Annotated in this window: 97 protein-coding genes, 1 other RNA gene, 2 pseudogenes and 1 riboswitch (1 of these 101 only partly in view); of the genes and pseudogenes, 44 read left to right on the top strand and 56 right to left on the bottom strand. The window is 65.3% G+C overall.

Annotated features, from left to right (window positions below; translation table 11 throughout):
- The first annotated feature begins 3 nt into the window (after positions 1-3).
- Together ACE10X_RS32235 and ACE10X_RS32240 are read left to right on the top strand one after the other, a co-directional pair.
- On the top strand, positions 4-927 hold the full coding sequence (locus ACE10X_RS32235; RefSeq protein ID WP_038388210.1) for an ABC transporter ATP-binding protein: 924 nt from the start codon (positions 4-6) through the stop codon (positions 925-927).
- A 159-nt stretch (positions 928-1,086) separates the two neighbouring features.
- On the top strand, positions 1,087-1,848 hold the full coding sequence (locus ACE10X_RS32240; protein ID WP_028342160.1) for an ABC transporter permease: 762 nt from the start codon (positions 1,087-1,089) through the stop codon (positions 1,846-1,848).
- 109 nt (positions 1,849-1,957) lie between these two features.
- Here the strand turns inward: ACE10X_RS32240 and ACE10X_RS32245 are convergent, their stop codons facing one another.
- The gene (locus tag ACE10X_RS32245) at positions 1,958-2,287 is read right to left on the bottom strand and encodes a hypothetical protein (protein ID WP_018273009.1); all 330 of its coding nucleotides are present in this window, start codon (positions 2,285-2,287) and stop codon (positions 1,958-1,960) included.
- A 298-nt stretch (positions 2,288-2,585) separates the two neighbouring features.
- Between ACE10X_RS32245 and ACE10X_RS32250 the strand changes: the two genes are divergently transcribed.
- Together ACE10X_RS32250 and ACE10X_RS32255 are read left to right on the top strand one after the other, a co-directional pair.
- On the top strand, positions 2,586-3,377 hold the full coding sequence (locus tag ACE10X_RS32250) for a L,D-transpeptidase (protein ID WP_038388209.1): 792 nt from the start codon (positions 2,586-2,588) through the stop codon (positions 3,375-3,377).
- Between the two features lie 317 nt (positions 3,378-3,694).
- On the top strand, positions 3,695-4,543 hold the full coding sequence (locus tag ACE10X_RS32255; protein WP_038388208.1) for an alpha/beta fold hydrolase: 849 nt from the start codon (positions 3,695-3,697) through the stop codon (positions 4,541-4,543).
- A 110-nt stretch (positions 4,544-4,653) separates the two neighbouring features.
- Here the strand turns inward: ACE10X_RS32255 and ACE10X_RS32260 are convergent, their stop codons facing one another.
- A complete protein-coding gene (locus tag ACE10X_RS32260) occupies positions 4,654-5,211 on the bottom strand; it encodes a DUF308 domain-containing protein (RefSeq protein WP_375763381.1) in 558 nt (185 codons plus the stop codon).
- Positions 5,212-5,345: 134 nt separating this feature from the next.
- On the opposite strand from ACE10X_RS32260, the gene ACE10X_RS32265 reads away from it, so the two are divergent.
- Positions 5,346-5,933, top strand: coding sequence for a TetR/AcrR family transcriptional regulator (locus ACE10X_RS32265; protein WP_085970814.1), 588 nt, complete (start codon positions 5,346-5,348; stop codon positions 5,931-5,933).
- A gap of 46 nt (positions 5,934-5,979) precedes the next feature.
- Here the strand turns inward: ACE10X_RS32265 and ACE10X_RS32270 are convergent, their stop codons facing one another.
- Positions 5,980-8,244: a spermidine synthase gene (locus ACE10X_RS32270; protein WP_375763382.1), complete on the bottom strand. Its 2,265-nt coding sequence runs from the start codon at positions 8,242-8,244 to the stop codon at positions 5,980-5,982.
- A gap of 179 nt (positions 8,245-8,423) precedes the next feature.
- Here ACE10X_RS32270 and ACE10X_RS32275 point away from each other — a divergent pair, with 179 nt between their 5' ends.
- Positions 8,424-10,025 (top strand): phytoene desaturase family protein, encoded by a 1,602-nt coding sequence (locus tag ACE10X_RS32275; protein ID WP_375763383.1) that lies wholly within the window; start codon positions 8,424-8,426, stop codon positions 10,023-10,025.
- Between the two features lie 263 nt (positions 10,026-10,288).
- Here the strand turns inward: ACE10X_RS32275 and ACE10X_RS32280 are convergent, their stop codons facing one another.
- Positions 10,289-10,453: a Flp family type IVb pilin gene (locus ACE10X_RS32280; protein ID WP_016841571.1), complete on the bottom strand. Its 165-nt coding sequence runs from the start codon at positions 10,451-10,453 to the stop codon at positions 10,289-10,291.
- A gap of 170 nt (positions 10,454-10,623) precedes the next feature.
- Between ACE10X_RS32280 and ACE10X_RS32285 the strand changes: the two genes are divergently transcribed.
- On the top strand, positions 10,624-11,508 hold the full coding sequence (locus ACE10X_RS32285; RefSeq protein ID WP_038388202.1) for a 50S ribosomal protein L11 methyltransferase: 885 nt from the start codon (positions 10,624-10,626) through the stop codon (positions 11,506-11,508).
- On the top strand, positions 11,505-12,011 hold the full coding sequence (locus ACE10X_RS32290; protein ID WP_038388201.1) for a hypothetical protein: 507 nt from the start codon (positions 11,505-11,507) through the stop codon (positions 12,009-12,011). Before ACE10X_RS32285 ends, ACE10X_RS32290 begins: the two co-directional genes overlap by 4 nt.
- Positions 12,012-12,029: 18 nt before the next feature.
- Here ACE10X_RS32290 and ACE10X_RS32295 read toward each other — a convergent pair whose 3' ends face one another.
- Entirely contained in the window at positions 12,030-12,215 is a 186-nt protein-coding gene (locus ACE10X_RS32295) for a hypothetical protein (protein WP_038388200.1), read from the bottom strand.
- A 191-nt stretch (positions 12,216-12,406) separates the two neighbouring features.
- Here ACE10X_RS32295 and ACE10X_RS32300 point away from each other — a divergent pair, with 191 nt between their 5' ends.
- Both ACE10X_RS32300 and ACE10X_RS32305 read left to right on the top strand, forming a co-directional pair.
- Complete coding sequence (locus tag ACE10X_RS32300; protein WP_038388205.1) at positions 12,407-14,236, top strand: aminopeptidase P family protein; 1,830 nt, start codon at positions 12,407-12,409, stop codon at positions 14,234-14,236.
- A 293-nt stretch (positions 14,237-14,529) separates the two neighbouring features.
- On the top strand, positions 14,530-15,807 hold the full coding sequence (locus tag ACE10X_RS32305; RefSeq protein WP_038388199.1) for a multidrug effflux MFS transporter: 1,278 nt from the start codon (positions 14,530-14,532) through the stop codon (positions 15,805-15,807).
- A gap of 155 nt (positions 15,808-15,962) precedes the next feature.
- Here ACE10X_RS32305 and ligA read toward each other — a convergent pair whose 3' ends face one another.
- From ligA to ftsW, 13 genes and pseudogenes are all read right to left on the bottom strand, one after another.
- The gene (ligA, locus tag ACE10X_RS32310) at positions 15,963-18,110 is read right to left on the bottom strand and encodes an NAD-dependent DNA ligase LigA (RefSeq protein ID WP_038388198.1); all 2,148 of its coding nucleotides are present in this window, start codon (positions 18,108-18,110) and stop codon (positions 15,963-15,965) included.
- Positions 18,111-18,117: 7 nt separating this feature from the next.
- Complete coding sequence (recN, locus tag ACE10X_RS32315; RefSeq protein WP_304557613.1) at positions 18,118-19,788, bottom strand: DNA repair protein RecN; 1,671 nt, start codon at positions 19,786-19,788, stop codon at positions 18,118-18,120.
- 13 nt (positions 19,789-19,801) lie between these two features.
- Positions 19,802-20,710, bottom strand: coding sequence for an outer membrane protein assembly factor BamD (locus ACE10X_RS32320; RefSeq protein ID WP_038388195.1), 909 nt, complete (start codon positions 20,708-20,710; stop codon positions 19,802-19,804).
- 259 nt (positions 20,711-20,969) lie between these two features.
- Positions 20,970-21,932 (bottom strand): UDP-3-O-acyl-N-acetylglucosamine deacetylase, encoded by a 963-nt coding sequence (gene lpxC, locus ACE10X_RS32325; protein ID WP_038388194.1) that lies wholly within the window; start codon positions 21,930-21,932, stop codon positions 20,970-20,972.
- 350 nt (positions 21,933-22,282) lie between these two features.
- Positions 22,283-24,076, bottom strand: a complete 1,794-nt coding sequence (gene ftsZ, locus ACE10X_RS32330) for a cell division protein FtsZ (protein ID WP_304557612.1) — start codon at positions 24,074-24,076, stop codon at positions 22,283-22,285.
- Positions 24,077-24,165: 89 nt separating this feature from the next.
- Complete coding sequence (gene ftsA / locus ACE10X_RS32335) at positions 24,166-25,482, bottom strand: cell division protein FtsA (RefSeq protein WP_028332543.1); 1,317 nt, start codon at positions 25,480-25,482, stop codon at positions 24,166-24,168.
- Complete coding sequence (locus ACE10X_RS32340) at positions 25,479-26,489, bottom strand: cell division protein FtsQ/DivIB (RefSeq protein ID WP_057015001.1); 1,011 nt, start codon at positions 26,487-26,489, stop codon at positions 25,479-25,481. Before ACE10X_RS32340 ends, ftsA begins: the two co-directional genes overlap by 4 nt.
- Positions 26,429-26,723 (bottom strand): annotated as a pseudogene (locus ACE10X_RS32345) (D-alanine--D-alanine ligase); the annotation flags it as partial. The gene ACE10X_RS32340 and the pseudogene ACE10X_RS32345, both read right to left, overlap by 61 nt.
- A gap of 97 nt (positions 26,724-26,820) precedes the next feature.
- Entirely contained in the window at positions 26,821-27,807 is a 987-nt protein-coding gene (locus ACE10X_RS32350) for a hypothetical protein (protein WP_038388190.1), read from the bottom strand.
- The gene (gene murB / locus ACE10X_RS32355) at positions 27,807-28,724 is read right to left on the bottom strand and encodes a UDP-N-acetylmuramate dehydrogenase (protein WP_375763384.1); all 918 of its coding nucleotides are present in this window, start codon (positions 28,722-28,724) and stop codon (positions 27,807-27,809) included. The genes ACE10X_RS32350 and murB overlap by 1 nt, the downstream gene beginning before the upstream one ends.
- Positions 28,725-28,995: 271 nt before the next feature.
- Positions 28,996-30,399 carry a UDP-N-acetylmuramate--L-alanine ligase gene (gene murC / locus ACE10X_RS32360; protein WP_038388188.1) on the bottom strand — a complete coding sequence of 468 codons (1,404 nt, stop codon included), beginning with the start codon at positions 30,397-30,399 and terminating at the stop codon, positions 28,996-28,998.
- 120 nt (positions 30,400-30,519) lie between these two features.
- Positions 30,520-31,620 (bottom strand): undecaprenyldiphospho-muramoylpentapeptide beta-N-acetylglucosaminyltransferase, encoded by a 1,101-nt coding sequence (gene murG / locus ACE10X_RS32365; protein ID WP_038388187.1) that lies wholly within the window; start codon positions 31,618-31,620, stop codon positions 30,520-30,522.
- 35 nt (positions 31,621-31,655) lie between these two features.
- Positions 31,656-32,807: a putative lipid II flippase FtsW gene (gene ftsW / locus ACE10X_RS32370; RefSeq protein WP_028342184.1), complete on the bottom strand. Its 1,152-nt coding sequence runs from the start codon at positions 32,805-32,807 to the stop codon at positions 31,656-31,658.
- Positions 32,808-33,619: 812 nt separating this feature from the next.
- On the opposite strand from ftsW, the gene ACE10X_RS32375 reads away from it, so the two are divergent.
- Positions 33,620-34,561: an IS110 family transposase gene (locus ACE10X_RS32375; RefSeq protein WP_304557611.1), complete on the top strand. Its 942-nt coding sequence runs from the start codon at positions 33,620-33,622 to the stop codon at positions 34,559-34,561.
- A gap of 187 nt (positions 34,562-34,748) precedes the next feature.
- Here the strand turns inward: ACE10X_RS32375 and murD are convergent, their stop codons facing one another.
- From murD to rsmH, 7 genes are all read right to left on the bottom strand, one after another.
- Entirely contained in the window at positions 34,749-36,149 is a 1,401-nt protein-coding gene (gene murD / locus ACE10X_RS32380) for a UDP-N-acetylmuramoyl-L-alanine--D-glutamate ligase (protein WP_038383090.1), read from the bottom strand.
- A gap of 8 nt (positions 36,150-36,157) precedes the next feature.
- Positions 36,158-37,264, bottom strand: a complete 1,107-nt coding sequence (mraY, locus tag ACE10X_RS32385; RefSeq protein WP_016846578.1) for a phospho-N-acetylmuramoyl-pentapeptide-transferase — start codon at positions 37,262-37,264, stop codon at positions 36,158-36,160.
- 10 nt (positions 37,265-37,274) lie between these two features.
- Entirely contained in the window at positions 37,275-38,708 is a 1,434-nt protein-coding gene (locus tag ACE10X_RS32390; protein ID WP_038383089.1) for a UDP-N-acetylmuramoylalanyl-D-glutamyl-2,6-diaminopimelate--D-alanyl-D-alanine ligase, read from the bottom strand.
- On the bottom strand, positions 38,705-40,162 hold the full coding sequence (locus ACE10X_RS32395) for a UDP-N-acetylmuramoyl-L-alanyl-D-glutamate--2,6-diaminopimelate ligase (RefSeq protein WP_038383088.1): 1,458 nt from the start codon (positions 40,160-40,162) through the stop codon (positions 38,705-38,707). The genes ACE10X_RS32390 and ACE10X_RS32395 overlap by 4 nt, the downstream gene beginning before the upstream one ends.
- A 123-nt stretch (positions 40,163-40,285) precedes the next feature.
- Positions 40,286-42,043 (bottom strand): penicillin-binding protein 2, encoded by a 1,758-nt coding sequence (locus ACE10X_RS32400; RefSeq protein WP_038383087.1) that lies wholly within the window; start codon positions 42,041-42,043, stop codon positions 40,286-40,288.
- Between the two features lie 11 nt (positions 42,044-42,054).
- Positions 42,055-42,504 (bottom strand): hypothetical protein, encoded by a 450-nt coding sequence (locus ACE10X_RS32405; RefSeq protein ID WP_038383086.1) that lies wholly within the window; start codon positions 42,502-42,504, stop codon positions 42,055-42,057.
- 2 nt (positions 42,505-42,506) lie between these two features.
- Positions 42,507-43,502, bottom strand: coding sequence for a 16S rRNA (cytosine(1402)-N(4))-methyltransferase RsmH (rsmH, locus tag ACE10X_RS32410; protein ID WP_038383085.1), 996 nt, complete (start codon positions 43,500-43,502; stop codon positions 42,507-42,509).
- A gap of 573 nt (positions 43,503-44,075) precedes the next feature.
- Between rsmH and ACE10X_RS32415 the strand changes: the two genes are divergently transcribed.
- On the top strand, positions 44,076-44,942 hold the full coding sequence (locus tag ACE10X_RS32415) for an N-acetylmuramoyl-L-alanine amidase (RefSeq protein ID WP_162832406.1): 867 nt from the start codon (positions 44,076-44,078) through the stop codon (positions 44,940-44,942).
- Positions 44,943-45,062: 120 nt separating this feature from the next.
- Positions 45,063-45,293: a hypothetical protein gene (locus ACE10X_RS32420; protein ID WP_038383083.1), complete on the top strand. Its 231-nt coding sequence runs from the start codon at positions 45,063-45,065 to the stop codon at positions 45,291-45,293.
- Positions 45,294-45,373: 80 nt separating this feature from the next.
- Here ACE10X_RS32420 and ACE10X_RS32425 read toward each other — a convergent pair whose 3' ends face one another.
- Positions 45,374-46,609 carry an RNA polymerase sigma factor gene (locus ACE10X_RS32425; RefSeq protein WP_038383091.1) on the bottom strand — a complete coding sequence of 412 codons (1,236 nt, stop codon included), beginning with the start codon at positions 46,607-46,609 and terminating at the stop codon, positions 45,374-45,376.
- A gap of 69 nt (positions 46,610-46,678) precedes the next feature.
- Complete coding sequence (locus ACE10X_RS32430; RefSeq protein ID WP_028332558.1) at positions 46,679-47,038, bottom strand: YciI family protein; 360 nt, start codon at positions 47,036-47,038, stop codon at positions 46,679-46,681.
- A gap of 232 nt (positions 47,039-47,270) precedes the next feature.
- On the opposite strand from ACE10X_RS32430, the gene ACE10X_RS32435 reads away from it, so the two are divergent.
- Entirely contained in the window at positions 47,271-47,426 is a 156-nt protein-coding gene (locus ACE10X_RS32435) for a hypothetical protein (RefSeq protein ID WP_157787882.1), read from the top strand.
- Positions 47,427-47,433: 7 nt separating this feature from the next.
- Positions 47,434-47,634: a hypothetical protein gene (locus ACE10X_RS32440; protein WP_038383082.1), complete on the top strand. Its 201-nt coding sequence runs from the start codon at positions 47,434-47,436 to the stop codon at positions 47,632-47,634.
- Positions 47,635-47,654: 20 nt separating this feature from the next.
- Here the strand turns inward: ACE10X_RS32440 and ACE10X_RS32445 are convergent, their stop codons facing one another.
- Together ACE10X_RS32445 and ACE10X_RS32450 are read right to left on the bottom strand one after the other, a co-directional pair.
- Positions 47,655-48,089 carry a PAS sensor domain-containing protein gene (locus tag ACE10X_RS32445; RefSeq protein WP_038383081.1) on the bottom strand — a complete coding sequence of 145 codons (435 nt, stop codon included), beginning with the start codon at positions 48,087-48,089 and terminating at the stop codon, positions 47,655-47,657.
- Positions 48,090-48,194: 105 nt separating this feature from the next.
- Positions 48,195-49,094: a LysR family transcriptional regulator gene (locus tag ACE10X_RS32450; RefSeq protein ID WP_038383080.1), complete on the bottom strand. Its 900-nt coding sequence runs from the start codon at positions 49,092-49,094 to the stop codon at positions 48,195-48,197.
- 146 nt (positions 49,095-49,240) lie between these two features.
- On the opposite strand from ACE10X_RS32450, the gene rnpB reads away from it, so the two are divergent.
- An RNA gene (gene rnpB / locus ACE10X_RS32455) (RNase P RNA component class A) lies at positions 49,241-49,655 on the top strand.
- Between the two features lie 168 nt (positions 49,656-49,823).
- On the opposite strand, the gene ACE10X_RS32460 is transcribed toward rnpB, so the two are convergent.
- Both ACE10X_RS32460 and ACE10X_RS32465 read right to left on the bottom strand, forming a co-directional pair.
- Positions 49,824-51,275 carry a GntP family permease gene (locus tag ACE10X_RS32460; RefSeq protein WP_038383079.1) on the bottom strand — a complete coding sequence of 484 codons (1,452 nt, stop codon included), beginning with the start codon at positions 51,273-51,275 and terminating at the stop codon, positions 49,824-49,826.
- A gap of 4 nt (positions 51,276-51,279) precedes the next feature.
- Complete coding sequence (locus ACE10X_RS32465; RefSeq protein WP_375763385.1) at positions 51,280-52,299, bottom strand: patatin-like phospholipase family protein; 1,020 nt, start codon at positions 52,297-52,299, stop codon at positions 51,280-51,282.
- Between the two features lie 228 nt (positions 52,300-52,527).
- Between ACE10X_RS32465 and ACE10X_RS32470 the strand changes: the two genes are divergently transcribed.
- Both ACE10X_RS32470 and ACE10X_RS32475 read left to right on the top strand, forming a co-directional pair.
- Positions 52,528-52,707: a hypothetical protein gene (locus tag ACE10X_RS32470; RefSeq protein ID WP_038383077.1), complete on the top strand. Its 180-nt coding sequence runs from the start codon at positions 52,528-52,530 to the stop codon at positions 52,705-52,707.
- 185 nt (positions 52,708-52,892) lie between these two features.
- Complete coding sequence (locus tag ACE10X_RS32475; RefSeq protein WP_038383076.1) at positions 52,893-53,420, top strand: hypothetical protein; 528 nt, start codon at positions 52,893-52,895, stop codon at positions 53,418-53,420.
- A gap of 276 nt (positions 53,421-53,696) precedes the next feature.
- On the opposite strand, the gene ACE10X_RS32480 is transcribed toward ACE10X_RS32475, so the two are convergent.
- Positions 53,697-54,413, bottom strand: a complete 717-nt coding sequence (locus ACE10X_RS32480; RefSeq protein ID WP_038383075.1) for an alpha/beta fold hydrolase — start codon at positions 54,411-54,413, stop codon at positions 53,697-53,699.
- Between the two features lie 105 nt (positions 54,414-54,518).
- On the opposite strand from ACE10X_RS32480, the gene ACE10X_RS32485 reads away from it, so the two are divergent.
- Positions 54,519-55,262, top strand: a complete 744-nt coding sequence (locus ACE10X_RS32485) for a sulfite exporter TauE/SafE family protein (RefSeq protein ID WP_038383074.1) — start codon at positions 54,519-54,521, stop codon at positions 55,260-55,262.
- Between the two features lie 66 nt (positions 55,263-55,328).
- Here the strand turns inward: ACE10X_RS32485 and ACE10X_RS32490 are convergent, their stop codons facing one another.
- The 4 genes and pseudogenes from ACE10X_RS32490 to ACE10X_RS32505 form a co-directional block, all read right to left on the bottom strand.
- Entirely contained in the window at positions 55,329-57,128 is a 1,800-nt protein-coding gene (locus ACE10X_RS32490; RefSeq protein ID WP_304557606.1) for an ABC transporter ATP-binding protein, read from the bottom strand.
- A 510-nt stretch (positions 57,129-57,638) separates the two neighbouring features.
- Positions 57,639-58,173 (bottom strand): annotated as a pseudogene (locus ACE10X_RS32495) (transposase).
- Positions 58,174-58,576: 403 nt separating this feature from the next.
- Positions 58,577-60,166, bottom strand: coding sequence for a DHA2 family efflux MFS transporter permease subunit (locus ACE10X_RS32500; RefSeq protein ID WP_038383069.1), 1,590 nt, complete (start codon positions 60,164-60,166; stop codon positions 58,577-58,579).
- 211 nt (positions 60,167-60,377) lie between these two features.
- Positions 60,378-61,664 carry an HlyD family secretion protein gene (locus ACE10X_RS32505; protein ID WP_038383068.1) on the bottom strand — a complete coding sequence of 429 codons (1,287 nt, stop codon included), beginning with the start codon at positions 61,662-61,664 and terminating at the stop codon, positions 60,378-60,380.
- 187 nt (positions 61,665-61,851) lie between these two features.
- Between ACE10X_RS32505 and ACE10X_RS32510 the strand changes: the two genes are divergently transcribed.
- Positions 61,852-62,493 (top strand): TetR/AcrR family transcriptional regulator, encoded by a 642-nt coding sequence (locus tag ACE10X_RS32510; protein ID WP_038383067.1) that lies wholly within the window; start codon positions 61,852-61,854, stop codon positions 62,491-62,493.
- 263 nt (positions 62,494-62,756) lie between these two features.
- A complete protein-coding gene (locus ACE10X_RS32515; RefSeq protein ID WP_038383066.1) occupies positions 62,757-63,599 on the top strand; it encodes a GNAT family N-acetyltransferase in 843 nt (280 codons plus the stop codon).
- 289 nt (positions 63,600-63,888) lie between these two features.
- Here ACE10X_RS32515 and ACE10X_RS32520 read toward each other — a convergent pair whose 3' ends face one another.
- Complete coding sequence (locus tag ACE10X_RS32520; protein ID WP_038383065.1) at positions 63,889-66,561, bottom strand: alpha/beta hydrolase fold domain-containing protein; 2,673 nt, start codon at positions 66,559-66,561, stop codon at positions 63,889-63,891.
- Between the two features lie 397 nt (positions 66,562-66,958).
- On the opposite strand from ACE10X_RS32520, the gene ACE10X_RS32525 reads away from it, so the two are divergent.
- Positions 66,959-67,447, top strand: coding sequence for a twin-arginine translocation pathway signal (locus tag ACE10X_RS32525; protein WP_038383064.1), 489 nt, complete (start codon positions 66,959-66,961; stop codon positions 67,445-67,447).
- A 20-nt stretch (positions 67,448-67,467) separates the two neighbouring features.
- Positions 67,468-68,079: a ferric reductase-like transmembrane domain-containing protein gene (locus ACE10X_RS32530; protein ID WP_375763386.1), complete on the top strand. Its 612-nt coding sequence runs from the start codon at positions 67,468-67,470 to the stop codon at positions 68,077-68,079.
- 122 nt (positions 68,080-68,201) lie between these two features.
- Here ACE10X_RS32530 and ACE10X_RS32535 read toward each other — a convergent pair whose 3' ends face one another.
- Positions 68,202-68,906 carry an SDR family oxidoreductase gene (locus ACE10X_RS32535; RefSeq protein WP_038383072.1) on the bottom strand — a complete coding sequence of 235 codons (705 nt, stop codon included), beginning with the start codon at positions 68,904-68,906 and terminating at the stop codon, positions 68,202-68,204.
- A gap of 140 nt (positions 68,907-69,046) precedes the next feature.
- Here ACE10X_RS32535 and ACE10X_RS32540 point away from each other — a divergent pair, with 140 nt between their 5' ends.
- The gene (locus ACE10X_RS32540) at positions 69,047-69,865 is read left to right on the top strand and encodes a substrate-binding domain-containing protein (protein ID WP_038383062.1); all 819 of its coding nucleotides are present in this window, start codon (positions 69,047-69,049) and stop codon (positions 69,863-69,865) included.
- On the opposite strand, the gene ACE10X_RS32545 is transcribed toward ACE10X_RS32540, so the two are convergent.
- From ACE10X_RS32545 to ACE10X_RS32560, 4 genes are all read right to left on the bottom strand, one after another.
- A complete protein-coding gene (locus ACE10X_RS32545; protein WP_038383061.1) occupies positions 69,839-70,537 on the bottom strand; it encodes an ABC transporter permease in 699 nt (232 codons plus the stop codon). The two genes, ACE10X_RS32540 and ACE10X_RS32545, sit on opposite strands and share 27 nt — an antisense overlap.
- Positions 70,538-70,612: 75 nt before the next feature.
- Positions 70,613-70,990 carry a response regulator gene (locus ACE10X_RS32550; protein WP_038383060.1) on the bottom strand — a complete coding sequence of 126 codons (378 nt, stop codon included), beginning with the start codon at positions 70,988-70,990 and terminating at the stop codon, positions 70,613-70,615.
- A 113-nt stretch (positions 70,991-71,103) separates the two neighbouring features.
- On the bottom strand, positions 71,104-72,339 hold the full coding sequence (locus ACE10X_RS32555) for an extensin family protein (RefSeq protein WP_038383059.1): 1,236 nt from the start codon (positions 72,337-72,339) through the stop codon (positions 71,104-71,106).
- 125 nt (positions 72,340-72,464) lie between these two features.
- Positions 72,465-76,088, bottom strand: coding sequence for an autotransporter domain-containing protein (locus tag ACE10X_RS32560; protein WP_375763387.1), 3,624 nt, complete (start codon positions 76,086-76,088; stop codon positions 72,465-72,467).
- Positions 76,089-76,849: 761 nt separating this feature from the next.
- Between ACE10X_RS32560 and ACE10X_RS32565 the strand changes: the two genes are divergently transcribed.
- The 3 genes from ACE10X_RS32565 to ACE10X_RS32575 all read left to right on the top strand — a co-directional run bounded on the left by ACE10X_RS32565 (position 76,850) and on the right by ACE10X_RS32575 (position 79,662).
- A complete protein-coding gene (locus tag ACE10X_RS32565) occupies positions 76,850-77,464 on the top strand; it encodes an inner membrane-spanning protein YciB (RefSeq protein ID WP_038383058.1) in 615 nt (204 codons plus the stop codon).
- A 140-nt stretch (positions 77,465-77,604) separates the two neighbouring features.
- Positions 77,605-77,931, top strand: coding sequence for a hypothetical protein (locus tag ACE10X_RS32570; RefSeq protein WP_063709652.1), 327 nt, complete (start codon positions 77,605-77,607; stop codon positions 77,929-77,931).
- Between the two features lie 153 nt (positions 77,932-78,084).
- Complete coding sequence (locus ACE10X_RS32575; RefSeq protein ID WP_304557604.1) at positions 78,085-79,662, top strand: FecR domain-containing protein; 1,578 nt, start codon at positions 78,085-78,087, stop codon at positions 79,660-79,662.
- Positions 79,663-79,754: 92 nt separating this feature from the next.
- Here the strand turns inward: ACE10X_RS32575 and ACE10X_RS32580 are convergent, their stop codons facing one another.
- The 3 genes from ACE10X_RS32580 to ACE10X_RS32590 form a co-directional block, all read right to left on the bottom strand.
- Positions 79,755-80,582 carry a class I SAM-dependent methyltransferase gene (locus tag ACE10X_RS32580; protein WP_038383056.1) on the bottom strand — a complete coding sequence of 276 codons (828 nt, stop codon included), beginning with the start codon at positions 80,580-80,582 and terminating at the stop codon, positions 79,755-79,757.
- 117 nt (positions 80,583-80,699) lie between these two features.
- Positions 80,700-81,095 (bottom strand): hypothetical protein, encoded by a 396-nt coding sequence (locus ACE10X_RS32585; protein ID WP_304557602.1) that lies wholly within the window; start codon positions 81,093-81,095, stop codon positions 80,700-80,702.
- Between the two features lie 93 nt (positions 81,096-81,188).
- A complete protein-coding gene (locus ACE10X_RS32590; protein WP_038383053.1) occupies positions 81,189-81,494 on the bottom strand; it encodes a nickel-binding protein in 306 nt (101 codons plus the stop codon).
- A 163-nt stretch (positions 81,495-81,657) separates the two neighbouring features.
- Between ACE10X_RS32590 and ACE10X_RS32595 the strand changes: the two genes are divergently transcribed.
- The gene (locus tag ACE10X_RS32595) at positions 81,658-83,463 is read left to right on the top strand and encodes a winged helix-turn-helix domain-containing protein (RefSeq protein WP_038383052.1); all 1,806 of its coding nucleotides are present in this window, start codon (positions 81,658-81,660) and stop codon (positions 83,461-83,463) included.
- On the opposite strand, the gene ACE10X_RS32600 is transcribed toward ACE10X_RS32595, so the two are convergent.
- Entirely contained in the window at positions 83,464-84,264 is an 801-nt protein-coding gene (locus tag ACE10X_RS32600) for an NUDIX hydrolase (protein ID WP_080583243.1), read from the bottom strand.
- Between the two features lie 121 nt (positions 84,265-84,385).
- Positions 84,386-85,252: an archaetidylserine decarboxylase gene (gene asd / locus ACE10X_RS32605; RefSeq protein ID WP_038383051.1), complete on the bottom strand. Its 867-nt coding sequence runs from the start codon at positions 85,250-85,252 to the stop codon at positions 84,386-84,388.
- A gap of 34 nt (positions 85,253-85,286) precedes the next feature.
- Between asd and ACE10X_RS32610 the strand changes: the two genes are divergently transcribed.
- Positions 85,287-86,951: an aminotransferase class III-fold pyridoxal phosphate-dependent enzyme gene (locus tag ACE10X_RS32610; protein WP_375763388.1), complete on the top strand. Its 1,665-nt coding sequence runs from the start codon at positions 85,287-85,289 to the stop codon at positions 86,949-86,951.
- Between the two features lie 272 nt (positions 86,952-87,223).
- Here ACE10X_RS32610 and ACE10X_RS32615 read toward each other — a convergent pair whose 3' ends face one another.
- The 3 genes from ACE10X_RS32615 to ACE10X_RS32625 form a co-directional block, all read right to left on the bottom strand.
- A complete protein-coding gene (locus ACE10X_RS32615) occupies positions 87,224-87,841 on the bottom strand; it encodes a hypothetical protein (protein ID WP_016841638.1) in 618 nt (205 codons plus the stop codon).
- Between the two features lie 246 nt (positions 87,842-88,087).
- Entirely contained in the window at positions 88,088-88,777 is a 690-nt protein-coding gene (locus ACE10X_RS32620) for a methyltransferase domain-containing protein (protein ID WP_038383049.1), read from the bottom strand.
- Between the two features lie 33 nt (positions 88,778-88,810).
- Positions 88,811-89,866 carry a glycosyltransferase family 1 protein gene (locus tag ACE10X_RS32625; protein ID WP_038383048.1) on the bottom strand — a complete coding sequence of 352 codons (1,056 nt, stop codon included), beginning with the start codon at positions 89,864-89,866 and terminating at the stop codon, positions 88,811-88,813.
- A gap of 138 nt (positions 89,867-90,004) precedes the next feature.
- On the opposite strand from ACE10X_RS32625, the gene ACE10X_RS32630 reads away from it, so the two are divergent.
- A complete protein-coding gene (locus tag ACE10X_RS32630) occupies positions 90,005-91,387 on the top strand; it encodes a TAXI family TRAP transporter solute-binding subunit (protein ID WP_304557599.1) in 1,383 nt (460 codons plus the stop codon).
- A gap of 115 nt (positions 91,388-91,502) precedes the next feature.
- The gene (locus ACE10X_RS32635) at positions 91,503-92,285 is read left to right on the top strand and encodes a sulfite exporter TauE/SafE family protein (RefSeq protein WP_038383046.1); all 783 of its coding nucleotides are present in this window, start codon (positions 91,503-91,505) and stop codon (positions 92,283-92,285) included.
- A 23-nt stretch (positions 92,286-92,308) separates the two neighbouring features.
- Here the strand turns inward: ACE10X_RS32635 and ACE10X_RS32640 are convergent, their stop codons facing one another.
- Entirely contained in the window at positions 92,309-93,532 is a 1,224-nt protein-coding gene (locus ACE10X_RS32640; RefSeq protein ID WP_038383042.1) for an acyltransferase, read from the bottom strand.
- A gap of 250 nt (positions 93,533-93,782) precedes the next feature.
- Here ACE10X_RS32640 and ACE10X_RS32645 point away from each other — a divergent pair, with 250 nt between their 5' ends.
- The 3 genes from ACE10X_RS32645 (at position 93,783) to ACE10X_RS32655 (ending at position 97,744) form a co-directional block, all read left to right on the top strand.
- Positions 93,783-94,472 (top strand): L,D-transpeptidase, encoded by a 690-nt coding sequence (locus tag ACE10X_RS32645; RefSeq protein ID WP_038383041.1) that lies wholly within the window; start codon positions 93,783-93,785, stop codon positions 94,470-94,472.
- Between the two features lie 190 nt (positions 94,473-94,662).
- Entirely contained in the window at positions 94,663-96,231 is a 1,569-nt protein-coding gene (locus ACE10X_RS32650; protein WP_038383045.1) for a DUF4403 family protein, read from the top strand.
- A gap of 298 nt (positions 96,232-96,529) precedes the next feature.
- Positions 96,530-97,744, top strand: coding sequence for an ABC transporter substrate-binding protein (locus tag ACE10X_RS32655; RefSeq protein ID WP_038383044.1), 1,215 nt, complete (start codon positions 96,530-96,532; stop codon positions 97,742-97,744).
- An 84-nt stretch (positions 97,745-97,828) separates the two neighbouring features.
- Here the strand turns inward: ACE10X_RS32655 and ACE10X_RS32660 are convergent, their stop codons facing one another.
- The 3 genes from ACE10X_RS32660 to ACE10X_RS32670 form a co-directional block, all read right to left on the bottom strand.
- A complete protein-coding gene (locus ACE10X_RS32660) occupies positions 97,829-100,897 on the bottom strand; it encodes a glycoside hydrolase family 38 C-terminal domain-containing protein (RefSeq protein ID WP_038383040.1) in 3,069 nt (1,022 codons plus the stop codon).
- A 234-nt stretch (positions 100,898-101,131) separates the two neighbouring features.
- The gene (locus tag ACE10X_RS32665; protein WP_038383039.1) at positions 101,132-101,644 is read right to left on the bottom strand and encodes a PRC-barrel domain-containing protein; all 513 of its coding nucleotides are present in this window, start codon (positions 101,642-101,644) and stop codon (positions 101,132-101,134) included.
- Between the two features lie 360 nt (positions 101,645-102,004).
- Positions 102,005-102,382: a PRC-barrel domain-containing protein gene (locus ACE10X_RS32670; protein WP_028344225.1), complete on the bottom strand. Its 378-nt coding sequence runs from the start codon at positions 102,380-102,382 to the stop codon at positions 102,005-102,007.
- A gap of 287 nt (positions 102,383-102,669) precedes the next feature.
- On the opposite strand from ACE10X_RS32670, the gene ACE10X_RS32675 reads away from it, so the two are divergent.
- The gene (locus tag ACE10X_RS32675) at positions 102,670-103,407 is read left to right on the top strand and encodes a response regulator (RefSeq protein WP_018273044.1); all 738 of its coding nucleotides are present in this window, start codon (positions 102,670-102,672) and stop codon (positions 103,405-103,407) included.
- Between the two features lie 2 nt (positions 103,408-103,409).
- Positions 103,410-104,768 (top strand): ATP-binding protein, encoded by a 1,359-nt coding sequence (locus ACE10X_RS32680; protein WP_304557595.1) that lies wholly within the window; start codon positions 103,410-103,412, stop codon positions 104,766-104,768.
- Between the two features lie 29 nt (positions 104,769-104,797).
- Here ACE10X_RS32680 and ACE10X_RS32685 read toward each other — a convergent pair whose 3' ends face one another.
- Positions 104,798-104,995, bottom strand: coding sequence for a hypothetical protein (locus ACE10X_RS32685; protein ID WP_016840916.1), 198 nt, complete (start codon positions 104,993-104,995; stop codon positions 104,798-104,800).
- A 375-nt stretch (positions 104,996-105,370) separates the two neighbouring features.
- Between ACE10X_RS32685 and ACE10X_RS32690 the strand changes: the two genes are divergently transcribed.
- The 7 genes from ACE10X_RS32690 (at position 105,371) to ACE10X_RS32720 (ending at position 111,835) form a co-directional block, all read left to right on the top strand.
- Positions 105,371-105,895: a lytic transglycosylase domain-containing protein gene (locus ACE10X_RS32690; RefSeq protein ID WP_028344222.1), complete on the top strand. Its 525-nt coding sequence runs from the start codon at positions 105,371-105,373 to the stop codon at positions 105,893-105,895.
- 173 nt (positions 105,896-106,068) lie between these two features.
- Positions 106,069-106,210: riboswitch (TPP riboswitch) on the top strand.
- Positions 106,198-107,211 (top strand): FAD-dependent oxidoreductase, encoded by a 1,014-nt coding sequence (locus ACE10X_RS32695; protein WP_375763389.1) that lies wholly within the window; start codon positions 106,198-106,200, stop codon positions 107,209-107,211. (Overlaps the previous riboswitch by 13 nt.)
- Positions 107,202-107,399, top strand: a complete 198-nt coding sequence (thiS, locus tag ACE10X_RS32700; RefSeq protein ID WP_038383033.1) for a sulfur carrier protein ThiS — start codon at positions 107,202-107,204, stop codon at positions 107,397-107,399. The genes ACE10X_RS32695 and thiS overlap by 10 nt, the downstream gene beginning before the upstream one ends.
- Before the next feature lie 188 nt (positions 107,400-107,587).
- The gene (locus tag ACE10X_RS32705; protein WP_038383032.1) at positions 107,588-108,370 is read left to right on the top strand and encodes a thiazole synthase; all 783 of its coding nucleotides are present in this window, start codon (positions 107,588-107,590) and stop codon (positions 108,368-108,370) included.
- Positions 108,357-108,965, top strand: coding sequence for a thiamine phosphate synthase (thiE, locus tag ACE10X_RS32710; protein ID WP_038383031.1), 609 nt, complete (start codon positions 108,357-108,359; stop codon positions 108,963-108,965). Before ACE10X_RS32705 ends, thiE begins: the two co-directional genes overlap by 14 nt.
- A gap of 185 nt (positions 108,966-109,150) precedes the next feature.
- Positions 109,151-111,049, top strand: coding sequence for a phosphomethylpyrimidine synthase ThiC (gene thiC, locus ACE10X_RS32715; protein WP_038383030.1), 1,899 nt, complete (start codon positions 109,151-109,153; stop codon positions 111,047-111,049).
- A gap of 390 nt (positions 111,050-111,439) precedes the next feature.
- A complete protein-coding gene (locus ACE10X_RS32720) occupies positions 111,440-111,835 on the top strand; it encodes a hypothetical protein (RefSeq protein ID WP_038383029.1) in 396 nt (131 codons plus the stop codon).
- 90 nt (positions 111,836-111,925) lie between these two features.
- Here the strand turns inward: ACE10X_RS32720 and ACE10X_RS32725 are convergent, their stop codons facing one another.
- A complete protein-coding gene (locus tag ACE10X_RS32725) occupies positions 111,926-113,596 on the bottom strand; it encodes an NAD(P)/FAD-dependent oxidoreductase (protein WP_304557594.1) in 1,671 nt (556 codons plus the stop codon).
- Positions 113,597-113,751: 155 nt separating this feature from the next.
- Between ACE10X_RS32725 and ACE10X_RS32730 the strand changes: the two genes are divergently transcribed.
- Positions 113,752-114,069, top strand: the 5' portion of a protein-coding gene (locus tag ACE10X_RS32730; RefSeq protein ID WP_038383026.1) for a hypothetical protein. It continues 78 nt past the right edge of the window; 318 of the gene's 396 nt are visible here — the first part of the coding sequence; it begins with the start codon at positions 113,752-113,754; its stop codon lies off the right edge, out of view.

The following is a 114,069-nucleotide window of genomic DNA, read 5'->3' on the forward strand; positions in this document are numbered from 1 at the left end:
TTCATGTCGCCGATCATCTCCGTATCCAATCTTTCGAAGACCTATGGCTCCGGCTTCAAGGCGCTGAAGGGCATCAATCTCGATATCGTCAAGGGCGAGATCTTCGCGCTGCTCGGGCCGAACGGCGCCGGCAAGACCACGCTGATCAGCATCATTTGCGGCATCGCCAATCCGAGCGAGGGCCGCATCACGATCGGCGGGCACGACATCATCGCCGACTATCGCGCGGCGCGGTCGATGATCGGGCTGGTTCCGCAGGAACTGCACACCGACGCGTTCGAGTCGGTGTGGGCGACCGTCAGCTTCAGCCGCGGCCTGTTCGGCAAGCCGAAGAACCCCGCCCATATCGAGAAGGTGCTGCGCGACCTGTCGCTGTGGGACAAGAAGGACGACAAGATCATCACGCTGTCCGGCGGCATGAAGCGCCGCGTGATGATCGCCAAGGCGCTGTCGCACGAGCCGCAGATCCTGTTCCTCGACGAGCCGACCGCCGGCGTCGACGTCGAATTGCGCAAGGGCATGTGGGAGGTGGTCCGCACGCTGCAGGCTTCCGGCGTCACCATCATCCTGACCACGCACTACATCGAGGAAGCCGAGGAGATGGCCGACCGCATCGGCGTCATCAACAAGGGCGAGATCATCCTGATCGAGGACAAGGCGACCTTGATGCAGAAGCTCGGCAAGAAGGAGCTGACGCTGCAATTGCAGAACAAGCTCGAGGCCATTCCCGATATTCTGTCTGCCTACAATCTCGAATTGTCCGACGATGGCCGCACCGTGACCTACGATTACGATACCAAGGGCGACCGCACCGGCATCACCAGCCTGCTCAACGATCTCCGCAATGCCGGCATCCGCATCTCGGACCTCGATACGAAACAAAGCTCCCTCGAAGACATCTTCGTCAGCCTGGTGCGGCAAGTTTGAAGTTCCTATCAGTTTCGCCGCACCCTCTTCATAGGAACTTCAAACTCTAATGCCGCACCAGAATCATAAGTTTTCTAGCGCTCCTTCGATTTCGAAGTTCGCATCGGGGGCTCCGCAAATGCATGCGAACTTCGAAATCAGAGCGCTAGTGAGGGCGCCATGAACTACCGCGCAATCCGGGCCATCTATCTGTTCGAAATGGCGCGCACCTGGCGCACGCTGCTGCAGAGCATCGTCTCGCCCGTGGTGTCGACCTCGCTGTATTTCGTGGTGTTCGGCGCCGCGATCGGCTCGCGCATCACCGAGGTCGAGGGCGTCAGCTACGGCACCTTCATCGTGCCGGGACTCGTGATGCTGTCGGTGCTGACGCAAAGCATCTCCAACGCCTCGTTCGGCATCTACTTCCCGAAATTCGTCGGCACGATCTACGAGATCCTGTCGGCGCCGATCTCCTATTTCGAGATCGTCATCGGCTATGTCGGCGCCGCCGCCACCAAGTCGATCATCCTCGGCCTGATCATCCTGGCGACGGCCGGGCTTTTCGTACCCTTGCATATCCAGCATCCGGTGTGGATGCTGACGTTCCTGGTGCTGACGGCGGTCACCTTCAGCCTGTTCGGCTTCATCATCGGCATCTGGGCCGACGGCTTCGAGAAGCTGCAGATGATCCCGATGCTGGTGGTGACACCGCTGACCTTCCTCGGCGGCAGCTTCTATTCGGTGAACATGCTGCCGTCGGGCTGGCGCACCATCACGCTGCTCAATCCCGTGGTCTATCTGATCTCCGGCTTCCGCTGGAGCTTCTACGAGATCGCCGATGTCAGCGTGCCGCTGAGCCTCGGCATGACCGTGGGATTCCTCGTGGCCTGCATGGCCATCGTGGCGTGGATCTTCAGGACCGGCTACCGGCTGAAGAACTGAAAAAGCTTCAGTAGCCCGGATCGAGCGAAGCGCAATCCGGAACCCTATCGCCAAGCCTGCAGAACCCGGATTTCGCTTCGCTTCATCCGGGCTACAGGTTCTTCAACGATCAATAGCAATGGAAATGGCCGTGGCGGTAATAGCCGCGGCAGCGGTGGCCACGGCGGTAGCCGCGATCCGGGATGCCGAACACGCCCTTGACCGCGCCCATGGCGCCACCGACGCCGGCGCCGACGGCGCCGCCAACCACGCCGCCCACCGGGCCTGCGACCCGGTTGCCCTCATAAGCGCCCTCATGGGCGCCGCGGACGATGCCCTGGGCATGGCCGGCATGGGGGACTGCGACCAGCGTCAAAGCAAGGGCTGCGGCCGCAAGCAGGAGCCGCGCGGAGAGGCCGGCTGGGACGACGGCCGCGGTCTTCACCTTGGTGTTGTTCATCTGGATTCCTTGATGCGCGGCGCGAACGCGCCGCCGGGGATTTGTGAAACGCCCATGCGGCCAAATGGTTGCGTGTCGGAGACCGATTGGGCCGCCGTCGCGGCCTGCTCGCGAAAAAGTCAGCCCGCCGTGACAGGCAGGCCCGGCTTCGGCCTTGTTTGCGCCGCGCGCGGGATTAACCATGGCGATTGATCACGGCCTTGGCCCGCCACTGGAACCAAGTTCGGATTCCGTGCATATTGATTGCCGGGGACGGAGAGCCGCTGCTTCGCGAGCAGGCCTGGAGGCCAAAGGTAAAATGCGTTCGTTCCTCATTGCGTTCACTTCCGTGATGCTCTTCACCGCCGGCGCCGCACACGCCAAGGTCGATATCACCATCGACAAGGACAACCAGCAGATGACCGTCGCGGTCGACGGCGTCGCGCGCTATCACTGGCCGGTCTCGACCGGCATCCCGTCGCGCGAAACGCCGAACGGCAGCTTCCGCGCCTTCCGCATGGAAGAGGATCACTACTCCAAGGAATTCGACGACGCGCCGATGCCGCACTCGATCTTCTTCACCAAGATCGGGCACGCGATTCACGGCACCGACTCGGTGAACCGCCTCGGCTCGCCGGCCTCGCATGGCTGCGTGCGGCTGTCGCGCGACAACGCAACCACGCTCTACGCGCTGGTCCAGAAGGAAGGCGTGCTCAACACCACCGTGACGCTGACCGGCTCGTCCCAGGTCGCGCTTGCGCGCAATCCGCGTGGGCGCAACGGCACCGCGGTCGCCCGCCGCGCGCCGCAGCAATATGACGAGCAGTACGGCACCGCCGCCGCCGGCGACCCGGTCGTGCTGACGCCGCAGCCGCGCGACTATCCGGCGCAGGCCCGCACCGATGACGGCTACATCTATCCGGCCGACGGCAGCTCGACCGATCGCCGCTATCCGGCACCGCCGTCAAGCCGCCGCGTCAACGATGCGCAGGCCTATGGCCAGCAGCAGTACTACGGCAATCAGGGCTACGCGCCGGCGCCGCAGGGCTACTACCAGCCGCGCCCCGCCTATCAGCCGCGCGGCTTCTACGGCAACACCTATCAGGACTAGAGCGTTTTCGAACGAATCGGGCGCCGGTTCGCGCGAAGAAAACGCGTCAAAAAAATCTGCCGCACGTTCCTGGTCCACTGACGGCGCCGCAGGCAGCGCGCCGTCAGTTCACGCTCCCCTCACCCGCTTGTGACCGTCGCAAAACGCTCCCGTCATCGTGCGCCGGGGCCCGTCGTCGCGTCGTCATCTGATTGTAAAACTAGCCCGATATTCGGCGGCACAAGCGCCCGCCGGGCCGCTGGAGGCCGATTCACGCGGCATGCCCGATGAAACCAGGGCGAGAAGCGCGGGTCACGTAGGCGAGATCAGAGGTCGACATGAAACGGGGCATCATTGTCCTTTGCCTGTGCATCGTGGCGATGGCCGCTTATTTCACGACGGACAGATGGGCCATCCGTCACACGACGCTGACGTTCCACGACGTTCTGCGCGACGACCGCAACGTCACGGTCGAGGTCGCGGTGCGTCGCGACCGGCAAATGCAGGCGATGGCCGAGATGATCGAGCTGCCGGTCGCGATCCTGAGCCACGGCAACACCGTCAAGAACACCGAGTACTCGTTCCTCACCAATTTGTTCGCGTCGCGCGGCTACCTCGTGGTCAGCATTCAGCATGATCTCGACACCGACGCGCCGATGGTCACCAAGGTCGGCGAGGAATATGTCGGGCGACGCATGCAGTACAATCGCGGCGTCTTCAACATCATGTATGCGATCGACGAGCTCAAGAAGCTCTATCCGAACGCAAACTATCGCCAGCTGACATTGATCGGCCATTCCAACGGCGGCGACATCTCGATGTTCTTCGCCAAGCAGCATCCCGACCTGGTCAAGAAGGTCGTTACGCTGGACAATCTGCGCGTTCCCTTCATCACCGACGGCAGGATCAAGATCCTCTCGTTCCGCTCCAGGGATCCGGTGTTCAAGGCCGATCCGGGCGTCGTGCCCGACGACGAGACCTGCGCGAGACTCGGCATCAAGGTGGTCAGAACCGAATTCCAGCACAACGATCTCAGCGACCGCGGCCCGGACAGTGCGAAGTCGTCGATCCAGGCCGGCGTGGAGCAATTCCTCAACAAGGACGCCGGCGAGCGCACGCCGACGATGCCGCTGCTCGCCGCCTCGACGCCCGCTTCCGCAGGTGCGGCGCCGCCAGAGAACAAATAGTCGCGTCGCGGCTGAAGGCGAACTCGCGCTCTCCGGTGCTGCCGGACAGCGCTTGGAGCCCGCTCCGTTCCGATTGAATCGGAACGGAGCTCCAGATTGTTGCTTTGACTCTAAGCGCGCGCGTGGCGATAGCCGGTGGCAACGAGCCAGATTGCGGAAAGCAGGAAATAGAACGCGCCAAAGCCCGCATAGGGAGCGACATCGAGAATGGTCGGCACAACGGTGCCGATGGACTGGCTGATCATGTAGCCGCCGGCGAGTGCCGACTGTGCGCCGCTCAGGATCATCGCCCATTGCGCGCCATAATGACGCCAGCGCCTGACGCCCGTGTACAATTGCAGCACGCCCGCGAGGATCGCCCAAACCCCGAACACGGCCAGGACGGCATAGCTGCTGTGGCAGAGCGCCACGATCACGGCGAGCGTCGTAATCGTGCTGACCGCGACATTCAGGGCCTGGGACGGGTTGGCCTTCAGGCCGCCGTTGACCCGGGCGTCAGCCAGATTGGCGATGCCGTCCCACGCCGGGTAGATCACGAGCAGAACCGCGGCGGGGCCGGCTTGGCCGCTGAACAGAACGGCGGCGGCGACCCAGGCGACCGAGAAGATGGCGCGCCCGAGATAATAGGATCGCAGCCAGGCGGATTGGGTCGAAAGGTGGCTTAGCATTGACAGACTCCTTGTTTGTCTTCCTACTAGTAGGTAGATGACAAATCCGAGTCAATCTGGCCCTCCGACGTTCTATGAGGAGAGGAAAGCCTTGATTTGCCTCTGGAATTTACCTACTGGAAGGTAGGCATGACGTGAACGTGATGATTTCGACTTCTGAAAAAATTCTCGACGTCGCGCATCCCCTCGTCGTCGCCGGGGGCTATAACGGGTTCAGCTATGCCGACATCTCGGATGCCATCGGCATCCGGAAGGCGAGCATCCACCATCACTTCCCGACCAAGGCCGAGCTGGTCTCGGCGCTGGTGGATCGCTACCGGCAGCAGACCGAGCTGGGCCTGAAGTCGCTTCAGGAGCAGTTCGCAAGCCCGGCCGACCAGCTGCGGGCTTACGTGAACTTCTGGCGGGCGTGCATCGGCGATGCCTCGCTGCCGTTCTGCGTCTGCGCGATGCTTGCCGGCGAGATGCCGATATTGCCGGAGGAGGTCGCATCGCGCGTCCGCGCCTATTTCCATCATCTTGCGGGATGGCTCACCTCGGTGCTGCAGGCCGGCGCGGAACGGCATCTGTTCCGGCTGGACCAGCGGCCGCACGAGGAGGCCCAGATGCTGATGGCATCGGTTCATGGGGCAATGCTCTCGGCGAGGGCTTTCGACGATCCCGGAATGTTTGCCGCGATCGTCAAGCCCCAGCTCGCCAGACTGCTGGTGGCCGATCGCTAGAGAATGATCGCGCGGAAGCCGCCGCGATTGGCTCGGCCTGCAGGTCCTACTGCTCGCCGTCGCGCAGGCGGCGGTACACCGCGCCCAGCACGTTCGAATAGTCGTCGGTCCAGACCCGCTGCTTCTCGTCGGCTTCGGTCTCGGTCCAGACATCAGACGATGCGAGCTTGCCGACGTCCTCCTCCTCGCGCGCGGAGACCACGACCGAGGTCGAGAAGATGTACTCGTTGTCGCGGCCGGAATCCTCGCTGTAGACCCAGCTCTTCATGTCGTTGGCGTCTGCGATGCCGACCACGACGCTGGCAAGCTCGAGGTGGCGGTTGGAGACGTGCATCACGACCGCGCCCTGCGGGGCCAGCTTCTCCTTGTAGATCGCCATCGCCTCCTCGGTCGCGAGATGGATCGGGATCGCGTCCGACGAATAGGCGTCGACAATGATCAGATCGTAGACGCCGTCCGGCTCCTTGGCGAAGGTCAGCCGCGCGTCGCCGATGACGGGCTTGAGGTTCGGCTCGCAGTTCTGGATGTAGGTGAAGTATTTCGGATCGCGCGCGGTATCGACCATCGACTGGTCGATCTCGAAGAAGCGCCAGTCCTCGCCGGGGGCCGACGCGCAGGTCAGCGTCCCCGAACCTAGCCCGATCACCGCCACCTTCAGCGGCGCGCCCTTGCGCTCGCGGATCGCTGATATCGCCCGCCCGATGCCGCCGTCCTTGTGATAATAGCTGATCGGCTCGGGCGTTCCGGCGACCGGCGTGCCGTCATCGTTCTTGAACTTCTCGGCGCCATGGATCGTGGTGCCGTGCATCAGCACGTGATACTGCCCGTTCGGCGTCACCACGATCTTGTGCACGCCGAAGAAGCTGCGCACGGTTTCGACGCGGCCGTCGTCGGATGGATAGGCGCGCAGCACCACCAACGCGACCACGACGGTGGCGAAGATCTTCCAGCGATTGGCGTTCAGCGCGAGCGCCAGCAACGCCGAGAGCACGCCGACCGCACCGATCACCCAGACCCGGTGCACGTCGAACCAGTTGAAGATGTCGCCGGCCGAATAGCTTGGCGCGATCAGCGCCACCGCCAGCACCGCGAGGAACGGCCAGTACCAGGCGCTCCAGCGCGGCAGCCGCTCCGCGCCGCCGGGCGGGCGGCATAGCGCCGCGAGCGCCAGCAGGATCGGATATTCGGCGACCCACGAGAAAGTAAAAGGCGCAATAAGCCCGGCGAACAGGCCGCCGACCATGCCGCCGAACGACAGCGCGACGTAGAAGCCGGTGAGATATTTCGCCGCCGGGCGGGTGCGCGCAAGCTCGCCATGACAGGCCATCGCGATGATGAAGAAGCAGAGCTGATGGCCGCCGAGCGTGAGCAGCAGGTTCTGCTCGCCGCCGACCGCAAGCAGGATCACGACGCCGGCAATCGCCAGCGGCTGCGCCAGCAGCATCCATTTGTGCGGCAATAGCGGCCGCGACTGGAACACCAGCACCCAGGTCAAGAGATACAGCGACAGCGGCAGCACCCACAGCAAGGGCGCGGCGGCAACATCGGTCGAGATATGCGCCGTCACCGCGATCAAGAGGCCGGACGGCACCGCGGCGAGGAAGATCCAGCGCGCCCGCAGCGGCCAGGACGGCGCCGGCGCATTGGCGTCATCGCCCTGCATGTTGAGTGCGGCGGCATTGGCCGGCGACCGCAACAGCAGCACGCCGCACCCCGCGATCAGCACGATCAGGAGACCATAGCCGCCGGTCCAGATCAGGTTCTGGGTGCGCAGCGTGAACATCGGCTCGAGCAGCACCGGATAGGACAAGAGCGCCAGGAAGCTGCCGATGTTCGAGGATGCGTAGAGAAAATACGGGTCGGGGCCGTTGGGGTGGCCGGTGCGCACGAACCAGGCCTGCAGCAACGGATTGTTGGCGGCGAGCGCGAAGAACGGCAGGCCGATCGAAACCGCGAACAGGCCGAGCAGCCAGACCGCATAGCCGGACGTCGGCGGCTCGCCCCAGCCGCTCCTGATCGCCAGCGGCAAGGTCACGAGCGCGACGACGAGCAGCACCAGATGCACCACGACCGGCACGATGCGGCCGTTCAGCTTCATCAGGAGATGCGCATAGGCGTAGCCGCCGAGCAGCAGCGACTGGAAGAACACCATCGCCACCGACCACACCGCCGGCGAGCCGCCGAGCCGCGGCAGCACCATCTTGGTGAACAGCGGTTGCACCGAGAACAGCAACAGGGCGCTGACGAAGATCGCGGCGGTGTAGACAACCAGCACCAGCCGGCTGCGCGAGGCGGTCGGCTCAGACGTCATGAAAGCTCCGGCATGGACCCGGCGGGCGCCGGAGGCGGACGGTCCGGTGGCACCCCACCGGAGGATTTCAGTTGAGCATACGGCACTATCACGGACAAGAAACGGCGGTCACGCGGACTTGACGACGCGGCGCTGCGGCGCCACAGCACATGCTGTAATCACTGCTTCTTGAAGCGGACATGAACGAAACTGACGTCGTCATCATCGGTGCGGGGCACAACGGCCTCACCTGCGCGGCCTATCTTGCGATGGCCGGGCTGCGGGTGAAGGTCGTGGAACGCCGCAAGGTGGTCGGCGGCGCCGCGGTCACCGAAGAATTTTGCCCGGGCTTCCGCAACTCCGTCGCCGCCTACACGGTGAGCCTGCTCAATCCGCAGATCATGTCTGACCTGAAACTTGCCGATCACGGCCTCCGGATCGTCGAGCGGCGCGCGCAGAACTTCCTTCCCGCGCCCGACGGCAGCTATCTTTTGACCGGCGAAGGCCGGACCCGGGGGTCGGTCGCAAAACTCAACCGGCAGGACGCGGCCGCAATCGACGTGTTCTCAGGGGAACTCGAAGCCATCGCCGACGTGCTGCGGCAATTCGTGCTGCGCGCGCCGCCGAACGTCGTCGAGGGCTTTGGTATCGCCGCGGTCAGCGAAACCATCAACGCGCTCGGCACCGCCAACATCCTGCGCCGGCTGTCGCTGGAACAGCAGCGCAATCTGCTCGACCTGTTCACGCGATCGGCCGGCGAGATGCTCGACGAACGCTTCGAGAACGACCTCGTCAAGGCGCTGTTCGGCTTCGATGCCATCGTCGGCAACTATGCCAGCCCCTACGCGGCGGGCTCGGCCTATGTGATGCTGCATCATGCGTTCGGCGAGGTGAACGGCAAGAAGGGCGTCTGGGGCCACGCGATCGGCGGCATGGGTGCGATCACCCAGGCGATGGCGCGTGCCGCGCGCAGCCATGGCGTCGAGATCGAAACCGATGCGCCCGTCCGCGAGGTGATCGTCGAGAAGGAGCGCGCCGTCGGCGTCGTCCTCGACAATGACAAGACCGTGCGCGCCAAATACGTCATCTCGAACGTCAATCCGAAGCTGCTGTACACGCGCCTGGTGCCGGAAGGCGCATTGGCACCCGAGTTTCGCGCGCGCATCTCACGATGGCAGAACGGGTCCGGCACGTTCAGGATGAATGTGGCGCTCAGCGCCCTGCCCTCGTTCACCGCGTTGCCGGGCCTAGGGGATCACCTCACGGCGGGCATCATCATCGCCCCGAGCCTCGGCTACATGGATCGCGCCTGGCACGATGCGCGCGAATTCGGCTGGAGCCGCGCGCCGGTCGTCGAGGTACTGATCCCCTCGACACTCGACGACAGCCTGAGCCCGCCGGGCCAGCATGTCGCGAGCCTGTTCTGCCAGCACGTCGCGCCGCAACTGCCCGACGGCAGATCGTGGGACGATCATCGCGATGAGGTCGCCGACCTGATGATCGCAACCGTCGACCACTACGCCCCCGGCTTCGCAGGCAGCGTGATCGGCCGCCAGGTCCTGTCGCCGCTCGACCTCGAGCGGCAGTTCGGCCTGCTCGGCGGCGACATCTTTCACGGCGCGCTGACTTTGAACCAATTGTTCTCGGCGCGGCCGATGCTCGGCCATGCCGACTATCGCGGACCTCTGAAGGGCCTCTACCATTGCGGCTCCGGCGCCCATCCCGGCGGCGGCGTCACCGGCGCCCCCGGCCACAACGCCGCGCGGGCGATCTTGGCCGACCATCGCGCGCTGTTCTCGTAGGCGACGCACCACGCGCCGCGGGACAAGCTGTGGACGGATGTGTTGAGAAGCTGTGGGTCTGCGGTGGACAGAGACCTTGTCTCGACACGGGATAACCGGTGGACGCCGCTGTGGACCGGCTGTGCGATGGACGCTGACAATCCCGGAAGAACGCAGTTGATGTCTTGTCGACAAGCTGCGCGTGGCTCTGTGGACAACCGGTCAAAAAGAAAACACCGGGCGACATGTCGCCCGGTGCTTCCCTGAGAACGCCGTTCGAGAGATTACTTCAGCGAGCCGCTGATCGAGTTGAAGGTCCCGCTCAGTGCCGTGCCGACGCCATTCACCGCAGCGATGATGGCGATGGCGATACCGGTCGCGATCAGTCCGTATTCGATGGCGGTCGCGCCGGATTCATTCCGCAAAAACTTAACGATAAAAGCCTTCATTGCAGCCCTGCCCTTGGTTGTGATGCCTTGGAACGAAGGGTGTTCCCAGTTCCGCCACCGTACTAGTACGGCAACATCTAAGGTTGTCTGAACCGGGAACCTCTCAATTCTCGCGATATTCGATTGAATCCGGCTTGAAATTTTAACAAAAACCGCGCTACCGGCCTCCGATGACCCCGTCCACACACCGCGCTAGCGTCACCCTTCCAGATGAATCGACCGCAAAGCGCGTGGTAGACGCGCTTTCCGAGCTGTTTTTCGAGGATCAGGCGGCGTTTGCCGCCTTCGAGCGGCCGGATGGCCGCTGGGACGTCACCGTCCATTTTGCCGAGCCGCCGGACCAAAATTTACTCCGCGAGCTGGTTGGCCAGGTGGCGCGGCAAGATGTCGCATCGACTTTAGTTTTTGATACCGTGGAGGCCAAGGACTGGGTCAAGGCCAGCCTGGAGGACCTCGTCCCGGTCGCGGCCGGCCGCTTCATCGTCCACGGCCAGCATGACCGGCACCGGATACCGCCCAACAAGCTCGGGATCGAGATCGAGGCGGCGCTGGCCTTCGGCACCGGCCATCACGGTACCACGCGCGGCTGCCTGCTGCTGCTCGACCACGTGCTGAAGGCGTATCAGCCCCGCCGCGTGCTGGATCTCGGCACCGGGACCGGCGTGCTGGCGATCGCCGCCGCCAAGGCGCTGCACGGCAAGGTGCTGGCGAGCGATATCGACCCGCCGTCGGTCCGTGTCGCCGAGGAGAATGCCCGGCTGAACGGCACAGGCGATCTGGTGGACGTGATTCCCGCCACCGGCTTTGCCGCACCGCGCTTTGCCGAGGACGGTCCGTTCGACCTGGTGCTCGCCAACATCCTCGCCAATCCGCTGCGGCAACTGGCCGGTCCGATGGCGCGCCACCTTGCCTCGTCGGCGCAGGTCATTCTCTCGGGCCTGCTCACGCACCAGGCGCCGGCGGTCATCGCCGCCTACCGCGCCCGCGGGCTGGTGCCGCTGCGGCATCTGAAGATCGAGGGCTGGAGCAGCCTGCTGCTGCGTTTCGTGAAGTGACCACAACCGGCAGACAGTGCGGCGACTGCACGCTCTGCTGCAAGGTGATGGCGATCGAGGAACTGGCAAAGCCCGCCAATACGTGGTGCCCGCATTGCGAGCCGGGGCGCGGCTGCCGGACCTATCCGGGCCGGCCGGCGGAATGCCGCTCATTCAGCTGCGTCTGGCTGGCGAACGAGCTGCTGGAGGAGCACTGGAAGCCTTCCAGGTCGAAGCTCGTCCTGACCACGTCCGAAGATGGTCTTGAGGTCAGATGCGATCCGGGCTTCCCCGACGCCTGGCGCAGGGAGCCGTTTCGCAACGAGCTCGGGGAATGGGCGATCTCCGGCGAGACGCTCGACATGACCGTCGTCGTGATCGCCGGCCAGCGCATGACGCTGCTGACGGCCGATCGCGAATTCGATCTCGGCATCGTCGGCCCCGATGAGCGGATCGTGCGCGAACTCGAGGACGGCAAGGTCGTCAATGTGACTGTGGCGAAGGCGTCGGACCTGGAACGGTAGCCGCGATCCGTGGATTGGCTATTCGGGCGCTGGAGAATCGTTACGGATGGTCTCGACCTTGTCCTGACCGGCCGCACGCCTGGCCCGCGCCTCGACAAGACGGTCCAGCATCTGGACGATGACGCCGCGCCGCTTCTGCTCGACCGGCGCAATCGGGCCGCGGCGGACCGGCGGCGAGATCTTCTCAAACGTGAATGCAGGCATCATGCATCTCCTCACCGTTGAGTTGAGACACTCCTGGACACTCCCCATACGCTTGACCGTTGACGTGCAGTGGACATCGTCCGGTCAATTCCACTATGCCATATTCAAGCATAAGTTATGCCAAAAATATGGTCGTGCTTGACCGCGCTCGCGCGAAGGTCATCCTTCCATCCGAAGAGAGTACGACGGCGATGTTCGAAGCCCATTTCCAGACGTTCGAAGAGCCCGAAGGCGGCGTGGCGCTGACCGCACGCTTGAGCGCGCTGCGCGAGGAACTGGCGCGGCGCAAGCTGACCGGGTTCGTGATTCCGCGCGCCGACCAGCAGCAGAATGAATATGTCGCGGCCTCCGAGGAGCGGCTCGCCTGGCTGACCGGCTTCACCGGATCGGCCGGGCTCGCGATCGTGCTGAGCAAGGAAGCGGCCCTGTTCGTCGACGGCCGCTACACGCTGCAGGCCGGCAAGCAGGTCGACCGCAAGGCCTGGCAGGTCGAACCGCTGGTCGAGCCGCCGCCGGAGCATTGGCTGACCCGGCATCTGGCGGCCGGCGACCGCCTGGGATTTGACCCCTGGCTGCACACTTCTGCGGCAGCCGAACGGCTGGCAGCGGCCTGCACCAAGGCCGGCGCGGAACTGATCGCCGTCGACAGCAATCCGGTCGATGCGATCTGGCACGAGCGGCCGGCACCGCCGCTCGGCCCGGTCACGATCCACGGCGCGCAGTTTTCCGGGGAGATCGAAGCCGAGAAGCTCAAGCGCATCCGGCTCGAGATCAACAGGCTCGGCGTCGACGCGCTGGTGCTGTCCGACAGCCACGCGGTGGCCTGGACCTTCAACATCCGCGGCGCCGACGTCTCGCATACGCCGCTGCCGCTGTCCTACGCGCTGGTGCCGAAGGAAGGCCGGCCGCTGGTGTTCATCGATCAGCGCAAGCTGTCCAACTCGACGCGCGACCATCTCGAGCAATCGGCCGATGTCGAGCAGCCGGCGGCGCTGGCGGCAAAACTCACCGAGCTCGCCAGGCGCGGCGCCTCGATCGCGCTCGACAGCGCGACCGCGGCCGACGCCTTGAGCCGCCTGATCGCGGGTGCCGGCGGCAAGCCGGTGCGCGGCAGCGATCCCGTGAGCCTGTTGAAGGCGGTCAAGAACATCACCGAGATCGAGGGCACGCGCACGGCGCATCAGCGCGACGCGGTGGCGCTGGTGCGTTTCCTCGCCTGGATCGACCGCGAGGCGCCCTCCGGCAGCCTCACCGAGATCGACACGGTCGAGGCGCTGGAGACGTTCCGCCGCCAGACCGGCGCGCTGAAGGACGTCTCCTTCCCGACCATCGCCGGCACCGGGCCGAACGGCGCCATCGTGCACTACCGCGTGACGCGCAAGAGCAACCGCCGCATCGAACCCGGCGACCTTCTGCTGATCGATTCCGGCGCGCAATATGAGGACGGCACCACCGACGTCACCCGCACCGTCGCTGTCGGCAAGCCGACCGACGAGATGCGCGACCGCTTCACCCGCGTGCTGCGCGGCCATATCGCGATCGCCCGCGCGATCTTCCCCGACGGCACCACCGGCGCGCAGCTCGACACGCTGGCGCGGCAATATCTCTGGCAGGCCGGGATCGATTTCGAGCACGGCACCGGCCACGGTGTCGGCAGCTATCTCAGCGTCCATGAAGGGCCGGCGCGGATTTCCAAGCTCGGCACCACGCCGCTGAAGCGTGGCATGATCCTGTCCAACGAGCCCGGCTACTACAAGACCGACGCCTACGGCATCCGGATCGAGAACCTCGAGCTCGTGATCGGCACCGACATTGCCGGCGCCGAGAAGCCGGTCAACGCATTCGAGACGCTGACGCTGGCGCCGATCGATCGCCGCCTGATCGAGGTCAGCATGCTGAGCCCGGACGAACTGGCCTGGCTCAACGACTATCACGCCCGCGTCGCGCAGGTGGTGCGCCCGCATCTCGACGACAACGCAACGAAGCTGTGGCTGGACGAGGCGACGGCGGCGTTGAGGTAGCGTCGCCGAGTTTACCGTCATCCTCTCCTCGTACTCGCTGTCATCCCCCGCGAAAGCGGGGGATCCAGTACGCCGCGGCCTATCAATTCAAATACGCCTGCCTCTGGAATACTGGGTCCCCCGCTTTCGCGGAGGACGACAGCGGAATTCGCGGCTGACGACAGTGTGGTTATTGCGCGAGACGAAACATCGTAGCTAGCGTCTCCTGAAATCGCATGGGCGTATGCCGAAACGCCCGTATTCCGCGCGGACGGGCACGCTACAGTCTTTCCACAATGCTGGATCGGACCTGAATGCACGGCGTGATGGGCAAGCCGCCCGGCGCGGCCAAAGACAACATCGCGACATCGAAGGTCATGCTGCTGATGCTCGTCGTGATGACGGGCGTGGCGCCGATCTCGCTCTACATGCTGGTGCCGGCGCTACCGGTGCTGGCGACCACCTTCGGCCGCGACATCGGGGTCGCGCAGATGACCGTGTCGCTCTACATGGTCGGCATCGCGCTTTCACAGCTGATCATGGGGCCGCTCTCCGACAGGTTCGGCCGCCGGCCGGTGCTGCTCGCGGGCCTCGGCCTGATGGTCGTTGCCGGTGTCGGCTCGGTGTTCGCCGAGACCCTTCCGCAACTGATCGCGGCGCGCTTCTTCCAGGCGCTCGGCGGCGCCAGCGGCATGGTGATCAGCCGTGCCATCATCCGCGACCTCTATCCGCGCGAGCGGGTCGGCGCCATGATCAGCCTCGTCGTCGCCGCGCTGATGATCGCGCAGATGGTGAGCCCGCTGACCGGCGGTCTGCTGGAGACCACATTCGGCTGGCGCGCGATCCTCTATCTCATCACCGCCGCGTCGCTGAGCACCACGATCTTCATCGCGCTGGCGCTGCCGGAAACCCGCCGCGACCGCGCCGACAGCTCCAGCTTTCGTGGCGACCTCGGCAAGCTGATGACGAGCCGCGCCTTCGTCGGCTATCTGCTGTGTCAGGTGCTGGCGTCGCAGATCATCTTCGCCTTCGCTGGCGGCGGCCCCTACATCGTGGTGACCCAGATGGGCCGGACCAGTGCCGAGTATGGCGCGTGGTTCGCGATGACGGGGTTCGGCTACTTCGTCGGCAATCTCCTGTGCGTGCGCTTCGCGCCGCGGCACTCGCTGGAGAAACTGATCTGGTTCGGCCTCGCCCTGCAGGTCGGCGGCAGCCTGTTGAACCTGGTCTGGAGTTTTACTGGAGTAAACCAGGCGCCGCTCTGGTTGTTCGGCACCCAGATGATCGTGATGATCGCCAACGCCTTCGTGATGGCCAATTCCGCCGCCGGCGCCATCAGCATCCGGCCCGAGGCCGCCGGCACCGCCTCGGGCGCCATGGGCTTCCTGCAGCAGGGCATCGGCGCGCTGATCTCGCAATTCGGCGCCTATCTCGGCGGCCACTCCACCACGACGCTGCCGCTGACCGCGGCGATCTTCGCGATCTCGATCGCCTGCGCCTGCACCATGATCTTCGTCGTGCCGCGGCGGCAGGTGCTGGTGAGCGAAGAGCTGATCGCGCAGGCCGAGGAGGATGAGCAGGGGATGATGTGAGGCGCGGCGCTGGCGCCACACCTCAACTCGTCATCCCCGCGCATGCGGGGATCCAGCACGCCGCGGCCCATCCGCTCAACAATGACTGTCTCTGGAATACTGGGTCCCCCGCTGTCGCGGAGGACGACAGTGGAGCACGCGGCGCCGCTGCGCCCCTACTCCCCGATCAGCTTGAGCCACTCGTCCTCGGTGAGTACCTGGACGCCGTGCTTCTGCGCTTCGGCAAGCTTCGAGCCGGCGCCCGGCCCCGCGACGACATAGTCGGTCTTCTTCGACACCGAGCCGGCCGCCTTGGCGCCCAACCGTTCGGCCGTCGCCTTGGCCTCGTCGCGCGTCATCTTTTCGAGCGATCCGGTGAACACCACGGTCTTGCCAGCCACCGCCGAATTGCTCTTCGGCTTCTCGGCGTCGATGATCTCGTCGAGCTCCCCGGTCAGCCTCTCGACGATGCCGCGATTGTGGCTCTCGCCGAAATAGTCCGCGATGCTCTTGATCACGGTGTCGCCGATCTGGTCGAGCGCATCCATCTCCGCCATCGCGTCCTCGTCGCCCTTGGCGACCTTGAGGCAGGCATCGTGGAACGCGTCCCACGAGCCATAGCCGCGCGCCAGCGCCAGCGCGGTGGTCTCGCCGACATGGCGCATGCCGAGCGCGTAGATGAAGCGCTCCAGGCCGATCCTGCGGCGGCTGTCGATCGCCGCGAACAGATTGCGCACCGAGGTCTCGCCGTAGCCTTCGATGTCCTCCAGCTTCAGCTTCGCGTTGCGCTTCTGCAGCGTGAAGATATCAGCCGGCTCCTTGACCCATCCCTCGTCGAAGAAATATTGCAACTGCTTCACGCCGAGACCGTCGATGTCGAAGGCGCGGCGCGACACGAACAGAATGAGGTGCTCGACCTTCTGGAACGGACAGGCGAACTCGCCGGTGCAGCGGGCGCGCGAGCCCTCCTCGCCGGCCGCGGTCTCCTCGCGCACCACATCGGTGTGCAGCGGGCACGGGCATTTCTTCGGGAAGTGGAATTCCTTCGCGTTCTTCGGCCGCTTGTCGATCACGACGTCGACGACCTGCGGGATCACGTCGCCGGCGCGCTGGATCACCACGGTGTCGCCGATCCTGATGTCGCGTCCCTCGCGCAGCACCTCGCCCTTGTTGCCGATGCCCTTGATGTAGTCCTCATTGTGTAGCGTGACGTTCTGCACGATCACGCCGCCGACGCCGACCGGCTCGAGCTTGCCGACCGGCGTGAATGAGCCGGTGCGCCCGACCTGGATCTCGATGTCGCGCAAAACCGTCATGGCGCGCTCGGCCGGGAATTTGTGCGCGATCGCCCAGCGCGGCGTGCGCGACACGAAGCCGAGCCGCTCCTGCCAGTCGATGCGATCGACCTTGTAGACGACGCCGTCGATGTCGTAGTCGAGCTCGGCGCGCTGCTCCTCGATCTTGCGGTGGAACGCGATCAGCTCCTCGACCGAGTGACACAATTTGGTCAGCGGATTGGTCTTGAAGCCGCACCGCTCGAACCAGTGGATCATGTCGGTCTGGGTGTCCGCGGGCATGGCGCTCATCTCGCCCCAGGCATAGGCGAAGAAGCCGAGCGGCCGCGAGGCGGTGATGGTCGGATCCTTCTGCCGCAGCGAGCCGGCCGCCGAATTGCGCGGATTGGCGAAGATGGTGTCGCCGGCCGCCTTCTGCCGCTCGTTGAGCGCAAGGAACGCCTTCTTGGTCATGTAGACCTCGCCGCGCACCTCGCAGATGTCGGGCACGTTTCGGCCCTTCAGTTTCTGCGGCACATCCTCGAGCGTGCGGATGTTGGCGGTGACGTCCTCACCCTCCGCGCCGTCGCCGCGGGTTGCCGCGGTGACGAGCTCGCCGCCCTCATAGCGCAGCGACATCGAGAGCCCGTCGATCTTCGGCTCGGCCGAGAAATCGATCTTGTCATCCGGCAACTTGAGGAAGCGCGTGATGCGTCCGACGAAATCGACCACGTCGGCTTCCGCAAACGCGTTGTCGAGCGACAGCATCGGCAGCGAATGGCGAACCTTCCTGAAGCGCCCCGACGGCGCGGCGCCGATCTTCTGCGACGGCGATTCCGCGGTGACGAATTCAGGGAAGCGCTTCTCGATCGCATTGTAGCGCTGCCGCAGCGCGTCGTATTCGGCATCGGTGACGCTCGGCGCGTCGTCCTGATAGTAGCGCTTGTCGTGACCTTCGAGCTCGAGCGCAAGGCGCATCAACTCGACCTTGGCCTGGGCCTTGGTGAGCTTGTCGACGTCGACCAGCGCTTTCCTGGCTTTGGTGGCCATCGGCGAACTAACTCGCCGCCCTGAGCAGCCGTTCCGCGGCCGCCCTCGCCTCCGCGGTGATCTCGGCGCCGGCCAGCATGCGCGCGATCTCTTCGCGGCGATGATCGGCGGCGAGCGCGTTGACGCGGGTGGCGACCCGCTTGCCCTTGTCGAGCGCGTCCTTGGAGATCAGGAGATGCTGGCTGGCGCGGGCCGCGACCTGCGGCGCGTGCGTCACCGCCATCACCTGCACCTTGCCGGCAAGGCGCGCCAGCCGCGAGCCGATCGCATCGGCCACCGCGCCGCCGACGCCGGTGTCGATTTCGTCGAACACCAAAGTCGGCGCCGAGCCGCGATCGGCCAGCACGACCTTGAGCGCCAGCAGGAAGCGCGACAGCTCGCCGCCGGAGGCGACCTTCATCATCGGCCCCGGCTTGGTGCCCGGATTGGTCTGCACCCAGAACTCGACGCGATCGATGCCCTGCGGCCCCGGCGCGGCCGCGTTGCTCTCGACCTGGGTCATGAACTTCGCGCGCTCGAGCTTGAGCGGCGCGAGCTCGGCGTTGACGGCCTTGTTGAGCTTCTCGGCCGCCTTGGTGCGCGCCGCCGACAGTTTGGCGGCAGCCGCCGCATAGCGCTTGTCGGCTTCACCGGCGGCCGCTTCCAGCTTCTTCAGCTGGTCGGCGCCGGCATCGATCAGCGCGACGTCGCCGGCATATTGCGCCGCCAGCGCGGCCAGCAGATCGACCGGCGTTGAATATTTACGCGAGGCGGCGCGCAGCGCGAACAGCCGCTCCTCGATGCGCTCGAGCTCGGCCGGATCGAAATCGGTCGCCGCCAGCGCAGCGTTGAGGTGCTGGTCGGCCTCTTCCAGCGCGTTGATCGCAATGTCGATCGCCTTGACCGCGGGCTCGATCAGCGCGGGCGCATTGGCGGCGCGCCGCTCCAGCCGCCGGACCGCGGCCGACAGCGACGCCACCGGCGAATGCGAGCCGCCGATCGCCTCCTGCGCCTCGCGCAGATCGGTTGCGATCTTCTCGCCCTGCATCATGGTGGTGCGGCGACCCGCGAGTTCGGTCTCCTCGCCTTCCTTCGGCGCCAGCGTCTTCAATTCCTGCGAGGCGTGGCGCAGATAGTCCGCCTCGCGCGCGGCGCGCTCCATGCCGGCGCGATGCTCGTCGAGATCAGCATTGGCGGTCCGCCTGATGTCCCACAGCGCTTCCAGCGCCGCGACGTCCTTCTCGTGTCCGGCGAAGGCATCGAGCAGCTGGCGATGGGTGGAGGCATCGACCAGCGCGCGCTCGTCATGCTGGCCGTGGATTTCGACCAGCGCGGCGCCGACCACCTTCAGGGTCTGCACGCTGATCGCCTGATCGTTGATGAAGGCCCGGGTGCGGCCGTCGGCGAGTTGCACGCGGCGCAGGATCATCTCACCGGTGTCGTCGAGGCCGTTTTCGGCCAGGATCCCGGCCGCCGGATGCCCCTTCGGGACATCGAACATGGCGGTGACCTGCCCCTGTTCGGCGCCGTGGCGCACCAGTCCGGCATCGCCGCGGCCGCCGAGCGCCAGCGCAAAGGCATCGAGCAGGATGGATTTGCCTGCGCCGGTCTCGCCGGTCAGCACCGCGAGGCCACGGGAAAATTCGATATCGAGCCGTTCGATCAGGACGATGTCACGGATCGACAGACGCGCCAGCATGCGAGGACAATTCCTAGCCGAGACCTATCTTCTTGAAGGTCCTGCTGATCCAGGAACCCTGATTCTCGCTCGGCTCGAGACCGCCGGACTTTACTAGATTATATGCGTCCTTGTACCAGCGGCTGTCTGGAAAATTGTGGCCGAGCACCGCGGCCGCGGTCTGCGCCTCGCCGGCGATGCCGATCGCCATGTAGGCCTCGGTGAGGCGGTAGAGCGCCTCCTCGACGTGGCGCGTAGTCTGGTATTGCGTGACCACGGTCTTGAAGCGGTTGATCGCGGCGGTGAAGTCGCGCTTGCCCATGTAATAGCGCCCGACCGCCATTTCCTTGCCGGCGAGCTGGTCGCGCGCAGCCTGGATCTTGGACTTGGCCTGGGTGGCGTATTCCGAGGTCGGATATTTGCGGACCACCTCTTCGAGCGCCGCGATCGCCTTCTCGGTACGGCTCTGGTCGCGCGAGATGTCCGGGATCTGATCGAAATGCGATGCCGCGATCAGGTACTGGGCGTAGGACGCATCCGGGCTGCCGGGATGCAGCGTGACGTAGCGGGTGGCCGAGCCGATGCAGCTGTCGTAGTCGCCCGCCTGGTAGAACGAATAGGCCGACATCAAGAGCGACTTGCGCGCCCAGTCGGAATAGGGATGCTGACGGTCGACTTCCTCGAACTTCTTCGAGGCGGCCTTCAGGTCCTTCTTCTCGTTCATCATGTACAAGCCCTCATTGTAGAGCTTGTCCGCGGGCTCATCGACGAACGTGTCGTCCTTGGCCATGAACTTGTCCCACAGCGCGCCGGTGCCGCAGCCGCTGAGCGGCACGGCCAGCACAATCAGGCCCGCGGCAAAACGCAGCGTGCGCGCGGCCTTGGTCAGGCCGGAGATGTCAGAAGAATTGCGTGATTCGAGCGCCATACGCATTGCCGACATGAATTGTAAAACCTGACGCCTTTGATGCGGTTAACGGCGACCCCACTCCACCCATGAACCGCGGTCATGGATGCAATATTTCCAGTGCCATTGGCCGCCGTCACTCGCAACCGCAGGCCTGCTTAGCCGAAAAATGACCGTGGACCAACCGAATACGGAGCCATTCCGCCGGGAATAAGGCGACCCGGCGAAGCTCACAGCCTACTGTGGTTATTACGGAAATTGGACCCGACCGGCTAGGCAATCAGGACTTGGGCGATCAGGACACGTCCGGGCCGTAGGCCGGGGCGACGAGGCCGCCCACGGTGCCTGCACCGGCTTCGACATGGCCACGGGCCGGCCGCCGAGCCGTCTCCGATTCGACCACTCGCCAAGCGCTGCGGTCGGCGAGCAGCGCCTTCAGCACCGCGTTGTTGAGCTTGTGGCCGCCCCGTACCGAACGGTAGCTGCCGAGCAGCGGCAGGCCGGCCAGCGCCAGATCGCCGATCACGTCGAGCACCTTGTGGCGGGCGCATTCGTCCGCGTAGCGCAGGCCCTCGGCGTTGAGGAGACGCGCCTCGTCGAACACCACGGTGTTGTCAAAGGACGCGCCGAGCGCGAAGCCTGCACCCCACAGCCTCGCCACGTCGCTCATGCAGCCGAACGTGCGGGCCCGTGCGACCTCGCGGCGGAAAGCTTCCGGCGACAGATCGAAGGTGAAGGTCTGGCGGCCAATCACCTGGTTGGTGAAATCGATCTCGACTTCGGTGCGGAACCCGCCGGCGAACGGACGCAGCTCGCCAACCGATTCGCCGATCTTGACCTGCACCGGCTTCAAAACCTGGATAAAGCGGCGGACGCCGGGCTGGGTCACAATGCCGGCCTGATCGATGGCCGCGACGAACGCCGCAGCGCTGCCGTCCATGATCGGAACTTCGGCGCCGTCGACTTCGATGGTAGCGTTGTCGACGCCCATGCCGCGCAGCGCCGCGAGCACGTGCTCGGCGGTGGAAACCAGCGGCCCTTCGCGGTCACCCAGCACCGTCGCGAACTCGGTCGCGATCACCGCATCGGCGGTGGCCACGACTTCGCGGTCGGAACCGTCGAGACCGGTGCGGACAAAAATAAAACCCGCATCAACAGGTGCAGGTCCCATGGTGAGACTGACAGGAAGACCGGAATGAACGCCTACGCCAGTCACGGTGGCTTGCGACCGAAGCGTTGTTTGACGGCTGAACTTCATTCGATAATGCCCACTACCCGACTTCACTCAATTCAAGTGGCCAAATTTCCCCAAGGCCGACTCGCTTGAGCTCCCCAAGTCACGGCAGACCATAGTCACAGCCCTAAACCGCGCCAACTCACGCTTCTTTACCGATTGTTACCCCATCTCCGCCGCATTCACGCCCAAGGTTAACCAAATTGCGGCAGCGAAAACGGTCCTCGGCGACGCGTTATCTGACCACCGAAAGAATAATTAATCATTTAAAATCAGTTGCTTGTTTATCCGGCGCAATCGCCCGCCCGCGCCAAGGGAAAGGCCCCGGCGGTTCCCCGCCGAGGCCTTCTTCGTCGCCAAGCTTGTAACAAACTTCAGTTTGCCTGCCGGCGCAGGAAGGCCGGGATATCAAGATGGTCGTCGCCCTGTGGCGCCGGGGCAACAGGTGCCTGGCGACCATGAGCGTCCAGACCCTGCGGCGCGGGGCGCTTTGCATATTCGGATACCGGCGATTCGTTCGCCGAGATCTGCTGGGCGACGCTGCGGGCCGGCTTGCGCTCGGGCAGCGGCGGCATCGTCGGCATGGCCGGACCGGAGGCACGGGCCGCGATCGGCGGCTCGGTCTCTTCGTCGCGGCGGCCGAGGCCGACATTGGCCAGCCGCTGCAGCAGCGACAGGCGGGTCTTCTGCGGGTGCTCCACCTCGCCGTCACCGCTGGCCTGGCGGATTTCGGCCTGCGCCGGCATCGGCAGATCCTCGAATTTCGGCATCCGCGGAGCACGGACCGGCGACCGTTCCGCCGCCTGCGGGATGAAGGTCTCGGGCGGCATCGGCTCATGCTGCTCGGCCCGGGCGGCCTCGTGGTCCGGGAACAGCGAGGGCTTCTGGGCAATCGGCCGCACGGTGACGTCACCGTAGGAGGCCGGCTGCATCGGCGCCTGGGCGGCCGGCGCGCTGTCGGGAGCAACCGCGGCGGCGATCGCCGCGAGCGCAGCACGCTCGACGGCGGGACGTCCCTGGGGCGCGGCGGGCGGAGCCGCGATCGGCGCGACCGTCACGCCCGTCGGCGGTTCCAGCTTCTGGGCACGCTCGGCCATGCGCTGATTGTCGGCACGCAGGCGGGCGGTCAGATCGGCCAGCCGGCTCTCCGGCGAACCGCCCGACTGCTGCGCGGCGGGAGCCTGGGCGCGGGAGGCGATCGCGGCCTGCTCGATACCGGTTGCGACCACCGAGACGCGAATGACGCCGTCGAGCGATTCGTCGAAGGTGGCGCCGACGATGATGTTGGCGTCGGCGTCGACCTCTTCGCGGATGCGGGTGGCGGCTTCGTCGACCTCGAACAGGGTCAGGTCCTTGCCGCCCGTGATCGAGATCAGGAGGCCGCGGGCACCCTTCATCGAGCTGTCGTCGATCAGCGGGTTGGCGATCGCGGCTTCCGCGGCGGTCAGCGCGCGCTTCTCGCCGGTGGCTTCGCCGGTGCCCATCATCGCCTTGCCCATTTCACGCATCACGGCGCGGACGTCGGCGAAGTCGAGGTTGATCAGGCCTTCCTTGACCATCAGGTCGGTGATGCAGGCGACGCCCGAATACAGCACCTGGTCGGCCATCGCGAAGGCGTCGGCGAAGGTGGTCTTCTCGTTGGCGACCCGGAACAGGTTCTGATTCGGGATGATCAGCAGCGTGTCGACCACCTTGTGCAGCTCGGCGATGCCGTGCTCGGCGGTGCGCATGCGGCGCTGACCTTCGAAGTGGAACGGCTTGGTCACCACGCCGACGGTGAGGATTCCCATCTCGCGAGCGGCCTTGGCGATCACGGGTGCAGCCCCGGTGCCGGTGCCGCCGCCCATGCCGGCGGTGACGAACACCATGTTGGCGCCGGTGAGGTGATCGCGCAGCTCGTCCATCACCTCCTGCGCGGCCGCAGCGCCGACGTCGGGCTGCGAACCGGCGCCGAGGCCCTGGGTGACCTGGGTGCCCATCTGCACGATGCGCTGCGCCTTCGACATGGTCAGCGCCTGCGCGTCGGTGTTGGCGACGACGAAGTCGACGCCCTGCAACCCGGCGGTGATCATGTTGTTGACGGCATTACCACCCGCGCCGCCGACGCCGAAGACGGTGATCCGCGGTTTCAGCTCGCTGATGTCAGGGGGTGTCAGATTGAGTGCCATGGTTGCCTCTCTCGATTATGCGCGCGTTGGTTCGTCCCGGCCGCTGGCCGCCGGAGCTGGTGAAAATGCTGTGAGCCGGGGTGCGGTCATCAGAAGCCCTCGCGAAGCCATCGTCCGACCTTTCCGAAGTAACCGTCTGTCCCTGTCCTGAGCTGCCGCGTGCGCCGCGGTTCGACATGTTCAAGATGTGCGTATTGCGGATAGACCAGGAGGCCCGTGGGCACCGAGAACGAGGCGCCCTTCGCCTCGTTCGGCAGCCGGCCGAAGCCGAGCGGACGGCCGATGCGGACCTGACGGTTCAGGATGCGGGTCGCAAGCTCGACGGTGCCGGTGAGCTGCGAGGCGCCGCCGCTCAACACGACGCGCGCCCTCGGCTCTGCCGCAAAGGGGGAATCCGCGAGCCGGTCACGGACCATTTCGAAAATCTCCTCGGCGCGATGCCGGACAATGTTCGCAATCGTGGCGCGGGACACGATTTGCGGTGTCTCCCGATCATCGCCTGCGGTGGGAACGGACATCAGCTCGCGCGAGTCCGAACCGCCGGTCAGCACCGTGCCGTATAAGGTCTTGATTCGCTCGGCATCCGCAATGCACGCGCCGATGCCGCGCGCAAGATCCATCGTGATGTGTTGCCCGCCGAGCGCAAATCCGGATGCGTGCACGAGACGTCCGCCGGAGTATGTCGCGATCGTGGTCGATCCCGCGCCCATCTCGACGACGGCAGCGCCGAGATCAGCTTCGTCGTCGGTCAGCACCGAGAGGCCCGCGACATAGGGGCTCGACGCCATGGCTTCGACGTTGAGATGGCAGCGCTCGACCACCAGCATCAGGTTCTTGGCGACCGTCGCGTCCGACGTCACCACATTCATGTCGACGCCGAACTGTCGCGCCACCATGCCTCTGGGATCGCGGATGCCCTTGACGCCGTCGAGTGCGTAGCCGACCGGCAGCGCGTGCAGCACGGTGCGGCCCGCGCCGGCGGCGTGGCGCATGCCGGCCGACGTGACGCGGCTGATATCGTCCGAGGTCACCGAGCCGCCGCGGATATCGGCCGCGGCTTCGACCAGCTGGCCATGCTGCCGGCCGCCGGAGACCGACAGCAGGACGGATTCGACACGGACCTTGGCCATGCGTTCGGCCAGCGCCACCGCGTGGCGCACCGCCTTCTCGCATTCGGCGAGATCGACGACGGAGCCGGCCTTGACGCCGCGCGACTGGATCTGGCTGTAGCCGATCAATTCGACCGCGTGGGTGCGTCCGCGCAGCGCCTCGTTCGGCGGCGACGGCCTCAGCCGCGCAATCATGCAGGCGATCTTGCTGGAGCCGACATCGAGCGAAGCCACCATCGCGGTGCGCTTCTGCATCGGGCGGGTCTTCGGGGTCAAATTGCGATCGAGGCCGGTCATGCGGAGTCACCGGCCTTCTTCTTGGACTTCTTGTCCTTGAACAATTCGTCGCGCGCCTTGCCGGCGTCCTCGGACAATTGCACGATCAGCCGATCGGGCAGGCGCATGTCGACGGCGACAATGTCGCGCGAGAACAGCTTCTCGTCCTTGTCGAGCCTGGAGAGCGCAGCGAGCGCGTTGCCGACGTCGTTCTCCGGCAGGCGGACGTCGAGACCGTCCTTGAGGCGCAGGTTCCAGCGCCGCTCGCCGACGAAGATCGCGGCCTTGGTCACCGAACGGACCTGCGGGTAACGGTCGAGCAGCGCCAGGAAGTCGTGGGCTCTGACGTCGGCGCCCTTGCCGACCACGAGCGGCAGATTGAGGAAGCGGCGCGAGACGTAGGGCTCGAGCACGGCGCCGTCGGAGGCGATCACCGACAGGCGGCCGTTCTGCTGCCACAGCGCGAAGGCAGTGCGCTCGACGATGTCGATCTGGAGCCGGCCCGGATAGAGCTTCAGGATCGTGGCATCCGCGATCCAGGGATTGGCCTTCAGCTTGGCGCGCACGGTGTCGGCGTCGAGGAACAGCAGCGAGGAGCGGCCATTGACGCCGCCGATCGCGAGCACCTCGTCCTGGCTCAGCTGCTTGCGGCCGTTGATGCCGACGGTGGTGATGCGGAAGCCGGCGGTGTTGGCGAGCGCGTTGCGGGCGTCGCTGAGCGCGGTGGTGAATTCCTCGACATGGCCGCCTTTGACGATGCCGAGGCCCAGGCTGCCGAACAGGATCGCGAGCGTCGCGACCAGCCCGATGCGGCGCGGCAGATAGCGCTCGACCATCAGGATGTAGCGGTTCGGCGGCTCGCGATCGATGATGACTTGCGGCCGCTTGGCGGGGCGCCGGCGACGACGTGCGAGATGGGCGCCGACATACTCGCGCAGCAGCACCGCCGCTCCAATAGCGGCTGCTCTCAGGTCAGCTTGAGGCCCCAGCGATCGCAGCGATCGAGTGAGGCGTCCTGCACCATCCATTGCACGAGCTCGTCACATGTTGTGCCCGCAAACCCCGCGGGTCCCGGCACAAGTCACGTCTCGGCTAGACCGGTGGGATTAGAGTGGCCCCCTGTTCCCTGGTTGCGATCCTCGAAGCGGTAATCCGCGACAGCTCACGCCCCGGCAGCCAAGCGCTACATGCGCCGCCAGCGTTAACCTTCGGGCTTCCTGGTAAACAAACGGTAAACGACTTCGGCCTGGAGCGTGTTTTGATCAACGCTCTGAGTACTTTGCCGCGAACTCGTTAGCATTTTAGCAACAGCCGCCGGGTTCCGTCCGGCCGACCTGGCGGATTCCCGCCGGCCGGGCATTAACCTCGGACGCGGCGGCGGGCGAGCTCGATCTGGTCGTTGAGGAAGTCGGCAAAGGCGATGCCCTGTGCTTTCAAGGCCTTAGGGTACAGTGATGCCGCGGTGAGCCCCGGCAGGGTGTTGGTCTCGAGGTAGACCGGGCCATTGGCCGAGACGATGAAATCGCTGCGCGAGTAGCCGGTGCAGGACAGCGCGCGGTGCGCCCGCAGCGCATGGTCCATGATCGCGGCGCTGACCTCGGGCGCGAAACGGCCGGGACAGATCTCCTGGGTCGACTTCAGCAGGTATTTGGCTGTGTAGTCGAAGGTTCCCTCCCCCGGCACGATCTCGATCGGCGGCAGCGCGAACACGGAGCCGTCGGACTGCTCGAGCACGCCGCAGGTCGCCTCCACGCCCGACACGAACGGCTCGATCAGATATTCTTCATGCTTCGCGGCATTGCGGACCGCGACGAGGTCCTGCTTCGCGTTGACGAAGATCAGCCCGTAGCTCGATCCGTCCTTGGCGGGCTTTGCAATCAGCTTGCCGTGTTTCGCGAAGGCGTCATCGATCTGCTCGACGGTGATGCCCTGCGGCGCGTTGAGACCTGCGATCGCGGCGAAACGCTTCGCCGACGGCTTGTCGAACGCCAGATGCGACGACGCCGAGCCGGAGCCGGTGAACGCGACACCGCGCATCTCGCACATCGCCTGCAATTCGCCATTCTCGGCGCGGCCGCCATGCAAACCGAACACCAGCACACGCTGCTCGACGCTCGCCTTGTCGAGCGCCTGGTCGAGCGCGATGCCGCGACCGTCGGGTTTGAAGTCGACCTCGAACGGACGCGTGTGGCCAAGCAGTTTTTCCGATGTCACCGCATGCACGGTGTCGTCGACATCCCAGAACCAGAGGTCCGCGTCGGGCAGCGCACGATGCAGCGCCTGCGTGCTCGCCACCGAGACCAGCCGCTCCTTGTTGGTGCCGCCGAACAGAATGGTCACCTGCATCAGCTTTTCCCGATCCGCTTGATTTCCCAGTGTAGCTCAATTCCGCTGCTTTGCTTGACCCGTTCGCGCACCGTCTCGCCGAGCGTCTCGATGTCGTGCCCGGTGGCATTGCCGGTGTTGATGAGGAAATTGCAGTGCATCTCCGACACCTGTGCGCCGCCGATTTGGAGGCCGCGGCAGCCGGCCGCATCGATCAGCTTCCAGGCGCTGTTGCCAGGCGGATTCTTGAAGGTCGAGCCGCCGGTCTTCTCGCGGATCGGCTGTGCGGTCTCGCGATGGCTCTGCACCTCGTTCATGCGGGCGCGGATCACCTCAGTATCGCTGATCGCGCCGCGAAAGCGCGCCGAGGTGAACACGATGGACGGATCGACGCCGCTGTTGCGATAGACGAACTTCATGTCGGCATTGCCGAATGTATGCTTCGTTCCGTCGCGGCCGATGCCGGTGGCCTCGATCAGCACGTCCTTGGTCTCGCCGCCATTGGCGCCGGCATTCATGCGCAGCGCGCCGCCGACCGTGCCGGGAATGCCGAAGAAGAATTCCATGCCGCCGATATTGGCGGCCGCAGCCGTCTCGGCGACGCGCTTGTCGAGCGCCGCAGCACCAGCGGTGACGACATCGCCGGCCGCGGTGGTCTCTCCGAAGGCGCGCGGCGCGAGCCGGATCACGACGCCGGGCATGCCGCCATCGCGCACGATCAGATTGGAGCCGACGCCAACGACATAGACCGGCAGCTCCGGCGGCAGGCGCGTCAGGAAATAGGCGAGGTCATCTTCATCTGCCGGCGTAAACAACACCTGCGCCGGCCCGCCGACGCGAAACCACGTCAGCTCCGCCAGCGACTGGTTCGCCAGCAGCCGCCCGCGCAGCTCCGGCATCGCGGCTTTCAGGTCGGGCGTGATGTCGGGAAAGGTCATGATGCGTTGATCAATGCACGAGCTGGATTGAGATGGCGGCGTGCTAGTATCTGCGCCGGCGCCCGGGGCTTACCCCTCCCCCCGACCCTCCCCCGCAAGGGGGGAGGGAGCCTGATCAGCGTGCTCACCTCACGTAACGTCACAACCGCGCTCTGACTTTTTGCTTGAGTCAGGGAGGCACTGGCGAATGGGTTCCCTCCCCCCTCGCGGGGGAGGGTTAGGGAGAGGGGTGCGCCGCACGGCCGGTGCTCATTGAGCGAGATGAACATCATCACCCCAGCGCCTTCAATTCGCCGGGCAGCGCGTAGGCCCATTGCGTGATGTTGCCGGCGCCGAGGCAGACGACGAGGTCACCGGGCTTGGCAAGACCGTGCACGATCTTCGCGAGCTCGCCCGCGTTCGGCAGTGGGACAACGTTGCGATGGCCGTGGGCGCGCAGGCCGGCGGCGAAATGGTCGCGGTCGATGCCGGCGATCGGCGCCTCGCCCGCCGGATAGACCTCGGCGACGACGACCGCATCGGCATCGTTGAAGCAGGTGCAGAATTCCTCGAACAGCGATTGCAGGCGGGTGTAGCGATGCGGCTGCACCACGGCGACGATCTTGCCGTTGACGGATTCCCGCGCCGCCTTCAGCACCGCCGCGATCTCGACCGGATGATGACCGTAATCGTCGATCACGGTGATGCCGTTGGTCTCGCCGGTTTTGGTGAAGCGCCGCTTGACGCCGCCGAAGCCGGACATGGCCTGGCGGATGACGTCGTCGGAAACGCCGAGCTCGTGCGCGACCGCGATCGCCGCCGTCGCATTCGATGCGTTGTGGCGCCCCGGCATCGGCAGCATGATATCGGCGATCTCGTGGACCGCGCCGGACTTGCGATCGCGGATCGCGACCGAGAATTTCGAGCCGCCGCCCATCGGCGTCAGATCCTTGAGCTGCGCATCGGCCTGCGGATTCTGGCCGTAGGTGATGATGCGACGGTCCTCTATCTTGCCGACGAGAGTCTGCACCACCGGGTGATCGGTGCACATCACGGCAAAGCCGTAGAACGGGACGTTCTCGACGAAATTGCGGAACGCGTCCTGGATCGCCTCGAAGGTCTTGAAGTGATCGAGATGCTCGGGGTCGATATTGGTGACGATGACGACATCGGACGGCAGCTTCAGGAAGGTGCCGTCGCTCTCGTCGGCCTCGACCACCATCCAGTCGCCGGCACCGAGCCGCGCGTTGGAGCCATAGGCATTGATGATACCGCCATTGATCACGGTCGGATCGAGCCCACCGGCGTCGAGCAACGTCGCCACCATCGTCGTCGTGGTGGTCTTGCCATGGGTGCCGGCGATCGCGACACAGCTCTTCAGCCGCATCAGTTCCGCCAGCATCTCGGCGCGCCGCACCACCGGAATGCGCCGCGCGCGCGCCGCCATCAGTTCGGGATTGTCGCGCTTGATCGCAGTCGAGACCACGACGACATCGGCGCCGTCGACATTCTCGGCGGTGTGGCCGACCGAGACCTTGGCGCCCTTCTTGCGCAAGCGGTCGAGGTTGTAGTTGTCCGAAGCATCGGAACCCTGCACGGTGTAGCCGAGATTGATCAGCACCTCGGCGATGCCGCTCATGCCGATGCCGCCGATCCCGACGAAGTGAATGGGCCCGATCTCGCGCGGCAGTCTCATGATGCTAACACCTTCATCGTCTCCGGACTCACCCCGGCAATTCTCCGACTTATGAAAGACTGATATGGCCGGGACAAGCCCGGCCATGGCGTCCCACGGCCGAAATTCCTCGAAAGCGGCCTAAATTCCGGCCACTTTCGCAACCAGATCGGCCAGCCGCTCGGCGGCATCGAGCCGGCCGACGCCGCGCGCCGACGCCGCCATCGCGGTCAGTTTCGCGGGTTCGGCGGCGTAGGCCGAAATGTCGGCGGCGAGCCGCTCGGGCGTGAAGTCGCTCTGCGCGATGCGCAGCGCGCCGTTCGCCTGCGACAGCACGCCGGCATTGGCGAACTGGTCCTGATCGATGGCGCCCGGCAACGGCACCAGGATCGAGGGCCGGCCGATTGCGGCGAGCTCGGCGACCGTGCCGGCGCCGGAGCGCGAGATCACCAGCTGGCTCGAGGCGAGGCGCGCCGGCAGGTCGGCGAAGAACGGCGCGAGCTCGGCGTTGATCTCGAGCCGGTCGTAGACCGCGCGCACCCGATTCATGTCCTCTTCGCGCACCTGCTGGGTGACGATCAGGCGGCTCCACAGCGCGGGCGCGAGCTGCTCGATCGCCGGCGGCACGATATCGCTCATCACCCGCGCGCCCTGGCTGCCGCCGACGACGAGCAGGCGCAGCGGCCCGTTCGCCTCGGGCGGAGTGTACTTCACTGCCGCAGCCGCAAGGATCGCCGGGCGCATCGGCGTGCCGACCGTGGTGGCCTTGCCGGCCAGCGCTGGATCGCGATCGAGCACGCCGGGCAGCGAGGTCGCGATCGCGTTGACGCGGCCGGAGAGGAAACGATTGGCGCGGCCGAGCACCGCATTGGCGTCATGGATGATGCCGGGAACGCCGAGCAGCCGCGCCGCCATCAGCGGCGGCAAGGTCGGGTAGCCGCCGAAGCCGACCACGGCCGCGGGCTTCAGCCGCCGCACCAGATTGGCAGCGACCAGCGTGCCGTAGCCGAGCATCAGCGCGGTCCGCGCCAGCGAGATCGGGTTGCGGCTGCGCACGGTCGCGCTCGGCACGAGGTCGATGCTCTCCCGGCCGAACAGGCCGGAATAGCGCAGCGCGCGGCCGTCGGTGGCGAGCCGGACCCGCAGGCCACGCCTGATCAGTTCCACGGCGAGCGCTTCGGCCGGGAACAGATGGCCGCCGGTGCCACCGGCCGCCAGCAGAATCAGGGGCACGTTGTCCATGGTTTCCAGATAACCGACACGACCGTCACAGTCACCTACGCGTAGGCGCGCTGAGCGCTGGCGCCTTCCATCGATTCGATCTCGGTGCGCGGCCGCTGCCGCGTCAGCGCCAGCATCATGCCGACGCCATAGGCAAGCGACACGAACGAGGAGCCGCCATAGGAGATGAACGGCAGCGTCATGCCCTTGGCCGGGATCAATTGCAGATTGACCGCCATGTTGATCGTCGCCTGCACGCCGAACAGAATCGCAAGCCCCGAGGCTGCGAAGCGCGAGAACATGTCCTCGGTGGCGTAGGCGCGGGTCAGCGTGCGGATCACGATGAAACCGAACAGCGCGACCAGCATCAAGCAGAGGATGATGCCGAACTCTTCTGCCGCGACCGCGAACACGAAGTCGGTGTGGCTGTCCGGCAAGCTGCGCTTGGCGATGCCCTCGCCCGGCCCCAAGCCGAACCAGCCGCCATTCCAGAACGCCTCCATCGCGGTGTCGACCTGGAAGGTGTCGCCGGAGGCGGGATTCATGAAGCGCTTGATGCGGCCGGCGACGTGCGGCACCAGGAGATAGGCGCCGAACAGGCCCGCGCCCGCCGCGCCGGCGAGCCCGAACACCCAGATCATCCGCATGCCCGCGATGAAGAACAGCGCGCCCCACACGGTGAGGATCAGCATGGTCTGACCGAAGTCGGGCTCCATCACCAGCAGCGTGACCAGCGTCAGCAACAGCACCAGCGCCATCGAGGTCGCCGGCATCTCCGGCCGCTTGGTCGATTCCGCGAACAGCCAGGCCGCGACGATGACGAAGGAGGGTTTTGCGGCTTCGGAGGCTTGGATGTTGACGCCGAGCAGCGTGATCCAGCGCCGCGAGCCCTTGACCTCGGGTCCGATCAGCAGCGTCAGCACGATCAGCGCGATCGACACCGCGAACACGATCAGCGCGGTGCGCCGGATCTGCCGCGGCGTCATGAACGAGACGCCGATCAGCACCATCAGCGACGGCACCAGGAACATGACGTGGCGGTTGAAGAAGTGGAACGGATCGAGCCCGATCCGGGTCGCCACCGGCGGACTCGCCGCCAGCGACAGGATGACGCCGGCCAGCATCAACGCGGCGATCGCGACAAGCAGCAGCTTGTCGACGGTCCACCACCAGTCCGAGAACGGGGTGCGTTGGTCACGGGCGAGCATGGGCGTCCCCAGATGGCAGAGATAACGTCCATTCGTGGCGCAGGATGGTTTCCAAGGGGTTAACGGGATGGGTAACTTTTGAGGGAGGTGGAGTGGCGCCTCCGCTGCGGACCCACGCACCGCTGTCGTCCCTGCGAAAGCAGGGACCCATACTCCGCGGCGGGTTTTGTGAGAGGGACTCGTCATTCCGGCATCGCTCACCGACGACTATTCGTGGTTATGGGTCCCTGCTCCCGTGCGCAATTGCGCACTAGAGCTTTTCCCGTTCCGATGGAATCGGAACGGGGCTCTAGATTCTTGTTTTGACGCGTTTTCTTCACGCGAACCGGTATCCACTTCGCTCGAAAACGCTCCAGGCAGGGACGACGGTGAGGATGGTTCGCGATTCAAGACGTCAAACACCGCGGTGTCATCATCCGCGCATGCGGGCGATCCAGTATTCCAGAGACGCTGGTGCTCGAACCGAGCGGCCGCGGCGAAGCAGAAGGCGTGATTTGCTACCCTTCCAGGAGGAAGAAAGAACGCGGACTCGCGCCAAATCCACCGCCGTCGTCCCGGCGAAGGCCGGGACCCATAACCACAGGGTTGGGTTGTTGAGAGGAGGCTGTGGCCCAGCGTCGGGCAACAATTCGCATTCGTGGTAATGGGTCCCTGTGTCTTGGAAGTCTGTCAGGATGTGGGTGGGCGGGAAGCCGTTGGGTCCTTGGCGCTTGACGCCGCGAGCCGGCTCGGTCTCCCGCCCGTTCCATCTATCAACCTGAACAGTTGCACGAGGCTGCGCCAACAGACCTCGCATCACAGAGACAGGCACCGTGATCATAGCTCTTCGTTACGTCGGAATCGACGTCTCCAAAAAACACCTCGATACCTTTGATGAGGCTGACGGCGTGCCGAGGCGCATTGCCAACGCGACACAGGCCATCACACAGCAGGTGGCGCGTTGGCAATGCGATGCGCTGGTGGTCTTCGAGGCGACGGGTATCTATGACCTCGCGCTTCGCGAGGCGCTGCGTCAGGCCGGGATCCAGTTCGCACGGATCAACCCGGCCCGTGCCCGCGACTTTGCACGGGCCAGCGGCCTGCTCGCCAAGACCGATCCGATCGATGCGCGGATGCTGGCGGCCTTTGCGCGGGCCATGCAGCCCGCCCCCGAGCAGGTCGCCGATCCTGCACGGGGCGCCTTGGCGAGGCTTGCAAAACGGCGGGATCAGCTGGTCCTCATGCGCGCCCAGGAGAAGAACCGGCGCAGCGAGGCCGACGATCGCGCCATGGCCGAACGCATTGGCCGCCTCATCGAGGTCCTCGACAGCGAGATCGCCGGGATCGAGGCCGACATCAGCGCATTGATTAAAGCCGAAGCGCAGATCGCGGACGATGCGAAGTTAATGCGTTCGCTGCCCGGCGTGGGTCCCGTGGCCTGCATACAGCTCATCGCGCAGATGCCGGAACTCGGGCGGGTCGGACCGAAACAACTCGCAGCGCTCGCTGGCCTTGCTCCCTTCAACGTCGACAGCGGCACCTTCCGCGGCAAGCGCAAGATTGCGGGCGGCCGAAAGCGCGTTCGTGACGCCCTTTATATGGCGGCCCTCAACGCAGTTCGCAGAGCTGATCCGTTCAAGGCCTTCTATGCACGACTGCGACAGGCCGGAAAACCAGCCAAACTCGCCCTCATCGCCGTCGCCAGGAAGCTGCTCACGGTCCTCAATGCCATGATGCGAGACCGAAAGCCGTACCTGCAGACCAAACCAACATAACAGTTGCCTGCTTTCGCCGGGACGACGGCGGGTGTAAGGCGCGGTCTGTAAGTCAAACAACCGCATTCTCGCGACATGAATCGTCCGAGCCTTGCTTTTCGTTTCGTCGCTCTGAGACCAGAGGGCGCAGGACAGGTACGATGGGTTTCGCCGCGCTCTACCCATCCTGCGATTCTACGGCGTGACGTCACACCACCGGCTTGACGCCGGGCAGCGCCTGGACGATGTCGCGGAAGGCGGTGCCGCGGATTTCGAAATTGCGGTACTGGTCGAACGAGGCGCAGGCCGGCGACAGCAGCACGACGGCCTCCGCGAGCCCCGACGCCTCGGCATCGCGCGCGGCGCTGGCGATCGCGATGTCGAGCGTGCCGGACATGTCGTGCGGGACGCGGTCGCCGAGCGTGCCGGAGAATTCGGCCGCCGCCTCGCCGATCAGATAGGCCTTGCGGATGCGCGGGAAATATTCGGTCAGGCTGGTGATGCCGCCGGCCTTCGGCTTGCCGCCGGCGATCCAGTAGATGTCGGCGAACGACGATAGCGCATGCGCGGCCGCATCCGCGTTGGTGCCCTTGGAGTCGTTGACGAACAGCACGTTGCCGCGGCGACCGACCTGCTCCATGCGATGCGCGAGACCCGGGAAGCTGCGCAAGCCGTTCTGCAAGACGTCGGTCGCGATCCCCATCGCCAGCGCGCAGGCCGAGGCGCAGGCGGCGTTCTGCGCATTGTGCAGGCCGCGCAGCGAGCCGATGCCGCCTAGCCGCGCGATCTCGCTGCGCGCCGCGCCGGATGCGCGCACGATGGTCTCGTGCTCGACATAGAGGCCGTCGGGCAGCGGGTTCTTCACCGAGATGCGCACCACGCGCTTGCCGGCGCGATCGAGCCGGTCGGCGATGTTGCGGCACCAGATGTCGTCGACGCCTGTTATCGCGGTGCCGCCGGCCTGCACGCCGGCGACCAGCCGCTCCTTGACCGCGGCGTAATGCTCGAGCGTGCCGTGGCGGTCGATGTGATCCTCGCTGATGTTGATCAGGATGCCGACCGACGGATCGAGCGACGGTGCGAGGTCGATCTGGTAGGACGACATCTCGATCACATGGACGCGGCCCATGCGCGGCGGCTCCAGCGACAGGATCGCGGTGCCGATATTGCCGCCCATCTGGGTATCGTAGCCGGCGACCTTCATCAGATGCGCGATCAGCGCCGTCGTGGTCGATTTGCCGTTGGTGCCGGTGATGGCGACGAACGGCGCGTTCGGCGCGTGACGGCGGCGCTCGCGGCAGAACAGTTCGACGTCGCCGATCACCTCGCAGCCCGCCTCGCGCGCCTTCAGCACGCTCCAGTGCGGCACCGGATGGGTCAGCGGCGCGCCCGGGGTCAGGATCAGCGCGGCGAAATTCGCCCACGACACGGTGCGCAGATCGGCGGTGGTGAAGCCGGCCTGCGCCGCCTTGACGACGTTGTCGGCATTGTCGTCGGCGGCGATCACCTCCGCGCCACCGGCCTTCAGCGCGTGGCAGCTCGCGAGCCCGGAGCCGCCGAGCCCGAACACCGCGACCGTCTTGCCGGAGAAGGAGGTGACCGGAATCATGGCGGCGCTCAGCGCAGCTTGAGGGTGGAGAGGCCGGCGAGCGCCAGCATCACCGAGATGATCCAGAACCGGATCACGATCTGCGGTTCGGTCCAACCCTTCTGCTCGAAATGATGGTGCAGCGGCGCCATCCGGAACACGCGCTTGCCGGTGAGCTTGAACGAGGTGACCTGGACGATGACCGAGACCGCCTCCAGTACGAACAGGCCGCCGATCACGGCGAGCACGATCTCGTGCTTCACCGCAACCGCCGTCGCGCCAAGCATGCCGCCGAGCGCCAGCGAGCCGGTGTCGCCCATGAAGATCGAGGCCGGCGGCGCGTTGAACCAGAGGAAGCCGAGGCCCGCGCCCAGCACCGCGCCGCACAACACCGCCAGTTCGCCGGTGCCGGCGACGTAATTGATCTGCAAATAATCCGAGAACACCGCGTTGCCGGTCAGGTACGAGATCATGCCGAAGCTGGCGGCGGCGATCATCACCGGCACGATGGCAAGACCGTCGAGGCCGTCGGTCAGGTTCACCGCATTGCCGGCGCCGACCATCACGAAGGCGCCGAAGATCACGAAGAACCAGCCGAAATTGATCACGAGGTCCTTGAAGAAGGGAATCACGAGCGACGTCGAGGACACGTCGCGGCCGAGCCGGACCAGCGCGTAGGTGGCGGCGAGCCCGATCGCGGCCTCGATCAGCAGCCGCAGCTTGCCGGCGAAGCCGCTGTGCGACTGCTTTGTGACCTTCAAATAATCGTCATAGAAGCCGACGAAGCCGAAGCCGAGCGTCACCGCCAGCACGATCCAGACATAGGGATTGAGCGGGTTGGCCCAGAGCAGCGTCGACACCACGAGCCCGGACAGGATCATCAGCCCGCCCATGGTGGGCGTGCCCTTCTTGGAGATCAGATGCGACTGCGGACCATCGGTCCGGATCGGCTGGCCCTTGCCCTGCCGCAACCGCAGATGATCGATGATCCAGGGCCCGAACAGGAATACGAACAGTGCGCCGGTCACCATCGCACCGCCGGTGCGGAACGTGATGTAGCGGAACACGTTCAGCGCGCTGCGGAACGCCCCAAACCCCGGAACGGTGTTGGACAGTTCGATCAACCAGTAGAACATTCGAGGAGTCCTATACCGCTTCTTCGTGCGCGGCCTTGTCGGGGAAGCGTTTTTCCAGCGCGCTGACAATGAGCTTCATCTTCGATCCCAGCGAGCCCTTCACCATGATCACGTCACCGGCACGGACCGCGGCGACCGCCTGCGCTTCGAGCGCCGCCGAGCTCTCGGCATAGCCTCCCCGCTTGCCGGTGGAAAGGGCATCCCACAGATTCCGCATCAGCGGACCACAACAATATACGAGGTCGATGCGGTTGGCGGTCACGGCCTCGTTGAGGCCGCGGTGCAAATCGGGCCCGGTCGGCCCGAGTTCGAGCATGTCGCCGAGCACGGCGATGCGCCGGCCATGCGGCCCGGTCTGGGCCTGGCCGAGCACGTTGAGCGCAGCCCCCATCGAGGCCGGATTGGCGTTGTAGCTCTCGTCGATCAGCATCGCCTCGCCATGGCCGACCTCGAGGGTGCGGCGGAAGCCGCGACCGGTCGGCGCCTCGAGCTGCGACAGCGACAGCGCCGCGCGCGCGATATCGGCGCCGAGCAGCGAAGCGCCGGCGAGCACCGCGAGCGAGTTCATCGCCATGTGCTGGCCGGGCATGCCGATCTTGTAGGTGATGTCGTGATCCAGAATATCCGCATGCACCGCCGAGCAGGTCGCGTGCAGCGACAGGTCGAGCAGCCGCGCCTCGGCGCGCTTGTCGGTGCCGAAGGAGACGATGCGCGAGATGCCGGCCTGCTTCGCCTGCTTTTGCAGCCGCGCGAATTGTCCATTGTCGCGGTTGAGCACGACGGCGCCATCGGGCTCGAGCCCTGTGAAGATCTCCGCTTTGGCGTCGGCGATCGCCTCGATGCCGGCGAAGAATTCCAGATGCACCGGCTCGATCGTGGTGATGATTGCGACGTGCGGGCGCACCATCTTCACCAGCGGCGTGATCTCGCCGGCATGGTTCATGCCGATCTCGAACACCGCAAAGCGTGTGCTGGCCGGGCAGCGCGCCAGCGACAGCGGCACGCCCCAATGATTGTTGAACGACGCCACCGAGGCATGGGTCTCGCCCTGCGCCGACAGCACGCGGCGCAGCGCCTCTTTCGTCGAGGTCTTGCCGACCGAGCCGGTCACCGCGATGATCTGCGCGTTGAGCCGCGCGCGCGAGGCATGGGCGAGCTCGACGAGAGCGGCGAGCACGTCGTCGACCACCAGCAGCGGCGCATCAGTGGGAAACTTTGCCCGTTGCGCTGTCTCGACCACCGCGAGCCCGGCGCCGGCCTTCAGCGCCGCCTCGACGAAGGCATGGCCGTCATGGACGTCGCCCTTGATCGCGAAATACGCCTCGCCCTTTGCAATGGTGCGGCTGTCGATCGAGAGACCGGTGACGCCGTCCGGCAGCGCGCCTTGCGTGGCGGCGCGCATCGCGGTCGCCATCGCATCCGAGGTCCACAACATCGTGCTCATGCGCCCTCCGCAGCCAGTGCACTGGCGACCGCTTCATGATCGCTGAACGGCAGCGTCGTATTGCCGACGATCTGCCCGACCTCGTGGCCCTTGCCGGCGACGACCAGCGCATCGCCCGGCGCGAGGCCGGCAATGCCGGCACGGATCGCCGCGGCGCGGTCGCCGATCTCGCGCGCGCCCTTCGCCGTCGCCATGATCGCGGCGCGGATCGCCTCCGGCTTCTCGCTGCGCGGATTGTCGTCGGTGACGATGACCTGATCGGCATTCTCGGCCGCGATCGCGCCCATAATCGGACGCTTGCCGGCGTCACGGTCGCCGCCGGCGCCGAAGATCACGACGAGCTTGCGCTTGGCATAGGGCCGCAGCGCCTGCAGTGCCTTGGCGAGCGCATCGGGCTTGTGGGCATAGTCGACGAAGATCGGCGCGCCGTTGTGCTCGCCGACGAATTCCAGCCGGCCCTTGGCGCCTTCGAGATGTTCGAGACCGCCGAACACGTCGGCGGCGGCGCTGCCGGTGCCGATCGCAAGCCCGGCCGCGACCAGCGCATTCTCGATCTGGAATTCGCCGACCAGCGGCAGCCGGATCGCGTGCTTGCGCCCGCGGTGCTCGATCAGGAGCCGCTGGGCAAAGCCTTCGATGGCGGCATCGAGGAGCTTGATGCCATCGCCTGCATCGGCGTTGCGCCCGACCGCGATGATGCGCAGGCCGCGCGAGCGCGCCGCATCGATCACCTCGCCCGAACAGTCATGATCGGCCGAGATCACCGCGGCGCCGCCTGGCGCGACCAGATCGCGGAACAGCCGGAGTTTTGCGTTGAGGTAATGCGCGACATCGGGATGATAATCCATGTGGTCGCGCGACAGATTGGTGAAGCCGCCGGCGGCGATGCGCACGCCGTCGAGACGATACTGGTCGAGGCCGTGCGAGGACGCCTCGAACGCCAGATGCGTGACGCCGTCGCTCGCGATCTCGTCGAGCTGGCGATGCAGCGCGATCGGATCCGGCGTGGTCAGCGAGCCGTAGACCGTGCGCTTGTCCGAGACGAGGCCAATGGTGCCGATGCTGGCGGAGGAATGTCCGAGCCGCTGCCAGATCTGGCGCGTGAACGCTGCGACCGAGGTCTTGCCGCTGGTGCCGGTCACCGCCGCGATCGTCGCGGGCTGGCGGGAAAAGAATTTAGCCGCAGCGAGCGCCAGCGCGCGGCGCGGATTCGGCGTAATGACGAAGGGGGCGCGAGCGTGACCTTGCGGCAGATGGTCGCTGACGACCGCGACCGCGCCGGCAGCGATTGCCGCATCGACGAAGCGCGCGCCGTCGGTCCTGCTGCCGGCCAGCGCGAAGAACAGGTCGCCCGGCTTCACCGCCCGGCTGTCGACCGCAAGCCCTCCGACGACGATGGTGTCGGCACTTGGATCGATCGTGGCATCGGCGTCGAAGAGGTCGCGAAGTCTCATGATCTTCCAGTCTGGCCGGCGCCGTTCTGGCGCCGTCGCTTTAGCATGATCTATCCGGAAAACCGCATCGCACTTTTCGCTAACGCGGCCGTTCCGGTCCGGATCATGCCGTGAATATACGCCTTACTGGGTTGTTCTGGATGCCGCAAGAATAAGGCGGTCGGACGGCGGCAGGTCGAATCGCGGTTCAACGCCCAAAAGCGGCGCAATTCGGGCGATCACATTGCCGCCGGTCGGCACCGCATTCCAGCCCGAGGTGATGAACCCGTAGGTCTCCTTCAGGGGCTGCGGCTCGTCGAGCATGATCAGGAGCTGGTATTTCGGATTGTCGGCGGGCAGGATCGCGGTGAAGGCGTTGAGCACGCGCTTCTTGGCGTAGCGGCCGTTGATCACCTTCTCCGCGGTGCCGGTCTTGCCGCCGATATAGTAGCCCTTGACGTCGGCCTTCTTCGCGGTGCCGATCTCGGCATTGAGCCGCATCAGATAGCGCATCTTGTCCGAGGTCTCGGGCTTGATGACGCGCTTGGCGAGCGCCATCGCCTCCTGCTCGGTGCGCTTCAGGAACGTCGGCGGGATCAGGTAGCCGCCATTGACCAGCGCATCGATGCCCATCACCGCCTGCAGCGGCGCCACCGCGATGCCGTGACCGAACGAGATGGTGACGGTGTTCAACTCTCCCCACTTCTTCGGCACGATCGGGGACGCGCTCTCCGGCAATTCGGTGCGCAGCCGCTCGAGCTGCCCCATCTTGCGCAGGAAAGCCTTGTGCGCGTCGACGCCCATCGCCAGCGCAATGCGCCCGGCGCCGATGTTGGAGGAATAGTAGAACACCTCCTTCATGTTGATCATGCGGCCCATGTTGTGATCGTCATGGATCGCGAACTTTCCGTAGTGCAGCGGGCCGCGCGCATCCCACATCGAGTTGAGGTCGAACCGGCCGCTGTCAAGCGCCATCGCCAGCGTGAACGCCTTGAAGGTCGAGCCCATCTCGTAGACGCCGGTGGTCAGGCGGTTGATGCGATCGGGATCGTGCGCCTCCTTCGGATTGTTCGGGTCGAAATCCGGCAGCGACACCATCGCCACGATCTCGCCGGTGCGCACGTTGGAGACGAGGCCGGAGGCGGCCTTGGCCTTGAACTTCTCTTTCGCCTTGAGCAGTTCGTCGCGCAGCGCGTGCTCGACGCGCAGGTCGACCGACAGCTCAACCGGCTTCTGCAGCCGGTCGGTGGCGAAGCCCGCGCGATGCAGATCGGCCAGACCGTTGCTGTCCAGCCACTTCTCCATGCCGGCGATGCCCTGGTTGTCGATGTTGACCAGGCCGATCAGGTGGGCGACCTCGTTGCCGGTCGGATAGACGCGCTTGTTCTCGCGCAGGAAGCCGACGCCGGGAAGGCCGAGGCGATGGATGTCGCTCTGCTGCATCGGCGTGATCTCGCGCTTCAGCCAGACGAAGCCCTTGCGCGACGACAGGCGGTCGCGCACTTCGCTGGTGTCGAGATCGGGCAAGGCTCCGGTCAAGAGCTCGATCGCCTCGTCCTTATCGATCAGGCGGCGCGGCTCGGCGAACAGGCTCGGCGCCTTGACGTCGGTGGCGAGGATTTCGCCGTTGCGGTCGGTGATGTCGGGCCTGGCGGTCGCGATGGCGTCCTGCGAGGCGGTGCGGCGCGCGCCGTGGCTGTCGGCGCCGACGGCGAACAGCACCAGCCTCCCCGCCAGCACGCAATAAACCGCGGCGAAAGCGAGGATGGCGAGGCCAACGCGCGCGCGCGCCTTGGCGGCGCGGTCGACATTGCTGCCATACAGCAGCGTGCGGATCAGCCGTTGGTTCCAGGGCTCGGCGGGCTTCACGGCCGGCGTGTTGGCGGGTGCCGGATCGGTCATGGCTGGTCCCGTCATTGCTGGTCTCCCCCGCCCTGCCCGAAGTCTTCGGGCGCAGGCTGGTCGGCGGCCGGCTGGTCGGTCGCCGCCTTGTCGATCGATCCGGTCGTGCTGTCGGGCGCCGCGGCGGCCTCGATGGTGTCGATCATCGCGCCGATCGGATCGCGCGAACCGGGCCGCGTGAAGCTCGGCGGCCGCTCCGGCAGGTTCTTCAGGGAATCGTACTGGTTGGCGTTGACCGGCTTCAGCGGCAGGTGGCGCTCGGCGAGGCCCTGCAGCCGGAGCGGCGCATCGAGCTTGGCCCATTCGGCGCGCAACGCGGCGATCGCGTTGCGCTGCTCGCGGATCTCGGCATTGAGCTGCAGCACGCGTTCGACGCGCGCGGTCGATTCCATCTTGATGCGGTAGACATAGGACGCCGCGAAGATCAGCATGCCGATGACGAGGAGATGGAGAAGGCGCATCGTCACCCTCCCCGCTTCAGGTCGGACAGACGCGGCCATGACGGCAGGTCGTCGTCGGCGCGCACCGGCGCCGCGGTGCGTTCGGCGGCACGCAGCTTGGCCGATCGCGCGCGCGGATTGGCAGCAAGCTCGGCCTCGTCAGGCGTCACCGGACGCTTGGTCAGGATCTGAAAGCTCGGCGCCAACTGCGCCACCTCGGGCAAATGCCGCGAGCCGGCGGAGACCTTGCCGCGTTCCGTGAGGAAATTCTTGACGATGCGGTCTTCCAGCGAATGGAAGGAAACCACGACGAGCCGGCCGCCCGGCTTCAGCGCGCGCTCGGCGGCTGCGAGCGCCAGATAGAGCTCATCGAGCTCTTCATTGACGAAGATGCGCAGCGCCTGGAAGGTCCGCGTCGCCGGATGGATCTCGTTCGGCTTGGCGCGCACGACTTTCGCGACGATATCGGCAAGCGCGTCGGTCGTCGTGATCGGCGCGTCCTTGCGCGCGGCGACGATGGCGCGGGCAACGCCACGCGAATGGCGCTCCTCGCCGAAGATATAGATGATGTCGGCGAGCTGTTTCTCGGAAGCCGACGCGACCACATCGGCCGCGGTCGGGCCGCTCTGGGCCATCCGCATGTCGAGCGGACCGCCGAGGCGGAACGAGAAGCCGCGCTCGGCCTGGTCGAGCTGCATCGAGGAGACGCCGACATCCATCACGACGCCGTCGACCGCATCCATCCCCTGCGACGCGCAGACCTCGGCGAGGTTGGAGAAGCGATCCTCGACCAGCGTCAGCCGACCGCCCGCGCCGTCGACCAGATCGAAGCCGCCGGTTATCGCAGTGCGGTCGCGGTCGATCCCGATCACGCGGGTCTCGGCGACATCGAGGATCGCCCGGCTGTAGCCGCCGGCACCGAAGGTCGCGTCGACATAGATGCCGCCGGCGCGCGGATCGAGATACGCGACCGCCTCACGGCCCAGCACCGAAATGTGACGCGGCGCACGCTCGCTCATGCGCTGCTCCCGGGCGGGGCCGCGTAACTGGCATACAAGCTGGGTGCGCGCCGACTCATTGCGCCTCGAATCCTCGCGCCCAGAGCCTTCTTCGTTCCGATTCGATCGGAACGGAGCTCTGGATTCCTGTCTTGACGCGTCTTCTTCACGCGAACCGGTATCCACTTCGCTCGAAAACGCGTGAAAGAGCCGCTGCGTGACGCCAGCGCCAACTCCCGTCCTCGGCCGCAAATCCTGATATCCGACCGGAATTGGGAGGGTTTCCATGGGATTTCGCGCAAACAGCGGGGCTCAGCGTCCATTGGCCGTCCCCCGAAACCGGTTCGGCACTTCACCTCTCAGTAACGGCACTTAACGTTAAGAAAACGTTGATGATCGGTTAGCGGAATCGCGCGCCTTTGATCCGCATTCGAGTGATACCCTCGCGCCCCACTCCGGGCGCGGCGCATCGTGCGGATCGTGGAACCCGGCAGGGGTCGATTGCGCGGCCCGCACGGTAAAGGAATAGTAAACGCCTATTTGTTTATCCATATGTCAAAATGCTTTCTCCTGGTTCGGGTTTGAGTGATTCGTATGGCTTCAAGTTCGTCTTCGTCCGGCAACGCTGATCCGAAGCGTCAGCGCGCCCTCCCTGTTCCAAAGGGGGTGGCGGACGCGAAGACGTTCACGCCGGATTCCTCGATCGCCTCCGACGTGATCCCGTCGGCGAACTTCGGCGATCGCGCCAATGGCCGGCAACCCGACATGATCGTGCTGCACTACACCGGCATGCCCGACGTCGAAGGTGCGATCACCCAGCTCTGCACGGCCGGCACCGAGGTCTCGGCGCACTACATCGTGCTCGAGGACGGCCGCATCGTGCAGTGCGTGCCGGAGAGCAAGCGCGCCTGGCACGCCGGCGTGTCGGCGTGGGCCGGCGATGACGACATCAACTCCTGCTCGATCGGCGTCGAGATCGTCAATCGCGGTCACGATTGGGGCTATCCGGACTTTCCGCTGCGCCAGATCGCGGCCGTCATCGCGCTGTGCCGCGGCATCATGCTTCGCCGCAAGATCGTCTCGCATCGCGTGCTCGGCCACTCCGACGTGGCGCCGGCGCGCAAGAAGGATCCCGGCGAGAAATTCCCGTGGCACTCGCTGGCCAATTCCGGCGTCGGGCATTGGGTGCAGCCGGCGCCGATGGTGCGCGGCGACGCGCTGCAGCTCGGTGCGATCAGCGACAGCGTCTCCAACATGCAGGCCGCGTTCCGGCGCTACGGCTACAACATCCCGACCAACGGCAAGTTCGACGGCCCGACCATGGAGGTCGTCACCGCCTTCCAGCGCCACTTCCGCCCGGAGCGCATCGACGGGATCGCCGACCGCTCCACCATGGCGACGCTGCACGCGCTGCTCGAGAGCCTGCCGCCGGATGCGGCGACGGTGGTCGCGTCGAGCTAGGCTCGCCTCCGTCCGTCATTGCGAGGAGCGGTGCATTTTCCGGCCAAGTGTTCGTGCACATTGGAACTTTTCGGCAAATGCCGTCTTTCTAGCTGGGGCGGTCCGAGTGGAGATTCGTCCATGTTCAAAGCACTCATCGCCGGAGCTGTCGCCGTCGGCCTCATCGTCGCTCCGACAGCCGCAAGCGCTATGTCGACCCAGGACAAGACCATGTCGACCAAGCACAAGACCCAAAAAGTCCATCATGCGCAGAAAAAGACAAAGATGGCACCCGGCACCACGACCGGCATGTCGAGTGGGGCGACGACCGGGCAGTCGAGCACCGGCGCCAAGGCAAAGACAGGGTACTGAGCAAGCTCAACGCCGCACGGCGCGCTGACGATCGTGGATGAATCGCGCGCCGTCACAGGCCACACACGAGATGGGGTGCGTCACCCCATCTCGGCGATCCGCCGCGCATAAAGCCGCCGCAGCGGTTCGAGTTGCGTGGCTGCCGTTGCGGCGAGATAGGCCCGCCGCGCTTCGTCCTTGCGGCCGAGGCGGCGCAGCAAATCGGCGCGCACCGCGGGCAGCTGGTCATATCCCTTCAACGTGCCACGCGCGTCCAGCGCGTCGATCAGGTCGAGCGCGCGCGCCGGGCCGTCGACCATCGACACCGCGGCAGCGTGATTGAGCTCGATCACCGGCGACGGGCTGATGCGCAGCAGCACCTCATAGAGACCGGCGATCTGCGGCCAGTCCGTGTCCTTGTAACTCGGCGCCCGCGCGTGCAGCGCGGCGATCGCGGCCTGCACGGCGTAGGACTGCGGCCGGCCCGGCATCCGCAGCGCCTCCTCGACCAGTTCGAGGCCTTCGGCGATCTGCTGGAAATCCCACAGCGAACGGTCCTGCTCCTCGAGCAGCACGATATCGCCGCCGGCGGTCTGGCGGCCGGCGCGGCGCGCATCATGCAGCAGCATCAGCGCCAAGAGCCCCTTGATCTCGCCGCGCGCCGGTATCAGCGCATCGATCAGCCGCGCCAGCCGGATCGCCTCGCGCGCAAGATCAGGCCGCATCAGATCCTCGCCGGCGGTCGCCGCGTAACCTTCGGTGAAGACGAGGTAGATCACCGCGAGCACGCCGGTGAGGCGCGGCTCCAGCGCCTCGCGCTCGGGCACCTCATAGGGAATGCCGGCGAGTTTTATCTTTTGCTTGGCGCGCAAGAGGCGTTGCGCCATGGCGTCCTCGCTCACCAGGAAGGCGCGCGCGACCTCGACCGTCGTCAGCCCGCACACCGTGCGCAAGGTCAGCGCGACCTGGACCTCGGCGGCAAAGGACGGATGGCAGCAGGTGAAGATCAGCCGCAGCATGTCGTCGTCGAGCGTTGCATCGGCCGGCTCGGGCGAGGACTCCGCATCGAGCAGGATCTGATGCGTCAGCTCCTGCTGCTTGCCGCGAAACGTCGCCGCGCGGCGGACGCGGTCGATCGCCTTGTTGCGGCCGACATTGACCAGCCAGGCACGCGGATTGGAGGGGAATTCGCCGATCGGCCAGCGCTGCAGCGCCACCGCAAAAGCATCCTGAAGCGAATCCTCGGCCAGATCGAAATCGCCGACGAGCCGGATCAGCGTTGCGAGCGCCCGGCCCGCCTCGTCGCGAAACACTTTTTCGATCTGGCTGGGGGTCATGGCGATCAATCGTTGCTCGGCGACCGCGCCGGGCGACGCGGCCGCTACATCCATCTGGCGATGATGCCGCTATCGCGGGTTGTCGTAGATCATCACCGGCCTGACTTCGATCGAGCCGGTCTTGGCGCCGGGAATCCGCGCCGCAAGGCCGAGCGCCGTGTCGAGATCCTTGGCATCGACGAGATAGTAGCCGCCGAGCTGTTCGCGGGTTTCCGCAAACGGCCCGTCGGTCGTCAGCGTCTTGCCGTCGCGCACCCGCACGGTGGTCGCGGTCGATACCGGCTGCAGCCCGTCTCCCGCCTTGAAGTGTCCGCTCTGGATGATGGACTGGGTGTAGACGGCATATTCCGCCGACAGGGCCTTGCGGTCGTCGGCATTCATACCGCCATATTCCGCGTCGCTCCGGTAGATCAGCAACAGGTATTGCATCTTGAGAACTCCTCTTGATCGGCTGGATCGCCGACACCCAGTCGAACGGGCGACACGCAGGACGACATCGTCAGGATAAGTTATTTGGCCGCCCGGCGTGAATGCCACGCCTGCCCGGCGGGCAGCGGAGCGGGCTTATATCGGATAATCCGATAATAATCGCCAGTATTATTCGTTTGTTAAATTCATGGCAGCGCGTAGCCTTGGGGTCGAGATGCCCGGAGGACTCGCCATGACACCACTGCCGCAGACAGCAACGCGCCTTTCCCGGCTGTTGCTGTCGATGCTGTACCGAATCCTGCGCAGCCGGATCGTGGCGAAACCGCGCCATCACGCCAGTCAGGTCGCCTCGACCATCGCCGCGGGCGGCCATCCGCTCGGCGTGTGAGCAGGCAATGCAACGGGGGACCACGCGCCTGAAGGCGCTGCGTCAGCTGATCGCCGACGAGGGTCTGACCATCGCGATCCTTGCGGCGGTCGCCGCAGCGACGGTGATCGCATTTGGTTTCGGAGCGGAAGCTGACATCGTCGCCTCGATGCTGGTCATCGGCCTCGTGACCGCGCTGGCGGAGACCCGCCTGCGATCGGGAAAATAGCGGTCACCCCACGGCGGGCGTCATGACAACGATCCTGCCTGCTGCGCGGCGCGGCGCCGCAACTCCTTGAGCTCCTCGAAACGCCTGGTCACGTCGCGCATCACGGCGACGGTGCCGGCGACCTTGTGCGCCGCATCGTGCAGCATCTCGATGGTGAATTCGACGGAGATGCGCGTGCCGTGCCTGGTCAGCGCCGGCACCGACAGCAGATCGCCCCGACCGTAGCGGCTCGTCCCGGTCGCCATCGTGTGCCGGAAGCCGGCCCAGTGACGCGCGCGCAGATTCTCCGGAATGATCAAATCGAGCGATTGTCCGATCGCCTCCTCGGCGCTGAAGCCGAACATCCTGACCGCGCCGGGATTCCACAAGGTGATGCGGCCTTCGGCATCGGTCGCAACGATCGCGTCGGAGGCGCCCTTGAGCAACGCGTCTCCCACTTCTGCCGCAATATCCATCGTCTGATCTCCTGCTGATGCCGATCCTGCTGTGAACGCGGACGTTTGCGCTGACAAGCGAAGAAAGCCGATGGAACTGATCGGTGATGCCGATAGCAATCGCGGTCAGCGCCGCCGCCGCGTGGCGGGCCTCGCCCGCGGGAGGTCCGCGCTCGTATTGACATGCGACGCGGCGAGCCGATGCATCGTCTCGACCGCGCGCGCCAGATGATCGTCCTGGCTGTCAGCCGGATAGGCGACATAGGCCGGCATCGCAAAGCCAGGTGCGCCGGCGACGGCGTGCAGCCGCCGCGCCTTCAGGAGCGGCTCCACGATACGGCGCGCAAAGAATCCGGAGCCGCCATTCTCCAAGAGATGCTGCAAGCCGAGCCAGCCGATGTTCACCGTCAGCGCGGGGCCGGCGAAATTCGGAAACAGCGTGGCGTGACGCGCGTAGAATTCGGGTCCCCAATCGACATAGACATAGCCCGGCCCCGGCTCCGGCGCGCTCTTCGGATCGGTCGACACCAGGATGAGCTGCTCCTCGAACAGCTGCTCGACCTTGAGGCCGGGGCGGCTCTGTGGCGTGTACATCACGCCGATGTCGATGCGTCCCTCGACCAGCCCCTGCATCAGCTCGGGCTCGAGCGCGCTCTCGGCGCGGATCGAGATGTCGGGATGCGCCCGCGTCATCAGCGGCAGCCAGCGCAGCAGATACTCTTCCCAAAGGCCGATGCGGCCGCCGACCACCAGCGTCGCGGAAAATCCCTTGGGGATTCCGACATCATGGCGCGCCTGCTCGACGGTGCGGACCAGCACCGAGGCGTGGCGCTGAAACTGCCGGCCCGCCGGCGTCAGCGTGGTGCCGGCCTTGTTGCGCACGAACAGCACGCAGCCGAGCTGCTGCTCGAGCGTGTGGATGCGGGTGCTGACGGTCGACTGGCTGACATGCAGCCGCTCTGCCGCGGTGATGAAGTTGCCGGCGCTCACCACCGTCAGGAACGTCCGGGCCAGTTCGGTATCCATGGCGCCTCGACCTTTGAATCGATCAAATCGATATCAAAGGCCCCTGCTCTGCGAATGTCAAAATCAAGAACCGGCCGGGCGCCGGGCCAAGGGTTAACCATCGCAATCGCTTGACGCGGGCGGCCAAAGCCCGCATGCGTACGCCGTCAGTCGGCCGGACGGCCGCTCCCGCAAGCGCCGAAAGGCCGCGGGGGAGGAAAGTCCGGGCTCCATCGACATGCGGTGCCGGATAACATCCGGCGGGGGCGACCCCAGGGAAAGTGCCACAGAGAACGAACCGCTCCCTCCTCGGAGGAAGTAAGGGTGAAAAGGTGCGGTAAGAGCGCACCGCGTTTCCGGCAACGGAGACGGCATGGCAAACCACACCGGGAGCAAAACCGAATAGGGACGGCAACGCGGTTAGTTCGCGCATGCGCGATAACACCGCAGGGCGATGTCAGGCCCGCTGTCCGGGTAGGTTGCCCGAGGCAAGGTGCAAACCTTGTCCCAGAGGAATGGCCGTCGCGCATCATTCGCAAGAATGGTGCCCTACAGAACCCGGCTTACAGGCCGGCTGATATTTCTAAAGCGTTTTCGAGCGAAGTGGAGTTCCGGTTCGCATCAAGAAAACGCGTCTTGCTTAGATGGACCATGAGGGGCTCGGCGCAACACGCCGGGCCCCTCGCCATTTTCAGATGACCGTCATTGCGGCCCGCCTTGCGGCCGGCAGAGCCGACCATCACCCTTGCGTCAGAACGACCCGAAAGCGGTGCCGATCGCAATCACCGCTACGAGCGCGATAACGGAACTCGCAATGCCGACCATGACAATGTCGAGATAGCTTTCGCGATGCTTGAGCCCACAGATCGCAAGCAGGCTAACGACCGCGCCGTTGTGAGGCAAAATGTCCAGCGTTCCCGAGCCGATCACCGCGACGCGATGCAAAAGGCCGGGGTCGATACCCGCCTCCGCGGCAAGGTGCATATAAGTCTGGCCCAACGCATCGAGCGCGATCGTCAAGCCGCCGGAAGCCGACCCCGTCAGCGCGGCGAGGATGTTCGTCGCGACCGCGAGCGACACCAATGGGCCGCCCTCAATTCGCAACACCCAGTCCCGCACCACGCCGAAGGCGGGAAGCGAGGCGATAACGGCGCCGAATCCGACAAGGCTTGCGACGCTCAGGGCCGGCAAGACCGACGCGTTGGCACCCGCATCCATGGTTCGTCGGAGTGCGGGCAACCGTGTCCAGTTGCAGAGGATGACCGTCACGATCGCTCCCGCCAACGCCACGACAACCGACCAGACACCGGCCACGGCAGCCAGCGATGTATTTCCCCACCGCTGTTCGGCCAGGAACGAGAAATCAAGCCGAGGCAGCACAACGAGCGACATCACCAGATTGACGGCGACGACGACGATCAGCGGAAGGATCGCGTTGAAAATCGGGACGGCGGCGTTGCTGTGATATCCGTGGCGGAGCTCCGCCGGGTCGAATTCTCGCGCCGTCGTAGCCCGCTCGCGCAACAGCTCATCGTCGGCTGCATCCGCCGGAACCGGCGGCTCGTCGCCATAGCCCTCTTTTGCGCGACGCGCCGCTTTCTCCGCGCGAAGAAGCCACCACAGCCCGACGCCCAGCATGATGATCGATGCGACAACGCCGAGGCCCGGTGCGGCAAAGGGGGTCGTGCCGAAGAAAGGCATCGGTATCGCATTCTGTATCGACGGCGTGCCCGGCAGCGCCGACATGGTGAAGGTCGAAGTCCCGAGAATGACCGCCGCCGGTACCAGACGACGTGGAATCCCCGCCGTGCGAAACAGCGACTGCGCCATCGGAACGATGACAAAGAAGGCGACGAACAGGCTGACGCCGCCGTAGGTGACCAGTGCGCCTGCGAGCACGACCGCGAGGATGATCCGGCGTTCACCCAGACACCGGGAGATGAAGCCCGCGACCGCAGCGACCGCGCCGCTGTCGTCCATGAGCTTTCCGAACACGGCGCCAAGCAGAAAAATAGGAAAGAACTGCGCGAGAAACTCCGACGCACTACCCATGAAGGTCTGCGTCCAGTTGGCAAGCAGCGGTTCGCCACCGAAGGCTGCGGCCACCAGCGCACAAAGTGGCGCGAGCAGCAGCACGCTCCAACCGCGGAAAGCAAGACAGACCAGCAGTCCAAGCCCGACGAGAATGCCGAGAAGACCCATCGTCTCAGCACTCCGCCAGCAGAATATCGAGATCCGCCGTCGAACGCTCACCGAGATCGGCGCCATGCGCGTCGAGGAATTCGCCGGCGGCGCGCCGCCCTTCCTCGTGCAGCTTGGCCACGAACTCCCATTCGGCATTAAGCTTGGATGACGAACCGAACGTCGCAAGCATGTCGCTCTTGATCCGGTGCGTCTTCATCTGCGCCCAGCGGGCGCCTTCCCCGGTACCGGGGTCGGCGACCTGGCGAAGCAACGCGATCATCCGCAGCTCCTTTGCCAGCGGCGAGTTGAATGAGATCTCGTTAAGCCGGTTGAGAATGTCGGCGGCCGTGCGCGGCTGCTCCGGACGCTCGGTCGGGTTGATCTGGACGACGACGGTGTCGCGCGCGTCGGTCTCGCGAACGAGCGGCGTAATCGTGGGATTACCCGCATAGCCGCCGTCCCAATAGGGCTCGCCATCGATCTCGATCGCGCGAAACATCGTTGGCAGGCAAGCCGACGCAAGCAGGACATCCGCGGTAATCTCCGCATTGCGAAAAATCCGTCCGCGGCCCGTGCGCACGCGTGTGGCGGTTATGAAGAGCTTGATCGGCGCACGTGCAAGACGCTCGAAATCGATACTGTCGTTCAATATGTCGCGGAGCGGATTGAAGCCAAGAGGATTGAGGTCGTAGGGTGAAAGCATCCGCGACATCAAATCGGTGAAGAGATAGGCCGGGGAGCTGTCAAGCGACCAGCGTCCCATCAGGCGGTCGAGCGGCGACCGTTGCAACGGACTGAATGCGGCGGCGCGCGAGACGCTTCGCCAATATTTTTCAAGCGCTTCGCTTGCACCGGCAGCGCCGCCCGCGGTCCAACCGTCCGCCAGCACGGCTGCGTTCATCGCTCCGGCCGATGTCCCGGATATGCCCGCAATCTGAAACCATGGCTCTTCGAGAAGACGATCCAGGACACCCCACGTGAACGCACCGTGCGATCCCCCACCTTGAAGCGCCAGGTCTACGAGCACGGGGCTGCGGTTCATGAATCCATGCTCACCAGCACGCGAGACGCTGATTATGTCGCAGTTTAACCGAACATGCGAGACAAAGTTGCGGTCGCTGCCCAATTCCGATGGCGAACTTCGAACGAAATTGTCTCAACTCGAAGCGAAGCGAACCGATCGCTTCAGTGCAGCCATAGGCTCACGTTTCTTAGAAGGCGACATGCATGGGTGGCGGGCGTAGAGTATGTCCCTCGCGGAGGAACACAGATGGACCTTCAGAAGATCATGGCGAAGGCAAGAGACATCGCCAGGAGAAGCGGCACGATCACAACCGAGCAACTGAACGGGATGTGCCCCAACAATATGGAGCCTGAAGATATCGCGGCTCTCTTTGCGGCTCTGCGGACCGAGGGGATTCGTCTCAAGGACGACGAAGCAGAAAAGTAGGAGCCCAAAGTAGGAGCCACTTTGCCTTGACGCTTTAGCAAGGCAATCGATCGCTGCGAATCGAAGCGCCAGCCGGGTTTGCATAGTGGCAGATTAGCCATCCGGCGGCGTTGCAGCTATGATCCGCCAGAGCTGGACGTGTCCTTCTGCCCCGAGATTCAAGAAGATCAAAAGGAGGAATAGGAATGTCGGTCGCCTGCAAGTTCGAACGCAGCATCCTCAGCCATGAAGAATATGAGGCGATCCGCCTGACGCATCATCCCGCCATCTACAGCGTCGAGGTGGCTGAGCTCGAGGCCATGCGACCCCGCTTGCGCAAGATGCGCGACAAGGAGCGAACGGTCGGCCGACAAAAGCAGCGCGAGAGCCGCGGAAAGGCCGAGGCTCGCGGCACGAGCTTTCCGGGAACCGCCAAGCATGCGTCAGAGCGTAAGCAGGTCTTCGCGGCGGCGCTGAAACGGGTCAACACGGAGCTCCGGCGTCAGCACAATTTGGCGGCCCGGACCGCACATGTCGAAGCAGCGCGAAAGGCCCTCGCACTGCACCGGGCCGCGAACTTCACAACGCATCCCCCGGCTGGAGCCACCGCGGGCGACGGCATGGCGCCGAAGCCAAGCGAACGCCGACGAAAGATCATTGCAGGCGCGAAGATCGGACGCGTATCGCAGGCGACAAAGGTCGCTCAGGCCGTCCGCGACGCGCGCGGTGCATGACCCGGGCAACAAGCGCGTCTGATTGATTCCCATTGACGGCCAAGCTCAACAAACTCACGATCAAGGTCGACCGGCCACAACTCACGCCCGCGGACATCAAAAGACTGCAGGCGGCGATGCGGGAAAAGGCCAGCGCCGACTGATCACACAGCATGCGTGCGGGACGCGCCACCTGGCGGAGAGCCCGCACCTGCTGTCCATGGCGCCGCGACATTTTCGAGAGCAATGCGCCGCGAAGTTCGGGATGCCGGGTGCGATGTTTCGCATCGCCCCGGACTAGGCGGCAATCTCCATGAGCAGCGCCATCAGCGCCTCCGGCGCGGTGACGTTCGGCGAATGGCTGGCGTCGATCTCGAAATAACGCCAGCCGGCTTCGTTCTTGATGCGGTTGGCGAACTGGCGGAACGTGTCGGCCTGCGTGGCGCGGGTGGCGTAGATGTAGCTGCGCGGCAGGTTCGTCTCGCCGTGCTTCAATCTCAATTTCTGCTCGAAGCATTTGATCGGCATGTCGACGCGCCGCGCGCTCAACCATTCGACGTCGGCGGCGGACGTGTCCGGCGGCGTCGGCATCGGCGGTATACGCCAGCCGTCGCCGTCGCTCGCGAGCTCACGCATGGTTTCGATGGCCCCTTCGTTGAGATCGAACAGCGACTGGCCGTCGCGCGGCACGAAGGCGTCGATGTAGATCATCTGCGCGATGCGCTCGCGCACCCGGTCGGCGACGCCGGTCGCGACCATGCCGCCATAGGAGTGCCCGATCAGCACGATGTCGTGCAGGTCTTCGTAACTGATGACGCTGAGCGCATCCTGGATATGCGCTTCGAGGTCGAGTCCCTGATGCGCAAGGTGCGCGCGCTCACCGAGCCCGGTGTAGCTCGGCGTGACCAGCCGATGCCCGGCGGCCTGCATCAGGGGATGCATCTTCTTCCATGCCCAGCCTGCCGACCAGGCGCCGTGACAGACCAGAAAGGTTTTTTGCGAGTTCGCAGTCATGGGATGCTTCCGTTCCGATTATCGTTGATGAGCCGCGATTTTGAAGTGTACCGACAGCTTGCGTCGTGTAAACGTCCCGGCAACGATCATAAGAACGAGATGAGGATGACCCCGGCAAGCTATGCGATCCTGTTCTTCGGCGCGCTTGCCGGCGGTTTCGTCTCCGGCCTTGCCGGCTTCGGCACGGCGCTGATGGCGCTCGGCATCTGGCTCTATGTGCTGCCGCCGACACTCGCGGTGCCGCTGGTGCTGGTCTGCTCGGTCATCGCGCAGCTCTCGACACTGCCGTCGATCTGGAAGAGCATCGATTTCCGCCTGGTCTGGCCGTTCGTCATCGCAGGCCTCGCGGGCGTGCCGATCGGCATCCTGCTGATCGCGCAGGCAGACCCCGAGGTCTTCAAGCTGACGATCGGCGTCTTCCTGCTGGTGTTTCCGACCGCGTTGTTCCTGCAACGCAAGCCGATGTCGATCGCCTTCGGCGGCAAATGGGCCGACGGCGCGATCGGATTTGCCGGCGGAATCCTCGGCGGCCTCGCCGGACTGTCCGGCCCGCTGCCGATCCTGTGGGCCAGCGTGCGCGGCTGGGGCAAGCAGCAGCGCCGCGGCGTGTTCCAGATCTTCAACTTCACGATCCTGGCCGCCGCGCTTTGCGTGCAGATCGCAAGCGGCCTGGTGAAGCCCGAGCTGATCTGGCTGGTGGCGTGCGCGTTTCCGGGGACGCTGCTCGGCGCCTGGCTCGGCGCGCGGCTCTATCACGCGCTCAGCGACCGCAATTTCTCCGACGTCGTGCTGCTGCTGCTGTTCCTGTCCGGCGTCGCGCTGGTGTGGAACGGGCTGGCGCCGAAATAGCGCGGGCGATGCGAGAGCGTCGGTTCTGATCCAATCAGAACCGACGCTCGAGCCACGCGTCATCGCTCACTCAGCCGCGGCCTGGCCGAACTCGGTCGCCTGGCGCTCGAACAGGCCGCGATAGATGCCGCCGGGACGCGCCGCCAGCACCTCATGCGTGCCCTGCTCGACGATCTCGCCGCGGTCGAACACCAGGATGCGATCCATGCTGCGCACCGTGGAGAGCCGGTGCGCGATCACGATCGAGGTCCGCCCCTTCATCAGCCGTTCCATCGCCTGCTGGATCAGCGCCTCGGATTCCGAATCGAGGCTCGAGGTCGCCTCGTCCAGGATCAGGATCGGCGCATCCGCCAGGAAGGCGCGCGCCAGCGCCACGCGCTGCCGCTCGCCGCCCGACAGCTTGACACCGCGCTCGCCCACCAGCGTGCCGTAGCCCTTCGGCAGCCGCATGATGAAGTCGTGCGCATTGGCAAGCCGCGCCGCCTGCTCGATCGCCTCCATGCCGGCGCCCGGCCGGCCATAGGCGATGTTCTCCGCCAGCGTGCGGTGGAACAGGATCGGCTCCTGCTGCACGATCGCGATCTGGCTGCGCAGCGATTGCTGCGTCGCCCTGGCGATGTCCTGACCGTCGATCAGGATCCGGCCAGCGGAGACGTCGTAGAGCCGCTGCACCAGCTTGACGAAGGTCGTCTTGCCGGAGCCGGAGCGCCCGACCAGGCCGACCCGCTCGCCGGCATCGATGTCGACCGACAGCCCGTCATAGAGCGGCCGGCGATGGCCGCCATAGTGGAACGTGACGTCGTCGAACACGATGCGGCCGCCCTGGATGTCGATCGTCCCAGCGTCATCCGCATCGACAATGCCGAGCGGCTCGCCATGGATCTGCACCAGCTCCTCCATGTCGTTCACCGAACGCTGCAGGTTGTTGATGTGCATGCCGACATCCCGCAGATAGGCGTGGATGATGTAGTAGCTGGTTAGTACATAGGTGACGTCGCCCGGCGTGGCGCGGCGCTGTGCCCACAGCAGGATCGCACCGCCGATCACCGAGGCGCGGAAGCACAGCAGCACCACCAGCTGCGCCGTCGAGGTGTGGTTGTAGCGGAACCAGGTCCGCCGCACCCTCCGGCGCCAGCGGCTGATGACGCCATCGAGCCTGATGTCCTCGCGCGTCTCCGCGCCGAACGACTTCACCACCGCGTTGCAAGTCAAGGCGTCGGCCAGCGTGCCGCCGACCTTGGTGTCCCACGCATTGGAAACGCGCGCGGCAGGCGCCACGTAGCGCACCTGGAACACCATGGTCATCGCGACATAGATCACCGAGCCGACCGCGATCACCGCGCCGAGCTGCGGCCAATGCACGCCGAGCAGGATCATCGAGCCGACCAGCACCACGGCCGACGGCAGCAGCGCCATCAGGATGGTGTCGTTCAGCAAATCGAGCGCCCACATGCCGCGCGTGATCTTGCGCACGGTGGACCCGGCGAACGAATTGGCGTGCCAGTCGGTCGAGAAGCGCTGCACCCGCATGAAGGCCTGCTGCCCGACATCGGACATCGTCTTCAGCGTGAACGGCACAATGGTCTGGATGCCGACCAACCGCAGCGCCAACGACAGCGCGCCGAGCCCGACGATGGCGCCGAACGCCAGCATCGCCGCATGGCGCGCGGCCGCATCGGTGGCGCCCGCGGTCAGCGCGTCGACCAGATGGCCGGAAAACACCGGCATGAACAGGTCGGCCGCGGTTGCGCCGAGGAATCCCGCCGTCACCGCGGAGGCACGGAGCGGCTGTTCCAGCCAATGGCGGAAGACAAAGGGAAGCACGATCCGGATCGCGGCCGGCCGCTTGGTCGTCAGAGAGGTCATGGCACATTCCGGCCACGCTTTTGCAGCGCGAGCCGGCTCCATCTGAGGCGACGTGCGGGCGGAATCCGGCCGCGAGCGCCGCTGGAAATTGTCGATAAATCGTTGGGAAGTTTTGATGATCGGGGATCAGGCCCGATCAGCGCCGGGAGCTAACGCGTAAAGGCGTCCAGCACCGTCGAACGCGGGCGCGCGATCTGCGAAATAAGCGACTTCATGCGCATCTCCCCGGTTCGAGTAAGGAAGCGCTGCTTATAAATGCATCACGCGCGATTGGCAAGGTAACTTCGGCGTGAGTGCGTCAATGTGTCGACGACATCAGCTATTCCCGCGACCGGGCGCAGCCCGCGCGCGAATCCGATGCGCTCAGCCCGCGACATCGGCACACTTTCGTAGCCTGGATGAGCGAAGCGATATCCGGGGGCCGTGGTTGCGATCATCGGATCTGGTCAGCGCGCTCCCCGCATATCGCTTCGCTCATGCGGGCTACGAATGAAGATCCGCCAACTCTCCTCACTCGGGACGTTCTCCAAAACTTCCGCCTTCTCCCGCATCGGCCCGCCCAGTCGAATGGCAACACGCCCTCCCTCACATAACGATGAAACGAGGAATGCGGCCAGTCGCACACGCGCCGGACCAAGCCATGTTTGACGGGGTTGAAATGGATGTAATCGACGTGCCGCGCGAAGTCATCTTCATCGCGGATTGTGTGCTCCCAAAACCGCCGCTGCCAAAGCGCCAGATCGCCATTCGATCGACGCTTCAGCTCTATCGAGGCAGCAAGCAATTGGCTGCTGAAGTGTCCTTTGATCCGACGCCAGCGACCTGCAAAATCGGAATCGCCTTGCGGCAGTGTAAGGATCGCGTGGAGGTGATCGGGGAGCACCACCACTGCGTCGACTGAGAACGGATGTTCGCTACGGGCGGTACCGAACGCATCCCGCAGCGCCGTGATATGATCCACGAGTAGGCTGGATCGCCGGTCATCGAGTGTGACCGTAAAGAAGAACGTACCGCCCGGGATGAAGTTGCGTCGGTATCTGACCATGCCCCAACTCTCGCAGCATTCCCGCATATCGCTTCGCTCATGCGGGCTACGATGCTGGAATATTGCAGACTAGCAGACGCTTGCGTCAATACAGATTAGCGCCTGGGATCTCGAAGCTTCGTAGCCCGGATGAGCGAAGCGATATCCGGGGGCGCGTCACGTTCGGTGATGAACTGCTAAGATCGGTCCCGCATATCGCTTCGCTCATGCGGGCTACGATGTCAAAATATTGCAGACTAGCAGACGCTTGCGTCAATACAGATCAGCGCCTGGGATCTCGAAGCTTCGTAGCCCGGATGAGCGAAGCGATATCCGGGGCCGCGTCACGTTCGGTGATGAACTGTTGAGATCGGTCCCGCATGTCGCTTCGCTCATGCGGGCTACGAAGAACAAATGACACCACCTAATGCGCTTCGCCGCTGCTCGCGGTCATCGACGGCGGCTTGTTGACGAACAGCACCAGAAGGCTGAGCGCGACATAGAACAGCGACAGCATGAAGAAGGCGTCGCCATAGCCCATCACCGCGGCCTGGCGGTGCACGATCTGCGAAAGCTGCTTCATCGCCATGATGGCAGAATCGCCCATGCCCTGCATGCGCTGGGTGAACATGTTGAGGGTCTCGACCGCGGTGGTGTTGCCCCAGGTCACGCGGTCATGCAGCCGCGAGATGTGCAGATCGGTGCGGTCGTTGAGCACCTGGTTGATGACGGCGAGCCCGACCGCGCCGCCGAGATTGCGCATCAGGTTGAACAGGCCGGAGGCGTTCTTGACGCGATCCTGCGGCAACGTCGCGAGCGCGATGTTGTTGGTCGGCACCATCGCGCACATCATGCCGATGCCGCGCAGGATCTGCGGCACCAGCAGCTCGTAGAAATCATAGTCGCGGGTGATCCAGGTCATCTGCCAGGAGCCGAGCGCGAAGGTCACGAGGCCGAAGGCGATGATGTAGCGCAAGTCGACCTTCTGCATCAGCCGCCCGACCACCGGCGCCATCAAGAACATGGTGACGCCGGAGACGAACATGGTCTCGCCGATCATCAGCGCGCTGTAGCCGCGGATCTCGGCGAGATAGCGCGGATAGACGTAAGTCAGGCCGTAGAGCCCGATGCCGATGCAAAACTGCAGCACGCAGCCGACCGCGAAGTTGCGGTTGGAGAAGGCGTAGAGATCGACGATCGGCTCCTCCGCGGTCAAGACGCGCCAGAAGAATGCGACCGCCGAGACGAAGCCGATCGCGGCGCAGACCGCGACCGAGGTGTCCTGCAGCCACTCATATTGCGGACCTTCCTCCAGCACATATTCGAGCGAGCCGAGGAAGCCGCCCATGAAGATCAGGCCCCACCAGTCGAAGCGCTCGAGCAGCGCGAAGTTCGGCTGGTCGAAATCGACCAGCGCCAGCACGCCTGCCGTGATGATGACCCCGGGCACGATGTTGATGAAGAACAGCCAGTGCCACGACATCAGGTCGGTGATGTAGCCGCCGACGGTCGGGCCAACCGTCGGCGCCAGCGTCGCGACGAGGCCGATGATCGGCGCCACGATGTGGAACTTGCTGCGCGGGAAGATCGTGTAGGCCGAGGCGAACACCGTCGGGATCATGCCGGCGCCGAGAAAACCCTGCAGCGCGCGCCACAGGATCATCTGCTCGATCGAGGAGGCGAAGCCGCACAGCAGGCTCGAGGCGGTGAAGCCGAACGCCGAGATCGCGAACAACAGCCTTGTGCCGAGCGCGCGCGACAGGAATCCGGACAAGGGAATCGCGATCACTTCGGCGATCAGATAGGCGGTCTGCACCCATGACACTTCGGTCGAAGAGGCCGAGAGGCCGGCCTGGATCTCGGACAGCGAGGCCGAGACGATCTGGATGTCCAGGATCGACATGAACATGCCGAACACCATGATGATGAAGGCAACCAGCCGCTTCGGCTGGATGCGCTCGGACTCCGAGGCGCCGGTCATCATCGAGGGCGAAGCAGTGGTCGTATCAGCCATGGGCTGGCTCGCTGCTTCCTAACACCTCTCCCCGTTGGGGAGAGGTCGCGCCGAAGGCGCGGGTGAGGGGCCGCAGATCCCACGAGAGGCCAGAACCCCTCACCCGGATTGCATCTGGCGATGCAATCCGACCTCTCCCACAAGGGGAGAGGTGGACCGTTGATGCGGCAATTCTCCAATCAGACGTCATACGCCGCCTGCTCTCAAGACATCACTGCGGATGGATCATCATCGGCGCGTCGAGATCGGTTTCGGCGTCGGCGTCCGCCGCGCCCTCGCGGGTATCGACGGTGGTGTAGACCGACATGCCGGCGCGCAAGAGGCCCTGCCTGGCGACGCTGGCAGGCACGCGGATGCGGACCGGCAGGCGCTGCACGATCTTGGTGAAGTTGCCGGTGGCGTTGTCGGGTGGCAGCAGCGTGAACACCGAGCCCGCCGCCGGCGAAATGCTGTCGACGAGGCCGGTGAACTTGCGGAAGCCGTAGGCGTCGACCTTGATCGTCACCCGCTGTCCGGTGCGGATGCGCTTGAGCTGGGTCTCTTTGTAGTTGGCGTCGATGAAGACGCCTTCGAGCGGCACCACGTTGCCGAGCCGCTGACCGACATTGATATAGTCGCCGGTGTTGACCAGGCGGTTGGAGAAGGTGCCATCGACCGGCGCACGGACATTGGTGAATTCGAGATCGCGCTCGGCCTTGGCGAGCTGGGTCTGCAGTTCGGCGAGCTGGGCGCGGGCCTCGGCCTGCTGCGCCTTGGTCACCTCGACATTGTCCTTGGCAGCATCATAGGCCGCCTGCGCGGATCGCACGCTCGCCGCGCCCTGGTCGCGGCCGGCCTCCGAGACTTCAAACGTAGCACGCGAAGCAAAACCCTTGGTGCTGAGCGCCTGCTGGCGGTCGAAATCGAGATCGGCGCGCTTCAGGCCGGCCTGCGCCGACACGAGTTGCGCCTGCGCCTGCTCGACCGAACTCACCGCCGCCGCTACCTGGCGGCCGATGCGCTCGATCGTCGCCTGCTGGGTCGCGATCCGGGTGCGCGCGGCGTCGACCGCGATACGGTAGTCGCCGTCATCGATCCGGAAGATCACGTCGCCCGCGCGCACCAGCGCGTTGTCGCCGGGCAGGATCGCCGCAATATGGCCCGCGACGCGCGCGCCGAGCATGGTGTTGTTGGCGCGGACATAGGCATCGTCGGTCGAGACGTAGAAGCGCCCGACCATCAGGTAATAGGCGGCATAGCTTGCTGCGGCGAGCGCGAGCAGGCCGACCACGCCCATCATCACGAATTTGCGCTTGCCGGATTTCGGCGCCGGCGCCGCAGCGGGCGAAGCCGCCGGCTGCTCGGGCGCAGAAGCGGGCGGCGCCTCCGCGGGACGCTTGGCTTCATCAGCACGGCCCTGCTCGCCGAGATCGGCGGATGCATCGCGCGCGATCGCGTCCTCGGCCATCTCAGGCTCGGAACGAACAATGCGTGCAGCCTGATCCCGTGCTGCGGCCATAGCCGAGGCTCCCACAAAAATTCTTGACGCGCGCGATGGCGGAATAAGGGCCGTGCGGCGCATCGTCACTCCCAAGATACCATTGACCGAACGGTTCGGTCAAACTATATTCCGTCCGTTAGATTATAAAGCTTCGATTCTTCCCTTTCCTACTCTGGGTTGAGTTCTTTCCTGAGAAGCTAAATCAATGGTTGCAGCGCCCCGAACCTCCCTCCAGTCCGTCGGCGAGGAGGAATCGTCGAAACGCCGCCAGATCCTGGACGGCGCCCGCAAGGTCTTCCTGGAGCTCGGCTTTGACGGCGCGAGCATGGGCGAGATTGCGCGCGCTGCCGGCGTCTCCAAGGGCACGCTCTATGTCTATTTCCCCGACAAGGCCGGATTGTTCGCGGCGATCGTCGAGGAGGAAAAGCTCGAGCAGGGCAAGGTCGCCTTCAATTTCGATCCAGCGCGCGACGTCGACACCACCCTTCCCGAATTCGGCCGCGCCTATGTCGCGGTGTTGTGCCGGCCCGGCGGCGGCTCAGCGATCCGCACCGTGATGGCGATCGCCGAGCGGATGCCGGAACTCGGCAGCCGGTTCTACACCCACGTCATCGCCCACACCGTCGACCGCTTCGCCGCCTATCTCGAGGCGCGCGCCGCGCTCGGCGAGCTCGTGATCGACGACTACCAGCTCGCGGCTTGGCAATTCATGCAGATGTGCCAGGCGACGCTGTTCCAGGCGTTCATCTTCCAGGCCAGGCCGTCGCCCTCGCCGGAGCGGATCGCAACCGTCGTCGACAGCGCGACGCGCGTGTTCTTCGCGGCGTACCGGCCGAAGGCCGGGTGAGATCGACGTCTTATCGCGGACCAGCGCGCTCTTCGTCCCGTCATGCCGAGGTGCTCGCGTAGCGAGCCTCGAAGCATGCGCGGCCCAATTGGCCGTCGTGCTTGAGACGACCGCGGAGTTTATCAACGGGCCGCGCTTTGCGCGGACCGTTGGCAGCCTCATCAACATGGCGGACGTAGGTTCTTTAGGTCGTCACGGGGGGTATTGTTCTCCAGCCGTCGATGTGCACGATCAATAACTCCAGCACGACGAGGCGATCGACCATGAACGACCTCACCATCCGACACATGCGGCCGGACGAGATCGCGCTCGCGGTGGACTGGGCCGCGGCGGAGGGATGGAATCCCGGTCTCGCCGATGCGCCCTGCTTTGCCGCCGAGGACCCGCTGGGCTTCTTCATCGGCGAGCTCGATGGCGAGCCAGCCGCGGTGATCTCCTGCGTCAATTACGGCGCGCAATTTTCCTTCCTGGGCTTCTACATCGTGCGCCCGGACCTGCGCGGCCGCGGCCACGGCCTGAAGATCTGGAATGCGGCCATCGCGCATGCGCGCCCGCGCGTGATCGGGCTCGATGGCGTGGTGGCGCAGCAGGGGAACTACCAGAAGTCCGGCTTCGCGCTCGCTTACGCCAATGTGCGCTATGGCGGCACTGTCGCCGTACCATCCGCGCTGAGCGACGGCACCGTCGCGCTGACCGATCTGCCGATGGCGCTGATCGAGGCCGATGATGCCACGGTGTTTCCGGCCCCGCGCCCCGCCTTCCTGCGCGCCTGGATCTATAAATCAGGACATGTCGGGCGCGCGCTGATGCGCGACGGCAGGCTGGCCGGCTGGGGCGTGATCCGCCCCTGCCGGACCGGCCGCAAGATCGGCCCGCTCGTTGCCGATGACCGTGCCGGCGCCGAGGCCGTCCTGTCGGCATTGCTCGCGAGCGCAGGCGGCGGCGAGATCTTCCTCGACGTCCCCGCGATCAACCGCGACGCCGTCGCCTTGGCGCAAGACCTCGGGCTGTCACCGGTGTTCGAGACCGCGCGGATGTATACCGGCGCGATCCCGCCATTGCGGATCGATCGCGTGTTCGGCGTCACGACGTTCGAGCTCGGTTAGCGTGAGATGTCGCCAGGTTGAAACGGTCTCGCGGCAGACCGCTGCACCTCCCCCGCAAGCGCAGGGCAGCTATTGGCCATAACGACGTGGAAACGTCGGAATGTGCGTCCGCACGATTTCGGGATATTAGAAATATATCCGTGAGTTGCCCGACATGTCAAGTGGCTTGGTAGAACGCCTGCCACCGCCAGCTCCTTTGCATGGGGTTGTTTTCGATATTTTCGCAACGCGCCTCCCCCGCAAGTGTCCGCAAGCGGGAGAGGGAGCGCGGCTGCAATTCAAACCTAATCTAGTTCGCCGCCGCGTTGACCTCCGGCGCGGCGACGTTGTCCTGCTCGACCTCCTCGGGCAGGCCGGCGAAGCGCCGCAGCGCCTTTGCCATCTTCACGCGGCCGCTGACGCCGGTGATGATGACGTCGACCATCACGAACGACGAGTGGAAGTGGCCCTGCGCCTTGAGCTGCTCGACCTTGACGCCGGCCTTGGCGAGCGCGTCGCCATAGGCGATGCCCTCGTCGCGCAGCGGGTCGAACTCGCTGGTCGCGATGAACGCCGGCGGCAGGCCTTCGAGCTCGCCGCGCAGCGGCGCGACGCGCGGGTCGGTGCGATCGGCCGGCGAGCAGTACAGGTCCCAGAACCAGTACATCAGCCCGCGGGTCAGGAAGTAGCCGGCCGCGTTGTCGGTATAGGACGGCCGGTCGAATGTGGAGTCGGTGACCGGACAGATCAGGAGCTGGCCCGCGATCTCAGGCCCGCCGCGATCGCGCGCGAGCTGGCAGGTGACCGCCGCGATGTTGCCGCCGGCGCTCCAGCCGGCGACCAGCAGCGGCCCTGCCCTGCCGCCGAGCTCGGCGGTGTGGGCTGCGATCCAGCGCGTCGCGGCATAGCCGTCCTCGGCCGCGGCCGGGAAGCGATGCTCGGGCGCATGGCGATAGCCGACGCTGACGATGATCATGCCGGTGCGCCGGCACAGGTCGCGGCAGAACGGATCGTCCGACATCTCGTCGCCGAGCACCCAGCCGCCGCCGTGGAAATACACCACGATCGGATGCGGCCCCGGCGTCGCCGGCCGGTAGAGCTTGTACGGCAGCGGACCGTCCGCGCCCTGCAGCATGCCGCTGCCGACCTCGCCGACCGGGCGGCCGGCAGGACGGCCCTTGTTGAACTCGGTGAGGAAGTCGCGCGCGCCCTGCGCCCCCATCGTCTCGAGCGGCGGCAGGTTCATCTCGCCGAGCAGATTCAGCACCAGCCGCACATCCGGCTGCAGGCGCACGATCTCGCCGTCATTGCATTGCTCGGCAACGCCGGGACCCGAGAGCTTGAAGCCGAGCATGCCGCGGCCGACCACCTCGTTGCAGATGCTGCGATACGGACCGACGCCGCCCGTATAAGGCATCACACCCTGCGGCTTGCCGGGCACGTTGGCGCCCGTATACCAGGTGTTGGCGAGCCGATGCAGCGTCAGCGTCGCGCAATCGGCCATGTGGCGTTCCCAGCCGGCCTGCGCAGTGTCGGTTGCTTCCATCGTGGTGAAGCCGGCGTCGCGCAGCGCGGCGATCCGCTCCACCACCCAATCGACATGCTGCTCGATCGAGACCGCCATGTTCGACAGCACCGACGGGCTGCCGGGACCGGTGATCATGAACAGATTGGGGAAGCCCGCGACGGTGACGCCGAGATAGGTCTGCGGTCCGTGCGCCCAGACATCCGACAACGACTTGCCGCCGCGGCCGGAGATCGGATGCACCGCCATGATCGCGCCGGTCATCGCGTCGAAGCCGGTGGCGAACACGATGACGTCGACGTCGAACTTGCGTCCGTTGGTGAAGATGCCGCTGGTGGTGATCCCCTCGATCGGCTCCTGCCGCAGATTCACCAGCGTCACGTTGGGACGGTTGTAGGTCGCGTAGTAATTGGTATCGAGGCAAGGACGCTTGGCGCCGAACGGATGATCATGCGGGGCGAGCGCCGCCGCCGTCTCCGGATCCTTGACCACAGCGCCGATCTTCTCGCGGATCAGATCGGCCACCAGTCTGTTGCCGTCGACATCGACCGCCTGGTCGGCCCAGAGCTGGGTCAGGATGTGGACGAGGTCGCCCGCCGCCCACGCCTTCTCGAACCGCTCGCGGCGTTCGGCGTCGCTCAATTGCCAGCTCACCACGGTCTGCTGCGGATAGGGCACGCCGGCCATCGACCAGCGCGCCTGCTCGCGATAGGCGGCGCGGTCGCTCTCGAAATACGTCTTGCGATCCTCCGGCGCCGGGCCGTTGCCCGCAGGCAATGCGAAGTTCGGCGTGCGCTGGAACACGGTGAGCTGCGCGGCCTGCTCGGCGATCAAAGGAATCGACTGAATGCCCGACGATCCGGTGCCGATCACGGCAACGCGCTTGCCCTTGAGATCGACGCCCTGATGCGGCCAGCGGCCGGTGAAATAAATCTCGCCCTTGAAATCCTTGACGCCGTCGATCTCCGGCGGCTTCGGCGACGACAGGCAGCCGGTCGCCATGATGTAGTAGCGGCACGAGACGTTGGCGCCGTTGTTTGTCGAGATCAGCCAGCGTGAAGTCGCATCATCCCAGGTCGCCTTCGTGACCTTGGTACCGAACCTGATGTCGCGACGCAGATCGTAGCGGTCGGCGACGAAGCCGAGATAGCGCAGGATTTCCGGCTGGGTGGCGTATTTCTCCGACCAGGTCCAGGCCTGATCGAGCTCGGGATCGAAGGTGTAGCTGTAGTCGATGGTCTGGATGTCGCAGCGCGCGCCGGGATAACGATTCCAGTACCAGGTGCCGCCGACATCGGCGCCCTCTTCGAGCGCGACCGCCGAGAAGCCCGCCTTGCGCAACCGATGCAGCAGGTAAAGTCCGGCGAAGCCGGCGCCGACCACCGCAACGTCGACCTGCTGCGTGGTTCCGCTCTGCGTGGAGTCTGAAGCGCGTGCTGCAACTGCTGCGTCTGGCATGCCATTCCTCCCGTATGTTTTGATTTGACGGAAGGCTAGCCCTGCGTTTTCAGTTTGTCATCACGACAAACGCAATCAGAGGTCGCCGCAATTATGACGCGCGCGGCCTGGAGCGCGCCGCGCAGCGCGTAGACGCAAGTGGTGTTGCTGCGGGCCCGGGCACATGGCGGAAGGTCGACGCCGCATTCCATCACTGCGCGCGAACCGACGCAATCCCACCGCACCGCATATACGGAGGCATCAATTTGCCTCGCCAATGACGCGGGTCGAGCGGCCGGCACGCCCATTCACAACTCTGCGACCTACCGCGCCCTTCGCGTCCCTCAGCTGGGCACCTCGCGACTGTTGTTGTAGCTTGGACGGAGCAATTGCACGGTCGCCAGGAGGAAGAATCCACATGACCACCGTCGTGTTCAACCGTCGCATCCTGCTCGCCGCTGGCGGCTCCGTCCTGGCAACCGGGGTTGCCGGGCTGCTGCTACCCGCCCGCGCTGAAGGCCTCGCACCGACTGACTCGATGGCGGGCGGGTCGAACAACTACCGCAAGGGTGCGCCGATCGTGGATCGGATCGGCAAAGGCGGCTTCTGGATGAGCGGCACCGTACGCCGCGCCGGCGACGGGGCTCCGCTTGCCGGGCAGCGCATCCAGATTTGGGCGCACACGACCGAAGGGCAGGAGCACGAGCCGCAGAGCCATGGCGCCACGCTTACCGACAAGAACGGGGCGTTTCGTCTCGAGATCCCGCAGATCATTCCGATCTTCGGCCAACCGCATGGTCACCTCGCCTATGACAGCGGTGAATTCAAAACCGTCTTTCTGCGTCCCGTGATGCGGAGCGCAAAAGATACCAGCCTTGAGGCGCATTTCGTGCTTCAGCCGGCCTGACCGGGTTGGGATCTAACAGGATGAGATTAGCCCGGGCGACCCTGATCTGGGCCGCCCTTGTGGCCGCCGTTTGCATGCCGATCGCCGCGGCAGCGGCGAGCCCACTGCTCGCATGGCGCGGTCCGGTCTACATCCTGGCGGGATTCGCAGGGATTATCGCGCTGGGTCTTGCGCTCGTTCAGCCCTTGCTGATTGGCGGATACTTGCCGGGACTGGCCGCTTATCGCGGACGGCGAGCACACCACTGGATTGGAGGCGCGCTGGTCGCGGCGGTGGTGATCCATGTCGCCGGCCTTTGGATCACCAGTCCGCCGGACATGATTGACGCCCTGCTCTTCTCATCGCCGACGCCGTTCTCCCCGTGGGGTGTGATCGCCATGTGGGCGATCTTCGCCGTCGCGCTGTTGGCGGCACTGCGCCGGCGATTGCGACTGCGACCGCGAACATGGCGCCTTGCCCATATGTCGCTTGCGGTGATCATCGTCGCAGGCAGCGTGATCCATGGCATGCTGGTCGAGGGGACGATGGAGACGATGTCGAAGGCTGCGCTGTGCGCACTGGTGCTGGGCGCGAGCATAAAGGTCATGGCTGACTTGCGGGTATGGCGAAAGCGCGCGACGTCGCGCACTTAGCGATCTTGCGCCGTTCCTTGGATTGCGTCGCAACATCCTTCCGGGCCATCATCTTCTACAGCCTGGGCGGCGATTTCAGCGCGATGCCGGCTAGCCTCACTTTCCGGTCGTTCGGCAAGTCCTCAAATCGACCGCATCAATCCGCCATCGACGCGGATGTTCTGGCCGGTGATGTAGCCCGCGCCGTCGGAGACGAGGAAGGCGATGGTTGCGGCGATCTCCTCAGCTTTGCCGTAGCGCCTCATCGGCACACTGTCGCGGCGCTCGTCGGTTGCCGGCAGGCTGTCGATCCAGCCCGGCAGCACATTGTTCATGCGCACATTGCTGGCGGCGTAGCTGTCGGTGAACAGTTTTGTGAACGCGGCGAGCCCGGCGCGGAACACCGCCGAGGTCGGAAACATCGCGCTCGGCTCGAACGCCCAGGCGGTGGAGATGTTGACGATCGCGCCTGACTTCTGCGCCTGCATGTGAGGTGCGACGAGACGCGTCGGGCGGATCACGTTCATCAGATAGACGTCGAGACCGGTGTGCCACTGCTCGTCGGTCAGCTCGAGCACACCCGCACGCGGGCCGTGGCCGGCGCTGTTAACCAGCGCATCGATGCGGCCCCAGCGCGCCACCACGCCGTCGACGGCGCGCTTCAGATCATCGTTGGAACGGTTCGACCCAGTGAAGCCGAGGCCGCCGAGCTCCTTCGCCAGCGCCTCGCCCTTGCCCGACGACGACAGGATCGCAACGCGGAAACCATCGGCCGCGAGGCGCCGCGCCGCCGCTGCTCCCATGCCGCTGCCGCCTGCGGTAACGAGCGCGACCTTCTCTGCTGCCATGATCCGATATCCCTTCTTCATGCTTCGTTCGGGGCGACCCTAGCACCGCCGATCGCAGCGCGCGACATCGCGCCTGCTTTGCGTCACCGGACGAAATGCGGCAAGGTGACCGACATCATTCTCCGGTACGCAGTATTCACATGACATCGTTCGTTCGAAACCTCCTCATCGCTGCCGCGCTGTTGTTCGCCGGCCCGACGCTCGCGCAGCCCCGGTCCATCATCGTGGCCTCGACGACATCGACCGAGCAGTCCGGCCTGTTCGGCTATCTGCTGCCGCGCTTCTCAGAGGCCTCGGGCATCGCCGTGAAGGTGGTCGCGGTCGGCACCGGACAGGCGCTCGACATCGGACGGCGCGGCGATGCCAATGTCGTATTCGTGCATGATCGGGTGGCCGAAGAGAAGTTCCTGGCCGAAGGCTTTGCGACCAGGCGATATGACGTGATGTACAACGATTTCGTCATCATCGGCCCGAAGGCCGATCCGGCGCATATCGCCGGCGACAAGGATGTCGCGGACGCCCTGCGCAAGATCGCCGAGACCAAATCGGCCTTCATCTCGCGCGGCGACCACTCCGGCACACACGAGGCCGAGCTGCGGCTCTGGAAAGCGGCCGGCGTCGATCTCGGCTCGGCGAAAGGCCAATGGTATCGCGAGATCGGCCAGGGCATGGGTCCGGCGCTCAACATGGCGTCGGCGTCGAATGCCTATGTGCTGTCCGACCGCGGCACCTGGCTGTCGTTCAAGAATCGCGGCGAGCTCTCCGTGCTGACCGAAGGCGACCGGCGGCTGTTCAATCAGTACGGCGTGATGCTGGTCAATCCGGCGAAGCATCCGACGGTGAAGGCCGCGGATGGCCAGGCCTTCATCGACTGGCTGGTCTCGCAGGCCGGGCAGTCGGCCATCGCCGGCTACAAGGTCGGCGGCGAACAGCTATTTTTCCCCAACGCCGCGCACTAGCAGAAACGCGATCGTGCTGACGCTGACGCTCAGCGCAAGCAGGATGACACCGAGCCCGAGGCCGAGCGCCAGCTCGCCCTTGCTGGTCTCGAGCGCGATCGCGGTCGTCATCGTTCGCGTATAGCCGCTGATATTGCCGCCCACGATGATGATGGCGCCGACCTCCGCGATGGCGCGGCCGAACGCGGCGAGGAATGCGGTGAGCAGCGAGGCGCGGCCGAGCGAGAACACCAGCACAAGGCTGCGCAGGCGGGACAGGCCGTCGGTGCGGATCAGATCGGCATATTCCGCCCACAGCAGCGCGACCGGACGATGCACCAGCGCAACCACGATCGGCGTCGCCAGGATGACCTGCGCCACCACCATCGCCGTCGGCGTGAACAACAACCCGGCGAAGCCCAGCGGTCCGGATCGCGACAGCAGGAGATAAAGCCCGAGGCCGACCACGACCGGCGGCAGGCCGAGACAGGCATTGGCGAGCACGATCACCACCTGCCGTCCGCGAAATCTCGATATCGCAAGCCAGCCGCCGATCGGCGCGCCGATCAGAAGCGCGAGCAGGCTCGCCAGCAGGCTGACACGCAACGACAATGCGACGATCCCAAGCAGGACCGGATCGCGACCGGCTATCAGGGAAGCTGCCGCCGTGATCGACTGTGCGAAGTCATTCATGCCGGCCCGGAAGACACGTTTGCCCCGTACAACCTCCGCATCGCCGATTTCGCGGGGGCGATCAATCGCTGAGGCCTACGCGGCATTCTCGAGCAGCTTCGCCACGGCCGTAACCAGTTCATCGGGCGAGAACGGCTTGTTCAGCAGCACGCTGTCCGGTACGCCCCTGGTCGGCCACTCATCGCCGCCGCCGCCGGTGATGTAGAGCACCGGGAATGACGGATCGATCTCGCGGGCGCCGCGCGCCACGCGCCAGCCGTCGAGCCGGCCGAGCAGGCGAATGTCGGTGACCAGTGCTGAGTATTTGGTGCGGAACGCCTTCAGCAGCGTCAGGGCTTCCTCGCCCGAACCTGCGATCGCCGGCTCATAGCCGCCGTCCCTCAGGGCGTCCTCCACCATCATCTGAAGATCACGATCGTCTTCGATGACGAGAATGATCGGCGCGTCTTGCAAAGCTATCCCCCAAACAATCAGCCGGGTGCGCCCGACTCAGCGAGCATATGCAACAAAAGTGGCTACCGTTTGCACGGTGTCACCCAGTAAAAATACGGGTATCAGACGCGCCCCTATTCGTCGGCGAATTCGTCTTCTTCGTTGACCCCCGCCTTACCCCGCGGGGCCGGCTTTCTGCCGCCGAGCGATCCTGTGACATAAGGTTCGCGCGTTGCATAGGGGTTACGGCCGCCGGCACGCGCCGCGACCTCCTCGCCCGAGACGGCGGCGGGCTGGCAGATCAGGCGCCGGCTGGCCCGGCGCATCAGATCCACATGGATGTGGTCGTAGTGATAGACGTTGGACCCCGGCGCCAGCACCGTGGTGAATTGCTGGCAGGCGGCGGCCTGGACATCGCGCAGAAAGCCCTGCTCTTCCGGCAGGCCCTTCCAGCCATCCTTCACGGTGATGCGGCGACCGTCCGCCAGCGTGAACGCTGCGATGTCGAGCGCATTGCCGAAGGCGTGCTCGGAAATATGCGCGTGCGAATTGCCGTTCATGCCGCGGCAGGAATAGGCCGAGATCTGCTTGATCTCGACGACGCGCGCGCCGAACCAGCGCTGCGCCGCCGGCTGTACGGAATCGGCGAGCCAGCGCTCGAGCACCGAGACGATCGGACACGCCAGCGTTGCCGCCGGCTTCACCGCGACCGGGCCGACCGTCACCACCGGATTGCCGCTCGAGGGACCGAGCCGCGGCGGCGGTGGCGCGCCGGGCGGCTGCTGGGAATACGGTGCCGGTGAATAGGGCGCGGCCGCGCTGTCGCGCTGCGGATTGGAAGGCAGGCCCGGATAATAAGGTCGCTCGCCCCTGGCGTCGGGCGGGCCATCCGGCGGTAAATCGATCTCGTCCTGCTGCGACGGAACGCCGGGCGCCGACAGCGAGACCGGCCCATTCTGACGGCTGCCATAGCTCGGCTCATTGCCATAGCTCGGCTGGCCGACGGCCTGATTGGAATACGGCGCTTGCGCGGGCGGCGGAGCCGGCTGGCGGTTGATCGGCCAGCGCGGCTGGTTGCCGACTGGTGCCGGCGGCCGCAGGCTGTCGTCGGCAAATCCGTAAGCTGAACTGGCTTCACCGAGCGCGGCGACCTTGAGCGGGAACTCGGCGCCGCAGACGCCGGGACCGGAGATCGGATCAATGCGGACGAGGTCGGCGCTCTCCTTGACCGCGCCCGACTTCAGGCATGCGGCCTCGGCCTCGGCCCGCCACGGTTCGCGCTCGGCAGTCTGAAACAGACCGCGACCGCAACCAGCAAGCGACACAAGGACAAGGGAGCCGACGAGATACAAACGAACTCCACGCGTCATGGCGCGGAGGTTCTGCGAATTTGATTAAAGACTCTTCAACGCATTTCGATGCGTTGTTTTCAGCTGTCCTTAACCATGCGACGGAACCCGGCAGGGCAACACGCGCCCTGCCGAGATGATCGCCATCACCACGTGTAGCGAACGACACCCTTGCCGCCATAGGACGACGTGACGTCGGAGAATTCGCCTTCGAAGGTGAGCGCCGCCGACCAGCCGCTGGTCCAGTTCATCGCCGCGCTCGCGGTGGTGAGCACCGCATCGCTCGCAGGCGTCGCGCCGTTGACCACGAAGGACGCGCCCGGCAGCGTCTGGAATGTCGCGGCAACGCCGCGATCGGTGTTGTAGTCGTGCGCCCAGGCAAGTCGGCCGCGCAGGCTGAGAATGCCATCCTGCAACGCGATCGAGCGATCGCTGCGGACGCCGAGTTCGCTGCGCGTGGCGGTGACGGTCTTGGCGCCATAGGCCACCGCGAACGCGCTCGATCCCGACAGCACCTGCTCGGCATAGGACGGCAGATCGTAGGTGGTGAACTGTCCGGCGGCATAGGGCGTCAGCGCCAGCGACCACGGCGTGATGACGCGATAGCCGCCCTCGATCCGGCCCGACAGCGCATTGGCGTTGAACTGCGCGCGCAGCCGGTCGATGCCGGTGATCGTCACGGTGCGATCGGTGGTGACGTCCTGCCAGCCATAGGCGAGCGCACCCAGCAGATAGGCCGGACCGAATCCATGACGGATGAAGGCGCCGGCCTGAAACAGGTCGGAGCGTCCACCGCCGAGTGCATTGGCCACGGTGAAATTGGTGCCGCCGCCGGCGAGCGCAAAGCCGGCAATCGTGTCGGGCGAGATCCGGTAATCGGCACCGACAGCCACACCGAAAATGCGGCTCGTCGTCGAATTCGATCCGACGGCGGTGCCGCCATCGGTGCTCTGCCCGCCGCCGAAGGCCGCCGCCCAGACGCTCCAGCGCTGCTCGAACGTCTGCGGTGGCGGCGGCGCCTTGCGATAGATCGCGGCATAGGCGTCGCGCGCGGCGTTCGCACGCGACATGCCGGTCGCTGCGTAGCTCATGGTGTCATCAGCGAATTGCGACGCGCCGCCATTTGCAGGCATGCCGCCGCGCCCATCGGTGAAGGGATCCGTCATGAGACCGAGGAACATGTTCATGGCATCGAACGTGGTCTGCTGCGAGCCGGTGCCGAGTTCGCCCGACGCCTGCGTCAGCCCGGCCGGAGTCAGCGCGCCGAATGCGGCGGGAACGCTGCCGGTGCTGTTGAAGGCGTTGCTGATCGCATTGCCGACCGCGGCCTGATTGCCGTTGAGCTTCGAGGCTGCGGCAAAATTCAGCGCCAGGTTGAGATAGACGTTGTTGGCGTCATAGCTCAGACTGGAGGTGAAGTTCGATGGCAAACTGCTGTTGACCGGCCCGGCAAAACGGCCGCTGACACCGCCGGCTGCGTTGAGGATGGTGTACTGCTTCTGGAACGTGGTGCCGGCGAAGGACGCGTTGACCGTGGCGCCGCCGAGCGTTGCCACGCCTGTCACGTTGGTGCGGTCGGACGCCGCGGCCGACACTTCGACGAGATAGGTCGATGCGGCGGTGAAGGTGAGACTGCCCTGCACCGTCAGGGTGCCGATCGAATTGCCCGGCGACAGCGTGCCGCCATTGACCAGGACATTGCCGACGCTGCCATTGCCGCCGAGCGTGCCGCCGGCATTGACGGTCACGGCATTGCCAAGCGAGCCGTTGACCAACAGCGTCGCGCCGGAGCCGATGGTGGCGCCGTTCTGGTAGCTCTGCGTGTCGGTCACGGTCCAGACGCCGCCCTGCACGTTGAGCACCTCGAAATTGATCACGTTCGAGAGCGTACCCGTGCCCGGACCGAACAGATTGAGCGTATCGGTGCCGACGCCGCCATCGATCCGTCCGGTGATGGTCGAGCCGCCATAGAGATTGAGCGTGTCGTCGCCGCCTTCCATGCTGATCGCGCGGCCGGTATTGCCGATGATGGTGCCGTAGTTCGACAGCACGTCGGCGCCCTCGCCGGTCTGGATCGCCGCGCCGTCGCCGCGGATGAAGCTGGTCGAGCCGGTGCCGGTATAGGTCACGCCGTTCAGCGTGCCGACCGAGCCGGTATCGGGGGTGCCGTTCTGCAGCAGCGTCACGCCGTTGGGATCGGGAATCGTGCCGTTGCCGATGATGGTGCCGTAGTTGACGATCCTGTCGTTGTCGACGGCGGCATTGCCGGTCTTGTTCTCGGAGCGGATCGCGTAGCTGTTGTTGCCGACGATGGTGGCTCCGGCATAGTTGATCAGGTCGAGCGCCGCCGATCCACTGCGCGAATTATCCGGATTTGAATCGTTGTTGACGACGATGCCCGCCGCGGCACCGCTGATGGTGCCGTAGTTGCGGATGGTGCCGCCGCCGATCGCAAGGCCTTCGCTGTTGTTGAAGCGGCCGCCGTCGTCGGCGCCGGTTGCGCCGGTGCCCTGGACGATGCCGTAATTGGTCAGCGTCAGGACATTGTCGATATCGATGCCGTCGCCATCGCTGCGCGTCGACACTCCGTCGATCGCCCCGGTGATGGTGCCATAGTTGATGACGATGGCGTTGCCGCCGCCGACGCCCGCACCGTTGCGGCCGATGATGGTTGCGCCGGCAAAATTGTTGACCGTGATGGTGCCGGCGTCGCCCGCGGTACCGTTCTTGGCACCCGAGATCAGGCCGCCGGCATAGTTGTTGACGGTGCCGTTGTGGCCGCCCTGAAGATCGAATGCATCGGCGCTGGGCCGGCCGGTTGCGGGATCGATCGTGCCATTGGCGATGATCTGGCCGTAATTGTCGATGGTGAAGTTTTCGCCGGGACGAATCGCATCCGCATTGGACGCGGTGATCAAGCCGGTCGCGCGGTTGGTGATGTGAACGCTCGCGGCGGTCGAGGTGAGATTGTCGAAGTCGATCGCCTGGCCGGTCGCCGATTTGATGGTGCCGGCATTGTCGACCGAGAACCTGGCCGCGGTCGTGCTGTTGCTGCCCGACGCGCCATTGATCTGGATGGCATCGTCCGCCGACTGGATCGTCGCGCCCGCATTGTTGACGATCGACAGCGATATCACGTTGTTGAGATTGGTGGTGGCTCGGATCGCGCGGGACCCGGCCGTATTGGTCGCGTCGATCATGCCGGAATTGGTGATCGTGGTGGTTCCGCCGCCGATCCGCATCACGTCGCTGCCTGATGACCTGATGGTGCCGCCGCTCTGGTTGGTGATCGAGAACACGGTGGTGTTCGACGTCGCGTTGACGAAGTCGAAGACGCGGCCGTTGCCCGTCGACTGGATGGTGCCGGCATTGTCGACGGTGACCGACCCGCTGCTCAGGCCGCCATTGATCCGGAATGCATCGTTGGACGCGGTGAAGACCGCGCCGGCATTGTTGATCAGCGTGAGATTGCCGCTGATGGCGCTGCTCGAGGTGTCGATGCCGCGCGATGTCGCCGAGATGGTGCCGTTATTGGTGATGACGACGCCGGGCGACGACAGGCCGGTGATCCAGGTGATCGCGGTGCCCGTCACCGACAGGCTGCTGCCGGTGGCGACCGCGCCGGTGTCATTGTTGGAGACGGTCTGCGCCGTCGTGCTGTTCGGAGGAGTGCTGAAGCTTGCGGCCAGCGCCGGACAGGAGATCCCCAAGGAAGTCGCAGAAATAGCCAGCGCAAGCCGGCTTGCGCGGCTCAGAAACTCAGATTTCACGTAACGCCCCCAAGTACTTAATACCGGGGTAGAGCCCCGGTCATTCCGGCGGCAATCTGGGTATGGTTTGTGACAGGCGCACAACAAATGACGGCGCCGCCTTGCGGCGCAACGACACAGGCTCACGATGCTGGCGGCAGGGCCGAGAGCAACCGACGGACATCCAAACGGTACTGCCATCGGGCGCCTGGAACCGGTACCGCCGCCGAATATATTTGCGGCGCGTCAACGCCTTGATTCGGCGACTATTTGAGCCGCGCATCGCAATGCGGCATTGCCGCGAATAGCGAGCCTGACAACAAGACTGCCTTTTTCGGCCTGGAACCCCTTGCTAGCTTTGACGTTAATGCGGGCAGCGTTGTGAACCGAGGGAGTTTCCCCAATGGATTTCGCGAGTCCTCTGCTGAGCAAGCTGAGCATTGTGGCCGCGTACATCGCGTTAGCCTTCGTCGGCGCCATTATTCTCGGCGTGTTCTAGGACATTCGACCAGGCATGAGTTCAGCGCCCGGCGGCCGCCCCCGCCGGGCGCTTTGCTGTTTTGCGTTCACTCCGGCCGCAACTACGACCCGACGATCGCGATGAGGGGCTCGCATGCGATGCCCGTGCAGGGCTGCGCCGTGCAATGGCGGGTCGAGTTTTGCCAGCCGCCCTTCAGGTAATGGCTTGTATCCGCCCGGCGGTCGCTTCATGTGGGTCGCCGGACCCGCTATAAGAGCCGCATTGTCGAGAATGAATTGAACCTGCGGGCGACTGGCAATCAATGAAGCACTTCCTCACCGCGGCAAGGCTGCTGGCGCTCGACCTGGCGTCGACCCTTGTCTTTCTGGTTCTGTTCCTGCTGACGCACAACACCGCGCTTGCGGTCGGCCTCGGCATCGCGTTCGGCGTCGTGCAGATCGGCGTCCAGATGGTGCGCGGCAAGCGGATCGACACCATGGAGTGGCTCAGCCTGTTCCTGGTCGTCGCCGCCGGCACCGCCACGCTGCTGACCCATGACCCGCGCTTCGTGCTGTTCAAGCCGAGCGTGATCTACGCGATCGTCGGCGTCGTGATGCTGAAGCCCGGCTGGCTCAACCGCTACCTGCCCGGGATCGCACAGAAAGTCGTGCCCGATGTCGCCGTCAAGGTCGGCTATGCCTGGGCCGCCCTGATGTTCATCTCCGCCGCGGTGAACGCCATCGTCGCGCTGACCTGCGAGATCACGACATGGGCCGTCGTGATGCCGGTCTTCGGCATCGTGAGCAAGATCGTGGTGTTCCTCGGCGGCTTTGCCGCGCTCCGCCTCACCGCAAGGCGCCGCATCCGCGCCATGCCGGAGGCCCAGCGCGAGGCCGTGCTCGCGCTCGAAGGGGCAGCGGCGCCCGCGGCGCCGTAACCCCCGATCGGGTGCGGTTGACGAAACAAACGGCCCGCGCGACGAAACCATTTTGCCCTGGCGACGAAGAATTGCCGAAACCAAGCCTGCCTAGTGATGGCTTCGACAACGCGCTGCTTCGGCGCGATCACAAGGGGGACATGATGGCTTTCACCGCTTCCGCGCTTCGTCACGGCAAACTGCTGGCGGCGACCGCGTTCACGCTCGGTCTGCTGACTTCGGCGTCCTTTGCCTACACCGACGAGCAGCAGCAGATGTGCACCAGCGACGCCATGCGGTTGTGCAGCTCGGAAATCCCCGATGTCGATCGCGTCACCGCCTGCATGATCCGCCAGCGCGCGCTGCTCAGCGACGGCTGCAAGGCGGTGTTCCGCTACGTGCCGCCGGCGGCTGCGCAACCCGCGAGCTACGCGCCCGCGGCCAAGCCGGCGAAACCGCTCAATATCACTCCTCACAAGCGCGGCTAAACAAAACCCCAACAGCGACCAGGCACCGCGTTTCCGGCAACGGAGCGCGGTGCTTGATCGTTTCGGTTCGTCGTGACAACAAGGCGAGACCGTTCATCCGGCATTCAGCCTGACGCGGCTCAATTGCCGTGCCCACTGCCTCCCCGGGAATCGATGGTGATGCGCCGCAGCTTTCTCTTTGCGCTTCTGCTTGGCGCCGGCGTCACGATCGGTTGGCAACCAACGGCCAATGCCGCGTCGAACTTGACGCAGCTCGCACAAGCGCAGCCTGCACAGGCGCCTGGCCCGGCGCCGAGTCCGACGCCGGCTACGCCTGCTCCTGCTACACCCGCGCCTGCAACGCCGGCGCCGGCCGCGAATGCGCAGCCCGCGGCGCCGGAGCCGATCGGCAACGTGGCAACACTGACAGGAACCGCGGCCGTCACGCGCAACAACACCTCGACGCCGCTGCAGATCCGCGACGACATCTTTGCCAATGACGAGGTCGCGACATCAGCGACCTCCTCGCTCGGCATCACCTTCAACGACGGCACCACCTTCAACCTGCGCGCCAATGCCAGGATCACGATCGACAACTATGTCTATGAGGACGGCGGCCAGCAGAACAGTGCGCTGTTCAACGTTACCAAGGGAACGGCGGCCTTCGTCGCCGCCGCGGTCGCCAAGACCGGCGACATGAAGATCTCGACCCCGACCGCGACGCTCGGCATCCGCGGCACCACCGGCCTCGTCGAGGTGCCCGAAGGCGCCACCGCGACCAGCAGGAATGTCGGCATCAAGCTCTATCCCGACGCCGACGGACATGTCGGCCGCATCGAGGTCAACGACCGCAGCGGCGCTTCGCTCGGAGTGCTGACGCGCGGCGCGAGTGGCTTTGCGATTCGTCCGGGCACCGGCGGCGCCCGGTTCGCCGCGGTGCCGCTGACGATCTCGCCGCAACAGATCACACGCGACCAGGGCTTTGTGCGCCAGGTCCATAGCGCGCAGACGCTGGGCCGTCAGGTCGTGACCGAGCAGCGCGACTTCCGGCGCGCCAATCCCGACTTCCGCAGGGCCAATCCGGCCGCGCCCTATCCGAACCGCGGCCAGCCGGTGCAGCCGAACCCGCAGCGCCAGAACGGCCTGCCGGGCCAAAACCGCAACGCCCCGCAGCAGCCGGGTCAGCAGAACCGTCCGGGCCAGTTGCAGCAGCCCGGTCAGCCGAACCGTCCCGGCCAGCAACCGGGCGCGCCTGGCCGGCAAGGTTCGCAGCAGCAGCCCGGCACGCAGCAGCAAGGCGGCGCACAGCACGCGCTGCCGGGCCAACCGGGCGGCGCGACGCTGCCGCGTGCGCCCGGCGTCCGAACGCCAGCCGGACAACAGCCGGCGGGACAACAGCCAACGCGCCAAGAGCCCGCGCGCCAAGGCGGCGCGACGCAACCCGGCGGACAACAATCGCCGGCACGGCAAGGCGGCGGCCTGCAGCCCGGCCGCACACAGGCCCCGGGCGGCGTGCGCCAGCCAGGACCACCAGCGGCCCAACCGGGTCAATCGGGCGCGCCGCGCCAAGGCTCCGCGCAGCCGGTGCCGCAAGCGCCCGGCCAGATGCGACCCGGCATCCAGCAGGCCGTACCGGGCATGCGTCCGGGCCTGCAACGGCCCGCCGTGCAGGCGCGTCCAGGCTTCCAGCAACGGCGCGCGCCGCCTCCGCCGCGCGGCGCGAAGCCTCCGCCCAGGGACAAGCGTCAGTAACCGAGCGATCGCACCAATGTCGATCAAACGTGCGAATGGCGCCGGCGAGAACGCCGGCGCCATTCGCAGATCGACCAAAGGCGAGCGGCAGATCAGCCCCGCCTGGTGATCACAGCCTCCAGATACTCACCCGGGATCACCAGCGTGCCGTCCCTGGCGATATTGAACTGGTCCATCAGGCTGAACATGTCGGCGGCGAGCAATTGCTGCTTGACCGGATCGATCGCCCCGAACGCCTTCAGCACCGGACCGTAATAGGTGCGAAAGATCTCGAGGAAATGCTCGCGCGACCTGTAACGGAAATTGAAGTGCCTGCGCTTGGCATCAAGCGTCGCCTGCGCGCCGAACAAGGCGCCGAGATGCGCCTCGGTGCCCCACAGCGCGGGAGACTTCACGCCCGGCGCCGGCGGCACATATTTGCCGATGGTCTTGAACACCTGGCCGATGAACCCTTCCGGCGTCCAGCTCGCAAGTCCGATCTTGCCGCCGATGCGGCAGACGCGGCGCAATTCATTCGCCGCCTGCTGCTGATCGGCGGTGAACATGACACCGAAGGTCGACAGCACGACGTCGAAGCTGGCGTCGGCAAACGGCAGCTTCTCCGCGTCCGCTTCCTGGAACGTGACGGGCAGACGCTCCGCGGCCGCCCGCTCGCGGCCGCGCTCCAGCAACGCCGCGACGTAGTCGGTCGAGACCACGTCGGCAAAGCGCCGTGCCGCGGCCAGCGTCGCATTGCCGTTGCCGGCGGCGACGTCGAGCACCATTTGATTGCTGCGCAGGTCGACTGCCTCGCAGAGCATCTCGCCGACGATCTGGAGCGTGGTGCCGACGATCGCGTAGTCGCCCGAACTCCAGGTGGCTTGCTGGCGCGCCTTGACGGCGGCGAGATCGATGGTCGGCATTTCGGTCTGAACGTTCATGTGCATCTCCTTTGAAAATGTGATGCGGCTCGTGACGAGGCCGCCAGCCTCGCCGAGAGTCCGCGAGTTGCGCCAAAAAGGCGTCGAGCAGTGCAATGACTTCAAATGTGCTGCGCGCTACGTGCGGCGGTCGAGCAGGACCGGGATGGTCGATGCGGCAACTATGCTCCAATCCGAGCGATGCCTGCAGCCATGGCTGCTGCGCTGAGTCGAGGCGGCCTGCTGCGCCGGAGCTGCACGATGCTCCCGAACGACAGGTTCCTCCGCTCTGGTGAACAAGGGTGAGGACAAACCCGCGATCACCAGCCCGAGCAGTGCGCTTCGCACGACCGGCCCTGAGCAGCGGCTGCCGGCGCCCTTCGGCTGACGGCCGCCGGCCTCGCGCGGCATCAGGCGACTGGCCTGTCGCTCGCGATGTGCGATCATGCCTGCGACCGATTGATTGACGATCCGGCGGATACGCAAAAGCAGGAAGGAAAAATGCCTTCGTACCGGACTTGAAATGGATTCCATGTATGAAATCGACATAATCGTTTCCTTGATCGAAGTGTGATGGCGCCCCGGATCAGGTTTGGCCGGGATACGCCATGCGACGCCGCTCAGGCGTCATTCGGCTGCAATGGGCGGTTGGACCGGATCATCACGCACCACCACGGTTGCCGCCACCTTGTAGAATTCCTCGCCCGGCATGCCGACGCAGCGCGCATGCTCCCGGATCGAGTCACCGTCACGCGCCTCGTATATGCAGAATGTGCCGATGCGACCATCCGCCTCATGCACCACATAGCTGCGGATCCAGCGGACGCGGTCCGGCATCTGCTCGTCGCCGATCCTGGCGGACGTTGCGCCGGCGAGTTCCAGTTCGCTCATGTTCGCCCAGGCGCTCGGACGGCGAATGACATAGAGTTCCATCGAAATCTCCTCGGTTGCAATTATTGAACGGCAGGCGCTCATGGCGAGCCATGATGAGCTATAGACGCCGTCGATGCCGACTGTCCTTACCGCGGACTGATCATTGCCTGATCTTTGTCTGATCTTTGCCTGAACCTTTTCCGCCGAGCCCCAACTCATACACATGGCATTCTCATTTGGACTGTTCGAGCTTGATGAAGCTGGACGCGTGCTGCTGTGCGCGCGCCAAGAGGTCCCATTGCAGCCGCGTGTGTTCGATCTGCTGATCTATCTGGTTCGACACCGCGAGCGGGTCATCTCCAAGGAAGAACTCCTCGAAGCCGTCTGGCCGGATGTGACGGTCACCGACAACTCGCTGCAGCGGGCGGTGAGTGCGTTGCGCGCCGCGCTGCGCAACGGCGGCATGGACGGCGCGATCCGAAATCTGCCGGGCAAAGGCTATCGCTTTTTCCTCGAGTCCGAGATCAGGCAGCCGGAACGCATCGACCCCAAGCAAGTCGATGGCACCGTCGGTGCAATCGGTCTCGCCCGACGCGCAGCGGCCGGACAATTGTGGTTGCAGGCAGCAACGCTGTTCGCGAGCGCGGATGAAAGCGGCCAGCTCAACGCTGAGGATTTCCACGATTGGGCGCTTGCCCTGCAGTGCCTCGGCAGGGCCACGGCAGCGATTCCGATTCTGGTTCGCGCGGTCGCCGCACGCAGCCAGGCCGGTGACGCGGCAGGCGCCACGGTCGACGCGATAGCACTCTCGGCCTTGCATTTCGAAAGCGGCCAGGCCGCGATCGGAAAGGGCTGGCTCGCGCGGGCGGAGGATTGGGCTTCAACGCTCGACGATCCCCCGACGACGGCCCTGGTGTTATGGATGAAGTCGAAACTGGCTGCTTTCGATGGCGAGCCGGAACAGGCACTCGCGTTGGCCGACGCCGCCTACACCGCCGTCAGATACAAGGATGCGATCAATATCGAAGCGCTGAGCCTGGCCTATCGCGGCTTCTATCGGCTGTGCCTCGGCGACACACACGGAGGACTGGCCGATCAGGACCATGCCGCCGCAGTTGCGCTGTCCAGCAACAATCTGGACCCGATCATGGGCGGCAACCTCTATTGCAACATCCTCTGGGCGGCCCGGATGTTCGGAGATTGGGCACGCGCCGACCAGTGGACGCGGAGCTACCAGAACTTCTGCTCGGGCAGCGGCATGGAGTTGACGGGCTCGTGCCAGTTGCACCGCTCCGAGGTGCTGGGTATCCGAGGCTCGCTCGACGAAGCGCTGGCGCGCATTCAGGACGCGCTCGCGCGCCTGACCAGCGATGCGCCGTGGTCGCTGGGCGATGCCAACCGGGTGCTGGGCGATATTCAGGCGGCAATCGGCAATGACGACGCAGCGCTCGAAGCCTATGACAGGGCTTACACGCTGGGCTGGTGCCCGGAACCGGGCCGCGCCATGCTGCTGCTCGCAAGAGGCGAAGCGGAAGCCGCCTATGCAAGCCTCGAGCGGAGCCTGATCGGCAAGACCTGGTGGACGCTGCAGCGGCGCGGAATCCTGCTCGCGCATCTGGCGCTGGTTGCCGCGCACACGCATCGGATCGCTCGAGCGAAGGCATTGATCTGCGAACTTTCGGGAAGTCCGGATCGCTGGCCGATGCCCTCGATCCGCGCGCTCACCAACGAAGCGCAGGCGATCCTCGCGCTTTCGCGGCAGGATCATGAAACAGCCGTGCGGCATCTCCATCTCGCTCGCCAGCTGTGGTCCAGCATCGAAGGGCGGGTTCAGATCGTGCGGCTGAGGCTTCAGATCTCCAGCCTCCAGCTGGAGCATGGAGACGTTCGCGGCGCCATGGCCGAAGTTCATGCGGCACAGCTTCTGGCGCGTGACCTGGGTTCGCCCAAGCGTCTTGCCGAATGTCTTGCCTTGCAGCGCGACATTGAGGCCTGGCAGCCAACGGCACGACGTCAGATGTGCGGATGATCACGCCGCGCGACGGAGCCAGTCGCGCACGCGTTCGATCAGATTCTTGCGCGGCGCGGGCCGAGGTGCCGCGCCGGCTGGCACGACCTCGTGCACCGATGGCGGCGCTTGTTCAGGGATGACCGTCTCGGCGCCCCGCTCGGTCTCGGCAGCTGCATCGGGTGCGGCCACCGGAACGTCTTGCGGCGCCATGGCCGGCGGATCGGGTTCGCTTTGCGCCAGCGGCGGCTGATCGATGGCCGGCGCCTCCGCCGGCGCAGCCGCATCGGCAACATCAGGCGCGTCGGCGACCTCCTGCTCGTCGATGACCTGTGGCACTGCGGCTTCGCGGCTCCGCCGGCGCTCTGCAGCCACGGCTCTTGCCCGCGCGCGCCGCTCGCGCTCGGCGAGCGCCGCGGCCTGCAACGCGATCGGTCCGACATTTTCCAGGAACGCGCGCTCATAGCCGCGCGACAGACGCTCGAGCGCCGCATCGAGCGGCAGCCAGTCCACCTCGCGGATGTCGCTCATCAGCGCCCGCACCGGCTTGCCGCCGGCATCCATGCGCCAGTAGTGCACCACCTTGGAACGGCCGCCTGAATCATAGACCAGCGTGCCGAGGAATTCGTGCACGTCGACGTCGTAGCCGGTTTCCTCGAGCACCTCGCGCTCGGCGGCGGCGCGCGGCGTCTCGCCGTCGTCGAGCTTGCCTTTCGGCAGCACCCACTCATTGCGCTTGCGCAGGCGCACGACGGCAAAGCGCGGCGGTGTCTCCCGCCGCAGCACAATGCCTCCCGCCGCCAGAACAGGCGTCCGCGCCATCTCGTGTCCATCAGGTTTGCGATTTAGGATCGTCGCACGACGATCCCGACCATTCTAAGCATGATCTCGAAAAGTGGAAGCCGGTTTTCATGCTCAAACGATGAGCGCGATGGAAACAAGGTTATAAAGGCTTTCGCAGCAACGGTTCGCCGCATTTGATCCGCGTTCCCTCCGCGACATTGTCAGAGAATTCGAAATTGCCGGGCGCCAGCACGATAATCGTCGAGCCGTGCTCGAACCAGCCGAGCTCCTCGCCCTTCTTCACATGCGCGTCACAGGAGAAATCCACCGGGCCCCGCGACTGCGCGTTCAGCGTGATGTCGAGGAAATGCAGGCGGAGGCTCGCCACCAGGATGGCGGCGACCGGAACCAGCGTCAGTGCTTCGCCGGTTGGAATCTTGGCGCGCAGCACCGCGCGCTCGTTCTTGCAGAACAGCCGCTCGATCCGCTTCAGCGCGATCGGATTGACGTTCCAGACGTCGCCATGAATGAACGTCACCTTGTCGATGGCAAGATCATAGGGCGCGTGGAAACGGTGATACATGCTCGAGGTCAGCCGCAGCGTGACGAAGCGGCCGTTCCGGTGCTGCTCCACCAGCGCCGGATCGCCGACCAGATCGAGCAGCGAATAAGGCGCGCCCTTGACCTGGAACAATTGCCCGTCCTCGATCCGCCCATGCGCGCCGATGATTGCATCCGACGGGCTCGCGATGATGGCGGGATCGGCTGCGGCCGGACGCAGGCCGGGCTTGAGCTCGCGGGTGAAGCAATCGTGCAGGCTCCTGAACTCGGTCTTCTTGGCCTCCGACAGATCGAGGTCGGAGAACAGCTTCCAGCAGGCGATCGAGACGTCGCGCACCAGGGGGTTCTCGACCTTGGAGAACCAGCCCATGAAGCGGGTCAGCGCGGCGCGCGGAATCCGGTTGGTTAGCAGGAAATTGAGGTCTTCCTGCTGGGTGAATGCCGAGATCAGGCCCTTGACTGTCATGAATCTGTTAGGTGCTGAGGCTAGCGCTTCTGTCATGGAAACATCCCTTCCGATTCTCTCGCTGTCCGCCGCCGCGCTTGCCGGCGCCGCCGCAGCTTTCCCCAAAATTCAGGCCCGCATCGCGCTGTCGCGCGCCAAGCACCGCTCGCTGACCGGACATTCCAAGATGTCCAAGATGGTCGCGCGGATGGTCCCGCACTACGAATTCGACATCGACGACTTCTTCCGCTCCGACGGCGCGCCGAAGGACGTCGCGATGCAGCGCCAGGACGGCTTCTTCCGCCTCGCCGGCCTCTACGGGGATCGCTACCCCAAGGGCCGCGCGCTGACCGCCGAGGTGACGGAGCGCATCTCCGACCTGCAGTTCACCGAAACCTATCGCGTGCCGTTCCAGTACAGCCGCCTGGTGCGCGAACATCTCGGCACCTCGGCGTTCGTCGAGGCCTCCAGCGGCGTCACTGTCACCGACGTCGACGGCAATGTGTTCTACGACCTGACCGGCTCCTACGGCGTCAACATCTTCGGCAACGACTTCTACAAGGAGTGCATCGCCGAGGGCGAGAAGCGCGCGCACGCGCTCGGCCCCGTGCTCGGCCCCTACCACCCGGTCATTGCCGATAACGTCAAGCGGCTCTGCGAGCTGTCCGGCCTCGACGAGGTCTCGTTCCACATGTCCGGCACCGAGGCCGTGATGCAGGCGGTGCGGCTCGCGCGCTACCACACCAGGCGGAAGCGCCTCGTGCGCTTCGCCGGCGCCTATCACGGCTGGTGGGGCGACGTGCAGCCCGGCGTCGGCAATCCGGTGTCGCCGCACGAGACCTTCACGCTCGCCGATATGTCGGAGAAGACGCTGCACGTGCTGCGGACGCGCAACGACATCGCCTGTGTGCTGGTCAACCCGCTGCAGGCGCTGCATCCGAATTCCAACGCGCCCGGCGATTCCGCGCTGGTCGACTCCTCGCGCTCCTCCAAATACGACCGCGCCGCCTACACCGAATGGCTGAAGAAGCTGCGCGAAGTCTGCACCGAACGCGGCATCGTCCTGATCTTCGACGAGGTGTTCGTCGGCTTCCGCCTCGCGGCCGGCGGCGCTCAGGAATATTTCGGCGTCAAGGCCGACATGGCGACCTACGGCAAGAGCCTCGCCGGCGGGCTTCCGGTCGGCGTGGTGTGCGGCCGCAAGGATTTGATGCGGCGCTTCCGCGACGACCGCCCGGCCGACATCTGCTTTGCCCGCGGCACCTTCAACTCGCATCCCTATGTGATGACGGCGATGGACGAGTTCCTGAGCCGGCTCGCCAGCCCGAACTTCCGCTCGATCTACAACGGGCTGGACGAGACCTGGAACGGCCGAGCCAAGGCGCTCGACGACCGGCTCAAAGCCGCGGGCCTTCCGGTTCGCGTCGGCAACATCTCGTCGATCTGGACCGTCTATTACACCGAGCCGTCCCGCTACAACTGGATGCTGCAATACTATCTGCGGGCCGAGGGACTGGCGCTGAGCTGGGTCGGCACCGGTCGTCTGATCTTCACCCTCAACTACACCGACGCCGACTTCGCCGAGGTCAGCGATCGCTTCGTCGCGGCAGCCGAGAAGATGAAGCGCGACGGCTGGTGGTGGCATAAGCCCGGCCTCACCAACAAGAACATCAAGCGCCAGATCCTGAAGGAGATGGTCGCCGTGAGGTTCGGCCGCTGAGGCAACGCGCTGTTCCTCCGCCCCCTCGCCCCGCTCTTGCGGGGAGAGGGCTGGGGTGAGGGGCTCTTTCCTCAAAATTGGTGACAGACGGACTCGCGGTGAGCCCCCCTCACCCGGATCGCTGACGCGATCCGACCTCTCCCCGCAAGCGGGGCGAGGTGACGTGTACGCGCGGTCGAAGGCGCTCAAGTGATGATCCGCCGTAATCCTAAGACGTAGATGCCCGGGACAAGCCCGGGCATGACGCAGTTTGAAGACGCTGGGAGCAACGATCAGGCGTGCTTGACGTGCTTCTCGAGACCCGGATCGATCAGTTCGCCCTTCATCAGGAACAGCGGCGCCTTGTGATAGAGCTTCAGGTCGTTGAAGGGGTCGGTGATGATCTTGGTCATCCAGACGAGGCCGGTCTCGACGTCGCGGATGAAGAACAAATGGATGGTGCGGAACAGGAGGCCGCCGACGCCGACCACGAGCCAGATCTTGGCCACCTGGCGGGTGAAGTCGCCCATCGTGACCCATGGCTTGAACAGGCCGAACAGCGTCGGATCGAAGTACAGCACCATCGGCGACAGCGCCCAGATCGCCATCAGCACGACCTTGCGCTGCAGATTGTAGCCGACCTTGATGTCTTCCTTGTGCTCGTGGGTCGCCTGGTTGACGTGGTCGTAGCCCTTCGGCTCGAAGAAGAAGTGACCGGCCTGGCGCGAGGTCATCGAGACCAGCCAGCCGACCAGCGCCGACACGACCGGATCGAAGAACAGCATCACATAGGCGAACAGGAAGCTCAGCGCGCTGACGAAGTGCAGGCTCTGGTTGATCCGGCTGTGATGGTAGAAGCGATGGTCATCCCAGCGCTGGGTACGCAGCTCTTGCAGGAAATTCTTGATCATTGGTTCCCCCAACATCTTTCGGGACAGGATTTACAGGGATTCGATGTATCGCGTGTGACATCATCATAATGACATATGACAATGTGGAGCGACGCCTTGACGCAACTTCAACCTCTCCCCTCATCCTGAGGAGCTTGCGCAGCAAGCGTCTCGAAGGATGAGGCCGAGGATCGACACCGTGGCCTCATGGTTCGAGACGGCGCAGTGCGCCTCCTCACCATGAGGATCAAGGGCGACTACGCCGCCTCAGGCGGCTTTGGCAACATCCGCCTTGCGGAAGCGGACCAGCGAGAAGTGGCCGAGCGGCGGAATCAGGCGGCGCTCCGCAAGCTCCATGCCACGTGCGCCGGCGAGCCATTTGGTGTAGCGCGACCAGGCGAATTCGGCGGTCCGGAACCCGAGCGGGCGCACCACCGGTTGCAGCTTCTGCTCGATGAAGCGGCGGACGCCGGCATCGGCGCTGACGCGGGTCAGGATGATCAGTTCGCCGCCCGGACGCACCACGCGGGCGAACTCGTCGAGCGCGGCTTCGGGGTTCGGCACCGCCGACAGCACATACTGCGCCATCACCACGTCGAACGAATTGTCGGGGAATTCGAGCTTCTCGGCGTCCATCACCGCGAGGCCCTCGACATTCTTCAGGCCTTGCTCCGCAACCCGCTTCTTGGCCTTCTCCAGCATCGCTTCCGAGATGTCGGTGCCGAAGATGCGGACGTTCTGGCTGTAGAGCGGCAGCGAGATGCCGGTGCCGACGCCGACCTCGAGCACCCGGCCGCCGATCTTGTTGGTGGCCTGGATCGCGGCCTGCCGGCCCTTGCTGAACACACCGCCAAACACGAGGTCGTAGATCGGCGCCCAGCGGTCATAGGCCTGCTCGACCGTCTCGCGGTCGAAGTCCATGGAACGGTCGGCACCCAGCTTGATGATTTCAGCCATAGATCGTCTCTCGTCTCTCGTTCGATTGAGCTGTTAATTCGGAACCGCACTGCGGCCGGCAACGCGGCGGGCGGGCCGCGGCGCGCGGCTCGGCTGCAGCGTGGCCAGATTGCCGATGAACTGACGCGCACTGTTTTCCCAGGAACGCTCCAATGCAAAATTGCGGCAGTCGGCGCGCGACATCGTCAGCGCGCGCAGGCAGGCGCTGCGCAGGTCGTTGTCGATCGCGCCGATCGGATGGTTGGCGATGACGTCCTTCGGGCCGGTGACCGGGAATGCCGCGACCGGCGTGCCGCAGGCCAGCGCCTCGAGCTGCACGACGCCGAAGGTGTCGGTCAGGCTCGGGAACACGAAGACGTCGGCGGCGGCGAGGTGCGAGGTCAAATCCTGCCCCTTTTTCTCGCCGAGGAAAATCGCGTCGGGATATTTCTGTTCCAATGCCGCCCTTTGCGGGCCGTCGCCAACCACGACCTTGGAGCCCGGCAGGTCCAGCGACAGGAAGGCGTCGAGGTTCTTCTCCACCGCGACGCGGCCCATGGTCATGAAGATCGGCCGCGGCAGATCGAGCGTGGCCGGCTGGTCCGGACTGAAGATCCTGGTGTCGACGCCGCGGGTCCAGAAGCCGAGCCTGCGGAAGCCGCGCTCGGCGAGCTCTGACCGCAGCGAGTCGGTCGCGACCATCGTCATCGACCCGGCGGCGTGGAAGTGGCGCAGCACCGCATAGCCGACGCTGTCGGGAATGCCAGTGCGGACCGAAACATATTCCGGGAAGCGCGTTGTATAGGATGTGGTGAAGGCGAGCTTGTTGCGCTGGCAATAGCCGCGCACCGCCCAACCGATCGGCCCTTCGGTCGCGATGTGGATCGCCTCCGGCGCAGCCTCCTCGATCCGCCGCGCGATCTCGCGGCGGTTCGGCAGCGCCACGCGCAGGCCCGGATAGGTCGGCACGCCGACCGAACGGAAACCGTCGGGAGTGAGGAATTCGATCTCGGCGCCGAGCCCGGCTGCGCTGCGCGCAAGCGACGTCAGCGTCCGGACCACGCCGTTGACTTGCGGATGCCAAGCATCGGTCGCAACGAGTATGCGCATTGCAGGAGATCCAAATCGTTAATCTTGATTCTGCTCGCACGACGTTCTGACATGGATGTTTCAAACGTATGACGTCATCGAAATGTTAGGTTGTTTTTCCCGGCAAACGGCCGGTTTTTCGTGTAACGTGACAGTCAGATGTCAGAGCAGAGTGAAAATCCCGGCGCCAAGCGCCGCAGGCTCAGGCGACGAAACTCGTCGCTGCTGATCCTTGCGGCCGGCATGCTTGTATTCGGTCTCGCCGCCGGCGCGCTGTATTACGCGCTGCGTCCGGTGACGCTCGCGATCGCGGTCGGCCCGACCGGCAGCGAGGACGTCAAGCTGATCCAGGGTTTCGCCCAGGCCTTTGCGCACGACGGCAGCTCGGTGCGGCTGAAGCCGGTCACGACGCAGGGCTCCGCCGAGAGCATCGCGCTGTTCACGGCGAACAAGGTCGACCTCGCGGTGGTGCGCGGCGACCTCGACCTGCCCGCGAGCGCCGAGTCGGTTGCGATTCTGCGCAAGAATGTCGTCGTGCTGTGGGCGCCCTCGGGCGCCAAGGGCAAGCGACGGTCCGCGAAGATCAAGAGCATCGACGACCTCGCCGGCCACAAGGTCGGTGTGGTCGGCAGCACGCAGGCCAACGTCACGCTGCTGCGTGTGATCCTGACCGAGTCCGGCGTCAACCCCGACAAGGTCGCGGTCAGCCAGTTCGCCGTGAACAAGATCGCCGACCTCGCGCGCGACCCCTCGCTCGATGCCTACATGACCGTCGGCCCGCTCGACAGCAAGATAACGGCGGAAGCCATTACGGCGACGGCGGCCGCGCGCGGCGAGCCGGTCTTCCTCCCGATCGACGTCTCGGAGGCGATCGCGCAGAAGCATCCGCGCTATGAGTCCGAGGAGATCGCCGGCAGCATCTTCTCGTCGTCGCCGGCACGGCCCGAGGACAAGGTCGAGACCGTCAGCGTCAATCACCTCATCATCGCGCAACATGCACTGAGCGAGGCGACCGTCGGCGCGCTCGACCGGCAGCTGTTCACGCTGCGCCTCCAGGTCGCGCGCGATCTGCCCGCGGCGGCCAAGATCGAGAAGCCCGACACCGACAAGGACGCCGCGCTGCCGGCGCATCAGGGCGCGGCCGCCTATATCGACGGCACCGAGCGCACCTTCCTCGAAAAATACTCCGATTACATCTGGGGCGGCATCCTGCTGCTCTCCGGCCTCGGCTCGGCCGGCGCTTGGCTGCGCCACTACGTGAAGCGCGACGAGCGCGAGCACTACATCACCCATCGCGACAATCTGCTGACCCTGATCTCGCAGGTGCGCGGCGCCGAGACGCCGGAACAGCTCGCGGCCATGCAGGGCGATGCGGATGCACTATTGCGCGAGGCGCTCGACTGCTACGACGACGGCGCGATCGAGGAAGGCGACCTCTCGGTGATCGGGCTGACGCTCGAGCAATTTCATCATGCCGTCTCCGACCGCCGCGCCGTGATCAACGGCGACAAGCCGGGCCTGCCGCGGATGCGCGCCGGCTAGGCCGCGTGCACGCCGAATTGCACCGAGAGCAATGTGCACCGAGAGCAATGTTTCGATTGCGCGTGCAGGCGCGCGTGGCCATGTTGAGTACCACCACAACGCTTCGCACGACACCATGATCACGTCCATCGTCGCTGACCTGCCCGCGCCGTTCGTGCTCGCGGTCGCACTGGCCGGCGTCTTCCTGATTGCCTTCATGAAGGGCGCGTTCGGCGGCGGCTTTGCCATCGTCGGCATCCCGCTGCTGTCGCTGGCGATGGACCCGATCGCGGCGGGCGCGCTGCTGGCGCCGTTGTTCGTCGTCATGGACGTCACCGCGCTGCGGTTCTGGCGCCCGAGCACATGGTCGCGAATCGACCTCGCGATGTTGCTGCCGGCGCTCGTCGTCGGCATCGGCCTCGGCTACTTCGTGCTGCGCGATCTCGACCGGCATGCCGTCGAGATCGTGATGGGCGTGGTGACGCTGGTGTTCGCCGCGCTGTGGTTTCTCGGCGGCGGCGAGATCAAGCCGCGTCCGCGCTCGACGTTCAAGGCGACGTTCGCCGGCCTGTCCTCCGGCGTCACCACGATGGTGGCGCATTCGGGCGGGCCGCCGCTTGCGATCTATCTGCTGCCGCTCGGCATGCCGAAGGCGCTTTACGCCGGCACCACCAGCCTGTTCTTCACGGTCGGCAACCTCTTGAAGGCCGGCCCGTGGCTCGTGCTCGCCACGCCGTCGCGCAGCCTGTGGATGCTGATGGCACTTTGCGTGCCGGCGGTGCCGGTCGGCGTCTGGGCCGGATGGCGGCTGCACGAACGTCTCGACCAGCGCGCGCTGTACCGCGCCTGCTACGCCATTCTGGTCATCACCGCCGCCAAGCTGCTGTGGGACGGATTGGCCGGATATCTCAGCTCCTGAACCGCGAAAGTGGTGGCTCCTCGTCAGGAGGACTGCCTGCTGCGGACGGCGTTCGCGGCAACGGCAAGCGGCGCAATGTCTGGACGCGTCGCGACCGCGTCGTCGGGCGCAAGGCGTTGGCGCGCCACGAACGAGAAGCGGCTGCGCAGTTTCAGGATCGGCTTCTCGATCCAGTGCCAGGAGAACGCGGCGAACAGCGTGATCAGCAGCAGCGCGATCGCGAACTGAACGATCACGGGCGCGTGCGGCAGCCATACCCGCACCACCTGCTGCACCGGAAATCCGTAGAGATAAATGCCGTAGGAATAGTCGCCGCGCGAGACCAGCGGCAGCCGCGGCAGCTTCGAGACGCCGAGATACGCGGTGATGTAGACCAGCGCCGGTGCAATCAGAAGATTGAGCACCGGCTGGCTCATCCAGTCCGCCGGGCCGAGCAGCGCGGCGCCCGCGCAGAGCGTGCAGCACGCGGCGAGAAGCCATCCGTCGTAGGGAACGCGGTCACGATAGAGATAGATCGCGATGCCGAGCATGAACGCGACCGGCAGCTTCGCGCCGCGTCCGAGGAACGGCGCCGTGCTGAAGATCCTGTCATGCAGCGTGCCGGCGACGCCGGCGGGCAGTTGCGACGATTGCGCGCTATGCCCGGTGAGTGCGAGCGCAAGGCCGATGCCGACCAGCACGAGCGCACCGAGCACGATGAGCGGCGGCTTGCGCAACAGGCCGAACAGGATGAACACCGTCATCAGCGCGTAGCAGCCATATTCGAACGGCACCGTCCACAGCGAGCTGTTGACCTCCGGCGCGGGATTGCCGCTGAACACGCCGGGCAGAACGTAGTTCACGAGGCCGATGATGTTGGTGAAGTATTTGTAGGTGCCGAAATTGGTGAAGTAGTCGTGCAGCGGCAGCGCGGTGAAGATCGGCCCGAGGATCAGTGCCGACAGCACGATCTCGACCGCAAGCGCCGGAATGATCCGCATGCCGCGATTGGTGAGAAACTCCTTCAGGGAAAGCCGCAGCCCGCTCGCCGCGATCAGAAACCCGCTCAGCGCGAAGAACATCACGAGGATGGCGTAGTGCGGAAACCAGGCGATCCACGCCTGCTCGCCGCCGCCACTACCGCTCGCGACATAGGGCGCGTGGGCGGCGACGACGGAAATCGCCAGTGCGATACGGAGAAAATCGAACCCCGGGCCGAAGCCCTTCTGCCGATCCAGCATGCTGCCGATCGTGTGCCCCAGCATCATTTCCACTCCATTCCGAAACAATGCGCTGGGACAGCAAGCGCCGTGCCAGGAAGACTGTCTTGCGGCGGTACACCCCCTTCCCGGCAACCTGGCCTTAACCGTGCGACGAAACACGCACGAAACAATTCCCTAACGGCACGAAACCATTTTGGCGATTTCGTGCAAACGTCCTGAAACGCCTCACCTGTACTGCTTTGACCCAACGACGCGCCGGAACTGGCGCGCAGGGCGCAAACAACAGGGGTCGACAATGTTCAATTCCATCAAGCTGAACTCGCGTCTCGCTGCCGCCGCCTTCGGTGCGCTGGCGATTGGCACCGTCGCATTCGCAAATACCGCCGCGGCCGCTCCGCTGCCGATGTTCCCCTTCATCCTGACGCCGCCGACCGAGGCCGTGCAGCCGCTGGTGCAGTCGATGCCGCAGGCGCAGGAGGAAGACCGTTCCGTCGAGTTGCCCGCCCGCCTGCGCCGCCAGGTCGTCGCCTATCCGACGCGCGAGGCGCCCGGCACCATCATCATCGACACCCCGCACACCTATCTCTATCTCGTGCTCGGCAACGGCCAGGCCATGCGCTACGGCATCGGCATCGGCCGCGACGGCTTCACCTGGTCGGGCACCCAGACCATCACCAAGAAGGCGGAGTGGCCGGATTGGACGCCCCCGCCGGAAATGATCGCCCGCCAGCCCTATCTGCCGCGCCACATGGCCGGCGGCCCCGGCAATCCGCTCGGCGCCCGCGCCATGTATCTCGGCGGCACCATCTACCGCATCCACGGCACCAACGCGCCGGAGACGATCGGCACCCGCGTGTCCTCCGGTTGCCTGCGCCTGACCAATGCAGATGTCTCCGACCTCTATTCGCGGGTTAGCGTCGGCACCAAGGTGATCGTGCTGCCGATGACCGACCGCCGCGCCGATCTCGGCTCGGCCGTCCGCTAAGTCCCTCCCCTCCAAGGCGTCCTTTAATAAAAGGCGTCCTCGACGACGGCTCCGGCATTTCGTGCCGGGGCCGTTGCCGCGTTCATCAACCTTAACGCCTTCCGCCCCTGAAGCAGCTTGATCCCGCCACACTGGCGCCCTCGTCGGGGGGCCTGTACAACCCGTCAAGTTGATTTCATCCGGAGGAATGATGCGTCTACCGATGCATCCAAGGACGATAGCGCTCGGGATCGCGGTGGTGCTGGTCTCGTTCGTGATCAGCCTCAAGGCAATGGACTGGCTCGCGCCGAGCGTCACCGTGCAGAAGCCGAAGCTCGCAGAGCTGCCGCCGCTGCCGCAGGCGCCGCGTTCCTCGACGATCGTGGCCCAGGTCTCGGTCGCGCTGTCGGCGATCCGCGACGCCGCCGAACGCGGCGCGCCGAAGACCTTCGGCGGCAAGGCCGACAACCCGGTCCAGCAAATCCTGCAAAATGCCGACATCGGCTGGACCGCATCGCGCGGGCCGATCGCGGCCACCGGCGCGCAGGACGTGCTGACGCTGACCACCCCGATCAACGGCACGCTCAAGGTCACCGGCGCGCTGTCCGCCAAGGCAACCGGCGCGGTCAGCGACGCGCTCGGCAGCCTGCTCGGCGGCAATGTCGCCAAGCAGATCGGCGCCGTGAACATCAAGAACGTCAACGCCAACGCCGAGATCAAGGGCAACATCACCCTCACCGCGCGGCCGAAGCTCGGCGCGTCCTGGCGGATCGAGCCGAACCTGCAGGCACAGGTCAATCTCGGCGACACCAGCCTGTCGACGGCCGGCGTCCGCATCAGCGTGCCGGCCCAGGTCAAGCCTGTTATCGACAAGGCGGTCGCCGACCAGATTTCCGTGGTCGAGGCGCGATTGCACAACGACCCGGTGTTCCAGAACAACGCCCGCGCGCAATGGGCCAAGGCCTGCCGCTCGATCCCGCTGCAAGGCACCGGCGGCACCACCTCGATGCCACCGATGTGGCTCGAGCTGCGACCGACCCGCGCGATCGCAGCGCAGCCGAAGGTCGATGCGTCCTCGCTGATCCTGACGATGGGGATCGAGGCCGAGACGCGGATCACGGAGGCGCAGACCACCCCGAACTGCCCATTCCCGGAAAAACTCTCGATCGTGCCGCCGATGGCGAGCCAGGTCGCGATCGGCCTGCCGGTCGACCTGTCCTTCACCACGCTGAGCCAACTGGTCGAGGCGCAGCTCAAGGGCAAGACCTTCCCTGAGGACGGCTCCGGTCCGGTCGACGTGACCGTCAAGAGCGCGAGCATCGCCGCCTCCGGCGACCGGCTTCTGATCTCGCTCCTGGTGCACGCCAAGGAGAAGGCCAGTTGGTTCGGGCTGGGCGCCGAGGCGACCGTGCACATCTGGGGCCGGCCGCGGCTCGACCAGCCGTCGCAGACGCTGCGGCTGACCGACGTCGAGCTGGCGGTGGAATCCGAGGCCGCGTTCGGCCTGCTCGGCGCCGCCGCGCGCGCCGCGATCCCGCACATGCAGCAGACCCTCAACGACCGGCTGGTGGTCGACCTGAAGCCATTCGCGACCAACGCGCAGCGCAAGGTCGCCGCCGCCATCGCCGACCTGCAAAAGAACGAGGAAGGCATCCGCGTCGACGCCGAGGTCAACAGCATCCGGCTGGCCGGGATCGACTTCGATTCCAAGACGTTGCGGGTGATCGTGGAAACCGACGGCAGCATCAAGGCCGCCGTCACCGCGTTACCGGCGCTGTAACCAGGTCCTCTCCCGCTCTTCGCGGGAAGAGACGAGCGGAGCTCGCTCTGAGCGGGTGGGGTGAGGGGCCTCCTCCACGGGTGGCGCTTGTCGTGAAACCGGTAACCCCTCACCCGGATTGCGTCGCAATCCGGCCACTCCCCGCGAGTGGGGGAGGTAACAAGGCCCTCCCGCTCGCGCGTTTCATCCGCCCCTGCCCTGCCATGCTCAAAAAGTCGTCTTTGCGACAGCTTGTCGCAGCGGCTAGAACGCCCCGGTGGAAGCAACCCTCAACGAAAAAGTCAGGGAGAAAAACACGATGAAAACACTCTTGGCCGCAGCGGCGGCCGGCCTCGCGCTCGCGGTCTCAGCGACCGCGGCGAACGCCCAGATCTCCGACGACGTCGTCAAGATCGGCGTGCTCACCGACATGTCGAGCCTCTATGCGGACGCCACCGGCAAGGGCTCGGTCGCCGCCGTCGAGATGGCGGTCGCCGATTACGGCGGCAATGTGAAAGGCAAGCCGGTGCAGGTGATCGCGGCCGATCACCAGAACAAGCCCGACGTCGGCGTCAACATCGCGCGCAACTGGTACGACAACGACAAGGTCGACGCGATCCTCGACGTGCCGACCTCGTCGGTCGCATTGCCGATCTCGGCGCTGACGCGCGAGAAGAACAAGATCCACATCAATTCCGGCGGCGGCTCCTCCGATATCACCGGCACCGCCTGCTCGCCCAACACGGTGCACTGGACCTACGACACCTATGCGCTGTCGAACGTCGCCGGCAAGGCGATGGTCAAGCGCGGCGAGGACACCTGGTTCTTCGTCACCGCCGACTACGCCTTCGGCATGGCGCTGGAGCGCGATGCCGCCAATGTCGTCAAGGAGAGCGGCGGCAAGGTGCTGGGCGACGTGCGTCATCCGCTCAACTCGTCGGACTTCTCGTCCTTCCTGCTGCAGGCGCAGGCCTCCAAGGCCAAGGTCGTGGCGCTGGCGAATGCCGGCGGCGACACCACCAACGCGCTGAAGCAGGCTTCCGAGTTCGGCCTGACCCAGGGCGGGCAGAAGATGATCGCGCTGCTCCAGGAGATCACCGACACCCATTCGCTCGGCATCAAGGCCACCCAGGGCCTGATCGTCACCGACGCCTTCTACTGGGACATGAACGACGAGACCCGCGCCTTCTCGAAGCGCTTCAACGAGAAGGTCGGCCACATGCCGACCATGATCCAGGCCGGCCTCTACTCGGCGACCATGCATTACCTGAAGGCGATCGAGGCCATCGGCACCGACGAGGCGCCGAAGGTGATGGCCCAGATGCGCGCCACGCCAGTCAACGACTTCTTCGCCAAGAACGGCCATATCCGGATCGACGGCCGCATGGTGCACGACATGTATCTGTTCGAGGTTAAGAAGCCCGAGGAATCCAAGGGCGAGTGGGACCTCTACAAGCTGATCGCCACTGTGCCCGGCGACGAGGCGTTCCGCCCGCTCGACAAGGGCGGCTGTCCGCTGGTGAAGTCGAACTGACGGCTACTCAACACCGGATCGTGTCCAGCGATGCGATCCGGCTTCTCCGCGCAAGCCGGGCGGGGCGAAAGTTCACTGCAAGCATTACGCCTGGAAGACCCGCAGCGTTGCGATCTGGAACGGACGCATCGCCAGGCGGCACCCCCGATCCTCGATCGGCAGGGCCTCGATGCGGTCTTCCAGGGTGTTGCTCATCCACACCGACGCGATGTCGACGCCGAAATCGAGCGTCGCGGCGGTGCGAATGCCTGCGCTCTCGTAGAGCCGCACCACCCAGCCGTCTCCATCCTCGGCGGGCTTGATCGTATCGATGATCACGTTGGCCGGGGACGCGGCCAAAAGCGAATGTCGCAACGGCGCGCGCGGTTTTCCCTTCGTCCACAGCACCGGACGCTCGAACCGCAAGGCGCGCCCGACCGTGTCCGCGCTGCGCCAATCGCCGTGATGAGGATAGATCGCATAGCGCATCCGGTGCCGCCCGATATCGGCCTGCGGATCAGGCAATTCGGAGCCGCGCAGCAGCGTCAGCGCGAGCTGGTTGCCGAACGCCGAATAGCCGTGACGGCAGTCGCTGAACAGCGACACGCCGAAATCCGGCTCGGCGAGATCGGCCCAGCGATGGCCGGGCACCTCGTACTTGGCCGCATCGGCATCCGTGTTGGCATGCGTCGGGCGCTCGGTTGCGCCGAACATGGTTTCATAGGTTGCGTTGAATGCACGGCAGGCCACCGGGAACATGACCTTCAGCGCCGTCTTGCGCTCCTGCCAATCGACCGTGGTTTCGAATTCGAGATGATCGGCGCCGGCATCGAGGCGGATCACCTGCGCGAGCCGGCTCGCGCGTCCGAGCCCGCGCTCGAAACGCACCTCGCCGCGCAGTCCGCCATCCGACAGCACGGCGCAGCTCACCTGCCCTGCCACCTCGCGCGCGGTCTCCAGCGCGAACGGATCGATATCCCATGCCTCGAAATCGAGCGGCCGGTCATCGAGCAGCAGCAGCCGCGCTGCCGGTGATGCGAAGGTCTCGCGACCCGTCGCAACGTGCAGCAGCGACCGAACAAGCCCGCTGCGATCAATGCGCGCTTCGAGCCGCGCGTTCGACAGCACGAAGCCGTCCGCATCGGCGGCGACCACAACGCGATCGTCGCTCATCGTCGTCTCGCCCGCCGCGAACGGCGCGGCGACGATGTAACGAAGCGCACCGTCGGGGTCGGACGCGACCTCGGCACGCGCGCCGCCCAGCGTGTTGATGGGTGTCCAATTGCCGCCTTCGGGATCGCACAGTGTCGCCAGCACGGCTTGCGTGCGACGCCCGGCCTCCTCCGCCACGCCGGCGAGTTCGACCTCCGCACGTTCATAGACCTCGCGGATGCTGCTGCCGGGAATGATGTCGTGGAACTGGTTGACCAGCAGCGTGCGCCACAGCGCTTCGATCTCCTGTGCGGATGGTGCCGGTTGCCGGCAGGCAGCCGCGACAGTCGTCACGAATTCGAGCGCCTGAAGGCCGGCCTCGCAAGCGCGGTTGAGGCGCTTGGTCTCGGCCTGCGTAGTGTAGGTGCCACGATGATATTCGAGATAGAGCTCGCCTTCGATCGTCGCCAGATCCAGCGCCGATATCGCCAGGCGGTCGAAGAACTCGTCGACGGAGCGAATCTGGATCCGCGGCAGCCCCTGCAAGTCTTTTGCGCGCTGCAACGTCTCGAGCATCGTCTCGTCGGCACCGCCGCCGCCGTCGCCATAGCCGAACAGATAGAGTGCGTCGGACGAACGGTCGGCGTCCTTGTAATTGGCGGCGTGATAGCGGAGCTCTGCGACCTGCGCCGATCCGTTGTAGGTGTCCGCCGGGGGGAAATGCGCCAGCACCGTGCTGCCATCCAGTCCGCGCCAATGGAAGCTGTGATGCGGCGGTGAGGTGAACTTGTTCCACGACAGCTTCTGGGTCAGGAAGCGCGACATCCCCGCCGACTGCATCAGCTGCGGCAGCTGGGCGTCGTAGCCGAACACGTCGGGATTCCAGAACACGCTGGAGCGCGCGCCGAACGTCTGCTCGAAATAGCGCTGACCATAGAGGAACTGACGGCAGATCGACTCGCCCCACGGCAGATTGCAGTCCGGCTCGATCCAGCTGCCGCCGACCGGAATCCATTGGCCCGCGGCGGCCTTGGCGCGAATTCGGGCGAACAGGTCAGGGTCATTCTGCTCGATGACGGCATACTGATAGGCCTGCGAGCAGGCGAACTTGAAATCGGGATAGCGCTCCATCAGCGCCACCGCCGTGGAGAAGCTGCGTTGCGCCTTGCGTCGGGTTTCCGCCAGCGGCCACAGCCATGCCGTGTCGAGATGGGCGTGGCCGATCGCCGACATCTCGTGGATGATGCTGCCATTTCGTGCCGCGAGCAGGCCATCGAGGATCGCCCGCGCCGCCGGCCATGTCGCGCGATCGTCGGGATCGGTGATGTTGCAGATGCGGTTGAGATCGTGCAGCAGGCGCCCCGCCCAGGTCCGATCCAGCGCCGGCTGCGCCGTCTCTCCGACAGCTCCGTATGACCTCGACTTTGTCGTGGGATCGCGGTCAGCCTCGAGCTGGCGCAGCACCTCGTAGTCGAAATAGAATGCCGAGGCCTCGGGATCGAAGCGGCGCAGCTCGCAGGCGACCAGCGCGTAGGCCTGCGGATCGCTCCAGAACGCGCCGAACAGGCCGTTGCAGGCCACCTCCACATGGAAGCTGACGGTCTCACCGCCGCGCGCCGACTGAACGAGCGGCGCGATGTGGCGGCCGGGATTGAGACCCTGCGAGGAACGTCCGTTGAGCCACAGCAGCGCTTCCGAGCGGCTGTCCCAATACAGATCCACGCGCGAGCCGGCCCAGGCCTGCGGCACCTCGGCCACGACCCGCACCCAATAAGTCGCCCATAGCGGTCCCAGCGCCTCGCCCAGTGGGACCGCCCGATAATCGAGCTTGAGCGCGTCCTCGAGGCTGATCCGCTCGGTGGGACCGGCAAGCGCGAGCGAACTGACCGGCACGCGGTCGGCGTGAATCTTCTGTTGCAGCCGCTCCGCAAAGCCTTGCAACCGGCGCCGCGTGTATTGCGGGTAGCGGCCGCGAATCCGGGCTACCGCGGGATCGCCGCTCTCGCGGTCCTTGTCATTCATCAGGTTCAGCCATTTGAAGAATGATTACGTAAGCCCAATCGGTTGATGATGATTGAAACGGGTCGCTTCGCAGACCTCACCTCTCCGATGCCTCACCTCTCCAATGCCTGGAGACGCGCTGTCCGAATTGGATTGCCTGACCTTACATTCTTCCCGGATTTTATCCATCCGGCCAGCAAGAAGCGCGCCCGGCAGCAGCCGGACGCGCTCTTTTCCTGCAGGTCGCGATATGCCTTAGTCGGTCGAGTACTTGAACTCAGGCATCGCCTTCAGCTCATCCTTGGACGCGTTGAACACGGCGTGATCCGGATACCAGGGATTCGGCTTCGCCGTCGCCGCCGCGGGCGCCGCGCCCGTGGTGGTGGTCTTGCTTGTGCTGCCGGTGTTTGAGGCGCCGGTATAGGCGATCGGCTCGCTCACGAACTTCACCTTGTCGATCGGGACCGCGACCAGGTGCTCGCCGACGCCAAGGAAGCCGCCGACACCGATCACGACCGCCTTGATAGCGCCGCCCTTCTCCATCAGCAGATCATTGATCGAGCCGACGCTTTCATTGGCATCGTTGTACACGCTGAGGCCGACGACCTTCGACGCGCGCCAGTTGCCCTTGAACGAATCCGGCGACGTGACTGACGTCGACGCCGCGGGAGACATCTTGTCGCCCTTGTCGGTCGGCGTCTGCGCGACGGCGAGGGTTGCAAGCAGCGCGGTGCCGGCAAGGCCGGCGACGATGGATTTGACCAACATTGATGGCTCTCCTCTCGCAAAATCGATGCTGGGAGAACCCGTCATCTCTGCAACCGTTCCTAACGGACCTGCGCTCAAAAGCCGCTTAGATACCGAGGAACACGATAAGGCGATGCAGCCGACTGGAGGGTGGGGACTTTTCAGCGCGTGGAACGCTGCGCCGCTTGACGAAAGTGATCGTGATCTCTCAACTAAGCTTGCGGTTGAGCCTCACGACTGCGCCGGACGCGCAGTCCATGATGTGACGATGTTTGGCTCACTAAGTCGTCCCGGCGAACCGCGCTGCACAAGCCGCACGCTCGCCCCAGCGACCGCATCATCGATCGACGAGCGTCGTCATGCGCGCATGTTGCCGCGCGATCAGAAGCCGCCCCAATAGGGCGGCACGCCGTAGAAGCGATGCAGCTCGACTTCCTGCGAGCGATCGCCCCAATCGAAATCCTTGTCAGCACGGAACGATGGCGCGCGCTTCAGCTCCTCGTCCTCGATGTCGAGCTCATAGGCCTCGAACTTCGGGTTGTAGTGCAGCCGGCCCCAGGGCAGCGGGATCAAATTGGTTCCGATGCCCAGGAAGCCGCCGAAGCTCAACACCGCGTACGATACCTTGCCCGAGATCTTGTCGATCATCAGCCGCTCGATATGGCCGATCATGTCGCCATTGGCCCGGCGTACCGCCGTCCCCTCGACCCGGTCGCTTGCAATGAGCTGATGCGGCCTGGTCTCGACCTCGACAGCCATCTCACCCTCCCTGACCTGAAAGGGAAATAACGCGTCGCAAGGGGGACGGGTTCCGCCCTGGATATGACAGCCGCCCTTCCCTTTCTCCGGCTGCCATGGCGGCTAGGGACCGATGCGCTGTCCCGGAAGGGTTCTGCCAGCATTCCAGGGCATCAGGATTGATGACAGAACGATAACTTTTCTCCCTGCCGCCGACCTGTTAACCCGGATAGCCGGGCAAGATTTCAGACACACACTGAAACAAAATTCCTGAGCCGCTTTCCCCGAATCACGGACAAAAGATCGGTATGACCCAGGCTGCGCCCAATATCCTTGTCGTCGAGGACGACCGCGAGACGCGGTCCCTTATCGCAAAATATCTCCGTACCAATTCCTGTCATGTCACGACCGCCTCCGACGGCCGCGAGATGGCCAAGGCGATGACCGACCACCGAGTGGACCTCCTGGTGCTCGACGTCATGCTGCCCGGCGAGGACGGCCTCAGCCTGTGTCGCAAGGTGCGGGCGGAATCGCAGACGCCGATCATCATGCTGACCGCGCGCGGCGAGGACGTCGACCGCATCCTCGGCCTCGAGATGGGCGCCGACGATTACCTGGCAAAGCCGTTCAACCCACGCGAGCTGCTGGCGCGGATCAACGCGGTGCTGCGCCGGCAGGCCGCCGCGCGCAACGCCAGCGCGATCGAGGGCGCGACCACGCTGACCTTCCTCGGCTGGCGTATCGACATCCGCCTGCGCGAGTTGCGCAACCCCGAAGGCGCGCGCGTCGCCATGACCAGCGCCGAGTTCGACCTGCTGCGCACCTTCTGCGAGCGGCCCGGCCGCGTGCTGTCGCGCGATAGCCTGCTCGACCTGACCCAGGGCCGCAGCGCCGGCTCGTTCGAACGTTCGATCGACGTGCTGGTCAGCCGCATCCGCCGCAAGATCGAGCCCGATCCGCAGGAAGCTACCATGATCAAGACGGTGCGTTCCGGCGGCTATGTGTTCACGCCGAGGGTGGAGGCGGTTGCCGCCACGAACAACTGACCATGAAGCTGCTGCGCGTGCTGAGTCTGCGGGGGATCGGCGCCCAGATGGCGGCGCTGGTCGTCGTTTCGATCGTCGCGCTGCATTTGATCATCACCGCCACCTTCCTGATCCATCGCCCTGATCGGCTGGAGCCTTCGGATCGCTGGCACACCCAGCTCGCCGCCGCCGCACAGCTGCTCGGGCACGCCCCGGCGTCGGAGCGGCCGCGGCTCGTGGCCGACGTCGCCCGCGCCTTCCCGCAACTTGCGATCGGCGACCTGCCGGCCGATGCCGGCGCGCTCACCGAAACCGACACGCCGAGCCTGCACGCGCTGCGCCGGCTCGGCGCCGGCTATCGCATCTTCCTGCTACCGCGCGAGGCTGGCGGCCCGCCGCATGACGGCGAAATTCGCCGCGTCGCGATCCGCCTGCCCGACGGCGCCATGTTCGCCGCCAACCTGACGCCGGATCAGCACATGCGGCCGTTCTGGGGTGGACCGTGGATGATGACGGTGCTGTTCGCCGTCATCAGCGTCACCCTGCTCGGCCTGTGGGCAGCGTGGGCGCTGACCGCGCCGCTGTCGTCCTTCGTCAAGGCCGCCGAGACCTTCAGCCTGAACGGCGCCGCCGCGCCGCTGCCCGAACGCGGTCCGGAGGAGATCCGTTCGCTGGCCCGGGCGCTGAACCGGATGCGCGAGCGCATCACCGCATTGATCGACGATCGCACCAAGATGCTGGCCGCGATCAGCCATGATCTGCGCACGCCGATCACGCGGATGCGGCTGCGCGCCGAATTCATCGAGGACGAGACCCATCGCCACCGCATGCTGCGCGACCTCGACCAGATGCGCTCGATGCTGGAATCGGTGCTGTCGTTCCTGCGCAACGACCGCAAGCTCGAGGAGATGACGCTGGTCGACATCGCGAGCACGCTGCACCTCGTCACCGATCAGTTCGCCGACATGGGACACAAGGTCAGCTACGCCGGCCCGCAGCACGCGATGGCGACCGCGCGGCCGGCCGACCTGCACCGCTGCATCACCAATCTGGTGGACAATGCCGTGAGGTTCGGCGGCGAAGTGGCCGTCCGCCTCGACGTCAAGCCCGACCGCCTCGTCGTCGACATCGAGGATGACGGGCCCGGCATTTCGGATGCGCACAAGGCGAGCGTGCTGGAGCCGTTCGTGCGCGGCGACCAGGCGCGCAACATGGATGAGGCCGAAGGCTTCGGCCTTGGCCTGTCGATCGCCAACGCCATCGTGCTCGCGCATGCCGGCACGCTGTCGCTGCACGATCGCAAGCCGCACGGGCTCGTGGTCCGGATCGAATTGCCGGCGCGGCAGCAACAATTGCAGCCGCGGCAGAAATCCGCGGCTTGATCAGCCGAAGCTGATGCGATGAGGAGACGTCAGGCGGCGAGCGGCGTAATAAGCTCCGCTTCCTCGTAGATCGCGATGGCCTCGAAGCGGTAATTGCAGGCGCGGCAATTCCACAGGAATGACGTACGGCCTTCGCTGTGCTCCACCCAGTCGGGGCGGGCGATCGGCTTGCCGCATTGCGCGCAGGGATTTTCGCGAGGCAAATAGCCGGTGTCCTGACGGACCATGGCGCATCTCCCGAATGTTGTTTCTTGCGTGCTTGCAATGGACAGAGCCGCTGACTGAACGCTCGCACGCTCTGTCGGGGATGAAGTCTAGACCTTCATTGATTCGTTTGCACGACAAACTGCTGTGGATAGCGTGCGGCAAAATTAGTCAGAAAAATTGCAAGGAAATTGCAGGCCAAGACAATTTTTGGCTGAGACGGTTGAAGCGAACAATTTGAAGCATCATTCGCGCAATCGTCGGCCGGCCCACCGGCATCCGGACAATCACGGACGCATAACGTTCGCTGATGCGAAGGTTTTGCCACATTCCTGCCCGCTCGCCGTACCAATGAGACCGCAGAACCGACGCGCATCTGAAAGCCCCGAGCGACTGAGATGAAGACCATACAAGCCCTTGGCTGCCTTGCCGCGATCGCGGTGCTGGCGTCCTGCGCGAGCGCGCAGGCACAATCGCGCGCGCAATATGAGGCGATGGTGGCGGCCGAGGCCCAGGCGAACCTCGTGCCGGAAGAGCTGGTGCATCGCGTCATCGTGCGCGAGAGCAAGTACCATCCGCAGCTGATCGGACGCGGCGGCACCATCGGGCTGATGCAGATCAAGCTCGGTACTGCACGCGGCCTCGGCTACACCGGTACCGCCGAGGGTCTGCGCGATCCCCAGACCAACCTCAAATACGGCATCAAGTACCTCGCCGGCGCCTATCGCGCCGCCAATGGCAATCACGATCGAGCCGTGCGTTATTTCGCGGGCGGGTATTACTACGCTGCAAAGCGCCAGCGCGGGGATCACCTGAAGGAAGCGAAGCATGGCGGCGCGGGTGCACCGCCGAAAGAGCTCGCCAAGTCGGAGCAGATGACGGCCGATACCGCCGAGCCGAAGCCGGAACAGGCCGAAAAATAGCGCCGATCGGGTCTCCGCCGCCGCCGCACAGCGTGGCCGGCCATCCTCGACACCGCCTCTCAACGCAAATCACGCGATCGTTCCGCTAGCAACCTGGTGTGAAGAGGTGCGGCACCGCAGCGCGCCCGCGTCTGGCATACAAGTTGACACACAAGCCTATCCGCCTACATTAGGGGCGTTCCGAGGGGTGCTCCGAAGGAGGAGCTGAGATACCGCAAGCTTGGACTAGCCAGTAGGCAAATAGTCCGGGACCGCGGTGACCCTTTGAACCTGATCCGGGTCATGCCGGCGAAGGGACAGGGATGTATCAGACGTCAAGACTGCGGGGGGATTCCCCCGTCACCATCATCGGCGCAGGCATAGCAGGCGCCTGGCATGCGCTCTTGCTCGCAGAGGCCGGACGTGCCGTCACCCTGCATGAGCGCAGTGACGCCGCGATGACGGAATCCACAAGCCACTGGGCCGGCGGGATGCTGGCGCCCTGGTGCGAGGCGGAAGCCTCCGAACCCGTGATCTCCCGACTCGGCATCCGCTCGCTCGAGCTCTGGCGGCAGCACGTCCCGGAAACCCCGTTCAACGGCTCGCTGGTGGTGGCGCATCCGCGCGACCGCGCCGATTTCGAGCGCTTTGCCCGCCTCACCGCCGGCCATCGCTGGCTCGACGCCGAGGGCGTTCGCGCGCTCGAGCCGTCGCTCGAGGGCCGTTTCCGTGACGCCCTGTTCTATCCCGACGAGGGCCATGTCGAGCCGCGCCGCGTGCTGCCGCGGCTGCATGCCGCGATCGCCAAGGCCGGCGGCGCCATCAAGTTCGGCAGCGACGCCGAGGCAACCGATCTCGACGGCCTCGTGATCGACTGCCGCGGCCTTGCTGCGCGCGACCGCGAGCCGAGCTTGCGCGGCGTCAAGGGCGAGATGATCATCGTCGAGACCTCCGAGGTCGAATTGGCGCGCCCGGTGCGGCTGATCCATCCGCGCTGGCCGCTTTACGTGATCCCGCGCGGCGATGGCCGCTTCATGCTGGGCGCGACCTCGATCGAGGCCGAGGACAACGGCGTCAGCGTGCGCTCGGCGCTGGAGCTGCTCGGTGCCGCCTATGTCGTGCATCCGGCGTTCGCCGAGGCGCGCATCGTCGAATTCGGCGCCGGCCTGCGTCCGGCCTTTCCCGACAATCTGCCGAAAATCAGGATCGAGCAGGAACGCATCACGGTGAACGGACTCTACCGTCACGGCTTCCTGCTCGCGCCGGCGCTGGCCGAGCTGACGCTCGCCTATCTCGCGCGCGGCGAGATCGACAATGAGGTGATGCAATGCGCGTGATCGTCAACGGCGAGCAGCGGGAGATCAGTGCCGTCAGCGTCGATGCGCTGCTGGCCGAGCTCGACTACGAGGGCACGCATTTCGCGATCGCGCTGAACTACGACGTGGTGCCGAAGAGCCGCTGGGCCGACACCGCGCTGAAAGCCGGCGACGAGATCGAGATCATCACGCCGCGGCAGGGAGGGTGATGTGAGTTATTTCGCAAAGTCCCTCCCCACGTCGTCCCGGCGAAAGCCGGGACCCATAACCACGACCAGCAATTGCCGGAAAGAACGTCGCCCCGCGTGCCTCACTGAAGGGCCGCGGCGTATGGGTCCCGGCCTTCGCCGGGACGACAAGTTGAGTGCGGGGCTGAGAGCGGAGAGACACTGACACCATGGTCACCTTCTACGGCAAATCCTTCCCGTCCCGCCTGCTGATCGGCACGGCGCTGTATCCCTCGCCTGCGATCATGCAGAACGCGATCCGCGCCTCGGGCGCCAGCATCGTCACGGTGTCGCTGCGGCGCGAGGCGGCGGGCGGCAAGACCGGCGATGCGTTCTGGTCGCTGATCCGCGAGCTCGGCGTCACCGTGCTGCCGAACACCGCGGGCTGCCGCAGCGTGAAGGAGGCGGTGACCACCGCAAAGCTCGCGCGCGAATTGTTCGGCACGCCGTGGATCAAGCTCGAGGTGATCGCCGACAACGACACGCTGCAGCCCGACGTGGTCGGCCTGGTCGAGGCGGCCGGCATCCTGATCAAGGACGGCTTTGAGGTGTTCCCCTATTGCACCGAGGATTTCTCGGTCGCCTCGCGGCTGGTCGACGCCGGCTGCAAGGTGGTGATGCCGTGGGCAGCACCGATCGGCAGCGCGAAGGGCATCACCAACCGCGACGCGCTGAAGCTGCTGCGCGACCGCCTGCCCGACTTCACGCTGGTGGTCGACGCCGGGCTCGGCGCGCCATCGCATGCAGCCGAAGCGCTCGAGCTCGGCTATGACGCCGTTCTGCTCAACACTGCGGTCGCCAAGGCTGCCGATCCCGTCGCAATGGCCAATGCCTTCCGCCTCGGCGTCGAGGCCGGCCGCACCGCCTATGAAGCCGGGCTAATGGAAGCCCGCGACTTCGCCTCTCCCTCCACCCCTGTCGTTGGGACCCCGTTCTGGCATGCCGTATCCTGATCCATTCTATCCCGTCGTCGACAGCATCAAATGGGTCGAGCGACTGACAAAACTCGGCGTCGGCACCATCCAGCTGCGCGCCAAAGAGCTCGACGATGCCGGGGCGCTGCAGATCGTCAGCGATGCGCTCGCAGTGACCAAGGGCACGCCGACCAAGCTCGTCGTCAACGACTATTGGCTCGCGGCGATCGTCGCCGGCGCCGAGCATCTGCATCTCGGGCAGGAAGACCTCGCCGAGGCCGACCTCGGCGAGATCCGCAAAGCGAAGCTGACGCTCGGCATCTCCACCCATGACGACGCCGAGCTCGCCACCGCGCTCGCCGCCAAGCCCGACTATGTCGCGCTCGGCCCGATCTTCTTCACCACGCTCAAATCGATGCGGTTCGAGCCGCAGGGCATTCCGAAGATCACCGAGTGGAAGAAGCGGATCGGCGCCATCCCCCTTGTCGCGATCGGCGGCATCAAGTTCGAGCATGCGGCCGAGATCTTCGCCGCCGGCGCCGATTCGATCGCCGTCGTCAGTGACGTCACCCAGAACCCCGACCCCGACGCGCGGGTGCGGCAATGGCTCGGCCTCAGCGCGGAGGCCGCGTGATGCACACGATCGTCACCCCACAGACTCCGCCGTCATCGCCCGGCTTGACCGGGCGATCCAGTACGCCGCGACATCTCCGTGTCACACGGCGGTCTCTGGAATACTGGATCCCCGCTTTCGCGGGGATGACAGCGGTACTCAACTCGCGCGCAGCGACTCACACGAATTAAAACGGAGGATCCCTCATGAACATCCGCTCCAATCCCGACACCACCCGTCCCGCCGTCACCACCGGCGCGCTGCCCGCCTCGCGCAAGATTTTTGCGACGCCGGAGGCCGCGCCTGACCTGCGCGTGCCGCTGCGCGAGATCATGCTGTCGGAAGGCGCCGGCGAGCCGAACCTGCCGGTCTACGACACCTCGGGCCCCTACACCGACCCGAACGTCGCGATCGACGTCAACGCCGGCCTGCCGCGCAATCGCCTCGCCTGGGTCAAGGAGCGCGGCGGCGTCGAGGAATATGAGGGCCGCACCATCAAGCCGGAGGACAACGGCAATGTCGGCGCCTCCCACGCGGCCAAGGCGTTCACCGCGCACCACACGCCGCTGCGCGGCCTCGACGGCCACAGGATCACGCAGCTCGAGTTCGCCCGCGCCGGCATCATCACCAAGGAGATGATCTACGTCGCCGAGCGCGAGAATCTCGGCCGCAAGCAGCAGCTCGAGCGCGCCGAGGCCGCGCTTGCCGACGGCGAAAGCTTTGGCGCCGCAGTGCCGGCCTTCATCACGCCGGAATTCGTCCGCAGCGAGATCGCGCGCGGCCGCGCCATCATTCCCTCCAACATCAACCATGCCGAGCTCGAGCCGATGATCATCGGCCGTAACTTCCTGACCAAGATCAACGCCAACATCGGCAACTCGGCGGTGACCTCGTCGGTCGAGGAAGAGGTCGACAAGATGGTGTGGGCGATCCGCTGGGGCGCCGACACCGTGATGGACCTCTCGACGGGGCGCAACATCCACACCACCCGCGAATGGATTTTGCGCAACTCGCCGGTGCCGATCGGCACCGTGCCGATCTACCAGGCGCTGGAGAAGTGCGACGGCGATCCCGTCAAGCTGACCTGGGAGCTCTACAAGGACACGCTGATCGAGCAGTGCGAGCAGGGCGTCGACTATTTCACGATCCACGCCGGCGTGCGCCTCTCCTACATCCACCTCACCGCCAACCGCGTCACCGGCATCGTGTCGCGCGGCGGCTCGATCATGGCGAAGTGGTGCCTCGCGCATCACAAGGAAAGCTTCCTCTACACCCATTTCGACGAGATCTGCGACCTGATGCGCAAGTATGACGTCTCGTTCTCGCTCGGCGACGGCCTGCGTCCGGGTTCGATCGCCGACGCCAACGACCGCGCGCAGTTCGCGGAGCTGGAAACGCTCGGCGAGTTGACGAAGATCGCGTGGGACAAGGGCTGCCAGGTCATGATCGAGGGCCCCGGCCACGTGCCGATGCACAAGATCAAGATCAACATGGACAAGCAGCTCAAGGAATGCGGCGAGGCGCCATTCTACACCCTCGGGCCGCTGACGACCGACATCGCGCCGGGCTACGACCACATCACCTCGGGCATTGGCGCGGCGATGATCGGCTGGTTCGGCTGCGCGATGCTGTGCTACGTCACGCCGAAGGAGCATCTCGGCCTGCCCGACCGCAACGACGTCAAGACCGGCGTCATCACCTACAAGATCGCGGCCCACGCCTCTGATCTGGCCAAGGGCCACCCCGCCGCGCAGCTCCGCGACGATGCGCTGTCGCGCGCCCGGTTCGACTTCCGCTGGGAGGACCAGTTCAACCTCGGCCTCGATCCGGACACCGCGAAGAACTTCCACGACGAGACCCTGCCGAAGGAAGCCCACAAGGTCGCGCATTTCTGCTCGATGTGCGGCCCGAAATTCTGCTCGATGAAGATCACCCAGGACGTCCGCGACTACGCCGCGACGCTCAACGACCCGACGGGGGTCGGGATGTCGGTGTCAGCCACCATCGAGGACGGCATGGCGACGATGAGCGCCAAGTTCAAGGAGATGGGCTCTAGCGTGTACCTCGATGCGGACAAGGTGAAGGAGAGCAATCGGGTATTGTGAGGGCTCGCCCCCACCGCTCGTCGTGCCGGGCAACAGCGCGAAGCGCGTCTTCGCGCGAGATGACCCGCGCATCCATCGAAATACGAAAGGCCGGGTGAAAGCCCGGCCTTTTTGCGTCTCGATCATTCACTTATGATTTAGTGCGTGTGTGCGGCTTGTAGAGGGCCGGTCACGACAGCAACCGGCCCAGGGCCACACCAGGCGCTCCGCAGAACCCTTGACTTGGATCAACGAAAAATCCGCCATCTCATCGCTTGCTATGACGCTCAAAAGCGATGAAGGTTGCGTCGGGGATATTACCCCTGCCCTCAAATAGACGATTGAGCGCCAATTCCACGTTCGCCTCGCAGAGGGTCCAGCAGTCTAGTGACCATTTGATTGGAGAGCTTCATGAGAACCTTCAATGCGGTGCTATTCATACTTCTCGTTGCGCAAGCGGCCTCGACACAGGCTGCGGATTTGAGCGGAGCCTGGACGATCGACGCCTCGGCTTGCAATCAGGTCTTCACCAAGGAGAACAACAAGCTCGCGTTCAGGAAGGATGCCGACCTTAACGCGGGCGGCTTGATCGTCCAGGGCAAGCAAATCACCGGCACGTTTCAAAAATGCACTGTTAAATCGTTGCATGATGACGGGCAGAATGTCCGCGTGATTGCGGCATGCTCGGACGGCGTCGCGGTTTCGGACATGTCATTCGACATAAAGCTTTCTGGAGAGAACAAGATCATCCTCAGCTCCAAGGAACCGGTGCCCGTGGAGACGCCGTATGTTCGCTGCTCGATGTGATAGCGGTGGCAACAGCCGGAGAGCAACGCGGATGATCGGCTAGCGAAGGTCCTACGCCGCGCTTTGCGCGGACCCGTTGGCTAACCTACCCTATGACGCCGTCGCGCCAACGGTCGGTTGCGCGCCGCCCCGCACGCCTCCACCAAACTCAATCTCCCGATATCCCTCCGCCGCCACTCCGGTGATGATCCCCAAAAACTTCGGCGTCCCACCGTTGTAGACGAAGTAGCGGACCGTCCCCTCCTCGTGGCCGGCGACGTTGGAGTTGTAGCCGGTGAACCACGACTTGGCTTTGCGCATCAGCATGATCTCGTACATCTTGACGACATGCGCGGTCCAGCGCTGCTGCGCCTCCAGCGTGGCGTCGGCGCGGGTCAGGCCGCGGTCCCACATGTATTGCAGCAGGTTGGTGCACCAGTTGACGCCGTTCTCGATGCCGCGCGGGAAGTTTGTCGACGCGGAGGCGCTTTGCGGGCCGGTCGGCATCAACAGATTCGGGAAGCCGTGCACGAGCATGCCGAGGAAGGTCGACGGCGCATGCTTCCATTTGTCGGCCAGCCGCTCTCCGCCGATGCCGCGGATGTCGATCAGGTCGTAGGCGCCGGTGATGGCGTCGAAGCCGGTGGCGTAGACGATGATGTCGAAATCGTAGTCGCGCGCCGTGGTGCGCAGGCCTTTCTCGGTGACGCGCACCAGCGGCGTCTCGCTGAGGTCGACAAGTTGCACGTTGTCGCGATTGTACGCCTCGAAATATCGGGTCTCCAGCGGCAGCCGCTGCACGCCGAAGCCGTGATCCCGCGGGATCAGCTTCTCGGCGACATCAGGATCGTTCACGCGCTGGCGGATGCGGCCCGCGATATATTCCGAGAGCTCCGCATTGGCGGCTTCATCCATGAAAATCTCGCGGAAATTCGCGAGCCAGATGCCGAAGCCGGGTTCGTCGTAGAGCTTGTCCCACAGCTTGAGCCGCTCCTCGCGGCTCACCTCGTAGAAGCCGCGCTTGTCGGGGCCGTGCACGAAGCTGCCCGGCGTCAGCGCACAGGCAGCAAAAATCTCGTCATAACGCGCGCGGATGTCGGCCATCTCCTCGTCGGAGATCGCGGAGTTGTTGAGCGGCGCGCTCCAGTTCGGCCGGCGCTGGAACACCGTGAGCTCGCCGACCTTGTCTGCGATCTCGCCGATCAATTGAATGCCGGTCGCGCCGGTGCCGATCACCGCGACTTTCTTAGCCTTGAGATCGACCGGCTCGTGCGGCCAGTAATAGGTGTGGAACGAGCGGCCCTTGAAGTCGTCGATTCCAGGCACGCGCGGCATGGTCGGTGCGGACAACAACCCGATCGCGAGCACCACGAAGCGGCAGGTCAGTTCGCGGCCGTCACTGATCCTCAATTGCCAGAGATCGCGCGTCTCGTCGAACTGCATGGTCTCGACCTTGCAATTGAACTGCATGTGCTTGCGCAGGTCGAACTTGTCGGCGACGTAGTTGAGATAGCGCAAATTCTCGGGCTGGCCCGAGAAGCGCTCCTTCCAGTGCCACTCGTCGAGCAGCTCGCGCGAGAACGAGAAGCCGTAGGTGTAGCTCTCGGAATCGAAGCGGCAGCCCGGATAGCGGTTCCAGTACCAGGTGCCGCCGAGATCGGGCGCGGCTTCGAGCACGGTGGCATCGATGCCGAGATCGGCCAGCCGCTTGATCTGGTAGATGCCGGCGACGCCGGCACCGACCACGATCACCTCGTAATGGGTTTTCGCCTCTCCCGTCATGGCTTGCTCCAAAATTCTTCTTGATCTGTTGTGCTGGATTACAGACCGTTTTGCCCGGTCAGGCAACCGGGCGAGAGCGGGCGCGACTTGCGTTGAGGCGCTGCCTGCACCACATCGATCACTGCAATTCACCAAGCGCAATCCGGGCAAGCGACATGACCGACAATCTCACCGGCGTCTGGGACGGCAGCTATGTTCAGCCGAGCGGCATGGTCACGTTCCTGGCGACGCTGATCGACGCCGGCGGCGCGCTCGGCGGCAGCGTGACCGAGCCCTGCGTGATGCCGGGCTGTCCGGTCAGCACGCACAATGCCTCGCTCGCGGGTCAGCGCTCCGGCAGCGCCGTTACGTTCGTCAAACGCTACGAGCCACCGGGCTACGGCTACGACACCGTGCACTATGAAGGCGCGGTCAACGCCGACGCGACCGAGATCGACGGCCGCTGGAGCATACGCGGCACGGCGTTCTCGGGC

The organism is Bradyrhizobium sp. Pha-3, assembly GCF_042258325.1.
In the GTDB taxonomy this organism is placed as follows: Bacteria; Pseudomonadota; Alphaproteobacteria; order Rhizobiales; family Xanthobacteraceae; genus Bradyrhizobium; species Bradyrhizobium elkanii.

Excerpts from the sequence above, each read along its gene's own strand:
- ACE10X_RS32235 (WP_038388210.1), top strand. The coding sequence starts at position 4 with ATGTCGCCGATCATCTCCGTATCCAATCTTTCGAAGACCTATGGCTCC.
- ACE10X_RS32240 (WP_028342160.1), top strand. The coding sequence starts at position 1,087 with ATGAACTACCGCGCAATCCGGGCCATCTATCTGTTCGAAATGGCGCGC.
- ACE10X_RS32245 (WP_018273009.1), bottom strand. The coding sequence starts at position 2,287 with ATGAACAACACCAAGGTGAAGACCGCGGCCGTCGTCCCAGCCGGCCTC.
- ACE10X_RS32250 (WP_038388209.1), top strand. The coding sequence starts at position 2,586 with ATGCGTTCGTTCCTCATTGCGTTCACTTCCGTGATGCTCTTCACCGCC.
- ACE10X_RS32255 (WP_038388208.1), top strand. The coding sequence starts at position 3,695 with ATGAAACGGGGCATCATTGTCCTTTGCCTGTGCATCGTGGCGATGGCC.
- ACE10X_RS32260 (WP_375763381.1), bottom strand. The coding sequence starts at position 5,211 with ATGCTAAGCCACCTTTCGACCCAATCCGCCTGGCTGCGATCCTATTAT.
- ACE10X_RS32270 (WP_375763382.1), bottom strand. The coding sequence starts at position 8,244 with ATGACGTCTGAGCCGACCGCCTCGCGCAGCCGGCTGGTGCTGGTTGTC.
- ACE10X_RS32275 (WP_375763383.1), top strand. The coding sequence starts at position 8,424 with ATGAACGAAACTGACGTCGTCATCATCGGTGCGGGGCACAACGGCCTC.
- ACE10X_RS32280 (WP_016841571.1), bottom strand. The coding sequence starts at position 10,453 with ATGAAGGCTTTTATCGTTAAGTTTTTGCGGAATGAATCCGGCGCGACC.
- ACE10X_RS32285 (WP_038388202.1), top strand. The coding sequence starts at position 10,624 with ATGACCCCGTCCACACACCGCGCTAGCGTCACCCTTCCAGATGAATCG.
- ACE10X_RS32295 (WP_038388200.1), bottom strand. The coding sequence starts at position 12,215 with ATGCCTGCATTCACGTTTGAGAAGATCTCGCCGCCGGTCCGCCGCGGC.
- ACE10X_RS32300 (WP_038388205.1), top strand. The coding sequence starts at position 12,407 with ATGTTCGAAGCCCATTTCCAGACGTTCGAAGAGCCCGAAGGCGGCGTG.
- ACE10X_RS32305 (WP_038388199.1), top strand. The coding sequence starts at position 14,530 with ATGCACGGCGTGATGGGCAAGCCGCCCGGCGCGGCCAAAGACAACATC.
- ligA (WP_038388198.1), bottom strand. The coding sequence starts at position 18,110 with ATGGCCACCAAAGCCAGGAAAGCGCTGGTCGACGTCGACAAGCTCACC.
- recN (WP_304557613.1), bottom strand. The coding sequence starts at position 19,788 with ATGCTGGCGCGTCTGTCGATCCGTGACATCGTCCTGATCGAACGGCTC.
- ACE10X_RS32320 (WP_038388195.1), bottom strand. The coding sequence starts at position 20,710 with ATGTCGGCAATGCGTATGGCGCTCGAATCACGCAATTCTTCTGACATC.
- lpxC (WP_038388194.1), bottom strand. The coding sequence starts at position 21,932 with ATGAAGTTCAGCCGTCAAACAACGCTTCGGTCGCAAGCCACCGTGACT.
- ftsZ (WP_304557612.1), bottom strand. The coding sequence starts at position 24,076 with ATGGCACTCAATCTGACACCCCCTGACATCAGCGAGCTGAAACCGCGG.
- ftsA (WP_028332543.1), bottom strand. The coding sequence starts at position 25,482 with ATGACCGGCCTCGATCGCAATTTGACCCCGAAGACCCGCCCGATGCAG.
- ACE10X_RS32340 (WP_057015001.1), bottom strand. The coding sequence starts at position 26,489 with ATGGATGGTGCAGGACGCCTCACTCGATCGCTGCGATCGCTGGGGCCT.
- ACE10X_RS32350 (WP_038388190.1), bottom strand. The coding sequence starts at position 27,807 with ATGCAGGTGACCATTCTGTTCGGCGGCACCAACAAGGAGCGGCTGGTC.
- murB (WP_375763384.1), bottom strand. The coding sequence starts at position 28,724 with ATGACCTTTCCCGACATCACGCCCGACCTGAAAGCCGCGATGCCGGAG.
- murC (WP_038388188.1), bottom strand. The coding sequence starts at position 30,399 with ATGAGACTGCCGCGCGAGATCGGGCCCATTCACTTCGTCGGGATCGGC.
- murG (WP_038388187.1), bottom strand. The coding sequence starts at position 31,620 with ATGGACAACGTGCCCCTGATTCTGCTGGCGGCCGGTGGCACCGGCGGC.
- ftsW (WP_028342184.1), bottom strand. The coding sequence starts at position 32,807 with ATGCTCGCCCGTGACCAACGCACCCCGTTCTCGGACTGGTGGTGGACC.
- murD (WP_038383090.1), bottom strand. The coding sequence starts at position 36,149 with ATGATTCCGGTCACCTCCTTCTCCGGCAAGACGGTCGCGGTGTTCGGG.
- mraY (WP_016846578.1), bottom strand. The coding sequence starts at position 37,264 with ATGTTCTACTGGTTGATCGAACTGTCCAACACCGTTCCGGGGTTTGGG.
- ACE10X_RS32390 (WP_038383089.1), bottom strand. The coding sequence starts at position 38,708 with ATGAGCACGATGTTGTGGACCTCGGATGCGATGGCGACCGCGATGCGC.
- ACE10X_RS32395 (WP_038383088.1), bottom strand. The coding sequence starts at position 40,162 with ATGAGACTTCGCGACCTCTTCGACGCCGATGCCACGATCGATCCAAGT.
- ACE10X_RS32400 (WP_038383087.1), bottom strand. The coding sequence starts at position 42,043 with ATGACCGATCCGGCACCCGCCAACACGCCGGCCGTGAAGCCCGCCGAG.
- ACE10X_RS32405 (WP_038383086.1), bottom strand. The coding sequence starts at position 42,504 with ATGCGCCTTCTCCATCTCCTCGTCATCGGCATGCTGATCTTCGCGGCG.
- rsmH (WP_038383085.1), bottom strand. The coding sequence starts at position 43,502 with ATGAGCGAGCGTGCGCCGCGTCACATTTCGGTGCTGGGCCGTGAGGCG.
- ACE10X_RS32415 (WP_162832406.1), top strand. The coding sequence starts at position 44,076 with ATGGCTTCAAGTTCGTCTTCGTCCGGCAACGCTGATCCGAAGCGTCAG.
- ACE10X_RS32420 (WP_038383083.1), top strand. The coding sequence starts at position 45,063 with ATGTTCAAAGCACTCATCGCCGGAGCTGTCGCCGTCGGCCTCATCGTC.
- ACE10X_RS32425 (WP_038383091.1), bottom strand. The coding sequence starts at position 46,609 with ATGACCCCCAGCCAGATCGAAAAAGTGTTTCGCGACGAGGCGGGCCGG.
- ACE10X_RS32430 (WP_028332558.1), bottom strand. The coding sequence starts at position 47,038 with ATGCAATACCTGTTGCTGATCTACCGGAGCGACGCGGAATATGGCGGT.
- ACE10X_RS32435 (WP_157787882.1), top strand. The coding sequence starts at position 47,271 with ATGACACCACTGCCGCAGACAGCAACGCGCCTTTCCCGGCTGTTGCTG.
- ACE10X_RS32440 (WP_038383082.1), top strand. The coding sequence starts at position 47,434 with ATGCAACGGGGGACCACGCGCCTGAAGGCGCTGCGTCAGCTGATCGCC.
- ACE10X_RS32445 (WP_038383081.1), bottom strand. The coding sequence starts at position 48,089 with ATGGATATTGCGGCAGAAGTGGGAGACGCGTTGCTCAAGGGCGCCTCC.
- ACE10X_RS32450 (WP_038383080.1), bottom strand. The coding sequence starts at position 49,094 with ATGGATACCGAACTGGCCCGGACGTTCCTGACGGTGGTGAGCGCCGGC.
- ACE10X_RS32460 (WP_038383079.1), bottom strand. The coding sequence starts at position 51,275 with ATGGGTCTTCTCGGCATTCTCGTCGGGCTTGGACTGCTGGTCTGTCTT.
- ACE10X_RS32465 (WP_375763385.1), bottom strand. The coding sequence starts at position 52,299 with ATGAACCGCAGCCCCGTGCTCGTAGACCTGGCGCTTCAAGGTGGGGGA.
- ACE10X_RS32470 (WP_038383077.1), top strand. The coding sequence starts at position 52,528 with ATGGACCTTCAGAAGATCATGGCGAAGGCAAGAGACATCGCCAGGAGA.
- ACE10X_RS32475 (WP_038383076.1), top strand. The coding sequence starts at position 52,893 with ATGTCGGTCGCCTGCAAGTTCGAACGCAGCATCCTCAGCCATGAAGAA.
- ACE10X_RS32480 (WP_038383075.1), bottom strand. The coding sequence starts at position 54,413 with ATGACTGCGAACTCGCAAAAAACCTTTCTGGTCTGTCACGGCGCCTGG.
- ACE10X_RS32485 (WP_038383074.1), top strand. The coding sequence starts at position 54,519 with ATGACCCCGGCAAGCTATGCGATCCTGTTCTTCGGCGCGCTTGCCGGC.
- ACE10X_RS32490 (WP_304557606.1), bottom strand. The coding sequence starts at position 57,128 with ATGACCTCTCTGACGACCAAGCGGCCGGCCGCGATCCGGATCGTGCTT.
- ACE10X_RS32500 (WP_038383069.1), bottom strand. The coding sequence starts at position 60,166 with ATGGCTGATACGACCACTGCTTCGCCCTCGATGATGACCGGCGCCTCG.
- ACE10X_RS32505 (WP_038383068.1), bottom strand. The coding sequence starts at position 61,664 with ATGGCCGCAGCACGGGATCAGGCTGCACGCATTGTTCGTTCCGAGCCT.
- ACE10X_RS32510 (WP_038383067.1), top strand. The coding sequence starts at position 61,852 with ATGGTTGCAGCGCCCCGAACCTCCCTCCAGTCCGTCGGCGAGGAGGAA.
- ACE10X_RS32515 (WP_038383066.1), top strand. The coding sequence starts at position 62,757 with ATGAACGACCTCACCATCCGACACATGCGGCCGGACGAGATCGCGCTC.
- ACE10X_RS32520 (WP_038383065.1), bottom strand. The coding sequence starts at position 66,561 with ATGCCAGACGCAGCAGTTGCAGCACGCGCTTCAGACTCCACGCAGAGC.
- ACE10X_RS32525 (WP_038383064.1), top strand. The coding sequence starts at position 66,959 with ATGACCACCGTCGTGTTCAACCGTCGCATCCTGCTCGCCGCTGGCGGC.
- ACE10X_RS32530 (WP_375763386.1), top strand. The coding sequence starts at position 67,468 with ATGAGATTAGCCCGGGCGACCCTGATCTGGGCCGCCCTTGTGGCCGCC.
- ACE10X_RS32535 (WP_038383072.1), bottom strand. The coding sequence starts at position 68,906 with ATGGCAGCAGAGAAGGTCGCGCTCGTTACCGCAGGCGGCAGCGGCATG.
- ACE10X_RS32540 (WP_038383062.1), top strand. The coding sequence starts at position 69,047 with ATGACATCGTTCGTTCGAAACCTCCTCATCGCTGCCGCGCTGTTGTTC.
- ACE10X_RS32545 (WP_038383061.1), bottom strand. The coding sequence starts at position 70,537 with ATGAATGACTTCGCACAGTCGATCACGGCGGCAGCTTCCCTGATAGCC.
- ACE10X_RS32555 (WP_038383059.1), bottom strand. The coding sequence starts at position 72,339 with ATGACGCGTGGAGTTCGTTTGTATCTCGTCGGCTCCCTTGTCCTTGTG.
- ACE10X_RS32565 (WP_038383058.1), top strand. The coding sequence starts at position 76,850 with ATGAAGCACTTCCTCACCGCGGCAAGGCTGCTGGCGCTCGACCTGGCG.
- ACE10X_RS32570 (WP_063709652.1), top strand. The coding sequence starts at position 77,605 with ATGATGGCTTTCACCGCTTCCGCGCTTCGTCACGGCAAACTGCTGGCG.
- ACE10X_RS32575 (WP_304557604.1), top strand. The coding sequence starts at position 78,085 with ATGGTGATGCGCCGCAGCTTTCTCTTTGCGCTTCTGCTTGGCGCCGGC.
- ACE10X_RS32580 (WP_038383056.1), bottom strand. The coding sequence starts at position 80,582 with ATGAACGTTCAGACCGAAATGCCGACCATCGATCTCGCCGCCGTCAAG.
- ACE10X_RS32585 (WP_304557602.1), bottom strand. The coding sequence starts at position 81,095 with ATGGAATCCATTTCAAGTCCGGTACGAAGGCATTTTTCCTTCCTGCTT.
- ACE10X_RS32590 (WP_038383053.1), bottom strand. The coding sequence starts at position 81,494 with ATGGAACTCTATGTCATTCGCCGTCCGAGCGCCTGGGCGAACATGAGC.
- ACE10X_RS32595 (WP_038383052.1), top strand. The coding sequence starts at position 81,658 with ATGGCATTCTCATTTGGACTGTTCGAGCTTGATGAAGCTGGACGCGTG.
- ACE10X_RS32600 (WP_080583243.1), bottom strand. The coding sequence starts at position 84,264 with ATGGCGCGGACGCCTGTTCTGGCGGCGGGAGGCATTGTGCTGCGGCGG.
- asd (WP_038383051.1), bottom strand. The coding sequence starts at position 85,252 with ATGACAGTCAAGGGCCTGATCTCGGCATTCACCCAGCAGGAAGACCTC.
- ACE10X_RS32610 (WP_375763388.1), top strand. The coding sequence starts at position 85,287 with ATGGAAACATCCCTTCCGATTCTCTCGCTGTCCGCCGCCGCGCTTGCC.
- ACE10X_RS32615 (WP_016841638.1), bottom strand. The coding sequence starts at position 87,841 with ATGATCAAGAATTTCCTGCAAGAGCTGCGTACCCAGCGCTGGGATGAC.
- ACE10X_RS32620 (WP_038383049.1), bottom strand. The coding sequence starts at position 88,777 with ATGGCTGAAATCATCAAGCTGGGTGCCGACCGTTCCATGGACTTCGAC.
- ACE10X_RS32625 (WP_038383048.1), bottom strand. The coding sequence starts at position 89,866 with ATGCGCATACTCGTTGCGACCGATGCTTGGCATCCGCAAGTCAACGGC.
- ACE10X_RS32630 (WP_304557599.1), top strand. The coding sequence starts at position 90,005 with ATGTCAGAGCAGAGTGAAAATCCCGGCGCCAAGCGCCGCAGGCTCAGG.
- ACE10X_RS32635 (WP_038383046.1), top strand. The coding sequence starts at position 91,503 with ATGATCACGTCCATCGTCGCTGACCTGCCCGCGCCGTTCGTGCTCGCG.
- ACE10X_RS32640 (WP_038383042.1), bottom strand. The coding sequence starts at position 93,532 with ATGATGCTGGGGCACACGATCGGCAGCATGCTGGATCGGCAGAAGGGC.
- ACE10X_RS32645 (WP_038383041.1), top strand. The coding sequence starts at position 93,783 with ATGTTCAATTCCATCAAGCTGAACTCGCGTCTCGCTGCCGCCGCCTTC.
- ACE10X_RS32650 (WP_038383045.1), top strand. The coding sequence starts at position 94,663 with ATGCGTCTACCGATGCATCCAAGGACGATAGCGCTCGGGATCGCGGTG.
- ACE10X_RS32655 (WP_038383044.1), top strand. The coding sequence starts at position 96,530 with ATGAAAACACTCTTGGCCGCAGCGGCGGCCGGCCTCGCGCTCGCGGTC.
- ACE10X_RS32660 (WP_038383040.1), bottom strand. The coding sequence starts at position 100,897 with ATGAATGACAAGGACCGCGAGAGCGGCGATCCCGCGGTAGCCCGGATT.
- ACE10X_RS32665 (WP_038383039.1), bottom strand. The coding sequence starts at position 101,644 with ATGTTGGTCAAATCCATCGTCGCCGGCCTTGCCGGCACCGCGCTGCTT.
- ACE10X_RS32670 (WP_028344225.1), bottom strand. The coding sequence starts at position 102,382 with ATGGCTGTCGAGGTCGAGACCAGGCCGCATCAGCTCATTGCAAGCGAC.
- ACE10X_RS32675 (WP_018273044.1), top strand. The coding sequence starts at position 102,670 with ATGACCCAGGCTGCGCCCAATATCCTTGTCGTCGAGGACGACCGCGAG.
- ACE10X_RS32680 (WP_304557595.1), top strand. The coding sequence starts at position 103,410 with ATGAAGCTGCTGCGCGTGCTGAGTCTGCGGGGGATCGGCGCCCAGATG.
- ACE10X_RS32685 (WP_016840916.1), bottom strand. The coding sequence starts at position 104,995 with ATGGTCCGTCAGGACACCGGCTATTTGCCTCGCGAAAATCCCTGCGCG.
- ACE10X_RS32690 (WP_028344222.1), top strand. The coding sequence starts at position 105,371 with ATGAAGACCATACAAGCCCTTGGCTGCCTTGCCGCGATCGCGGTGCTG.
- ACE10X_RS32695 (WP_375763389.1), top strand. The coding sequence starts at position 106,198 with ATGTATCAGACGTCAAGACTGCGGGGGGATTCCCCCGTCACCATCATC.
- thiS (WP_038383033.1), top strand. The coding sequence starts at position 107,202 with ATGCGCGTGATCGTCAACGGCGAGCAGCGGGAGATCAGTGCCGTCAGC.
- ACE10X_RS32705 (WP_038383032.1), top strand. The coding sequence starts at position 107,588 with ATGGTCACCTTCTACGGCAAATCCTTCCCGTCCCGCCTGCTGATCGGC.
- thiE (WP_038383031.1), top strand. The coding sequence starts at position 108,357 with ATGCCGTATCCTGATCCATTCTATCCCGTCGTCGACAGCATCAAATGG.
- thiC (WP_038383030.1), top strand. The coding sequence starts at position 109,151 with ATGAACATCCGCTCCAATCCCGACACCACCCGTCCCGCCGTCACCACC.
- ACE10X_RS32720 (WP_038383029.1), top strand. The coding sequence starts at position 111,440 with ATGAGAACCTTCAATGCGGTGCTATTCATACTTCTCGTTGCGCAAGCG.
- ACE10X_RS32725 (WP_304557594.1), bottom strand. The coding sequence starts at position 113,596 with ATGACGGGAGAGGCGAAAACCCATTACGAGGTGATCGTGGTCGGTGCC.